The organism is Olleya sp. 1-3, assembly GCF_002836085.1.
GTDB lineage: Bacteria > Bacteroidota > Bacteroidia > Flavobacteriales > Flavobacteriaceae > Olleya > Olleya namhaensis.
On the sequence record NZ_PJBW01000002.1, the window covers coordinates 1 to 115,343 of the forward strand.

A 115,343-nucleotide genomic window follows, 5' to 3' on the forward strand; every position below is an offset into this window, starting at 1 on the left:
TTTGTGTATGATTAGTTGCGTGTTTTAGCAACTAATTTAGTAAACAAAAACGAACGCGAGAAAATTCCGAAGGAATTTTCCAAATAAGCACTTGCCAAAGCAATTAATTATACACGTTGTTGTAGCACGTTTTTATTTTAAATCAGATAATAAAAATTATTAATTAATATTCCAATTACTATAGAAGTTCCCATTAATATGTAACTCTTTTTTATAGTAACCTTATTCATTGTCAGTTTTATTCCATAATACAGGTTTACTAAAGAAAGAAAAATGTTTGCAAATAACACCCAATCAGGATACATAAAAGCAAAGAGTATATCTGTATAATGATATTTGTAATAAAGTAAAGTCATTTGGTATATCCAATAAGCAGATAATACCATTTGAATTAAGCCTAAAACGATGTTTAAATTTTTTTTCAATTGATTCAGCTTAAATTCTGATTTTCTAATTCCGCAAACTTTTGTTTGTCAGTTGGCAAAATATCAACTAATTTAAAGTTGTTTTCGTCAAGAATATCAAAGTCCACCATTTTTAAATAATCATTCACAATTTTTCGGTCAATCATTATTTTTCCACCACCAGCCCAATGTCTGTCTTGTCCATTCTTTTTTATTCCTGAAATCCAATAAGCTTCTCTGTTTTCTAAATCATAATAATTTGAGAATTCGGAATAAGCATAAGCAGTTCCAGTCATTTTTTTCAATGCAAGTCCATTGAAGTAAATCGTTTTTCCTGATTTCGAAAATTCAACATCACCAATCCAAGCTTTTCCTCTGTCATTTTGGTCAGTTTTATGTTCGATATACATTATTCGGTTTTTCATTTCTCAAATGTGCTACAACGGAATTGTATAAGAATAGTAGGGCTGAAAATAGACAGTTACTATTCGGTTAAACACAAGCTGAATTTTTAAATTTTTCTTATTATCTTTTTTTCTCAATAAGCCAAATTTAAAAATTTGGCGACTTCACAAAAATGCCCAAGCCATTGAATTAAGCACTAATTGCCCTATTATTTTTATACGGTGTTGTGCTTTCGTTATTTCAGCGCTACACTTTCAAAAATAGCTTTTAATTCATCTTTATCAAATTCCATATTCGATTTAATTCCGATTGACAATTCGTTGCTATTTAGTTCCTTATTAATTGGCTCAAAATTCACGCTCGATATATTTGGATTCTCTTTGTCCGTCCATAAGGCGATTGTCCTCTTATAATCTCCAATAGTATCAGTCTTTATTTCGTAATTTTTAAATTGGTTTTCTTTTTCTTTTGGAATGCAAAATGATACGTAATATTCTTTTTCATCAAATTCGAGCGAATAGTAAAATTCACATTTACTTTCAGGTCCTTTGTCAAAAATCAAATTATCAGACATTTTATGTAATGTCAAATTCTTTATTTTTTTTGTTATCTCTCTTGGATTTACTCCGCCATTTTGGTTTTCGTAAGGTTTTAAGTCAATCTGATTTAGAAACTTTTGCAATGTTTCAAAATCCATACTTTTTCGGCTTTCCTGAATGTAGGATTCTTTGTCCATTGGTGGACTTGGTGAATACCAACCATAATCAAAAAACAAAGTAGTTTTTCCGTTTTTAATTTCTCCGACAAAAGAGTCAGTTCCGTCAACCTTTTTGTATTTAAAATCAGTTGGCAGAATAATACTGAACAAATCAAAATCAATCAAGTGACTTTTTCCGTCATTCTGAGAAACGTAATTCACTCCGTTATTACAGCTAATTAATAGAAGAAATAAAAATAATATGAGAATGTTTTTTTTCAGTTCGAATGTTTTTTGATAATGAAGCACAACTAGTTATATGATTACTTTTGTTCCTCATATCCCGTAAATATTACGGGATATGAGGAAGTTTTATTCTCCTTTATCAACTTTTATTCTTTCATCACGATTGGCTAATTCCCATGCAGTGTAAAAGACTAAACGTGCTCTGTTTTCTAATAAATCGTACTCAATTTTGTCTGGTGTATCACTTGGTCTGTGATAGTCGTCATGTGTACCATTAAAATAGAATATTACTGGGATATTGTTTTTAGCAAAGTTATAGTGGTCTGATCTGTAGTAAAAACGATTAGGATCGTTATCGTCGTTATAAGTATAGTCTAACTCAACGTTAGTATACTTTGTGTTTACCTTTTCAGATATCTCGTGCAGTTCTGTACTTAATTTATCACTACCTATTAAATAGATGTAGTTACGGTCACCTTCTTTACGTTTAGGATCAATACGTCCAATCATATCTATGTTAAGGTTAGCAACGGTATTAGCTAACGGAAAAATAGGATCGTTGTCCGTATAATGTCTACTTCCTAATAATCCTTTTTCTTCTCCAGTTACATTTAAAAATACCATTGATCTTTTTGGACCATGACCATCCTTTTTAGCTTTTGCAAATGCTTCAGCAATTTCTAAAACAGCAACTGTACCAGATCCATCATCGTCAGCACCATTATATACTTCGCCATTTTTAACACCTTCATGATCTAAATGTGCAGAAACAATGACGTATTCGTCTGGTTTTTCGCTTCCTCTAATAATTGCAGCAACGTTTTCTGACGCTAATGCTTTAGAATTGTTAGTGTAATCTAAATCTAGAGTAGTGGTAATAGTTTCGTTTTTAAAAGACGTATCATAACTAGTAATGTCTTTGTTAAACAATGCTTTTACGGTCTGTGTGTTTACTAAAAAGTAAAACATGTTTTTATCAGTACTTACCAAACTCATTCTACCGCTAGAAGTACCATAACGTAAGGCAGCCATAGCAAAAACATCAGGATTGTAGTATAATACAGCTTTAGCGCCTTTTTCTAGTGCTAAATCTCTTTTTAAAGCAAATTCTTCTCTAAAATTTGACCATTTAGAAGCCGCTTTAGTTCCAGAGATAACATAAGTACCGTCCGCGTTTTTAGGTTCGCCATTAATAAAAAACACGACTTTGTCTTTAATATCAATAGTACCGTAGTTAGAAAAAGCATCATCTTGGATTCCGTAACCAAGATTTACAATCTCCCCAGCCTGAAGTTGGCTAGTTTCCATTGGGTTTATAGATACAAAATCTTCAAGATTTTTTAATGCTTTACCGTTTATAGTTAAAGCAACATCAGGTTTAGATTGTAATTGTAAAGGGACATTTTGAAAGTAATTCCCATCTTTTTTAGCAGCAGGAACACCATATTGGATATAATGTTCTTTTAAAAAGTTGATAGCTTTTTTTTGCCCTTCGGCACCAGTTTCTCTACCTTCAAATGCATCAGAAGCAAAGGTGTACAAAGCCGTTTTTAAATCGTCTTGTGTAATAGTCGCAGCGTACACACTTGGGTCGGCCACTTTTGTATTGGTTGTTTTGCTTTTTTGTGAGCTTCCACAAGCAATAAATAATAGACTTAAAGAGGCTATTGAAAGTAAGGATTTCATTTAAAAGTATTTATAAAGTTATACTTTCAAAAATACAAGAAAAAATAAGTTGTTTCCAACTTATTTTTTCATTTTAACATAGGCTTAAAAAGCCCTATAAATCTAATAATAAAACGGTAAGCGTTTCTTAGTCAATAATTATAAGATCTTCTAATTCTTCTTTAGCTTCTTCGTTTAATTTATCTTCTGTTTGTTGCAAGTCTTTAGTGTCGCCAACTTCAGATACAGTAAAGATTGTTTTGTAAGTTGCTAATCCTAAACTAATAATAGTTAGCAAAAATATAACCTGAATAACATGTGTTGGTTTTGCTTCCTTTTTTGATTTTAAAAAGGCTATAATTCCAAAAATAAAAGCCAAAACAGCAGGGATAAATGCTAATTTATATAACGGTAATACGGCTAAAACTACAGCAAGAACAGCAAAAATCAATCCTAAAATAATACTTGTTTTTCTCATAATATATTAGTTTTTTAAACCAGTTGCAGATTTAATTTTTAATTCACCACTACCAACAGCTACTTTAAACTTAGCATATACAGGTATTTTGTTTTCGTCTGCAGTTAACCATAAAATATTAGAGTTATTACCTTTTAGTACGTTAGTACCTGCAGCACCAATAGCTAGTTTGTAACATTCTTTTTTACCCAAAGCAGTATTTATAGTTTCTTTAGCTAATAATTTAAAACTGAATGTAGTCAATTTGTTATCAAACAATACAGTAAACGTGTCCGAAGCACCAATTGGGGCTTTTTTAATATCCAAAGTTCTAATTTTATAAATAGTAGCTACAATATCTCTAGTACCATTATTTATTTTTACTTTTTCATTTCTATCCCAAAATCCAGAAGCAAAGTTTTTCGACTTTTTTCTAATTAAGCTCTCCACTAAATTAGCCTTATGGTTGTACTTATACTTTACGTATTTGTAATAACCACCTTCATTAATCTCTCTGTTATATAAATATGGTGTTACCGTTCTTGGGCTAACATAACTTTCATATAAATCTCTAATTTTAAAAAAGCTATCAAAGTTACTATATGTTGTTGCGGTACATTTTAAATGCAATAGAGTGGAAGCACTTGTTTTCATCTCATTAGCTTCCATTTTAACTTCTGCAATATCAGTTAAAATACCAGACATGTTGTAAGAAGCAGAAAACACTAGCTTTTCGCCACTTTTAAAGGCATTGTTGTCTTGCCCAAAACTAAATGTTAAGGCTATAAGCGTTACTAATATGGTTAATTTAAATTTCATAAAATTGGTATTTAATTGTCAAAGATATAACTTAACACTAATTGTGCCGAAATTATTGTACGAATTTAAAATACATGTTAAACCTTTTTTTAAATACCAGTAGTAATTAAACTATTTTGTACTTTTGTACCGTGATAAAAACAGTAATAAATAAAGGCGTATCTTTTGTTATGGCATTAGTGGTGTTGTTTTCAACATTATCTTTTACTATAGAGAGTCATTACTGTGGCGATCATTTAGTGGATACCGCTGTTTTTACTAAAGCTAAAAAATGTGGCGTAGATGTGGATACTACCATTACTACTGCAAAAACTAAATCGTGTTGTAGTGATACCGTACAAGTTATTAAAGGACAGGATCAATTAAAACTTAACACGTTTAGTGATCTAGATTTTAGCACACAATACATAATTACAACCTTTGTTTATAGTTACTTACATTTATTTAAAAGTTTACCAAAGCAAAGCATTCCGCATAAAAATTATGCACCACCCAATCTGATATTAGATTACCAGGTCCTTCACGATGTTTATATTATTTGATATTGTGCTTTTATTAGTTTCGCTTACGCGGAACCTTTATAATGGTACTATTTATTAAATTATATATAATGACACACACATATAATGTTACAGGTATGACCTGTAATGGATGTAAGGCTTCTGTTGAAAAAGCGTTACAATCCATAGAACATGTTACAGCTGTTTCGGTAAATTTAGAACAAGCCGAAGCACAGATTGACTTGTCAAAACCTATTACAATACAGCAACTTCAGGATGGGTTGCCATCAAAATTTACAATTAGTAAAACGGAAGTAGCGCCAAACGTATTAGCTTCGGTTGAAGTAAAAAGCCAATGGAAGCAACTGTTTCCTTTGTTTTTAATCTTCGGCTATATTTCGGCAGCAGCCGTATTATTAAATTATAAACCCTGGAATACCGCTAGTTTTATGCTAGATTTTATGGGCCTATTTTATATTGTTTTTAGCTTTTTTAAATTCTTAGATTTAAAAGGTTTTTCTACAAGCTTTAAAATGTACGATCCGTTAGCTAAAGCAATTCCGCAGTACGGACTTATTTATCCTTTTTTGGAGCTAGCTTTAGGATTACTATTTTTAACACGCATGCAATTACCTTTTGCATTAGGCGCAACAATTTTAATTTTAGGAATCACCACAATAGGCGTTACCAAAGCACTTTTAGATAAAAAAGCAATACAATGTGCCTGTTTGGGTACAGCTTTAAAACTACCAATGACCAAAGCCACATTTATAGAAAATACCATCATGTTAATCATGGCAGTTTGGATGCTAATTAAAATGTATAATTAATTATGAAAAAACTATTCATTTTATTTAGCTTTTTACCATTTGTAATGGTAAGTCAAACCCAATTGACAGGTGTAATACACGAGGCTAATCCAGATACCAAACAGCAACCGTTGTTTGGCGCTAACCTAATTTGGTTAGGCACAAGTGTGGGGACAGCTACGGATATTAATGGGCAATTTACGTTACCATACACTCCAGAATATAAGCAACTAGTAATTAGTTATGTTGGTTTTAAATCGGATACGCTTACTATAACTTCTGCAAAAGCAATTACACATTATTTAAATCCCACAAGCGATTTAGATGAAGTCGTTGTACAGTCAAGAAAAAAAGCAACATCAAGGTCTTATTTAAGAGCCCAAAATACATTGTTGGTAAGTAGTGACGAGTTATTAAAAGCGGCGTGCTGTAACTTGTCAGAAAGCTTTGAAACTAATCCGTCCATAGACGTTAATTTTAGCGATGCGGTAACAGGAACCAAACAAATAAAAATGTTAGGTTTATCTAGTCCTTATATTTTAATTGCTACAGAAAATATACCGTCTATCAGAGGTGCTTCTCAGGCATTTGGATTAAGTTTTATTCCAGGGACTTGGGTGGAAAGTATTCAGATTACAAAAGGCGCGGGTAGTGTTGTTAATGGTTTTGAGAGTATTGCTGGTCAGATTAATGCAGAGCTAGTTAAACCCACAATGGATAATACCTTTTTTGTAAATCTTTATGGTGCTAGCAGTACGCGTTTAGAGTTAAACACACATTTTAATACAAACGTTAGTGATAAGTGGAGTACAGGAGTGTATTTACATGGTAATACGCACCAAGAAAAGCATGATGTAAATAACGATGGTTTTATGGATATGCCTTTATATAATCAGGTTAATGTCATGAACCGTTGGCAATATACAAATCCAGAAAAAGGGTTTGTTAGTTTTATTAACTTACGCTATTTAAATGACCAAAAACAATCGGGACAATTAGATTTTGATCCTAACACAGACAAGCTTACTACAAATGCTTGGGGAAGTGAGATTGATACGGAGCGTTACGAGTTATCTGCTAAGTTAGGCTATGTAAACCCAGAAATACCTTGGCAAAGTGTGGGTGTCCAATTTGCGTTTAGTAACCATAAACAAGACTCTTATTTTGGTTTAAACCAATATAATATTGATCATACCAGTATTTATTCTAATGTTATTTATAACTCTATTATTGACGATTCTAGACACAAAATTAAAACGGGTGTAAATTATACCTATGATGATTATGACGAGTTTGCTATCGGTCAAGGTTTTGCAAGAACGGAACGTAGTTTTGGAGGTTTTTTTGAGTATTCTTTTGATAATTTAGAAATGTTTACGCTAACCGCTGGATTACGTGTGGATTCTCATAATTTATTAGGCGAATTTATTACACCAAGGCTGCACATGCGTTACTCCCCTTGGAGTAAATCAGCTTTTAGAGCTTCCGTAGGTCGTGGTAAGCGTAGTGCCAATATTTTTGCTGAAAACCAGAACTTGTTTGCATCATCGCGTAATATTTCAATTTTAAATACTACTGGAAATATTTATGGTTTAGATCCTGAAATTGCATGGAATTATGGTGTGTCTTACTTACAAGGATTTAATCTGTTTGGAAGAGCTGCCGATGTAACGTTTGATTTTTACCGTACAGATTTTCAGAATCAAGTTGTGGTAGATTTAGAAAACCCACAAGAGGTTAGTTTTTATAATTTAGAAGGTAGTAGCTATGCTAATAGTTTTCAGGTAGAGTTAAATTATAATCTGTTGGAACATTTAAATATTAGAACGGCTTACAAGTATTACGATGTTAAAACGCAATACCAAACAGGTAAACTTACCAAACCATTGACACCAAAACACCGTGTGTTTGCAAATGCGTCTTATGAGACTGAAATTAAAAATAATAGTAATTGGAAATTTGATGTAACCTATAATTGGTTAAGTCAGCAACGTTTCCCGTCAACACTTAATAACCCAGTTCAATATCAATTAGATGAGTATTCAGGGACAATAGGAACCTTAAATGCACAAATGACAAGAGTGTTTTCTCCAAAATTTGAAGTATATTTAGGTGGCGAAAACATTACAAATGTTAGACAAAGTAATCCAATTGTAAGCGCAGACAATCCGTTTGGCTCAAGTTTTGATACTAACTTTGTATATGGCCCAATTTTTGGAAGTATGTATTACGCAGGATTAAGATATAAAATTAAATAAAGACAATAAAACCCAATAAGATGAAAAAACTAATATTAGTATTATTAATGATTGCAACCACAGTAACTTTTGCACAAGACAAAAATAAAAGAGCTAGCTTAGAGGTTGATGGAGTTTGCATGATGTGTAAATCAAGAATCGAAAAAGCATGTTTTAAAACTAAAGGTGTAAAAAGTGCTATTTGGAGTGTAGATACACATGAGTTAAAATTGATTTTTGACGAGAACAAAACGGACCTGGCTTCCATAGAGCAAAACGTTGCTAATGTTGGACATGACACAAAAGCATTAAAGGCTACAGACGAAGCTTATGGATCTGTACATGACTGTTGTAAATACAGAGATGAAGAGGTGCAAGATGATCATAAAAAGGACTAAAGTAAAACACTTTATAACATAAAAAAAGGACTGCAATTTGCAGTCCTTTTTTTTATGTTTTATCTGGTAATATTAGCTTACTTATTAATTAAAGATAACATTTCGTTTTCAATAGTAATGTCAAACATATTCGCTTTTGGATTAATAATCTTAGCGTCTTTATCTACAATAAACACTTTATTGATTGGTCTTATAGACAATTGCTCAATAGCTTTTGGCGCATCTTCAAAATGATACTCGTTAGTAAAGCCTAAATGGTTGCGTTTTAATACTTCTGTTTGCTCTTTACCACTAATACGGTTTATGCTAATGGCTAAAAAGTCAAACTCAGGATACTTTTTCTCTAAATCTTTAGCACGCTCATGGCAAACCTTTAAATGGTAACGGTCCGTAACATCCCAAAAATAAATTAACGTTGGCTTTTTAATGATAGCTCTTAAATGCTGTACTTGCTCATTATTATCTAAAACCATTAAATCAGGAATTACATGTCCAGGTTTTAATAGTTTGTAAGAGTTTACTAAACGTGTTGCATTATTTTTTTGTTCCTTATTAGTGCTCTTTTTTTCAAAAGAAGCTAAAAGTGTATCATAATCGTCTACACTTTTAGACACATTAATAAACTTAATCATGTTATAATATAACAGTCTGTTTTTAATAAACGTGTCATTTATTTTAGCGTCTATTAACGTTAGCTTATCTAAATTGTAATCTAGTGACTGATTGTTATAAGTATCGTCTTCGGAATGCTTAAAATGCTCTTGTAATGCTATATTGTTAAAATGAAACCTTAAAAAAGACACGTATGGTCTGTAGTCCTTTAAAGTGCTGTTGTTGTAGTTTATTTCTTTTCTAAAATCAAAAAAGTTATCCGGTAAGGTTTTAAAAATATCACTTTCATTTTTACCGTAGTTTATAAAAGGATAGGCTTCTTTACTGTAAAAATAGTTGTAGTCTATGTTCGCTTTAGCAAACGTGTTAAATAACTCAGACGTATTGTATTTTATAGAAAACGTTTTTAGTTTATCCAATTTATCACGTCGGATATCGCATAGTTTTTTGTCAAAGACTTTAGGTTCTAATTGGCTAATCTCTAAAACTTCTTGTTCTTGCTTTTCAGTTTCTAAAAACAAATCCATTAAGTAGTTGTTTTCTTTGGCACCAATTCCGCTAAAAACTAAGGACTCATCAAATTCCATAGTATTTACACGTACCATAATACTATCACCTGGTTGTACTAATAAAGATTGAGATTCTTTACCATCATAAAAACTAAATAAACCAGGTTCAAAATTATCGAAGCTATATTTAAATCTGTTTTTTTTGTCTAAATAAACCGTGTCAATAATGGTGGACGATTTATAAAGTACAATATACTTGCTGCTAGGGTTAATGATTTCGCCTCCAAAAAAAGCAGTGTTATCGTCTGACATGTCCTTATCCTTCTTACAAGAAAAGAAAACGCTAAAGCAAAGTATTGTATAAATTATGGGTCTAAAAGACATATATTAGTTTATAAGGGCAAATCATATTAAAACAAAAATATGCCTTGCATCAGAGTTCTCGTGTTAAGGCGTTGTTAAAACTTATTAAAGAGTAAACTATAGCTTCTATTTCGTGTTAATTTTCTACTTTTGCACAAAATTAAAACAAAGAATATGTTATCAGTATCAAATTTATCAGTTCAATTCGGTAAGCGCGTGCTTTTTGATGAAGTAAGTACCACTTTTAATAATGGAAACTGCTACGGAATTATTGGAGCTAATGGAGCTGGGAAGTCAACATTTTTAAAAATTATTTCTGGACAACAAGATCCAACTTCTGGTCAAGTACACTTAGAAGCAGGAAAACGTATGTCTGTTTTAACTCAGGATCACAATAAGCATGATGCGGATACTGTTTTAGAAACGATTTTAAAAGGAAATAAAGCACTGTATAAAATTAAGACAGAAATAGATGCCTTATATGCAGACTATACAGACGAAAACGCAGAAAGAATAGGAGAACTTCAAGTAAGATTTGAAGAAATGAACGGTTGGAATGCAGATAGTGATGCTGCAGCAATGTTATCTAACTTAGGGATCAAAGAAGAGTACCATTACACATTAATGGGCGATTTAGATGGTAAGCAAAAAGTACGTGTGTTATTAGCACAAGCGCTTTTTGGGAATCCTGATGTCCTTATTATGGATGAGCCTACCAATGATTTGGATTACGAAACAATTGCATGGTTAGAAAACTTTTTAGCTAATTATGACAACTGTGTTATTGTAGTCTCTCACGATAGACACTTTTTAGATGCCGTTTGTACGCATATTAGTGATATCGATTTTGGAAAAATAAACCACTTTTCTGGTAACTATACATTTTGGTATGAGTCATCTCAATTAGCAGCTAGACAACATGCACAACAAAATAAGAAAGCAGAAGAGAAGAAAAAGGAATTAGAAGATTTTATCCGTCGTTTTTCTGCCAACGTAGCAAAAAGTAAACAAGCTACCAGTAGAAAAAAGATGATTGATAAGCTTAATATCGAAGATATTAGACGTACAAGTCGTCGTTACCCTGCTATTATTTTTGATCGTGATAGAGAAGCTGGAGATCAAATTTTAAATGTTGAAGGATTATCTTATACATTAGAAGGCGAACACTTGTTTAAAGACATTGATTTAAATTTACAAAAAGGAGATAAGGTTGTTTTATTTTCTAGAGACTCTAGAGCAACAACTGCTTTTTACGAAATTTTAAATAATAATTTAAAAGCTGACGCAGGAAAGTTTGATTGGGGTGTTACAACAACGCAGTCTTACTTGCCATTAGATAACAGTACCTTTTTTGAAAACTCAGATTTAACCTTAGTAGATTGGTTACGTCAATGGGCACAAACGGAAGAAGAAAGAGAAGAAGTACATATTAGAGGCTTTTTAGGTAAAATGATTTTTAGTGGTGAAGAAGCCCTTAAAAAATGTAACGTATTATCTGGAGGAGAAAAAGTACGTTGTATGTTATCTAGAATGATGATGACTAGAGCTAACGTTTTACAATTAGACGAGCCTACCAATCACTTAGATTTAGAAAGTATTACAGCGTTTAACAACTCTTTAAAAAACTTTAAAGGGACCATGTTATTTACAACACATGATCACGAGTTTGCACAAACTGTTGCAAATAGAGTAGTAGAGTTAACACCAAACGGAGTTATTGATAGATATTCTACTTTTGACGATTATATGCAAGACAAAAAAATCAAAGAGTTACGTGATAAAATGTATACGGTATAGTTTACAAGTTATTATAAGTACAACACGCATAAAAAAAGCCTTCCATGAAAATGGAAGGCTTTTTTATATCAAAACAGTATGTTTTAAGCTTCTGTTTCGTTATTTATAGATTCAATAATAGGTAAAGCTTTGTCTACTTCACTTTCGTGAACAAAAACCTCCGGTAATCTAGCACCTGCAAATCCGCTTAATCTACCAGATTCGTTTTCATCTTTAATTACGGGATTGATACCTATGTCTTCTAATCGGGTTTTTATTAATTGTACAATAATAAAATTGCCTTCAAATATTTTTACGTAGTCTGTCATAGCTTATGATTTAAGTGGTTACTTAAATATACAACTATTTCAAATACTATTAGAATAAATAAAAGCTATGATTTTGTTAAAAAGTAACGTTTGCTAATAAATGTTTGTAAAACAAAAAAGCCTTCCATGTAAGTAGAAGGCTTTTTAAAAGTGTTGTATTATTGTCTTACTCTTGTTTTTTTAATTGTGTAAAATTATAGAGCGCATAAATACCATAACCAATAGACGCAAATGCGATTACTAATCTAAACGTGTTTAAAGTTGGATTAGCGGTATAATGTTGATACAGTCTAAAACCTCCAAAACCTAGTAGTAAAAGACCTGTAAATAAATTGTAGTATTTATTATTTCTTAATGATTCCATAATTTAGAGTATTTACGCTTGTTCTTCTTTTAATTTTTTAAAATACGTATAAATAGCATAAATACCATATCCAAAAAACACTAAAGCTATTACAAGCCTTATTGGACTGGACGCCGCATCAGTACCTAATGTTAGATATTGATACAGTCTATAAAAGCCAAAGGCTAAAAATATAATACCAGATATTAAATTAGTGATATTCTTTTTAAAAATAGATGCCATAATTATCTTAATTCTGCTCCAAGCTGACGCTCAAAATTATTCTGTAATTTATTCATTATTTTGTCAACTACTTTATCTGTTAATGTTTGACGCTCGTCCATAAACGTAAAGCTTAAGGCATAACTTTTCTTACCGTTTGGTAAGTTTTGACCTTGATACACATCAAATAAATTAACACTTTTAAGTAATTGCTTTTCTGTTTTTTTAGCAATAGCTTGTAAACTTTCAAACGTAACGTTATCATCTAAAAGTAGCGCAAAATCACGTCTTACTTCTGGATATTTTGGAATAGTTGTAAACTTAATTTTATTACGTTTAGCAACTTCAATAATAGTGTCCCATTTAAAATCTGCATAAAACACCTCTTGTGTAATGTCAAAATGCTTCGCTATTTTAGATTTTAATACACCAAAATTAACTAGCGTATCTCTACCAATACTTAATTGTAAGCCTTCAGAAAACACATCGCTTTTTGTAGCACTTTCTTGGTATCGTGTAATACCTAAACGTTCTAGCAAACTAGCAATGCTTCCTTTTAATAAAAAGAAATTTGTTTTTGCCTGTGGTACATTAGACCAGCTTTCTTCGGTTTTAAAACCAGTAATAAATAAGGATAAATGTTTGTATTCTTCACGCGTACCATTGTAATCGTGATACGTTTTTCCAAATTCGAAAAACTTTAAATTAGACTGACGTCTATTAATATTATGACTTAAAGCTTCTAATCCAGAAAACAATAAACTTTGACGCATAACACCTAAATCCTGACTTAACGGGTTTAGCATTTCTACGTTATGCTCCGTTTTTAACTCATCAGATAACGCTAAGTAATTAGCACTTGTTAAAGAGTTTGCCATGATTTCAAACCAACCTTGAGCAGCTAATTGATTACCAACTACGTTTTGTAATTTATAATCTTCAAATCTAGATGCGTTAGAGATTGAAGCATTTAATTTAGAGCTTGTTTCGATATTATTATATCCAAAAACTCTTAATATTTCTTCAATAACATCTGCTTCTCTTGTTACATCGTTTCTAAACGCAGGAATAGTTAATCCTAAACCTGTTTCTGTAACGCTGTTTATTTTTATATCTAAAGAGGTTAGAATAGATTTAATAGTTTCGGTAGGGATTTCTTGACCAATTAGTTTAGTCACCTTATCAAAACTTAATCTAACCTGAAAATCTTCAATTTTATTCGGGTATACATCTACAATATCGCTAGTAATTTCTCCTCCAGCAATTTCTTGTATTAATAAAGCCGCACGTTTTAAAGCGTATTCTGTAATTTTTGGATCAATACCACGTTCAAATCTAAAAGAAGCATCTGTATTTAAACCATGACGTTTCGCAGTTTTACGCACGCTAACAGGATTAAAATAAGCACTTTCTAAAAATATATTTGTAGTATGTTCTGTTACACCAGAATCAATTCCTCCAAAAACACCTGCAATACACATTGGTTTTTCAGCATTACAAATCATTAAATCGTCTTCGTGTAACTCACGCTCCACACCATCTAATGTTGTAAATTTTGTACCTGTAGATACTGTTTTTACCTCAATTTTATTTCCGGTAACTTTATTAGCATCAAAAGCATGTAACGGTTGCCCTAAATCATGCAATACATAATTAGTAGCATCTACCACGTTATTTATTGGAGATAATCCAATCGCTTTAATTCTATTTTTTAACCACTCTGGAGATTCGTCTACTTTTAAACCAGAAATTGTGACACCGCAATATCTTGGGGCTAACTCTTTATTAAGGACGTCAACATCAATTTTTAAGGTTCTACTATCTACATGAAATGCACTAACGCTAGGCGTAATCAATTCTACATTAATTCCTTTTTGTTGTAAACCGGCTTTTAGATCTCTGGCAGTACCAAAATGACTCATTGCATCGGCACGGTTTGGAGTTAAACCAATTTCAAAAACCTGATCATTTTCTACATCAAATAAATCTGCACAAGGAGTACCAATAATAGTATCTTCTGGTAATACAAGGATACCGTCATGAGATTTACCAAGACCTAACTCGTCCTCAGCACAAATCATTCCGTGACTTTCTTCACCTCTAATCTTACCTTTTTTAATGGTCCAAGCTTCACCTTCTTCAGTATATAAAGTCGTTCCGATAGTAGCAACAGGTACTTTTTGTCCAGCAGCAACATTTGGTGCACCACATACAATTTGTATTGGTTGCTCTTGTCCAATGTTTACAGTGGTAACTTTAAGCTTGTCCGCATTGCTATGTTGCACGCAAGTTAATACCTCGCCAACAACAACACCTTCTAAGCCACCTTTTACACTTTGGTATAGGTCTAAACCTTCTACTTCAAGTCCTAAATCTGTAAGTAATTCGCTAGTTTGTTCTGGAGACCAATCGGTTTTAATAAATTGTTTAATCCAGTTGTAAGAAATCTTCATTTATCTACTAATTAAGACCACAAATATAACAATACTTAGTAGTTTTTACATTTTAAAAACGGGCTTTTATTTCATTTTTTAAATAGGGATTTATTGCGATGTTTCACATTAAAAGTATAAGTAACCATGTATTACAGCTTGTAAATATGCATTTTATCTATTATTAGACTGTTGGTGATAGGTAATCTAATCTATAAGTGACGGTTTATACGTATTATTATATAGTAGTAAATAGATAAATTAATAAATCAAAACGTATTATGAAGATTATTTTTAAAATAGCATTAGTGGTTTTGCTGTTCTCAGTTAGTTCTTGCAGAGACACAAAAAAGGATGAAGCGACTATTAAAGCAACTGAGCAAATAGAAACTATTGAAGTAGAAACGGATAGCATTGTAGATAAATTAGATCAAGATGCTGAGGATTTAGAACACGAATTAGACCAACTTGAAAACGAAAACTAAAATGAAACATTTAAAAGTAATAGTAGTATGTGCCGGATTATTTGTATTTGGTAACCAACAGACAGTATTTGCGCAAGGTAAATCTAAAGATAAACTAGAGAAAAAAGCTGGCGATAAAAAAGCAGAAATGTTAGCTAAAAAAGAGGCGCGTAAAGCAGAAATGCAAGACAAAAAAGCAGAGGCGCTTGCCAATAAAGAGGACCGAAAAGCAGAAATGCAGGAGAAAAAAGCAGAATTGAAAGATCAGAAGGCCAACTTAAAAGATAGGCATGATGATTTAAAGGACGAGAAATCAGAGCGTGATGAAGAAATGAAAGAGGCGCGCAATGAAATGAAAGAGAAAATGAAAAACGCTACTGCTGAAGAAAAAGCAGAACTTAAAGGTAACATGAAGGAGCAAGCCATGGCTAAACGTGCTAGTGTTATGGAAAAGAAAAAAGCTTTAAAAGCAGAGCGAGAAGCTTTTAAAGGTGACAAAGAAGCTTATAAAAACGAACGTTTAGAGCAGGTTAAAGCTAAGATGTCTAAAAGTAATGCTAAATTAGATAGAAGCGATAAATTAGTTGTTGAAGGAAAAGCAAGATTAGCACAAGCAAAAGCTAAATTAGAGCAACAAAAGGCAGAAGGTAAAGTGTCTGAAGAGCAAATTGCAAAACGAGAAGCCCTATTTAAAAGAATAGAAGCTAAATTAACAAAGCATGATGCAGCTGTTAAAAGTACTAAAGAGCAGATTGAAAAAAGAAAAGCAACAATCTCTAAGTTAGAAACAGTAAAAGAGTAATTTTTACACCAAATAGTATTTAAAAAGACATTGTTAACGCAATGTCTTTTTTTTTGTAAGTATTTTGGCGATATTACGATTATTATAAAAAAAACATAAAGATTACCATGCGTTATATTTCTCTTTTATTGATTGCTATTTCTCTTTTTTCTTGCGATAAAAATGATACCGAATTCCTGACTTTTGGAACCTACAGAGCAGAGTTAACCGTTAGTGATACAGAAAAGTTACCTTTTACCTTTAAAGTAAAAGATGCTAATACTTTGGAGATTTATAATGCGGAAGAAGTTATTGAAGTGGATGAGATCCAGTATAAAAACGATTCAGTTTATATCAAACTACCTGTTTTTGAAGGACAGTTAATAGCAAAAATTAAAGATCAAACTTTAAACGGACGTTTTGTTGTAGCAGAAAAAGGGCGTCAACAAGCCTTTACAGCTTCTAAAAATAAAACCAGGTTTGATAGTAACGCTAAAGCGGAAACTAATATTACTGGAAACTGGCAAACCGTATTTAGTCCAGATACTGAAGCAGATACATACGTCGCAAAAGGCGTTTTTAAACAAGAGAATAATATAGTAACAGGTACTTTTTTGACTGAAACTGGCGATTACCGTTACCTAGAAGGTGTTGTAAATGGTAACCAATTGCAACTGTCTACCTTTGATGGTGCACATGCCTTTTTATTTACCGGAACCGTTACAGATAGTACTATAAATGGACATTTTTATTCTGGAAACCATTGGAAAGAACCTTTTACAGCCAAACGTAATGCTAATTACCAGTTGCAAAGCGCCGAAGCTTTAACCTATTTAAAAGACGGTTATGATACGCTAGCCTTTAGTTTTCCTGATGCAGATGGAAACACCATCTCATTAACAGATAATCAGTTTAAAAATAAAGTAACCGTTGTACAAATAATGGGGACGTGGTGTCCTAATTGTTTAGACGAAAGTAAGTACTACACACAGTATTATAACGCTAATAAATCAAAGGACATACAATTTGTAGCTTTGGCGTTTGAGTACGCTAAAACCGAAGATAAAGCCTTTAGTTTTATTAAACGTTTACAAGACCGATTAAATATTACCTATCCAATACTATTAGCACAAACAGGGACAACAAGTAAAACTAAAGCTAATGAGAAACTACCAATGTTAAACCATGTATTAAGTTACCCAACCTCAATATTTATTGACAAAAAAGGAAAAGTACGTAAAATACATACTGGTTTTAATGGGCCTGCAACAGGTGAAAAATTTACACAGTTTAAAACGGAGTTTACTGCGTTTATGGATCTGTTATTAGCAGAGTAGGGTTGATAGTTTGTTTTTGGTTTAATGTTACATAGCTTGTTAAATAGTGCGGTAGTCGCAATTAATTTGTAATGTGTTAGCTATAGTTTTCTTTTTTCAGAACAGCAAAAGCAAGAATAACATAATATAAAACTGAAACTATTGATAAATAGCCTCTCAGTAAATATTTGCCTTTCCAAAAAGTATTATAAGCGTTATAATTATCTGAGAATTTAGACACCAAATAATCCGAAATAAATTGATTGTAACAAATTATTAGACACCAAGTTGCAAATAAGCAAACTATTGCTGTTATCAATAATTTCCGAGAGTTGTTTCTAAAAGACGTTTTAATTTTTTTTACCAATAAAAGCAACATTATGGTAAACGTTACAAGCGAAGTTAAAACTGATAATATGTAGGTTGCTTTTGGGTTTGGGACAAGAATAATCAATGTGTCTTTTAATATGTCGCCAAGAAATCCACAAAGTTCAAATAGTGTTAAAATAGAAAAAGCACCAATACCAAAATAATGTAAGATATTCGATTCTTGTTTTTCAGTAAGAGTATTATTCATAGGTTATTTTAGTTTTTGCAGCCATTTTTATTGATAGGTATTGCGGTTTTGTGTAATAGGGTTTTTGGGAAGGAGAGTGAGCGTATTAAACACATAGCCGCAATTTTTTTAAAGATTTAGGATAATGTATTTCTTATACATAATGGAAAGTTACTTTAACTTTTACTCCATTTGCTTTAAATTCTTGAATGGTCTTTTTACTATCATAATGTTCTTTAAAATTTTTCAAAGTTACATATCCTAATAAATCGTGATTAGTTACGCTATCGTGATCGTAAAAGCTGATTGTTATTCCTTCTTTATATCTGTTTTCTTCAATTTTCAACTCAGACTTAAATTTGAAATCTAAAGGTAAATTCTTATTAGTTTGATTATTAAAATAATTTTGTTGCTTATAAATCGAATTTTCATTGAAATCTGTAATTGATAAATAAATATCAGGTTTGTAACTTGCTAAAGCATTATCCCAAGCCTTCCCACTTTTTTTAGTTGCAGGGAATGCTAATAGTTGTACTTTGTCAATCACCAATGTCTTTAAAACTTTATTTTCTCTCTCAGTTTTACAATTTTCTAATGCAGTATCGAAAGATTCTTGAGTTTCTATAAAGTAAAATGGGAATTGTTTCGAATTTTCATTTTGGGACCAATTTCCTTCGAACTTTTGTTCATTTACCATTTTCCCATTAAACAAACCTGTCAGTTTGTTACCATTTCCAAATTCTTTAAGCTTTATATTTCCTAAAGAGTCTAATTCACCTTGAAGATCAATTTTTTCACATTTGTTTTTGTAAAAGTAAGAACCAGTAATTGTTCCACTGTTTGATTTTAGTTTTGCATAATAATCATATTTATTGTCAATTCTACCCTCAAATACTTTAATGAAATCCATACGTACAGCAGGTTGCGTATTTGTAGGTTTTTTATCTTTAGTGTTACAGCTAATTGTTAATGTAAATAGTGAAATGATAAGTAAAGTTTTTTTCATTTGTTTGTTTTCTGTTAGGTTGTTTTTATGTGTTTTTGAGCCTGCTTGAAGATGGCTTTTTCAAATTTAAAGCAACTAATTTAATAAATAAATAGCAGGTATATCGTCCTATTTTAAATGTTATTAAGTAGTCTAGAATAGTTAAGAAGTTAACTGTTTTTATGCCAGTCATTTATTCTTTTAAAATAATTGTTTTTTCTTTATTAGGTTCAAAATACTTGTTTGAAAGTTCCTCTTTACTGATACTTTCTGCCTCTTGAACAGCTCTTAATAAAGGACGTAACTCTATTTCGTTTCTTAAACTTACAGCTTCAGTTTCTTCTACATACAGATTCCAAAATCCATCAGTATAATTTTTATAGAGTTTAGAATTTAGTTTGTATTTAGGGTTGAAATAGTAAGTTCCGTATGTTTCAGTAAAATATGATTCAGGATCTTGAGACTTATAACTTAATGAGATGGATTGGCAAGATTCATTTAAAATAATTTTTTCATCATTTTTATTGCGTTTAAAATCAATCAAAGTATCTTTTATATTGCCAAACTTCTCTTTAATAATAGTATCATTTTTCTCATATTCAGTATATGTATAACCTTCATCAAGTCTAACAATTGTTTTACTCCAGCCAAGCTCACCTTTTCCGTCAAAAACCATAGCGTATCTGTCTTCTTTAATATAGGCTGTCATTTTAATTCCTATCTGTGTTTCAAATAAGCTTTCAGGAATATTTTCGTTTAATGATTCATAAGAAATAGTATAATTAACAACACCTTCAAAATATTCTTGAGCATTAGAGTGAGTTATGCATAAGAAAATAAATATAAACGATAGTTTTATGGTTTTGGTCATAGGTGTAGATTTTGGTATGGTTTTGTGTATAAAAAATAATTAATTATATAAAGCGTTACTATGCGTTTTTATTCGATTGCTAATTCAATTGTTTCATTTGAAAAACTTGAAAACCCTCGTTTTTCGCCTTTTGTTAAATCAACTTTTAGGTTTAGCTTCAAGTCTTTAATTTTCTGCTTTACAATTAATTTTTTTGAAATAACAATTCTAATTTTAGTTTCTTGGTCTGGTTTAATAGTTTCTTTGCTATAACTTAAATAAGCAATGTCTTTATCGATTTCAATATCAGAAATATGAAAGTCTTTTTTACCTGTGTTCTTTAAAATAAAGATATATGGTTTTGATAAGCCTTGTTTAAGTTTATTAAACTTTAATTTATTATCTGAAACCTCAAAACTTATTTCTTTTGCAGGTGCATCATATTTAATTCCTATTGGTATTCTATTGTTATTACTTGAATTGATAACAATTGATGAGTAACTTTGGTTTTCTGCTTGTTCCGCTACTAGTATTATTTTTAAATCTCTAGTTTCTCCAACTTTAACTGGTTCATTTCCCCATTCAAACTTTATGTCGTCTCTTACAAGGAAAGTTGGTTTGTCAAATGTTATTTCTTTATTTGAATTGTTTTTAATTCTAATTACTTTGGTGACATTTTTTGTACCATCTATTTTTCCAAAATCAATTAACAAATCCCCAATGTTGTTTTCTTGATCGATTGCAAGATCATTAAGATTCAGTATTTGCAAACCATATTTGGATTTAATATCCGTTTTAAATTTTTCTATTTCGTTAGGATTTGATTCGTTTTTACCTTTATTCTCAATTTCCTCAATTACATAAGCGCCTAAATTTTGTGACCATTGCAGCATTGGTAAATTCAATTCCTCTAATACAATGGGTTGCTTTTCTGTAATTAATTTTCCTGTGTTTGAATTGAAGAAAGTTATCAGGTTGTCAATTTCCGATTCTGTGTAGTTTTTAGAATATATAGGTGTAACTATTGACTTAAGTTCATCAAGAGATTTTTTAATTACCTTTTTTTCTAAGACTTCCCAATAATTATCTGAAATTCCAGAATTACTTTGTTTCTGGTATTTGATAGTTTGAATAATGAGTTTTTCTACATTACTAATAGTTCCATCTAATTTTAATAAGTTTTCGATTTTTTCCTCTGGAGATTGAGCGTTTATTTGAATTGAAAAAAAGGTTATTAATACAATTAATATTGTCTTGGTCATAGGTTGTGGTTATATGTGAGGTAACGGATGTGTGCAAAAATATAGCGAATAAATAGATGTGGTTTTTAACTCAGTTTTTTGTTACCACACGGTTTTTATTTTAGGTTGATATTTATATGGGTTTTCAAATTCAGTTTTTCCATCGTGATAAATTAAAAATTGCACGTTATTTTCTTTAAATTTTATAGTGTCTATTTTGTAGATTCCTGTCACGCAAAAATTGTTTCCGACGTATTGTTGCTTATCTAAAATTCCGAAATGTGTTTTTGTAATTACTAAACTCTCTCCACAAGCGAAAAATCCGCCAACGCGAACTTCCACATTATGATTTTTATTAATTTCAGATTTTGCCATAGGTGATTGAAAAGGAAGCGTTATTAAATAAAAAAAGAGGATTCCTATTTCGGCAAACAGGCTTAAAATTCCAAAAATGAACAGTGGTATTGTCAATATTCCGCTTAATATTTTGGCTAGACTTTTTTTAGTCAATCCAAAAAGTAAAATTGTAGACAGCAAGAAAGTCAATCCTATTATTGATGTTGTGTGTTTTCCTTTTAGTCGGAAGTCAAAAACCAGAAGTACAATACAGATTAAAATTCCGATTAATGAGTAAAATGAGATTTTTCTAATAACTTTTGCCAATTTTGAAAAGTCGTATTTTTTCAAAATCAGCACAAAACTAATTCCTGAAAATAGTGTTATTAAAACTATAAATGTCGTCATTTCTCAAATGTTTACCAACGGTCGTGTATATGAAACGTAGTGCAGAAAATAAGCAGTTTCGTTTCGGATTAACACAAGCCGAATTTTTAAATTTTTCTAATTATCTTTCTTTTCTCAATTAGCTAAATTTAAAAATTTGGCGACCTCGAAAAAATGCCCGAACCTTCGTGTTAGCAACGACTCGCACTATGTTTTATATACGTTGTTGCCACACGTATTTCTCACAAGTTATATTTGATGATGTCATTATATTCAGCTTTTGTTGATTTTTCCCAGTCAAAATATGTCACGACAACATTCAAAATAGATTTTGGTGGAATATCACTTTTTCGAAATTTAAAAACGTTCGATTTTTCTCTTTCTTCGTAATCTGGAAAAATTGATTCGTTCTTAACATTAGCGGATGTATAGGTTAATTTAGTCAACCAATTATTGCTTGCGTTTTTGGGAAATTCGATATAATAATATTGATTATCAAATGTTAGTTTAGGTAACTCTCCAAAACCAGTATCAAAATAAAATGAATGCACATAAGGTTGTTTATTAAAATCCTCTATTGAGATTTGTTCCTCAAGCAGTTGCCATTTAGTTTCCTCGGGATAATGCGATAAAATTAACCTCTGCGGTTTAGTGTCAAAATAGTAATCGGAAATATTTTCTTCAAATTGTTTGGCCCAAGTTGTGTCAACCAATTTCCAAGAACCATCTAATTTTATCACGTTCCACGCGTGTCTGAATTCGCCATCTTGTTCAATTTCTAAAGTTAGATTTTCGAGTGTTTTGGCATATCCTGTAATTATTTTGCAATCGATTTCAAAGTTGTCCATAAATAAGTTGTACAAATTAGAATAACCTATACAAACTGCTTTTCTGTTGTTAAATGCAATGACTGGATTCTCGGATTCTATAATTTCTTCTTGTGTCGTTTCAGATTCTTTTTTATCAGCAGTTTCGTGGTCGTATTCAATATTTAAACTAATCCAATAGTAGAAGAATTTCGCTATCTCTTTTTTGTCAGATATTTTTTGTTCTACGAAATCATTTAAATCGGAAATTTCAATTGTCGAACTACTCATTGATTTCGCCAATTCAAGAGTTGAATTCGATTGTGCATTACTAATGTTGAAAAATAGCAGTAATATTATTGTAAGCAGGATTTTCTTCATATGTGTGGCAACGTGTTGCATATGGAAAGTTGTGTTTACGAGCAATGAAATTCCGAAGGAATTTCAGCAGTAAGTAAATAAGCAACTTCCATAACTTAAGCACTAAAGTAAACAATTTTTTATATGCTGTGTTGCCTACAGTTTTTAATTTTTATTTTATTGGGTAACAGGCTAATTCGGTTTGCGTCGTTGTTACGTCTGAGTGAATATCGGAATAACGTATTTTTTTTACATTATCAGGCTAAAACTCTGAATTGGTTAACTATGTACTTTACGTTAGCTAAAGACTATTAAAGCTAGCTTAAAATCAGTGGTTTTTATATTCGGCATTGCACGTTTTGAATTGAGTTTTGCAATTGTAGGCAACTAGTGATATAATTACTTTTATTCCACATATCCCGTGTATTTAAATGGATATAAGGCCTTTTGTTACTGTTTATAATCATGCACTAAAAAGCCTATTTACTTTTATGATGCTTGTAGTAAACAAATACTAACCTTAAATAAAAAGTGTAATTAATTGGTTTGGTTGTTTGACACGAAGTTAATTTTTTATATTCAAAAACCGAATGATATTAAATTTAAATTTGGGTTACTTATTAACAAATAATACCCGTTTTATAAACAAAAGGCGTTAGGGGTGTCTTGGAGCTTGGATTAACTTGTAATTGTAAAATGGGAGTATAGTTTTTTTATTGATAGTCTAGCTTGTTCTATAGGCTTATGCACTATTTTTGTTTTTTATTAAACCAATAAAGACATAAGTGAAAAATAGAAAAAACAACCAATCATTTATGCCATAAATGGAATAAAATATTCCTGCCATGACATCTTTTTCAAAAACATCCGAAATACTATTGTTAAGGATCCAATTAATCCAAACAGAGCCATAAATAAATTTTTCAATAGAAAATATGGCAATTAGGTATTTTACATTTTTATACTTTTTTGAAACAGAAATATAGGCTAATCCCCATATAAAAATCATTAACAATCCAAAATTAGACATTACTTGAGCGTCAAATTCAGGTATTGTCATGTTTGTAAAGAATCTTGAAAATATTAACACAGAACTATTCATTAATCCAGCAATAATAAATCCGGTTGTGATCGTTTTGTTTTGTAAATTCATTTTTGTTTTTTTTAACAATAATAAACTTAAGATAATCAATATTAAGTAGATGTCTATTTTAATACTATTTTGTAAAGTAATTGCTGAGCTGTAATTTATCTGACACTATTTTTTTTAGCTTTTATTGTTTATTAATGTTCCCTTTTGACAAGAAAACACATTAAAAATAATTAGTAAAATTATTATTTGTCTCATTAGTCAGATTGTTATTATTGGTTTTATGTTTTGCCAGTATGACGTTTAAATAGTTGTTTTGATATGTTAGTTTTTAGAATAATGAATACCCAAATACTATTGATAATGGATTATATTTAGATTCCCATATTAAAGAGTCTTTCAAAAAATCACGGTTGGCTTGATATCTTATCTCTAAGCTATATTTATCATTTTGTTTGTAACCTACCCCTATAGCTGCATTACCCCTTGTTTTAATATCTATAGAACTTTCGTTTGTACCATTGTCTCTAACAAAGTCAATTGTTGATTTAGAACTTAAATCAATAGTATAGGACGCATTTACGAATAATTTTGAATTATTGTTTAAAAAGAAATAATGTCTAATAGTAAAAGGGACTTCAATTGAACTGTATTTTACATTTGCTATTAATGTGCCCGCTAAAAACTCATTTTGTTTGGTTCTTTTTTCTGATTTGTAACTTTGGTAGGTTGGCTCAATTGCTATTGCCCATTTGTTTTTATTAAATGGTAAAATGTATTCTGCTTCTATTCCAAAACCTAGACTTATTTTGTTTCCAAAATCAGTGTTGTAGGTATCGGATGTGGAATTTTGAATTGATAAAGACGAACTATTTAAACGAGGCCTGATTGTTAAATTAAAGAAATCTCTTTTTTGTTTTTGTTCAAAATTGATAAACTCTTGATTATTACAGCTATTATATTTTACAAATAAGCGGACCAATTCATTTTTTTTGTATTCTACATTTTCAATTTTACTTAGTGTAATCAGAGGGCACTTCAGATCAACTACTAACTGTTGTTTATATCTATTATTTGTGCCTATATTATTATTGTCAGTGATTTTATACCTTTTGTAGATTAATTGTTCAATATTAGAACCATCTTTACTATAAAAGTATCTGTTTAAGTTGCTGTCAACATACTGATATAAAATAGCTTTACCTTCAACTAAAACTTTTAAAAAAAGTACTTCTTCTTCAAATATAGGATTTTTGTCCTCACTTAAATTATGGACAACCTGGCTAGATCTGTCAATATTTACAGTACTTCGTACATATTTTGAAATATTATCAATACCAAACGCTTTAATTGAAGCAATGGTTAGCTTTTTGGGTTGGCTATTTTCTGATAGTTTATATTCAATTTCAGTTGGATTGTTTTTCCACGCAATATTCTTGATAAGACAATTAGTCTTTTGATTGGTGCTATCGATATAATATCCTTTTTCAAAAGCAATTTGCGAGTAGCAATTAAAGGTTATAAATGTTATTAATAGAAGTAAAAATTGTTTTTTCATTATTGTTTTTATTTGTAAATAGTTTTTTTGTTTTAATTTTTTTTTATTAAAATGTTATTAGGGCAAGGTTTATCTAAATTACATGGCTCCAATAACAAACGGGACTTTAGCATTTTCTGAATAGTCTCTTGAAAACCCTGAGTTTTTACTTTTTAAAATGGCGCCAGTACTAATGGCATTTCCTTTAAAACTAGCGTTGCAATCCACTTCTAAATTTAGTTTTTTAATTTTTCCGTTTTCCGAAAATTCCGTTTTTGAAAAATCGACTTTTATGTTTTTTACTGTTTTAAACTCTGAAGCTATTTTTATCAATTCACTTTCTGTTGTATTTTCAGTGATTACTAAAAATACTTTATCAGCATCTGTAACATATTTTGTGTTTGATTCTTTAGAACAACTTAGTATTAAAATTCCGATTAGGACTAAGATTATCTTTTTCATTGTTTATCTTTTTCTGTTAGTGTCGAATTTCTTCTTTTTGTTACCCTTTTTGTCAAAATACTTAGAACTTGATAGGTTGTAACTTAGTTCTGTTTTTTCTCGGTTAAGGTTAGATATCTGTTTTTTCCTAATGTTATGTAATACAGTGGGTATAAAAAAGCAATTGCTGGTAGTCCCATAAAAAAGGGAGCGTTTATATTAAGCACGTAGGTCAAAATATAATAAAGAAGTAGTAGCCCAAGCAATATTGGCATAATCCAAGTGCCGTATTTAAATCCACTTAAGGTTAGTATCTTAGTTTCGTCTTGGTTTAGATTTATTTCTATTTTTTGACTTCGACACCAGTCTATTTTTGCGAAAACCTCGTGTGTTCCGGTTTCTGTTGGGTATTCTTGTGTGTCACCATCGTTTATAACTCCAACCTTTTTGTTGTCTATATAAATTCCGATTTCACGTGCTTTATTATTCCATTCAGAGTGTCTTTCTATAATAATTTTGGTCATTGATTATTTGTTTAAGAGTTATTCTGTTGGCGCTCTTCTACCATATCCATATACAAGTCCTCTACATGCTCTCTAGCCCAAGCGGTTCTTCGTAGAAAGCCTAAACTTGATTTCATGGTAGGGTTGTAGATAAAACAATTAATATTGGTGCGATCGCCTAGATATGCCCAGCCATAATGCGCTACTAGACGCTCTAAAACCTGAGCTAGCTTTACGCCATGTAATGGATGGTTTAATTGTGCCTCCGTAGCTTGTCGTCTTATACGTTTAGCCGGTTTTTCTTGATTTGACTCCTTGCTATTAGCAGGATTTAAACTTGTGTTGTTGGGTTGCTCAGAAGGCTTATTTATGTCTGTTAGCTTGTTTTGTTGATCGTTTTTTATATCCATTACGGTCTATGCTTTTTTGCGTCAAGTTTTTGACTACGGATTTTTTATTTTGGGTTTGGTAAGGTGTGTTAGTAGTAGTATGTGCTTTTTTTTATTTAATAAGCTGTGAAGGGTTTGAATCTTTAATATAAATAAGTAGATCAAAAAAAGTATTAGGATCATTATTTAAAGATATAAATTGATAATTTGTTTCTAATGCTCCAATCGATCTTTTGACTAGTAGTTTATTAAATAAATTATTTTTCAAATAAGGATCAGTTAGCGCAGACTTACTATTTAATAAAATTGTTGGATAATTATACTTACCCATCAAATTTTCTAATGAGGTACATTTAACAAGTTTCAAATCATTATCTGAGTCAAGTTTTTTAGTGTCTTTGTCAACTGCGGAATACTTTCCGTTTTCCAAAAGGAATCCTACATTTACATAGCGATCCTTATATTTTTCATTTAAAAAACCACCTGCGCTATTAGGTTTTTTTCGAATGTGCTGGTCGTGAGCCCAATAAATCATTTTTTCATCTGAAGCTAATTCTTTTTCAACATTCCCTATATTAAAAGCTTGTAGACTATCACGAACACTAGTGTATTTCAAGCCTTTATATTGATTTACAAAATACGATTGAGATAGTTCTCTAGCATTCATTATAATGTTTTTGTCTTGGTTCGTTTTTATTAATTCTTGAAGTATAGAGTTTGAAATTCTAATTTTATCAGATATTTCTGTACTATCTTTTTTTAATTCTTTTAATATTTTAGAAATATGCGTGTTTCGTTTTGTTCTTTCAGTTAGTATTTTAAGTGCATTTCCACCTGATTGAGAATCTACCCCAACAATTATAATTTTATTATTAGTTTTTTTGTTATAATTCTTTAGCCATATAACAAGTTCTTTAAACTCAATTGTATAATAGCTCCAAAAACCTATATTTGCTAATATCTTTTTTAAGTTTCCTTCTCCTTTTAGTATATATGTATTTAAATCTTCAGTATTTGTATAATAAGCCTCTAGAGCTATTTTTGTTACATTGTTATTTTTTATTAGAGTTTTAATTAGGTCTGATTTATAACTGTAAATTTCGCTTGTACCATGTGTGGCTTCGCCTAAGCCTATTATTCTTACTTTTGAATTTTGATTGGAAATAAAATTGGAAACCTGCTCTAAATTATTGTCTTCTATTTTAGTTATGTATTTACTTAAGGTATTAGTAACTGTATTTAATTGGTTATTGTCTTTAAAAAAAGACACGTTTTTTATGTCTTCACCATCAATTTTTAATTCAAAATTGTCAAACCAAGCTTTGCCTTTTCCTTGCATCAATCCGCTTAAAACAATAAAATTTTCGTCAGTTTTTACAACAGCAGCAAGTGTTATTTGAGTCCAGTCTTCGCTTCCTTTAAGTGTTTTTTCACCAAATTTAAATAAAGGGAATGTTCCTGTGTCTTTATCTCGATGCCCCATTAATCTTAACATTGCAATAGAATTTACGCCGTATAAAGAATCTGTTTTTACCCAAACGGACAATACAATATGAGCGTTTTTTTTAATTTTTATTGGGACTGTTAAAGATAGTGTGGCATAAGTTTTAGAATCTTGATTTAAGCCTGTTATACCAACGCTTTTTTTTCCATCAATAAATTGAGTTTCGTCTAGATCTATTTGGTAATTTTTGTCAATTAAGTATGATACATCAGATTCTGAACTTTCTAATGTGTCTAGTTCAAAGCTAAACGAATTAGAATTAAACATAGGTAAACATAACGTAGACTTGTTTTCTTGACTAAAAATTAAATTTGTAATTAATAGTGATGCTATTATTGCGATGGTTCTCATAATTACTAGTAGTATTGCGTTTTTGTAGAGGTGTGTTTTGGTTACTAATTTAATAAATAAATAGCAAGTTGGACATTGGTTTATTTGACTCAGCTATTAAATTATTTTTTAACCGTCTTAATACTAGTGTTTTTAAGGATTATATCTAGTAGTTTTTGCGTATCAGCTTCTTGTATTTTAGTCATGTCAAAAGTGACTTTGTCTCCGTTATCTTTGGTTATAATTAGCTTTTTATCGATTAATTGGGTTGTTTCTATTGTGTTAAAACGGATGTTATTTCCTGTCCAAGAGTTAATCCTTATCATCATGTTTGCTTTATTCCATTGGACATAGTTTTTTCTCCAAAAATGGTTACTGTAATATAGTATTTGCAGACAATACCCGACTAGATTAATAGTGTTATTTGTCTTTGGGTTTTCAAATTTTATTAACTCAAATGTACCAACAAGAATAAATATTAGGGATAGCACTAAAACGGTAATCCACAACCAGTTTTTATTATTTTCAAAGTGTATTGGCTTCATTTATTTAAATGTATTCTGTTCTTATTTTATTAGAAGAGAAAACTTACATTTTGTTACACAAAATTTAAAAAATCGATAGTGTATGATTTAGAAGTAGTACATCTGTATTTTATATTGTTGGTCATTTAATTTTTGATATAGACATACCAGTCCCATTGTTCAGGGTTTCCGATACCAACACTTGGTGTGTACAGGAATAGATTAATCTTACCTTGAGGATTGGAGTTTCTGAAGTTTGTTACAGCTTCTAAATTACTGATAGCATTCCAGATATTAGAGTAAGCTATAGTTTCTGGATAAAATGCCGATGGATCGTAGGCTACTATTTCAAATAAGTCAAGTTCTGGTAAGTCCAAAGTTTGAGTGGTGGTAGTAAAGGTTTCGGTTGTGTTTAATGTGTCTGGGTAAGCTCTTTCGCCAAGTCCTAACCAAATAATGGTTCCATCAAAAATCTTTTCATTCAACTCACTATAATACAATTGTATGTCTCCAAAATCTCCTGGTGGATTATATGTTGATGAAATGGTAAAGCTATCTGATCCTGAAAATGTAAGTTCTTTTCCGCCTTCAAATTGGTGAGTTAGAAAGTCGACTTTTAGTAATAGGACTTTATTGGTTTGTTCAGGAGTTACCGTGTTGTCATCCGTGTTACAAGCGCAAATTAAGCTTAAGAATAAGATGTATATTATGTTTTTCATAATTAATGGTGTTATTAAATAGAAGCGCTAGCGCGCTTTTGTTTACTTTAAATTACAAAAAAAATAATACATACTTACTTATTAAGTAAATTAGTTAATTAGATTTTTAATAATCTTGTCAAAAAGCATATTTGAAGAATTATCCAAAAGTACGAGACCCATTTTCTTTTTAGTGTTTCTTAAATAATAAGTGTTTGCTGCTAGCCGGTTACCATTGTGCATAGCTGTATTGTCAGATAAAATTACCCAACCAAAACCATAGTTAGATTTTGTGCCATTATTAAGTGTCGGTTTTTTAAATGCTTCTTGTAGATTGTTATCACTAATTAGTTTGTTTTGGGGTCACGTATTGCATTTGTTAATATAAAATATATTCTCCAAAATACTGAATGATTTTACACTCAGTTGATAGTCATTTAACTGTGTTACACTGTTGTGTGATTTAAATTTACTATAATCCAAAGTGATTTATTGGCCCATTACCTTGACCTAAAACTTTATGTTGCCCATTAAAAATGGCTTGATTTACATAATGACATCCCTTTTTTACTGCAGTTTCCAAATCATTATTTAAGCTTAAATATGTTGCAATGCTTGACGATAAGCTACAGCCAGTCCCATGCGTGTTTTTGGTTTTATACCAAGGATTGGTGATAATTACAGTATCGTCCTTGTCTAATACATATAAAACATCAGTAATGACATCTGTAGTATTATCTAAATGGCCTCCTTTAAGTAAAACTGAGGTTTGGAATGTTTGTCCAATAGTTTTAGCTGTGGCTTCTAAATTTTGTAATTGGATAGGGTGACCTATTAGTAGTTCTGCTTCCGGTATGTTTGGCGTTATTAACGTTGCTTTGGATAAAAACTGTTTTAAATCATTGATGGCAGTGTCAGTGATTAATTTGTCACCAGAAGTGGCAATCATTACTGGGTCAATAACTATGTTTTTAATATTATAAAAGTCTAATTTTTTACTTACTGCTTTAATAACTTCTGAAGAATGTAACATGCCTATTTTTACTGCGTGACATTGTATATCGCTTAAAACAGCATCTAACTGTTTGTTGATATGTGCAATGGGCATAGGATGTATGTCGGTAACGCCTGTTGTGTTTTGTGCTGTTGATGCTGTTATGACAGATGTAGCAAATCCACCGCAAGCGCTAATGCTTTTTATATCGGCTTGTATGCCTGCGCAACCACCAGAATCGCTTCCTGCAATGGTTAAGACAGTGTTGTATTTAGAAGTTATATTTTCCATTGTTCTTTGTTATAGGCACTATCCCAGAATAGCCATTCTAATTTAGAGGCTTTTGTAAAGGTTACTTCCATTTTATGTAAAACGTCTTTATTTGCAGATTCAGCGTATTTATTAACTATAGCTATTGCTTGATTTACTGATGCTTCAAAAGCGGCTCCGCCATAAGTATTGATCCAATCTTGATACGGATTGTTTTGTTTGTTGGTTTGGTGTTCTAAAATGTAATCTCCAATAGCTTTATAAATAGTAAAGCAGGGTAGGATAGCAGCCAAGCCTTCTTCTAATGTTTTGTTGTTAATGATGCGTGTTAGGTAACTTGTGTAAAGCTCGCAAGTAGGAGAGGGGACGTTGTTAAACGTAACCGATTTCATGAAAACGTGATGTAATGCGTTTTCAACAGCAATAATTCCTGTGGCAGCGTCTAAAAAAAACTGAGTCTCATTACTGTCAGAACACTTGACGCCGATAGCAGCAAGATTTTTTTTGTATTCGGCTAAATATAAAGCGTCTTGATTAATATAAAACTCAAAAACGGATTGTGGTAAAGTTCCATCCATTATTTGTTTTATAAATGGTTGTTGTTTTATCGCTTCAAGTATTGGTGCTGTTTTGTGGTTAACTTGGTTGTACCAATTTGACATAGGGATTCTTTTAGTTTACGAGTTTATTTGGTTTGTAAAATGAAAACTTAAGTAAGCACTTGGGCAAGGGTTACCCATGAATACCTTCACTTTTCCCATAGCTTTTTATAAGCTCGCCTTCAAACTCAACTAATTCTTGCCAGCGTTTATCCACGTCAATATCCTGACCGTATTTTCTAGCAAAAGTGATAAACGTTGTGTAGTGTCCAGCTTCGCTAACCATTAAGTCGTAGTAAAATTTAGAAAGCTCTTCGTCGTTAATGCGTTCTGACAATAGCTTAAAACGCTCGCAACTACGGGCTTCTATCATTGCAGAGAATAATAAACGATCCACCATAGACTGTAATCTGCTACCGCCTTTGTTCATAAACTTATACAGCTCGTTAACATAATGGTCTTTGCGCTCGCGACCTAATGTGTAGCCTCGCTTTTTAATAATTTCATGAACCATTTGAAAGTGTTCCAGTTCTTCTTTAGCTAGCTCTAAAAGTTCTGTAACTAAATCTACTTTTTCCGAGTTATGCGTAATAATGGTAATCGCATTAGTCGCTGCTTTTTGCTCGCACCAGGCGTGGTCAGTCAAGATTTCTTCTATGTTAGACTCGGCGATAGTGACCCAACGTGGATCGGTTTCTAATTTAAGGTGAAGCATAATTGTAGTGCGCTTTTAGGTTTTGGCATTGTGCCTTTATACGTTACACAAAGATAATTATAATTTATACTTTTAAGGTAATGTCACTTAAGTTGATTAGTGTTTTACGGGTTTGCTTCTGTCTTCTTCACTTTGAGTGATTTGAGAAGCATGAACAAATTGTATTTAGAAGCTTATTTTAAAAAGAGTTCTCGATACACGTCTCCTAAGGTCGCCGCACTCGAACTGACGGGATGTGCTTGCTATTTTGTGATTTTTGTTATGCAGGTTTTGTTGCGTCACGTCACTTCGAGTGATTTGTGAAGCATGAGCAAATTGTATCGAGAAGCTTATTTTAAAAAGAGTTCTCGATACACGTCTCCTAAGGTCGCCGCACTCGAACTGACGCGATGTACTTGCTATTGTGTGATTTCTGTTTTGCAGGTTTTGTTGCGTCACGTCACTTCGAGTGATTTGAGAAGCATGAACAAATTGTATTGAGAACTTTTTTTAAAAAGAGTTTTCGATACTCGTCTCCTAAGGTCGCCGCACTCTAACTGACGGGATGTGCTTGCTATTGTGTGATTTTTGTTATGCAGGTTTTGTTGCGTCACGTCACTTCGAGTGATTTGTGAAGCATGAGCAAATTGTATCGAGAACTCTTTTTAAAAAAAGTTCTCGATACACGTCTCCTAAGGTTGCCGCACTCGAACTGACGCGATGTGCTTGCTATTGTGTGATTTCTGTTATGCAGGTTATGTTGCGTCACGTCACTTCGAGTGATTTGTGAAGCATGAGCAAATTGTATCGAGAAGCTTATTTTAAAAAGAGTTCTCGATGCACGTCTCCTAAGGTCGCCGTACTCGAACTGACGCGATGTGCTTGCTATTGCATGATTTCTGTTATGCAGGTTATGTTGCGTCACGTCACTTCGAGTGATTTGAGAAGCATGAACAAATTGTATCGAGAAGCTTATTTTAAAAAGAGTTCTCGATACACGTCTCCTAAGGTCGCCGCACTCGAACTGATGCGATGTGCTTACTATTGTGTGATTTCTGTTATGCAGGTTTTGTTGCGTCACGTCACTTCGAGTGATTTGTGAAGCATGAGCAAATAGTATCGAGAAGCAATTAAATATTAATTAATTTCCGCTTTAAGCGAATCAAAAACATGCATTGCGCTACTAACCGCAGCTTCCATTTTTCCAGAAAACACAGCGCTAGTTTCTGCTCCGGCTATAAAAAGTTTTTCATTTAAATAACGTTCTTGATAAAGCGGGTGCCCATTATTTTGCTGTGGCATTAAAAAGGTGTTCTCTGGTTTAATCGTATGTTTTTGATCAATCCAAACGTATTCTTCGTAATTTAAAAACGCTAACGCTTGGTCGCCATAATAGCCTTGTAATTGCTCTAAAGCTAGATTTTTACGTTGCTCTTTGTTTAAATCGCTCAAATTAGAGCTCATAAACCCACTTAACGCATAAACAGATTGCTCAGCATTAGAATGGTCGTAAAACTCTTGTAAAGGTCCTGAATTAGCATAAATCGTTCCGCTGCTTTGTGGGTGTTTCCAAAAAGGAGTTTTATAGGTAAAACCGACTCTAATTGAGTTGTGCATCCAAGTATGTGTTTTGGATAAGGTGTCTGTGATAACTTCCGGTAATTCTGGTGTTAGGCTAATGTTTTGGTTAAATAAGGCAGGAGGTAAGGTCGAAACCACATAGGTCGCATGATACAACTGCTTATTTGTTTTTACTTCGAGGTATTCCGCTTTAAGCTGAATTGAAATAGCGCTAGTGTCGATGTGTATACTTGTTTGGTCTAATTGGTCTGTTAAGGTTTCAATTAGTGTTTGTGTTCCATTTTTGATGCGGTAACTTACGGAGTCATTATTAGGCAAAGACACTAGTTGTGCTTGCTTACTGGGGTCTGGTTGATAAATAGCTGTCGAACCGTAAAACTGCTCAAAAACATCAATTTGTAATGATTTTAGTAGGTTTAAAACGTTTGTTTGCTGAGGTACTAGCCATGTTGCTCCAAGATCTATTGGTGCTTCATTGGTATTACGTTTGGTTACAATGCGTCCACCAACACGTGTATTAGCTTCGATTATAGTCGTCTTTAAGTTTAGCGATTTAAGTAAATAGGCGAGTGTTAAGCCCGTTAATCCAGCGCCAATAATAAGTACGTCAGTGTTTTTTGTAGTCATAAACTTAGCTAATGTAGTTCCAGATGTTTTTATATTTACTCATTTGTCGGTACGTTTCTAATATAATTGCATTATCAGGACTACTTAAGCTTGGATCTTTAGTTAAAAGGTCTTTTGCCCAATAGCGTGCATGTTGCAAAATGTCGTTATCTTTTACAATATCTGCAATGCGTAAATTTAAAATTCCGCTTTGTTGGGTCCCCATAATATCTCCTGGTCCACGAAGTCGTAAATCCACTTCTGCAATCTCAAAACCATCATTTGTACTGGTCATGGTTTGGACACGTGTTTTACTGTTTTCTGACAATTTATGACTGGTCATTAGGATGCAATAACTTTGCTCTGCACCACGTCCAACACGACCTCTTAATTGGTGTAATTGTGCTAGTCCAAAACGCTCTGCACTTTCAATTACCATGACCGAAGCATTGGGTACATTTACCCCAACTTCTATAACTGTAGTTGCCACCATAATTTGTGTTTCGCCTTTAACAAATCGTTGCATTTCAAACTCCTTATCTGCGGGTTTCATTTTGCCATGAACGATGGAAATTTGATACTCTGGCATCGGGAAATCGCGCACCAAACTTTCGTACCCATCCATCAAATCTTTGTAGTCCATTTGAGCACTTTCTTGTATCAAAGGATAGACGATATACACTTGTCTTTTTTTAGCAATTTCGTCGCGAATAAAACGGAATACTTTTAGTCGATTTGAGTCGTATCTGTGGACCGTTTTTATGGGTTGTCTTCCGGGTGGTAATTGGTCAATTACAGAGATGTCCAAATCGCCATAAACAGACATCGCTAAAGTTCTTGGGATTGGAGTTGCTGTCATGACCAAAACGTGAGGAGGAAGGGTGTTTTTTTTCCAAAGCTTAGATCGTTGCTTGACTCCAAAACGGTGTTGCTCGTCAATAATTGCGAGTCCTAAATTGTTAAATTTAACCTTGTCTTCTAAAACAGCATGTGTACCTATTAGGATGTCTAATTCGCCACTTTCTAACATTTTGTGTATCTCTCTTCGTTCTGAAGTTTTACTTGAACCTGTAAGTAGTTTAATACTGATTTCTAAATCGTTACATAGTTCTAATAATCCGTTATAGTGTTGTACTGACAAAATTTCAGTCGGTGCCATTAAGCAAGCTTGAAAACCGTTGTCAACCGCTATTAACATTGACATTAATGCCACTATGGTCTTTCCGGAGCCAACATCACCTTGTAAAAGACGGTTCATTTGTGCATTACTACCTAAATCTGCTCTGATTTCTTTTAATACACGCTTCTGCGCATTGGTTAATTCAAACGGTAAATGGTTTTTGAAAAACGTATTAAAATGTGCGCCAACGGTTTCAAAAGGGAATCCTTTAATCTTAGTTTTATGAATTAAATTTTTAAGAATTAATTGTAATTGTATGTAAAATAACTCTTCAAATTTTAGTCTGAATTCGGCTTTAGAAAGTGCTGTTTGATCCTTCGGAAAATGAACATTTAAAAGGGCTTCAGATTTCGAAATTAATTTGTTTTCTGAGAGCAGTTTTTCGGACAAGGTTTCAACAAATCTTCCTTTGGTTTCAAGGAACAAATTTTGCATTATTTTTGTCATCACGCGATTGCTAATTCCTCTGTTAGATAACTTCTCAGTTGAAGGGTAAATGGCTTGCATTGCACTTCGCAAATTTGCCTGATGTTCGGTTAGTAATTCGATGTCAGGATGCGGCATATTATACTTGTTTGCAAACAAGTTTGTTTTTCCGAAAATGACATAAGTTGCGTTTAATTTTAAAGCTTCCTTAATCCATTTTTGACCTCTAAACCATACCAATTCCATGGTGCCAGTTTCGTCCTTAAAAGTAGCAACTAATCGCTTGCCTCTTTTCTGAGCAATCTCTTCAAATTTTGTGATTTTACCAATAATTTGCACCTCGGCAGCATTGGGTAATAATTGGTTGATTTTGTAATATTTTGTACGATCTAAATATCTGTTTGGAAACAGATTTATTAAATCTTGATAGGTGTGAATACCCAACTCCTTGCGCAATAAATCTGCACGATTTGGTCCGACGCCTTTTAGGTAATCTATTGGAGTTTGTAAGTTAGTACTCATAGACAACGAAATTAATGCATTTTGATTTAAAGAGAAAGTTAAATCGATTGGCATTGTCTTGCTTTAGTTGATTTTGGTTTAAGGAATTGTTGGTTTTTATAAAAGTTTAGAAAGTGTTTGGTTCTCGATACACCTTTCCTGTGTCAAGGCACTCGAACTGATGCGTTGTGCTTAGTATTGTGCTTATTTTATTTCGTAGCGTCACTTCGAGTGATTTGTGAAGCATGAGCAAATTGTATAGAGAAGTATTTATAAGAAAGTAGAGTTCTCGACACACCTTTCCTGCGTCAAGGCACTCCAACTGACGTCTTGTGCTTGTTATTGTGCTTATTTTATTGCATAGCGTCACTTCGAGTGATTTGTAAAGCATGAGCAAATTGTATCGAGAAGTATTTATAAGAAAGTAGAGTTCTCGATACGCCTTTCCTGCGTCAAGGCACTCGAACTGACGCGTTGTGCTTAGTATTGTGCTTATTTTATTGCATAGCGTCACTTCGAGTGATTTGTGAAGCATGAGCAAATTGTATAGAGAAGTATTTATAAGAAAGTAGAGTTCTCGATACACCTTTCCTTCGTCAAGGCATTCGAACTGACGCGTTCTGCTTATTATTGTATGTTTTACTGCGTATCGTCACTTCGAGTGCTTTGTGAAGCATGAGCAAATTGTATCGAGAAGTATTTATAAGAAAGTAGAGTTCTCGATACACCTTTCCTTCGTCAAGGCACTCGAACTGACGTCTTGTGCTTGTTATTGTGTTTTATTTCGTAGCGTCACTTCGAGTGATTTGTGAAGCATGAGCAAATTGTATCGAGAAGCATTAAAAGTATTATGGGGTCTCGATACACTTCTCCTAAGGTCGAAGCACTCGAACTGACGGTTGTTTTCAAAAAAAGAGGACAAGATCAATGAATACAATAAAGATCTTGCTGCAAATCAATTCTCTTCTTTTTGTAAAGAGATGAATGAATTTTGTTTCCCCTTTAAAGGAAATCAAAAGAAAGAGGAGTTAACACGTTACAAAAAATTGTATTTTGGTCTAATCCTTGTTTAAATTTATTTATGAGATACTTTTTAGTGCTATTTATTACGTTTTTATGTCTTTCCGCGAAAGCGCAACAAACTGAATTTATTGATTTTATATCTATTAAAGCTGAAGTTAGTTTTGAAAAAGACAATACTGTTAAAGGGAAAGCTAAATATATTTATAAAGCCTTGAAGCCGTTTGATTCTTTAATGATTGACGCGGTAAACATTGAAATCAACAATTTTTATGATGACCATTACGATCTTGATTTTGAGTATGACGGAAAGCAAATTATATATAAACCACAATTTGAAGCTAATTCGTATCATGAGTTAAATATCGAGTATACAGTAAAGCCTAAAAAAGCGCTCTACTTTACTGAAAAAGAAAACTCTCATCAAATCTGGACCCAGGGACAAGGTAAGTATACAAGTCATTGGTTACCTAGTATTGATGATATGAATGATAAAATCGAATTTGACTTGTCAATTACTTATGATAAAGACTATCAGGTTATTGCTAACGGTGTATTAATCGATAAAATTAGTAACGACTCAACAACCACTTGGCACTACGACATGCAAAAACCAATGTCAAGTTATCTTGTCGCGTTAGCCATTGGTAAATATGAACAAAAGGTAATTACATCCAAAAGCGGAATACCTATACAATTGTATTATTATCCAGAAGATTCTGCTAAAATTGAGCCGACATACCGCTATACCAAACAAATGTTTGATTTTTTAGAAAACGAAATTGGTGTACCTTATCCTTGGCAAAACTATAAGCAAGTACCGGTAAAAGATTTTTTGTATTCAGGAATGGAAAATACGAGTTGCACTATTTTTAGTGACGATTTTATGATTGACAACACTAGTTTTATAGATAAAAACTACGTTAATGTAAATGCGCATGAATTGGCGCACCAATGGTTTGGAGATTTGGTTACGGAAACTTCGGGGACGCACCATTGGTTGCAGGAGGGTTTTGCAACGTATTACGCGCTTTTGGCAGAGCGAGATCTATTTGGAGATGCGTATTACTACAATAGGCTTTATGAGTATTATGTAGAATTAAAAGCACAAGAAGAAGCAGGAGATGGTACTGCGCTATTAAATCCAAAATCTAGCAGTACAACGTTTTACAAAAAGGGTGCTTGGGCTTTACATGTTTTACGAGAAAAAGTGGGTGACAGAGCCTTTAAAAAGGCTGTAGAGGATTACTTAACCCGTTATGCGTTTAAAAATGTTGAGACTTCTAGTTTTATAACTGAAGTAGAAAAACAATCGGGAAAAGACTTAACGTTATTTGTGGACCGTTGGTTAAAATCTCCTGCATTGTTGGAGGGACAAATGATAGCCAGTTTAGAAGACAATGAAACCGCTTCGTTTTTAATAACCAAGCAGACTAACCCATATTTAAGTTACAGGACTGATGCAGATGATAATTACATTCCGTCTAGCTTAATTACAACTTTACCTCAAGGGTTTCATGCTATTCAAGTTTCGGTTTTAGAGGAAGCGTTATCAAAACCAGAGTATCCTACTTCTGACGATTTAATTTTAGAGGCGTTTAATTCGGACCAAATTCAGTTAAGACAAACTTTGGCTTTAGGCTTGAGAACGGTTCCTTTAAAATATCAAAAGCAGTATGAAGGGTTGCTTAATGATGCTTCTTATATTACCATTGAAGCAGCATTGTATAACCTATGGGCCAATTTTCCGCGTAAGCGAAACCTATATTTAGAGCAAACAAAGACGATTTACGGTTTTAATAATTATAATATTAGAATCTTATGGTTGGCTCTAGCTATTGCTACACCAGAGTATGAGCAAGATAAAACGGAAGCTTTTTTTAATGAATTAGTAGGTTATACAAATCCTACGCAACCCTTTTCAAGACGACAAAATGCTTTTGAAACCTTGTCTAGCTTGGGTGTGTTTAATCCTGTTGCTTTGACAAATCTTTTAGAGGCGACGAAGCACCATAATTGGCGTTTCAAGAGTTTTGCTAAGCAACTTGTAGATTTGTTATCTGAAAATGAAAAATATAAATCTATAATTAGTAATTTGCAGGATAACCAAAAACAATAATTTGAAAGCATTAGTCATATCTGGAGGAGGAAGTAAAGGTGCATTTGCAGGTGGTGTTGCGCAACATTTAATTGAACAAGAAGGAAAACAGTATGATATGTTTTTGGGAACATCTACAGGAAGTTTGTTAATTCCGCATTTGGCTACCGGTAATATTGGTAAGCTTTACGATATTTATACACATGTTAATCAGAATTCGATTTTTAGTATTAATCCATTTGTGGTTAAGAAAAAAGGCGATAGAGAGTATGTGTCGATTAACTATTTTAATACTGCCTTGCAATTTATTAAACGAAAACGAACTTTTGGAGAAAGTAAAAACCTAAAAAAACATATTAAAGAGCATTTTACTAAAGCTGAATATGATACAATTAAAGCCACTAAAGAAGATGTTGTGGTTACGGTTACTAATTTATCTAAAAACCGAGTGGAGTATAAGTCTATTAACGATTATAGCTACGAGGAGTTTTGCGAGTGGGTTTGGATTTCGTGCAATTATATTCCGTTTATGTCATTGGCAATAAAAGATGGTTTTGAGTATGCAGATGGTGGTTTAGGTTGTGTAATACCAATAAGAGAAGCTATTTTGCGTGGCGCTACAGAAGTGGATGCTATAGTTTTAGAAAGCGAAAATTTGGAATACAACAAGGTGTTGGGCAAAAACCCGTTTTCGTTAATGATTAACCTATTTGGGCATTTATTAGATCAAGTAGAAAAAGGGGATATTGCAATTGGAAAATTGGCTGCAAAACACAGAAATGTGAAGCTAAACCTATATTATACACCAACTAAGTTAACAGAAAACTCATTGATTTTTAATAAGAAACTGATGGAAGAGTGGTGGTTACAAGGGTATTTGTATGCGCAAGGTAAATATGAAAATCATGATGAGTATAGCTCTACTGTACCCATTAAATAAAGTGTAATTGCATTGTATTGATGCACTATGTACATAAAAAAAGCCCTATAGTTTGATAGGGCTTTTTTATTTTTTTGTAAAATTTGGTTACCAGATTTCCGCAACTTCCTTTTTAATATAATGTAAACCGGCATTACTTGGTGCTGCTTTGTCAAGCATTTCGTTTAAAATAGCTTCTCTAAGTTTACTTGCAGAGTCTATTTTTTCGCTCATGCTTACTTTTCTAATTAATTGTATAGTTGCACTTTTAGATGCGGTAACTATAGTCCAACAGTCGTCGCTTAAATAAATTTGTTGTGATAGGTTGTGCTCAAATTCTTGCTCGATACTTTTTATTAATAAGTCTTCGTAAGATTGTTTGTCCGATGATAACGGTGCTACACGTAACAATAATTTGTTTGGAGATATACGTTCTAAAAACAGTGCTAAACGCTCATAAGCCTGAAGTCTTACCGGTAAAGACTCTTTACTAAGGGTTTTTACAATATTAAATTTACGACGCTCTTCTTCGTTCTGCATGTGTTCTCTAAAAAAAAGATAAGCTATAACCCCTGTGATGATTGAAGGGACAGAATACATGACGACATTTAATAATTGTTCTTCCATAAGTTGTTTGTTTAGTATAACAAACATAATGTCTTTTAAATTATTGTACAAGAAAACCGATAATGGAATCAAAACTGTTTTTAATAGAATGAAGACGGTCGATAATAAATTAGCAGGGTTTAAAAAAAGTATTGTTAGCTATTTTTGAATTGTTGTTTCTGTTTTACAATAGGTTAGCTGTTAGGTCTAGGTGCTTATTTTAAAATAAATCATAAAAACATGGTCTCAAGGGGTAACAGAAATCAATATCAGTTTATATAACTATATAAATGATAAATTCTAAACAGTTAAAACTTTAAATTATGAAAACTTTAAACGCAAACTTTAAATTAATACTTGGTGTAATGGTCATGCTAATGATGGTATTGACATCTTGTAATCCTAACGAATCTGTTGATATGCCAGAAGTGCCAGAAGGTACGTCAGGGAATTCTCAAATAGATTTTGGTTCTAATATTCAACGAGATTTTATGGGACGTATTGTAGATCAGTCTTCTATACCTTTAGATAATGTAAATATTACAATAGGTAATAAAACAGCAATTACAGATAATAATGGAATGTTTGTAATTAATGATGTTTCTGTTAAAGAGCGATTGGGATTTATTACAGCGCAAAAACCTGGTTATTTAAAAGGAATGCGATCTGTAGTGCCAACTTCGGGAACCAATATGATTAATATTATGCTTGTAGCAGAAACTCTAGTAAGCACAGTAGCATCGGGTAGTAGTAGTGAGGTTACATTAAGTAATGGCGCTAAAGTGAGTTTTGATGGTGCTTTTAAAGATGAAAACGGGAATGCTTATTCAGGAAATGTAGATGTTTACATGTATCACTTAGAAACGTCTAACCCTGCGATCGAAGCAATTATGCCAGGGAACTTACAGGCGGAAAATGCTAATGGGGAAGAACGTGTTTTAGTGTCTTACGGGATGTTAAATGTAGAATTAAAAGGCGCTTCAGGGGAAAAATTGAATATTGCAGATGGAAGTGTGGCACAAATAGAGTTGCCTATAAATCCAGCACAAAACGGAGTAGCACCAGCAACAATTCCATTATGGCATTTTGATGAGGTTTCTGGTGTCTGGATGGAAGATGGAGAAGCAACATTGGTTGGCGGAAAGTATCAAGGAGAAGTTTCTCATTTTTCATGGTGGAACTGGGATGCGCCATTTCCTGCGGTAATTTTATGTATAAATGCTGTGGATGCTAATAATAATCCATTAGCTAATCTTGATATTAAACTTATTGAAAGTAATGCAGTTAATGGAAGAACGGCTTTTACTAATGGCGATGGTAATATTTGTGGTTTTGTTCCAATAAACGAAGCCTTTACTTTAAAAGCATTTGATCCATGTGGTGTTGAGGTGTTTTCGTCTAACATCGGTTCTTTTTCAGCAGATACTAATTATAGTTTAGTATTACCATCTGTTACAGCAACTGTAATTAGTGGTACTTTAGTTAACTGTGCAAACACAAATGTAACTAATGGTTATGCTTCAATAATTTATGGCAATCAATTAGCATCGGTACCTGTAACTAATGGCGATTTCACGTTATCTGTTATTCAGTGTGCTGCCTTAACAAGTTTTAGTTTAGAAGGTGTAGACTACGATACGTTTCAGGAAACGGATACTATCTCGTATAATTTTGGAAGTGCCGATGTTGGAAATATAATAGCTTGTAACGCAGTGTCAGAATATATTACACTTCAAGTAGATAATGATCCTGTAGACTACTTTTTAAGTAATATTACTGCAGATTCTTGGAGTTCGACTTCTGTAAGTATTGGTGGTCAGAACGATATTGGGGAAAGTATTTTAATAAGTGGAAGTACAACTACTTTAGGGACGCATCCAGATAATGGTTCTTCATATATTGGAATTGAGCTAAACAGCCTGAATATAGATCACGGTGTGCCGAATACATTAGCATCTACAATTACAAATTTTGGAACAGTAGGACAGTATATAGATATTACAATTACAGGAAGTTATACAGATAATAATGGCGTAGTTAAGTCCTTATCCGCAGCCATACATGTATTAAGAGATAATTAGTGTTATAGTTTGAGTTTAATTAATAATAACATAATTATTATAAGTAAATTAAAACCGCAATGTCAGGTTGAGCGTAGTCGAAACTTTTCAAAGAGTTAAACATAATAACCCTTTGGCTGTTTTTAAGATGACAGTCTAATTGTAAATAAATTAAGAAAAGGATAGTCGATAAATTAAAAATAAAACTCAAATTTATGTAAAAAAAAGAGGCTTCAGTTGAAGCCTCTTTTTTAGTTTGTAATAGTTTGATTTAAGCTTTTCCTCCTAAATATTTACAATCCTTTAAACTTTGTATTCCGTTAAACGGAACTACTGTTTTGGTGTAACCATAAGTACTATCCAATTCTTTTGATAAATTGTGATCATCTACATTAACTTCAATATCAGTCATTTTAAATTCGCATGGATGTTCATATCCTGCAGCATGCGTAATTTCGACAAACTCTTTTCTAAATGTGCTAAAATATTGTGCTAGACGTTCGGATTTTAAAGTCGGATCAATACCATTTTGTAACCATTTACTTTGCGTAGCAACACCACTTGGGCACGTGTTAGTATGGCAAACTTGCGCTTGGATACAACCAATACTCATCATAGCTTCACGTGCTACATTAATACAATCGGCACCCATTGCAAACGCCATTGCTGCTTTGGCAGGGAAACCTAATTTACCACTACCAATAAATACAATACGCTCGCTTAAGCCTTTACTCTGAAATAATTTATATAAATCCCCAAAACCATACACCCATGGTAAACTAACATGATCGGCAAAACTTGGAGGGGCAGCACCAGTACCACCTTCACCACCGTCAACGGTAATAAAATCTGGACCTTTTCCAGTTTTAACCATAATATCTGCTAATTCTTCCCATTGTTCTAGCTTTCCAATAGCAGCTTTAATACCAACAGGTAGTCCTGTTTTTTCAGCAATAGCTTCAATAAAATCTACTAATTCAGGTACGTTAGAAAACGCTTTATGATTAGGAGGCGATAGGACGTCTTTTCCAACTTCAACACCTCTAATTTTTGCAATTTCTGGTGTTATTTTGGCACCAGGTAATACGCCACCTTTTCCAGGTTTTGCACCTTGAGATAGTTTAACTTCTATAGCTCTAACAAAAGGATTGTCTTCGACTAATTTTACCATTTTCTCCATAGAAAAACCACCGTCTTTTCCACGAACACCAAAATAACCTGTTCCAAAATGAAACACGACATCTCCACCATGACTGTGATAAGGAGATAAACCACCTTCTCCAGTATTATGGTAAGCGCCTGCTATTTTAACCCCTTTGTTTAGAGATTCTACCGCTTTCGCGGAAAGCGAGCCAAAACTCATCGCTGAGACATTAATTATAGAACCCGGTCTAAACGGTTTTTTACGTTTACTATGTTCTCCCATAACTTTAGCACAAGGTAAAAACGATTTATCTGTAGCGTGTGGATGCGAATCTGCAACCTTATAAGGCATCATGGCATTATTTATAAATATGTGTTGATGTGCATAAATATCGCGGTCTGTACCAAAACCTTCATAGTTGTTTTCTTTTTTTGCAGAAGCATAAATCCAACCACGTTCAATACGGTTAAATGGTAGCTCTTCCCTGTTGTTAGCAACAAGATATTGTCTTAATTCTGGACCAATTTTTTCCAGCATATATCTAAAATGACCAACTATTGGAAAGTTATGACTAATGGTGTGTTTTTTCTGAAAAATGTCTCGTACAGCAACAAGAACAAGTACTATAATTATCCAAAGCCACCAAGAAATATTTGAAATTAAGTTTATAAATGTATCCATATTTTTAATCAAAGGTTTCATCAAAAATAAGGATTATCTATAATTACAAGCTAATTAGTTTTATAAAATAGTAAATGACCATTGTTTTAACACTTTATTACTCTGGTTTTAGAGGATTGTAATCCCTTAAGTAGACGGTAGGTACTACTGATGTTAAGATATTTGTAAAAAATTGGTATTTAGGATCTATCGGTTATCTTTATAATATGAGTCAAAAAAGAAAGAAAATAACACTAATAATAGCCCTTTGTGTCTTAGTTTCAACAGTTTTGTTGTTTGTAGGGCAAGCAATAGTAAAAAACAAAATAAAAGCTGCTGTCGTTAATTTACCAGAATCTATGGCTTTAGATTATCAGGATATAGAGTTAAACCTTTTAACTGGGCATATTAATTTGGAAGCCCCTAGTCTTAAAGTCACAGGAAAAACAACAGGTAAAGTCAATGCTACAATTGCTATGACGACGTTTTCTGTTTCTGGGTTTAGTTATTGGGATTATATGATTAACAATAAAATAGCGGTTAAAACTATTGATTTTAAAGATCCAAAAATTACGTATTATCATAATGCTTTAGTGAGTACTGAGACAGGTGGTCAATCTGTAATGGATAATTTAAAGCAGGTGTTACATGCAGATAATTTGACAATAAGTAATGCTAATCTAGTCATTTTTGATCGTGCTAATGATTCGTTAATTGTTAAAGCAGAAAAACTTGATTTTGCTATTACTGAATTTTTAATGGACCCAAACTCTGACTCCAAAGTACCTTTTGTATTTAACAATTCAATTTTAAATGGTACTAATTTAAAATATAAAGTAGGTGTTTTTGAAACAATTACTGTGGACGACTTTACACTAGATAATAACAATGTTAGCATAGAGGGATTTAGTCTAAAGACGAATTATACAAAAGAAGAATTTTCTAAAGTGATTACAACAGAACGTGATCATTTTGATTTGAGAATCCCAAAAATAGAAATTCAGAACCAAAAGGTTACGTTTGAAAACAAAAAAATCAATGGGTTTTCAAGTGATAAACTAGTTATTAACTTGCCCGTATTTAATATTTATCGTGATAAATTGGTTGTTGATGATTTGACGCTAAAACCGCTGTACAGTAAAATGTTAAGAGATTTGGACTTTAAGTTACAAGTCAAGCAAGTGGATATAGTAGATGGTGCAATCATTTATAAAGAAAAAGTAAAACAGGATCATGATGCGGGTCAATTGCACTTTAAACGCTTTAATGGGCAATTAAAAAACGTAGGCAATGGTTATCAGTTGCCAAATCAAACAACAATTGCTTTAGATTGTATTTTCATGGAAAGTACTCCTCTTGCTGTTAATTGGGCTTTTGATGTTGCTAATAAAACTGACAATTTTGTGTTTAAAGCAGAATTGGGAAAACTAAAAGCTGCCGACTTAAATCCGTTTATGCAACCCAATTTAAATTTAAAGCTAGAAGGTGATTTGATTAAGACTTATTTTACCATTGATGGAAATTCTAACACATCCACAGTAAATTTAAAGACGAAGTATACTAATTTTGATATTATCATTCTTAAAGATAATGGGAAAGAGAAAAACAAGCTGCTTTCCGGAATAATTAATCTTTTTGTATCTAAAAACAGTAGTAATCAGCCGGATAACTTTAGAGATAGCGATACTAAAACAGTGACTAGAGATAGTACAAAGTCTATTTTTAATTTTGTTTGGAAAAACACACAAGCAGGTTTAATCTCTGCTATGGCAGGAGATGGTACAAAAGATGAGTAATTGTTTATAATTATTAACAAATACAAGGGGTTAAAACGGTTACATTAACTATTTTTGTAACCTTAAAAAAACAAGCAATTTGGAAAAGTATCTAAGTCAGTTAAACGAAGCACAGTACGAGCCTACCGTTCAAGTAGATGGACCTATGATTATTATCGCAGGTGCAGGATCGGGTAAAACACGTGTACTTACCTACAGGATAGCCTATTTAATGAGCAAAGGTATTGACTCATTTAATATTCTAGCCTTAACCTTTACCAATAAGGCGGCTAAGGAAATGAAAGGAAGGATTGCAGAAATAGTTGGAGCTAGTGAGGCTAAAAACTTATGGATGGGAACATTTCACTCCGTTTTTGCTAAAATTCTTCGTTTTGAAGGGCATCATTTAGGATATCCAAGTAATTTTACTATTTATGATACCCAAGATTCTCAGAAATTGATGGGGTCTATCATAAAGGAAATGGGCTTAGACAAAGATTTATATAAAACGAAACAAGTTTACAGTAGGATTTCATCTTACAAAAACAGTTTGATTACTGTTAAAGCTTATTTTAATAATCCAGAATTAATGGAGGCTGACGTGATGTCTAGACGTCCAAAAATGGGAGAGATATATCAGGCTTATGTAGAGCGTTGCTTTAAAGCTGGAGCAATGGATTTTGATGATTTGCTTTTACGTACCAATGAGTTATTAACAAGATTCCCTCAGGTTTTAGCACAATATCAAGATAAGTTTAGATACATTTTGGTGGATGAGTATCAAGATACAAACCATAGTCAGTATTTAATCGTTCGTGCATTAGCGGACCGTTTTCAAAACATATGTGTAGTAGGGGATGATGCGCAAAGTATTTATGCGTTTAGAGGGGCAAACATCAGTAATATCTTAAATTTCCAAAAGGATTATGATAATGTTAAGATGTACCGTTTAGAGCAAAATTACCGTTCAACAAAAAACATTGTTGGTGCAGCAAACTCAGTAATAGAACATAACCAGACAAAATTAGAAAAGATCGTTTGGACAGCAAATGATGAAGGTCCAAAAGTACAAGTGCACCGTAGTTTAACGGATGGTGACGAAGGTCGTTTTGTAGCAAGTGCTATTTGGGAAACAAAAATGACAGATCACGTACCTAACAGCGATTTTGCTATTTTATATCGTACCAATTCGCAATCTCGTGCAATGGAGGAAGCTTTGCGTAAAAGAAGTATTCCGTATCGTATTTATGGAGGATTGTCTTTTTATCAAAGAAAAGAAATAAAAGATGTGACCGCGTATTTACGTTTGATTTTAAATTCTTCTGATGAGGAAGCTTTAAAACGTGTTATTAATTATCCAGGTCGTGGTATTGGTCAAACAACTATTGATCGTTTAATGGTTGCTGCTAATGAGAGTGGTAAAACTATTTTCGGTTTATTAGAAAATATTGACACCGTAGACATAAATATAAATTCGGGAACTAAAAATAAGCTTAGAGATTTTGTAACGCTTATTAAAAGTTATCAAGTAATGAATCAAACAGCAAATGCTTTTGATTTAGCAGAATATGTAACTAAAACAAGTGGTTTAATCAAAGAGTTTAATAAAGATGGTACTCCTGAAGGCGTGACGCGTTTGGAGAATGTCGAAGAATTATTAAACGGTATTAAAGATTTTGTTGAAGGCCAATTAGAAATTGCTGATTCAAAAGATGATTTAGCAGAGTTTCTAGAAGATGTAGCCTTAGCAACAGATTTAGATGGCGATAAAGGAGATCCGGATCACGTAGCGTTAATGACTATTCACTCGTCTAAAGGATTAGAGTTTAGTAATGTCTTTGTCGTTGGATTAGAAGAAGATTTGTTTCCAAGTGCTATGAGTATGAATACACGTAGTGAACTAGAAGAAGAACGTCGTTTATTTTATGTAGCATTAACAAGAGCAGAGAAAAAAGCATATTTAACTTATGCATTATCAAGATACCGTTGGGGAAAATTAGTGGACTCAGAACCTAGTCGTTTTATTGAAGAAATAGACGATCAGTTTCTAGACATAATTACTCCAATAGAAGAAAGGCGTATTAACCCAATGTTATCAGCAGATATTTTTGGAGATACACCACCAAACAAAATTAGATTTAAAAAAGCAATACAACCTAAATTACAAAAGAAAGTGGCAAAGAAGAAAGACCCAGTAAATTTCGAAATTAGTGTACCAAAAAAATTAAAAAAAGCTTCAGAAGTAGTTCCATCGGCAGAGGCTAACTTAATTGAAGGAGAATTAGCAGTAGGTAATATAGTAAAACACTTAAAATTTGGTAGAGGAGATGTCCTTAGCATTGAAGGCAAAGGTGCGGATGTTAAAGCAGAAATCAATTTTCAGTTTGGTGGTAAAAAGAAATTATTATTACGTTTTGCAAAACTTCAGCTTATAGGATAAACATAAAACTAAATATTATGGCAGAATTTATCAGGATTTACGAAGAAAACCCAAATCCAAAGGAGATTAAAAAGGTTGTTAACGTCTTAAAAAAAGGCGGACTTATTATATACCCTACGGATACGGTTTATGGATTAGGTTGTGATATTACTAATGCAAAAGCATTAGAGCGTATTGCTAGAATAAAAGGGGTTAAGCTTGAAAAAGCTAATTTTTCCTTTATCTGCCATGATTTAAGTAATTTATCAGATTACGTAAAACAAATAGACAGTTCAACTTTTAAAATATTAAAAAGAGCATTACCAGGTCCATATACTTTTATTTTACCTGGCTCTAAAACATTACCAGCTGCTTTTAAGAAGAAAAAAGAGGTTGGTATACGTGTACCTAATAATGCCATTGCTTTAGAAATAGTAAAGGCTTTGGGCAATCCAATAGTATCTACATCTATTAGAGATGAAGATACCATATTAGAATACACTACAGATCCTGAATTGATTCTAGAAAAGTGGGGTAACCTTGTCGATTTAGTTATTGATGGTGGTTACGGAGATAATCAGGGCTCTACTATTATTGACTTGTCTGGTGATCAGCCTGAAATTATTAGAGAAGGAAAAGGAAGTATAGAGATTTTTTAATTCAATTAAATTGAAAAAGATTTATTTTTAAATTTATTTAGGAATAAAGAGCAGACTATCTTGAAACTTGTCAATAATGAAACCAACCAACAACCATATTAATTATATCGAGTTTAAAGCTCATGATTTGGAAGCTGTAAAAACCTTTTACAATAAAGCGTTTGGATGGCAATTTACAGATTATGGCGCAAACTATGTAGCATTTGAAGCTAGCGGAATTGCTGGTGGTTTTGAAAAAACAGAGCAAGCTATAAGTAATGGAGCTTTAATAGTTATTTATCATGATAATTTAAAGCAAGCTAAGACTAAAATTTTAGAATTTGGAGGTACACTTAGTGTGGATATCTTTTCGTTTCCTGGTGGTAGTCGTTTTCAGTTTTTAGATCCTTCAGGTAATGAGTTGTCTGTGTGGTGTCACGATAAATAAGGCTTTACTAAATTTCTGTTATTATAGAGTGTATCCCTGTAGTGCTGAGGGTATTTACACCAGTATTATACATAAAAAGACATTTTAAATTAAGTGCATAAAAAAAGCCCAACCTTTCGGTTGAGCTTTTCTGTTTTATATAAAAGAAAACTTATTCTTTAGATAAATTTTTCATTTCAGTTTCAATCATTTCGTAAAATTGATCAATCTTAGGTAAGATATAGATCTTAGTTCTTCTGTTAATTGCTCTGTTTGTTGGAGAGTCGTTTAAAACTAAAGGTAAATGATCACCACGTCCTGCTGCAATTAATTGTTTAGGATCAACACCTAAATCTTGTAATGCTCTAACAATAGCTGTACTACGTTTTACACTTAAGTCCCAGTTGTCGACTAACACACCACCTTTATTGTAAGGTACGTTGTCTGTATGACCTTCTACCATTGCTTCAAAGTTTGGCTTACCATTAATTACTGTAGCAACTTTTCCTAAAATTTCGTTAGCTCTTGAAGAGATGTAGTAGCTTCCACTTTGGAATAATAACTTGTCAGATAAAGAGATAAATACAACGCTTTTTTCAACATTGATTTCGATGTCTGGATCGTTTAATCCAACTTCTTTCTTTAAACTTGTTACTAAAGCCAGTGTTACACTGTCCTTTTTAGTTAACGCATCTTGTAATCTTGTAATTCTTAAATCTTTTTCTTTTAAACTTTCTAAAGATTTTTCAACGTTTTTAGCACCTTGTGCAGTTAACATTGTCATGTCTTTAGTACTTTCAATTAAAGCAAGGTTATTTGCTTTAATATCTGTTAAACGTGCTTGAATTTCTTTAAGACGAGCTGCAGATGCTGCTTCGTCAGCTAAACAAGAGTTTAATTTTACAGTTGCTGTGTTTAATAAATCCTGTGTTTCTTTTTGTTTTGCTTCTAATGCAGCAAATTCTTTTTTAGATACACATGAGCTTAATAATAAAAGTGCACTTGCACTTAGTAATAGGATTTTTTTCATAATTATTGAATGATAAATTAAATTTATACTCGTCAAAAGTATAAATAATTAAAATGTTAAAATACGGTTTAACAAAATTTTTGCTAAAAGGCTTATAATTGACTAAAACTACGCTTTTTAGCTATAAAATAAGACCAAACAACAGACTTTTTTGTAAAGTAGCCTGATTTCTGTTTGCTTTTTTGTCTTGCTTTTAAAAGCGAATTTAGATGCCTGTAGAACGACAGATGTGCTTTAAGTATTGCAAAAATATGCTTAAATTTTAAATTAAATAAAAACTTTGCAGCAGCAACACCGTCTAAGATTAACCTTATAAAAATTAGTGAAGGTAAATTTCCGCTAGCATTTTTAGTAATAGTAAATAAGCTATTTCTAAAATTAAGATAGGTTTTTTTGGGATTGCTAGCGTTTAAAGTGGCGCCTCCAACGTGATATACGGTTGAATCACCAATGTATTTTGTGTTATAGTTTAGATTAAATGCTCTCCAGCATAAATCAATCTCTTCCATGTGTGCAAAAAAGGTCTCATCAAAACCTTGTAATGCTCTAAACGTAGATTTCCTGATAAAGAAACAAGCACCTGAAGCCCAAAAAATAGGAGCATTTTGATATTGATTAGTGTCTTCTTCTATAGTATCAAAAATACGACCTCTGCAATAAGGGTAGCCAAATTTATCTATAAAACCTCCTGCTGCACCTGCGTATTCAAACTTAGTTTTAGCTTTGTAGTCTAAAATTTTTGGTTGAATAATAGCAGTTTCACTTTCCGATTTAAAAGCATCAACTATGGGCGTCAACCAATTTGGAGTAACTTCGATATCACTATTTAAAAGGCAATAAATAGCTTCTTCAACATGTTGTAAAGCATCATTGTAACCTTTAGCATAACCACCATTTTCTTTATTTTGAATAATTTTTACTTCAGGATAGTTTGCTTTTATAAATGCAACAGAATCATCTGAGGATGCATTATCCGCTACATAAATAGTAGCACCTTGAGAGTAGGAGACCACAGCGGGTAAAAATTGCTCAAGCAATGCTTTTCCATTCCAATTTAGTATGACTACTGCTATATTCAAAAAAGAGATATTTAGTTGTTATTTGGTGTTTTACTTAGTGTTGCGCGTTATATTCCGGAATATCTTGTAAAAAATGATACTTTTCTGCTTCAAAGTCCATGTTGCAATAATAATGATTAATACCGTTGGTAACCATTAAAAAGGTCGCGTTTAACGCCAAATTATAACGTGCTATTTGGTCAAACGTATTTTGTTTAATTTCTATTTTAGGTGCTTTACACTCTACAATTAAATGGATAGTGCCATCCGTGTTAAACACAACAATGTCATAGCGCTTTTTTAAATCATTGACTTTTAGTTCTTTTTCTACGTTAATTAAAGAGATCGGGTACTTTTTAACGGTAATTAAATAGTGTACACAATGTTGTCTTACCCATTCTTCTGGTTGTAAGACCATAAATCTTTTACGTATAACATCAAAAATAGATACTTTATTTTCGTTATTTTTGAATCGAAACTCAAACTTTGGAAAGTTTAACTCTTGCATTAAATTGTATTCGGTTTTCTTCAAAGTTAACCTTCATAAGTCAAAAACCAAATTTTTAAAATTTTTTCCTTTGGACGAAGTCAAACAGTTAGTCATTGATATAAAAAACAAGAACCTTAAACCTATCTATTTATTGATGGGTGAGGAGGCCTATTATATTGATAAAATTTCGGATTATATAGAAAAAACCGTGTTAACGGAGGAAGAACGTGGTTTTAACCAAATGGTTTTGTACGGTCGTGATGTAACGGTTGAAGATATTGTGAGCAATGCTAAGCGTTATCCTATGATGGCAGAACGCCAAGTGGTAATTGTAAAAGAAGCACAAGATTTAGCTAGAACCATCGATCAATTAGCAGCTTATGCCAAAAATCCGCAACCTACAACGGTTTTAGTAATTTGTTATAAATATAAAAAGGTAGACAAACGTAAAGCTGTTTATAAAGAAATTAAAAAATCTGGTGTTGTTTTTGAAAGTAAAAAGCTTTATGAAAATCAAGTTCCGGATTGGATTAGTCGCGTATTGTCACCAAAAGGATATTCTATTACGCCAAAAGCATCCCAGATGCTAGTAGAGTTTTTAGGTACAGATTTAAGTAAATTGAGTAATGAATTGGATAAGTTGCAGATAGTCTTACCTAAAGACACGCAGATTACACCAGATCATATCGAAGAAAATATTGGAATCAGTAAAGATTACAATAACTTTGAGTTGCGTAAGGCTATTGGATCTAAAAACACAGCGCAAGCGTTTAAAATCGTACATTATTTTGCTGAAAACCCAAAAGATAACCCGATGGTTTTGACCGTTTCGTTATTGTTTAGTTTTTTCTCTCAACTGTTACATTTACATGGTATGTCGGATAGAAATCCTCGTGCTGTAGCTTCAGCTCTGCGCGTTAACCCCTATTTTGTTAACGAATATATTGAGGCGTCACGACATTACCCAATGCGTAAAGTAAGCCAGGTTATTGCAACGCTGCGCGAGTTTGATGGTAAAAGTAAAGGTGTGGATAGTAATGCTGTACCACAAGGTGATTTGCTTAAGGAGATGTTAGTAAAAATCATGTATTAATTTTTATTTATCTTAACATGAAACCCTATTATATAATCATATTTTTAGTTTTATTTTCTGCATGCAAAACAGTAGAAACACTTCCAGACCCGCTAGAAGCTGGTTGGAAAGGGAAAAAAGTTTGCGAGGTTTTAAATGAAACAAAAAAGCAACGTATTTTAAAGTGTACATTTCCTCCCAATGTTGGACACCAAAAGCACTATCATAAACCGCATTTTGGCTATACATTAGCTGGAAGCACGTTTCAAATTACAGATGCAAATGGCACACGGACTATTCCTGTAACAACTGGTGTGACTTGGTCTAAAGATAAAATTAGCGAACATGAAGTCTTAAATGTTGGTGATAGTACTTCTGTATATTTAATTATTGAACCTAAATAGTTAAATCTTTTAACGTTATAATTTAGTATTTAACACTTAACTATTATCCTTTAACAAATCCTATTAAATCCAAGTTAAACTAATGCTGTAATTCTGTAAACACTAGTGTTTTTAGTACTTTAGATGTGAATCGAAATAGTAACAACTAAAACCAAAACAGAACAATGGAAAACTTAGAGAGAAAGAAAGTTGCGATTTTAGCAACAAATGGATTTGAAGAAAGTGAATTAAAACAACCAATACAAGCTTTAAAAGAAGCAGGCGCAGACGTGCACATCGTCTCAGAACAATCAGGAAAAATAAAAGGATGGGCAGACGGTAACTGGAGTAATAGTTATGACGTAGATAAAACTCTAGATCAAGTAAGTCAAGACGATTATAATGCACTTGTTTTACCTGGAGGTGTTATCAATCCCGATAAATTAAGGCGTAATCCAGAAGCAATTCGGTTTATAAAATCCTTCTTCGCAAATAAAAAACCTGTAGGAGCAATTTGTCACGCACCATGGTTATTAGCAGAGGCAGACGTATTGCAAGGACGTAAAGTAACATCGTTTAGCTCCATTAAAACAGATTTAGTAAATGCAGGTGCTAAATGGGAGGATAGTGAAGTAGTCGTAGACGAAGGTTTAGTGACTAGTCGTAATCCTGACGATTTGCCAGCGTTTAATAAAAAGTTGATTGAAGAAGTATACGAAGGAAAACATAGCATGCAAACTGCATAATACTTTTAAATATAATATTAAAAAGCCAACCGATAAGGTTGGCTTTTTTGTTTTTGAGTAGTTTTATATTAAGTTGTTTTTACATATCCTCCAACGCCATAGTATAGTCATACTGTAAGTCCTCGTGTAATGCTAGTATTTTTTTTGTAATGGCTTCAATATTTCTATCATACAAATTGGTTAACGTTGTATTTCTTGAGATTGAAGGTTTCATTGTTTTAAGCTTTTTACAAAAGTAGAGTAGTAGTTCGACTTCAGTCTCTTTATTAAGCGAGTAGCGGATGTATTTTTTTGTGTTTCGTAAAATCTTACGCACACTTTTTTTAATGTAAAAAAAGCTATCGGTATTTATTATTTCAAATTGTTCGTCAATTTCGGCCTTAACAGTTTCAATATATCCTGCTTCGCTATCTGCTTCAAAAAGCAAATAGGTTAGTAGTTCTTTATTTTCTTTTTTAAATCGGGATAGACGTAAGCAAAGCTCAGCTAGCTCTTCGCTGGTTTTGTGTTTTAACTCTTTACGTATGGTGACTACGGATACTGCTTTCATTACAACATGTTTTATTTCCGCGTGAGCGAAACTAATTTCAAAATTAAACTTTATAATGTTTTTTAATAGTACGTTTAACTTTAAATAATCTAAATACGCCTATAAGTAAAATAATTGGAGCTATTGCAATTAGTGTAATACCATAGTTTTTAAGGTCCGCAAATAGGTCTAGTTTTAAAATGGTTATTCCTGTTCCTAGTATAACTAAAAACGTACGAAAATAGGCTAGAAAAGTACGCTCGTTAGCAAGTTTAGTACGTTCTATTGCTAACCAGTCTCTAGTGGTTAGCGCTGTTTGATCTTTCATGTAATTTTTTATTGCCTTAAAGTAAAATGACCACTGTAATACGTCCCGTCAGACAAGCGTAGTTTATACCAGTAATCATTTTGTGGTAATAGCTTTTGATTATACTTACCATCCCATCCTAGTGATGTTGTTGGATTAAACATGGTTATTAATTTTCCATATCTGTCGTAAATATACATTAATATAAAATTATATTGGTTTCCTTCCAAGCCTATCACATTCCAATAATCATGATTAGAATCGTTATTTGGTGTGAAGTATTTTGGAAACCCCATGACTGTTATATCTTTTGAGATGATTTCGCATTGATTTATATCTCTAACATAAATAGTGTGTATTCCTGGAGCTAAATTATTAAACACATTTGATTCTTGAAAAACACCATTGGCGTTGTCCATAGCAAATTCAAAAACACTTTGACTTTCAGCAAGTATAATAGTTGCAGTATAATCATCGATTAACACCTGTTCTATTTCGGGTAATGGGGATTGTGTAACTATTACAGCACTAGATTTTTCACAGTTTAAAATCGGATCAGATATTGTTACGTTGTATATGCCAGGCTGATTTACAACTATGCTGTTAGTGGTTTCAGTCGTGCTCCAAGTAATATTATAATTGGCAACCTCTGCGGGTGTTAGTCCAGTTTCTAACGTTAAAGGGAAATCTCTTGAGCATATTTCTATGTTTTGATCTTCTAAGTCGGGGAAATCACGTAGAATAAGCTCTAATTGACCATAGCCATAACAAACATTTTCATTACTAATAGAGATATAAAGTAGGTTATTTCCAGAATTGTAAGTATCAGGAAGGCTATTTATGTTTCCAGCAGCATTGGCTTGCGAAAGATAAAATTTGACAGTAATATCTCCTGTTAATGGCAGATTAGCTATTACTTGATCCCTTATTGTGGATAAGTCAAATAGGGCAGAAGATGAGTTGTATAAATCGCAGGCTTCTAGTTGGTACATGCCAACATCTACAGCTTGGGTAGTTGATAATCTAACATAGGCTATACTATAACAAAGTGCATCAGGGTATTTGACTTTGGCAACAACAATTTCTTCATTAAACTGGTTAGTATAGTTGTCATGGTTAATTGCGTATTGGTTATCAATATCACTTGTGGCTTCATCTAATGTATGGTAGTAATACACGTCAATATATTCTGTAGGGTCTATTAGTAACCCGATATTTGCATCTTTTAAACTAAAAATAGTTATGCCATCTGTGGCGTCGTTATCAAATGAGTCACATGTTATAAGATCGTAAGGTGTTTGAATAACATCTGGAACTGATTCTATTTTTACTATTTTTTGCAAAGGTTGGTAGTCTATACCATTTAAAGTCATTATTAGTTTTACTAAATAATTTCCTGATTGCGCGTATGTATGGTAAGGCTCAATTTCGGTTGAACTTGTTCCGTCTCCAAAATCCCATAAAACACTATCATAAGGATCCTCTGAGGTAATGTAAAAATGAGTGTTGTCGTTATAGCAAGTGTCTTCAAAATCAAAAGAAAACTTGAATATAGATTGTATAAATGGAGGAAGTCCAATTTGAGAAGTTCTGCCTTGAAGGAAAAAAGAGTTATGCGTATAATTACAATTATTACCTACCGAATTAGGGTCGTTTATAACCGACAGATGGGTACCTGTACTAAATATGGAATATCCTGCTCTATAAATTTTCCCGTTAATACCTAATTGTAATGCTCCAGCAACATTTGAAGATGTATTAACTGTATATTGTGAGCCTGCTATATTACTGCTTTCTGTATTATATTGAAACAGAGAACTGTCTACAAAACTATCTTCGATACTAAATTGTGTTGCGGTAACATATAATAATTTAGAATTTGGCGAAAACTCAACACCATAAGGATAAGAGTTTTCTAAAATTAATTTTTCGTTTGTAACGTTACCCGTAGTGTTGTTAAAGTCATACAATAATACTTTTCCAGACCTACGTTTACCCAATGTTGGGCTCCCTAATGACGTGGAACTATGTGCGATTGCAATCTTAGATCCGTCTGGGGATACTTTTAAATAACCAATAGCTGTAACATTGGATCCTATATCATTAATACGCGGAAAAACAGTCTGTGTTACTGTTGATACGGTAGGTGTTTCATTAACTCCGCTACTTGTAACTTTAAAAGCGTAAAATTTATTCATAAACTGCGTAATAACCCATATGTCTTGTCCATTATTATGCGTTACGGCAGTTAGCTTTTCTGAGTTTTTATATTCGTTTTGTACAGCATCACTAATATTATAAGTAATTAAATGATTGTTTTTGTTGGTTGTAACAATATCTCCTAAACCACCATTTAGGCTCATATCCACTTCCGTGTAATTCAATCCTTCAATAGGATCGTCCGGCGTTAAATAATAATTAGGTCTGTCTGTTGTAAAAATATAATAAATATACGGTGATCCGGGTTTTGGGATTATTATAGCAGATTCTGTACTAGAACTGTCTCCCATTAAACCATAACCGTTAGGCATGAGGTCGTGGGTTCTATCCCAAACGGATGTCCCATCTGTATAAAACAACAAATTTCCACTAGGATCAGAAATTGTGGCGCAACCTTCCTTGGTGTTTAGGCTACCGTCTAATACAGCAACTGGATCGCCAGAAAAAAACCGAATACCTGCATTATCTCCAAAATACCAATTGGCAGATTCTCTTTGAGCGTGAGTATAAAAACTAAATAAAAGTAATATAAGGGGTAATACTTTTGATATTGATGAATAGCGTTTCATGTAATAAAAAAGTTATATTTAGTTTAAAGATATAAAAAAAGCACTTATAAATATAAGTGCTTTGGTATTGTTTGAAAAGTAATTATCTCAATTTGGGAAAACTACTAGGATTTGCTTCGTGCATGACCTCGTAAATAGCTTCAAAAACATCTTCTGTAGAAGGTTTAGAGAAGTAGTCTCCATCCGTACCATAGGCAGGTCTGTGCGGTTTAGCAGCTAATGTTTTTGGTTGGCTGTCTAAATACTTAAAGGCGTCTTGTTTATTTAATATTTGGTCTAAAATGTAAGCAGATGCTCCTCCCGGAACGTCTTCATCTATAACCATTAAACGGTTTGTTTTTTGTACACTTTTTACAATGTCATGATTTAAATCAAAAGGCAATAAAGATTGTACGTCAATAATTTCTGCATCAATACCAACTTCAGCTAATTCTTTTGCTGCTTGTTGTACAATTCTTAATGTAGAACCGTAAGATACCAATGTAATATCTGCACCTTCTTTTACTGTTTCTACAACTCCAATAGGTGTTTTAAATTCACCAATATTAGTTGGAAGCTGTTCTTTTAATCTATACCCATTTAAACATTCTACTACTAGAGCAGGCTCATCACTTTGTAATAAAGTATTATAAAAACCAGCCGCTTTAGTCATGTTTCTAGGGACTAAAACGTGTATTCCTCTTACTAAGTTTAATACACCTCCCATTTGTGATCCAGAATGCCAAATACCTTCTAACCTATGCCCGCGAGTACGGATAATAAGCGGTGCTTTTTGACGTCCTTTGGTTCTATAACGCAAAGTTGCTAAATCATCACTTATAATTTGAAGTGCGTACATGATATAATCTAAATACTGGATTTCTGCAATTGGGCGTAAACCACGCATTGCCATACCAATACCTTGACCTAAGATGGTTGCTTCTCTAATACCAACATCAGAGACACGTAATTCTCCATATTTGTCTTGTAAGCCTTCTAATCCTTGGTTTACATCACCAATCTTCCCAGCATCTTCACCAAAAATTAAAGTTTCTGGGTATTTGTTAAAAATAAAATCGAAGTTTTCTCTTAAAATAACACGTGCATCAACGTCTTCTGCGTCTTGGCTGTATGTTGGTTTTACTTCTTTTATATGAATAGCAGCAGAATCACTTTCGTTGTGTAAATCTGAACTATATAAAGGTTGTACTTTTTCAAAAAAGGTATCAATCCAGTTTAATAATTGTTGTTTTTCTGAAGAGTTTTCGTTAATTAAATAACGTAGTGCACGTCTTGCAGCAGAAGCAGAATCTTTTCTATTTGGTTCTGTTAGTGCAGCTAAATCGTTAGCTATTTTCTCAATAAACACTTTGTTAGGACTTGATGTCGCAACTGTATGTAAAAGTGTAGCTAAGTCTTCTTTTTCAGATAGAGCAGGTTTTAAATAGCTAGTCCAAGCTGCTTTTTTAGCATCTCTAACTTGCTTTTTAATACCTTTTTCAATTGTTTGTAACTCTTCGTCAGTCGCTATATTGTTTTCTATTAGCCAATCACGCATTTTTACATTACAATCGTTTTTAGCTTCCCAATTTAAACGATCTTTATCTTTGTAACGCTCATGAGATCCTGATGTCGAGTGTCCTTGAGGTTGTGTTAACTCGTTAACATGTATTAAAACGGGAACATGCTCTTCTCTTGCTATTTTTGCAGCTTCTTCATAAGTTGCAATTAGATTAGCATAATCCCAACCTTTTACACGAAGGATTTCATAACCTTTAGCATTTTTATCACGTTGAAATCCTTTAAGGATTTCAGATATGTTTTCTTTAGTAGTTTGATGTCTTGCGTGTACAGAAATACCGTACTCGTCATCCCAAACACTTATTACCATTGGTACTTGTAAAACACCAGCAGCGTTAATAGTTTCAAAAAATAAGCCTTCACTTGTACTTGCATTACCGATAGTACCCCAAGCAACTTCATTTCCTTCTACAGAAAAGTTAGTGGTATCAATACCTTTTACATTTCTATATATTTTTGAAGCTTGTGCCAAACCTAATAGTCGTGGCATTTGTCCAGCAGTAGGAGAGATGTCAGAACTTGAGTTTTTTTGTTGTGTTAGGTTTTTCCAGTTTCCGTTTGCATCTAAACTATGCGTTGCAAAGTGTCCTCCCATTTGGCGTCCTGCAGACATAGGCTCTTCTGCTAAATCTGTGTTAGCATATAATCCAGAGAAAAACTGTTGTATTGTTAGCTCACCAATAGCCATCATAAAGGTTTGGTCACGGTAGTAACCCGATCTAAAATCACCATTTTTGAAAGCTTTAGCCATTGCTAATTGTGGTACTTCTTTACCATCTCCAAATATTCCAAACTTAGCTTTTCCAGTTAACACCTCTCGACGTCCTAATAAACTACATTCACGACTGGTTACAGCAATGTGATAGTCGTTAAGTACTTCTTTTTTAAAATCTTCAAAAGACAAGTCTTTTTTGGCGTTAGCTTTTGTTTGCATATTTTAAGGAATTATTTGAAACAAATTTAATCATAATTTGTCAGTTCTGCAATATCAAAAAATCCTAAAAAACTAAGAATTTAATAATATAAGTTGGGTTTAGTTGGTTAATCGATAATTTACGCATGTTAAAGTAAATTTTGTTAAGAATTTACTAATACCAACGTCGTGTAAATAAGCCTAGAAGTGTTTTAGGAGATAAGGTTACAATAAAGCGTATTTTTTCATCGTAATTAGGTTGTCCTATTTCCCATCCTAAATTGGAATATATCGGGAAGTATAGCTCAAAATAGTCTTCGACTAGATTTAATCTAATACCTGAATCGTATACAAATTCTGGACTAAAGCTTTGATTTTTAATAACCCCTGCATCACCATACATCATTATGTAGCGCCATAGGGTAGCACTAGTATTAACGGTGGTCATCCATTGATTGGCAAAAGGGTGTTTTAGTTTTGATTTAAAACCACCATCGGCAATTATAAGTTGCTGACTAAGTACACCTGTTTCCTCGCTACGCCCCAGATAGTTATAATCAAATAAATAATCTGTTGGTCTGTCTAAAGCAAAACTAAAAAAGTCAGAATCTTGATAACTATCATTATAAAGAAAAAGGCCAGAGAACACTCTAACATTAAATTGTTTGTTGCGTTCGTTTAGATTCCTAAATTCTAATGTGGCAGAGATTTTTCCAAAATTTTTAGCTAATTGTAAATCTGTAATTAGAGAGGCATGTTCTTTTAAGTTGTTATCTATAATACCAATTTTGGTATTAAATACGGAGTATTTTGGTTCTCCTTCAGTTTCGAACTCGCCAGTAGGATCTATTTCCCTATTAATATTTATATATCTAAAAGATAAAAATTTACGCTTGTTATCTCTTAAGTTTTTATGATCTCTAAAATTAAAATCTATAAAAGGCGTAAAAGAGGTATAAGTTAAATTTGGTGCATAATTATAGTAGTTTCCTGAAAGTCCATATTTGGTCCTGTAGTTGTCAGAATCTTCAGGTCGCGCATTGTAAATTAACGAAGCACTACCAACCACTTGCTTACTTTTAAATCCATACTTTGGGCTTAAATTGTATAAAAAACGCTTACTCAATAAGGTTTTGTTGTATAATTTTATACCAGGAGATAGCCCATCATAAAAATTATAGGCAAATTCAGGCATAAAAAATACTTGATTATAATTAGGGTCTTCTATGTCTTTAAATACTCTAAATTGTAGCGGTTTGTTTGTTAAGAAAAAGCCATTTAGTTTGCTATAGTTATTACGTTGGTTAAACTCCGGTATTGTGTAATCGTAGTTTAATGCTAGTTGATCAACATCCTTATTGGCAATTGTGATTTTTTTGGTTCCTGTAAAACCATTAACCCATTGCTTTGACGTAATGCTATCGTTTTCCAAAGTAAATAAAGAAACAGGCATGCTATTGTTTCTTAGGTTTTTTATAGTAATGGTAATAGAGTCTTCAGTCTTTTTTACGTTTTTAATCTTAAAATCTATCTTTTTATTAGTTTTTACGTAATCTTCAAAAAACCAATTAAGGTCCTTGTTTGTTTTAGATGTTATTAATGCTTGAAAGTCCTGAGGCGTGGTTCTTTTTAGTTTGGTTTGTTTTACAAAACTGCTTAATGTTTTGTCTACAATGGAGTCTCCAACAAAATCGTTTAAATAATCTAAACCGATAGCAGCTTTATATTTATTGGATATATTTTTATTGAATTTTAATAACGAATCCTTAGCCATCCCAATAGGTTGGTCAATATTAGTACGTGCCATGTGCATGTATAAAAAGGGATATTGATCATTAAAATTTAGATCGGCTGCATGGAAAGCTTTAACGCCCCACACCTTAGATAATTTTCCTAGTATTTTTTGGTTAGGGTAGAAGTCTTCTACATATTTTCTTAGATAGTAAATCTGAATACCATCCAACAACCATTGCTCTTCTCGTGGATTGATTAAAAGGGTGTTTTCTAAATATACTTTTAAGGTCGTTTTAAGTAATTTTAATTCGTACTGAAACGTGTCCTCAAATGGTCTAATAAAATCAGGTAATAGATTAAGACCGTAGATAGGATCTTTTTTATAATCTATCCAAGTTAGTAATACTTTTTTATGAGGGTAATCTCCTAAATTACTGGTAATAAATTGAGCAACCTTATCTGATATTAACGCGACTTTGGTTGGATCCAAATCTTCATTGTCAATATTAGACTGAATACTAAAAAAGTCTGTTTCAACAGTGCTGTAATCATTAGTCTTTACTAAAGACAATTTTGTATTTATCCTATTTTTACCTTGAAACTTGGTTGATGTTTGGCTATCTATGGTATTGTTTTCAACCAAATCTAATTCGCTTATAGGCGTAAAATTATTAGGATAGGTCACCGTAAGATTTATATTTGCAGGCTCTACAAACAAATCTTCTAAATCTTTATTACTGTAATAGTGCCATTTACCGTCAAATACAGCGGGTGTAATGTACCAGAAACGTAAGTTATAATCGCCAGTATTGGTAACCCCGTATCTTGTAAATTTATTATTGGGTATTTGAACAATATAATTTAAAGTCAAATTATAAGATTCGTTGGGTGCTAATGGTTTGTCTAATGCAACTTTTATAACGTCAGGCTGTTTTTTTAATCGCTCAAAAAACAAGTCTTGATTAGCTTGTTTTAAACTAGTAACTACAGTGTAACCTCTGTCTTGGTTTGCAGCAAAATGAAATGTAGTTTTAAATTCGTCAGCAAAGCGTTCTGCTAATGGAGTTGTTTTGGAAGAGTAACTGTGGCTCCAGTCATTTAAGTAAATAGTATCTAAAGGCGTACTGCTTTTATTTTGATACTGTATGTTTTGTGTAATTTCAATAGTATGTTTTTCGGTATTAAATAAAGCATTAATATCCATGCTATTTTGGCTTAAAGCCGAAATACTACCAAGTAAGAATAATAAAAAAATAGAATAATTTAATTTCAATTGAATCTAATAATCTTTAAATGGTTTAACGTTGTCTACTCTATCCGAAATTTAGTACAATCCTTTGAATAAATACGAAAAATCTGTGTTAATAGTTTTGTGCTATAACGGGGTATTTTGTAATGCTATGTTTAATGTGTTGGTTTTGTTGTTGTTAACTTAAGTATTTGCTTTATTGTTGAATATTAACAACAATGATTATCTGTTTTAAAGGCTTTTTTTGCATTAGTTTTAAAGATGCCTATTAATAAGACACCTTTAAAACGTCGTGCAGACCTTTTTTATTTTCTAGAAGTTAGGGCTTAAGCCATAATCTTTATAGAAGTTATCTAAAATATCAACCACTTCTTCAGAAGTGTCAACTAAATGAATAAGATCTAAATCTTTGGCGCTAATATTTTCAAATTTGTCTAATAATGTTGATTTTACCCAATCCATTAAACCAGCCCAAAAATCTGTACCGACTAAAATAATAGGGAATTTTTCGATTTTGTTAGTTTGAATTAATGTGATTGCCTCAAAAAGCTCGTCTAATGTTCCGAAACCACCTGGCATCACAACAAATCCTTGCGAGTATTTTACAAACATTACTTTTCTAACAAAAAAGTAATCAAAGTTGATACTCTTGTCAGAATCGATATATGGATTATCGTGTTGCTCAAAAGGCAATTCGATATTTAATCCAACAGATGTACCACCGGCTAAATGGGCTCCTTTATTACCTGCTTCCATAATTCCTGGTCCACCACCAGTAATAACACCGTAACCAGCATTTACAATTTTTGCTGCGACATCTTCTGCTAATTTGTAATATTTGTGATCAGGTTTTGTACGTGCAGAACCAAATATAGAAACCGATGGTCCTATGGCACTCATTTTTTCAAACCCGTTAACAAATTCTCCCATGATTTTAAAAATCGCCCAAGAATCGTTTGTTTTTTTCTCGTTCCAACCTTTTGGATGTTGTTCTTCTCTCATATTTTGTCTCTCTTTTGGCTTATTGCCTTTATTTTATTTATTTCTGTAGTTTATAAATTTAGTTACTATATAGTCTTATTCGTATTATTTATTCTAATTCTTTCTTTAAAAATTTAGCAGTATAGCTTTTTTTATGTTTTGCAACTTCCTCAGGTGTGCCTTCTACAATCACTTTTCCGCCACCTTTTCCACCTTCGTAACCAATATCAATAATATGATCTACGGTTTTTATAACGTCTAAATTATGTTCTATAATTAACACCGTATTACCTTTGTCTGCTAATTTATTTAAAACAATCATTAACACTCTAATGTCTTCAAAATGAAGTCCTGTTGTTGGTTCGTCTAAAATATAAAACGTATTTCCGGTATCACGTTTACTAAGTTCTGTTGCTAGCTTAATACGTTGTGCTTCTCCACCAGAGAGCGTTGTGCTTTGCTGTCCCAAGGTAATATAACCTAAGCCAACATCTTTTATAGTTTTTAATTTTCTATGAATTTTAGGAATATTTTCAAAAAACTCAACACCATCATTGATAGTCATATTTAAAACATCACTAATACTTTTTCCTTTATATCTAATTTCTAAAGTTTCGCGGTTAAAGCGTTTTCCTTGACAGGTTTCACACTCTACGTAAACATCAGGTAAAAAATTCATTTCAATAACACGTAAACCACCACCTTTACAGGTTTCACAACGTCCACCAGTAACATTAAAACTAAAACGTCCAGGTTTGTAACCACGGATCATCGCTTCGGGTATTTTAGCAAATAAACTTCTGATTTCGTCAAAAGTTTTAGTGTATGTCGCTGGGTTACTTCTTGGTGTACGTCCAATTGGCGACTGGTTTATATCAATAACTTTATCTATATGCTCTAAACCTTTAATGCTTTTATAAGGCATTGGTTTTTTAACACCATTAAAGTAATATGCATTTAAAATAGGGTATAAGGTTTCGTTTATTAACGTAGATTTTCCGCTACCAGAAACACCTGTAACACCAATCATTTTTCCTAAAGGAAATTTAACAGACACATTTTTTAAGTTATTACCTGTACAGCCTTTAAGCTCCAGAAAAAGACCATTTCCTTCACGACGCTTTTTAGGAATTTCAATTTTTAGTTTTCCATTAAGGTAATTAGCAGTTAATGTGTTTTCTTTTAGTAATTGTTTTGGGGTACCTTGACTAATTATTTCTCCTCCATGTTTTCCTGCTCTTGGACCAATATCTATTACATGATCGGCACGCTCAATCATATCTTTATCATGCTCCACAACAATTACCGAGTTACCAATATCACGTAAAGACACCAAACTATTAATCAGTTTTTCGTTATCACGTTGGTGTAATCCAATACTAGGTTCGTCTAAAATATAAAGCACACCAACTAATTGTGATCCTATTTGTGTTGCTAATCTAATACGTTGTGCCTCACCACCAGATAAGGATTTAGAGCTTCGGTTTACCGATAAATAATCCAAACCAACATCTAGTAAAAACTGAAGCCTAGCACTGATTTCTTTTATGATTTCTTCAGCAATTTTAATTTGCTTTTCTGATAAATATTTTGGCAATTCTTTAAACCAAACGGCTAAATCACTAATGTCTAAATTAGCTAATTCAGCTATGTTTTTACCGTTTACTTTAAAGTATAAAGATTCTTTTTTAAGTCTAGCGCCTTCGCAAACAGGACATTCTACTTTATCCATGTAGTCTTTTGCCCAACGTTTAAGAGAGGTTGACTCAGCGTTTTTGTATTGGTTTTCTATAAAATTTGCAACACCTTCAAAGTCTATTTTATAATCTCTTGTAATACCTAACGTTTTACTTTCGACTGAGAATTTTTCATTTCCACCAAACATTATAATCTGTTTAGCTTCCTTTGGAATTGATTTGTACGGGTCGCTTAATTTAAATTTATAACGTTCTGCTATTGTTTCAAACTGTTTAAAAATCCAACTCTTTTTTTCAGGACCATGAGGTGCTAAAGCACCCGATTTAATGGATAGTGAGTCGTCTGGGATTATCTTATTTTCGTTTACCTGATATAGCGTTCCAATACCATTACAGTTGTCGCAAGCCCCTTTTGGCGAGTTAAACGAAAAGTTATTAGGTTCTGGATTAGGGTAAGAAATACCAGAACTTGGACACATCAGACTACGACTAAAATAACGCGCCTCTTGTGTGTCTTGATCAATAACCATAAGTACATCATCACCATGGTACATGGCTGTGTTTATACTTTCTGATAGTCGTTTATCATTATCAACGCCATCATCAATTTTAAGTCTATCAATTACAATTTCAATATCATGGTTTTTGTAACGGTCAAGTTTCATACCTTTAACCAAGTCCTTGATTTCTCCATCCGTACGGACTTTTACAAAACCTTGCTTTGCAATTTGCTCAAATAACTCGCGATAATGTCCTTTTCTAGAACGTACCACGGGTGCTAAAATGTTTATACGTTTGCCTTTATAGCTTTCTAAAATAAGTTCCTTGATTTGGTCATCACTATAACTCACCATTTTATCGCCAGTATTATAGCTATAGGCATCACTACCTCTAGCAAATAATAAACGTAAAAAGTCATAAATCTCTGTGATTGTCCCAACTGTAGATCTTGGTGACTTACTAGTTGTTTTTTGCTCGATAGCAATTACGGGAGATAACCCATCAATTTTATCAACATCAGGACGTTCTAAGCCTCCTAAAAATTGTCTGGCATAAGCCGAAAAGGTTTCAATATAACGACGTTGTCCCTCAGCATAGATAGTGTCAAATGCTAATGACGATTTACCACTTCCGGATAAACCAGTAATAACGACTAGTTTTTCGCGAGGAATGGTGACATCAATATTTTTAAGGTTATGCGCTCTAGCACCTTTAACCTCTATGTTTTCTTCAAAATTTTTCATAGCATTTTTAAACATTATCCAGAAACGGACAAAGTAGCAAATATACGCTTTTTGTAATTCTTTTTAAAGCCCGGTTAGTTAGGATTTTCTTAATAATTGTTATTTTTGAAAGAACAAAAACAGTTAATAATGCAAATATTAGGAATAGGATCAAGAATTAATCATCCAGAACATGGAAAAGGAGTTGTTACTAACCTTGATAGTAATCAGTATTGGGTTACGTTTATAGAAAACGGATTAGAGACCATTGCTTTAGATGATGATTTTGAAATAATTGAAGCAGCAGAAAATGAGGTGGATTCGGTTAGTTTTTTTGATATAGAAAGTAGTTTAGTTAGAATATTGAAAAAATATAGCGATGTCTCGGAAATTGTGCCAATCGGAGATAAGTGGAAAGGCGGAGTGTTAGAGTTAAAACCAGCCGATAGTAATTTGAAAAGCAAAGAAATTAAAATTGAAGACTTTTTTAAGAAAATAACGATGGTTAGAGATCGATTACGAGTGATGGAACAGAAAGTTAATGCTAGTAATTTAGATGCTCAGGAAAAAGTTGATATACAGCAATACATTACACGCATATATGGTAGTTTAACCACTTTTAATGTGCTATTTAAGTCTAAAGATCAACAATTTGTGGGGCAGAAGGGGAAGTAGATTTATTGTGGTTTTTAAGGCAGAAGGCAGAAGGCAGAAGGCAAAAGGCAGAAGGTAAAAGGCAAAAGGCAGAAGGCAGAGGATTAAAGTAATAGTGTTGATGTAAAAGTTTGAAATTTGGATAATCAAATAATATGCTTTTATAAGCTAGTTTTTACGTCACCCATATTTAAACCAAAAAACATTAGTTTGTGGTGTGTTGGTAATACTGCACCTGTTTGGGTTGTTTTCCAATCGCTCCAAGTCGCTTCTAGTCCGCCAATAGGTAATATATCGACCCACATTTTAAATTTTGTGGGTTTATAGTTTTCGTCTAAAATCCATAAGTACGAATCTCCGGGTGTAGAGCCTCCTTGTGTGTAGTTTATCAATAAAGCGTCTTTACCATTGTGCTTTATAATACTGCGGGACGTCCCTTTATCAAATACTTTGTAAGGTGCAACTAGCCAAAACGAATCGTTATTAAAATAATCTATAGCTGTTTGTATCAACTCGATGCTTTTCTCATTATCAACCCTAAAATTATGAATGTAAGCCACATTATTATTTGGGGTGTTTAAATCTAAATCAACCTTGTATTCTTTCCAGTTAACTTCAACCAAATTATCTTTTTTATTCCACTTGTAATGGTGTTTACGTCTAAATGTCCATTCTAAATTATTAGTCGCTTTATAAGCGTCTGCGTTTAAAGCAATAAGCATTTTATGAGCTAATATATCTGCTGCTTCTGTTTGATTAACAGGAGGTAAGTCTTCGTTATATTTAAAATAAACAAATCCAAAAAACAACAAGCTAGGAAGTGTAAAAAAGATAATTACACCTGCTATGATTTTTACTATTTTTTTTGGTTTCATTTAATGAGTTTATTTTATTAAAACGACAAAGTTAAGTTTAAAAGCTTACACTCTAAAAACCAATAGCTTTATCGTCACCACGTCGGTCGGCACCACCTTCTAATGTTCCATTTTCTAAAACTAATATCCCATCAACTTTACCAATAACATCAGCATTTTCTTGATTTATAGAATAGCCTTTTGCTTGTAATTGTGTTATTAATTCTTCAGAAAATGAGTCAGGCTCCATTCTGATAGTATCTGGTAACCATTGATGATGGAACCTTGGGGCATTGACGGCTTCTTGCATAGACATTTCAAATTCGTGTACATTTAAAATAGTCTGCATCACGGACGTAATAATAGTAGAGCCTCCAGGTGTACCTAACGTCATATACAATTTGCCGTTTTTTTCTACAATAGTAGGCGTCATAGAACTTAACATACGTTTTTCTGGGACAATGGCATTTGCTTCTGCACCAATTAAACCATAGACATTTGGTATGCCAGGTTTACTTGAAAAATCATCCATTTCGTTATTAAAAAAGAATCCTAGTGCTTCACTGTATAATTTTGAACCATATCCTGAATTTAATGTTGTGGTTACCGCAATGGCATTTCCATATTGATCGACAATGGAGTAGTGGGTTGTTTCGTCACTTTCAATAATTTGTACTTTACCGTGTGACACTTCTGATGATGGTGTTGCTTTGTCAAAACTAAAATCAGACATTCTATCATTTAGATAAGCATAACTAATTAAATGGTTTTGCGGAATGGTTACAAAGTCGGGGTCGCCTAAGTAAAAACTGCGGTCAGCATAGGCACGACGCTCAGCTTCCGTAATAACTTGAATTGTTTTAAGACTGTTATGACCAAATTCATCTAATTTATAATCTTCTATTTGTAATAATATTTGTGCTAAACATATTCCGCCACTAGAAGGTGGTGACATGGATATGATGTTTAAATTATCATATTCAAAAGTTACGGGTGTTCTCCAAACTGCTTCATAATTTTCTAAATCTTCGGTAGTAATAATTCCACCATTGTCTTGTATAAATGCTGATAGCTTTTTTGCAGTTTCACCTTTATAAAATTCATCACGACCATTAGTCATTATGGCTTTTAACGTATTTGCTAAATTAGGTTGTTTAATAGTGTCATTAGCTTTCCAATGGTTACTAAATAAGATTGGTGTTTTATTTACAGTGTTAAAATCGTCACGCTTATCATCTAATACGGCTTGGTCTTTTTTTGTAACCACAAATCCACGATTTGCTAAATCTATAACCGGTTGCATAATTGTTTCAATAGGCAGCGTTCCAAACTTTTCATGTACTGCAAATAATCCTGCAATAGTACCAGGAATACCAACAGCTAAAGCTCCTTTTGTGCTTAAGTTAGGGATCACATTACCCAAACTGTCTAAATACATGTCTTTGGTAGCTAGTTTAGAAGCTTTTTCGCGATAATCTAAAGCGCCAAAGCTACCGTCTTCTAAACGGTACACCATAAAACCACCGCCGCCAATATTACCAGCATACGGATAACATACTGCTAAAGCTAAGTCTGTTGCTATCATGGCATCAAAAGCGGTCCCGCCTTGCTCTAAAATGGCACTTCCAATTTTAGAAGCTTCTTCTCTAGCCGAAACGACCATAGCTTTTTTTGCTATTAAACCACGTTTTTGTTCTGTTTTACAACTGTAAAAAGCAACAGAGAGACAAATAACTAATACAAGTTTTTTCATTTTATTGAGATTGTAAAGTGTCTAAGGTTTGGTTTGAAAAGGCTATTAAATCATCAAAAAAACTAGTAAATTCCGCTTCGAATTCTTTATAAAATTCTTCTAGTTCATTAACAGCTAAATTCATTTTAGATCTATTTTTAGTGCGCTTATTCATACCTTCTAATACTTTAGATATGCCTTCAATAGAGGCATAACTTAATAGCCAATTATCAGCTAGCATGTGAGGCATCATTTTTTGAATACGTTGTGGTAGTATTTCAAAATTATCTTCTAGTGTTTCATAAAAATCATCAATATATTCTTCTAAAGGAACATCAGAATATTTGGACCAATTTTTTGCTAAATAATGATCATATAAAATGTCCACTATAATTCCAGAATAGTGTCCATAGTTTTCATGCAAACGTTTAGTGCTTTTTCTTACAGTTGGATGGGCATCTGTAAAGGTGTCAATCTGTAAATGTAATCTGATACCTGTTTGGATTTGGTCTTCAAAATGATCGTATTTATTACCTCTAATACCATCGGCAATAAAATTACCAATAGTTATTTTTTTGTTATTTCCGGAAAGATATATGTGCGCAAGAAAATTCATCTTATAAATATATGTATTTTTAGCCTGTAAATTATATAATTTGAATCGATTACCTAATTTAGATGTGTTACGTTTTGTACTTGCTAGTTTTGTGGTGTTTTTTCACTTACCACAATTGTGTCGCAATCAAGGACTTCCGTATTTTTTAGATGCTCCCATATTTAATCGTGGGACAGAAGCGGTATACATGTTTTTTGTTTTGAGTGGTTTTTTGATTATTAAATTAATTTATAATGAGAAGCAAAAAGGAACGTTTTCCATTAAGAAATTTTATGTCAGACGTATTTTAAGAATTTTTCCACTGTATTATTTAATCGTAATTTTTGGCTTTTTGTATTATTGGGTAATTCTTCCAAACTTAGGGATTCCTTTTCAAAACAATTATGCCTTAGGGGATGGCATTTTATTGAGTGTTTTTTTCTTACCAAATATATTTAAGGATTTATATTTACCCGGTGGTGTTTTAGAAATATTATGGTCTATTGGTATTGAGGAGCAGTTTTATTTAGTGATTGCACCATTATTATTTGTGATTAATAAAAATAAGATTTTATTGGTTTTAAGTTTATTAACAGGGGTCTACTTTATCTTTTATCATTTGGAAGCCTTTTCTTTTTTAAGTGAATTTACTATGGTGTTTTTTTATTTGTTTTTTGGAGGAATTGTAGCCATATTGGAAGAAAAAAAACAATTAAAATTTTTAAAAAAATCAAAATTAATACCACTATCTATTTGTGTTTTAACGCTATTGTATTTTACAACGGACCTATTGTTTTTTAAACAAGAGTGGTTGTTTAACCTTTTAACTATGGTATTGTTTGGCCTATTTACACACAGTATTTGTCATAATAATTTTGGTGTTGAAATTAGAAGTAAAACCCTTAATTATTTAGGACAGATATCTTACGGATTATATATGTTTCATGTTATCGCTTTAAACGCTGTAGTTTTCTTATTTTTGAAACTGCAAAAACACGCTTTATTTAATGATGGCTTTGCTATAGTCCTTATTTATATATTAACTTTTGTATTAACCATAACAATAGCACATTTTTCGTTTAAATATTACGAAAGCTATTTTTTAAAACTTAAAAACAAATTTAGAGAATGACACTTATAAAATCTATATCAGGAATTAGAGGAACTATTGGAGGGGCAGTTGGAGAAAATTTAACCCCAATTGATGCTGTAAAATTTGCAGCAGCTTATGGAACTTGGTTAAAACAACAACGTAGTAAAACAGACTATAAAGTAGTTGTTGGTCGTGATGCACGTTTGTCTGGAGATATGATCCAAAACTTAGTAATGAATACTTTAGTTGGTCTAGGAATACATGTTGTAGACTTAGATTTATCTACAACACCAACGGTAGAAATTGCTGTGCCAATGGAACATGCAGATGGAGGAATTATATTAACAGCAAGTCACAATCCAAAACAATGGAACGCTTTAAAGTTGCTTAACGCGAAAGGAGAGTTTTTAGATGGAGCAGAAGGACAAAAGATTTTGGAAATTGCAGAATCTGATGCTATGACATTTGCTGAAGTTGATGACTTAGGTAAAATTACTAAAAATGATGCTTATATCGATATTCATATTGACGAAGTATTGGATTTAGAATATGTTAATCAAAAAGCCATTGAAGACGCTAATTTTAAAGTTGTTGTTGATGGGGTAAATAGTACTGGAGGTATTGCTATTCCTTTATTATTAGAACGTTTAGGAGTAGAAGCTGTAAAATTATATTGTGATCCAACAGGTCATTTTCCACATAATCCAGAGCCATTAAAAGAACATTTAGGTGATTTATCTGCTGAGGTTAAAAAGCATAATGCCGATTTTGGTATAGTTGTAGACCCTGACGTTGATAGATTAGCTTTTATGGACGAAAAGGGAGAGATGTTTGGAGAGGAATACACTTTAGTTGCTTGTGCTGATTGGGTGTTAAGTCAAAACCCAGGGAATACGGTTAGTAACATGAGCTCAACAAGAGCACTTCGTGATGTTACTGAAAAGCATGGTGGTACATACGAAGCTTCAGCAGTGGGAGAGGTTAATGTTGTAACCTTAATGAAAAAGAACAATGCTGTCATTGGTGGTGAAGGTAACGGAGGTATTATTTATCCAGAGTCTCACTACGGGCGTGATGCTTTAGTAGGTGTCGCTTTGTTTTTAAGTTTGTTAGCTGAAAGAAAGCTAAGCGTTAGCGAATTACGCAAAACGTATACAAGTTATTTTATGAGTAAAAAGAAAATACAATTAACACCTACGTTAGATGTTGATGCTATTTTAAAGGCAATGGAAGAAAAATACAGCAATGAAAATTTAACAACTATTGATGGTGTTAAAATAGATTTTGCTGAAAGCTGGGCACATTTACGTAAGAGTAATACAGAGCCAATTATTAGAATTTATACGGAAGCTAAAAGTCAAACAGAAGCAGATAATTTAGCTGATAAAATTATTACGGAGATTAAACAGATTGCAAACATCTAAGGATATTAACCTTTAAGTTATAAGTTATGTACGTTACAAAAGCACAAAGAACTGAAAAGTCTAAATTAGAAGCTTATTTTTCTAAATTTAGAAAACATATTGTTGGTATAGATCAAGAATTTGAATCGCCTTACGGAACTCAAAAAATGATATATACAGATTGGACGGCTTCAGGACGATTGTACAGACCTATAGAAGATAAATTACTAAACCAATTTGGACCATTTGTAGCAAATACACATACCGAAACAACGGTATCTGGAACTGCTATGACAAATGCCTATCACAAGGCTAGGCAAATTATTAAAGGACATGTTAATACCAATGCGGACGATGTTTTGATTGTTGCGGGTAACGGTATGACCAGTGTCGTCAATAAGTTTCAGCGTATTTTAGGTTTAAAAATACCTGAAAACTTAAAAAAATTTACAACAATTCCTGATGAAATAAGACCTGTCGTTTTTGTAACCCATATGGAGCATCATTCTAACCATACGTCTTGGCTAGAAACTATGGCTAAAGTAGAAGTTATTCCTGCCGGAGATGATGGCTCATTTAGTTTAGAAAATTTAGAAATTCTTATAGAAAAATATAAAGATTGTACTTTAAAAATAGCTTCTGTAATAGGCGGAAGCAACGTTACAGGTATCGAAACACCATACCATCAAATTGCTAAATTAATGCACAAAAATGGAGGCGTGTGCTTTGTTGACTTTGCTTGCTCTGCACCTTATGTAGATATTAATATGCATCCAGAAGATGAAGACGAAGCGTTAGATGCTATTTTCTTTTCTCCACATAAATTTTTAGGCGGTCCTGGTACTTCAGGTGTATTGGTGTTTAATAAAAAACTGTACAAAAATATGGTTCCCGATTGTCCGGGAGGTGGTACAGTTAGTTGGACAAATCCTTGGGGAGAACATAAGTATATTGATAATATTGAAGATAGAGAGGATGGTGGTACGCCAGGCTTTTTGCAAACCATTAAAACAGCTTTAGCTATAAAGTTAAAGGATCAAATGGGAGTTAAAAATATGTTGGATCGAGAGCATGAATTACTACACCAAATATTTAGTAATTTAGACCATGTTGACAATATTAATATATTGGCAGGAGATCAAAAAAAACGTTTAGGAGTGATTTCTTTTTATATAGATAACTTACATTTTAATTTAGGTGTAAAATTACTAAATGATAAATTTGGAATTCAGACTCGTGGAGGTTGTAGTTGTGCTGGTACTTATGGGCATTATTTATTACATGTAGATCAAGAACAGTCTACTAGTTTAGTCAATCAGATTTCTTTAGGAGATTTAATACGTAAACCAGGTTGGATCCGTATGTCTATACACCCTACAACAACATGTAACGAAGTAGATTATGTTTGCGAAAGCTTAATTGCTTTGGCAGAAAACCATGAAGAATGGGCTAAAGATTATGAATATAATAAAGCAAATAATGAGTTTATACATAAAACATTTGTGCCAAAAAACGATGTAAGAGTTAGTGATTGGTTTGAAATGTAACACCTGTTTTTGATAGAGAAAGTAGTAGGAGTTATTATAAAAAAAGACCTCAGAATTTTAAATAATTTTGAGGTCTTTTTTTTAGAATACTATTTATAATCTTCAGGAGATTTATCACGATGTTTCCAGCGTTTGTGTGTCCATAAGTAATACTGCGGAGCTTCATGGATTTGGTTTTCTACTAATTTAAAAAAAGCATCCGTTATCTCGTAATCTTTAAAACTATTAGGTTCTTCCGCTAATGTTGTAAACGTCGTTTGGTAATAGCCTCTTTTAACGCGTTTAACAGCAAAATAGACCACAGCCATATCTAATTGTTTAGCTAGCATTTCAGCTCCTGTATACACAGGGACATTAATACCCATAAAATCTAACCAATGATGCGCTTTATGTGGTTTAGGGCTCTGGTCAGACACAAAACCGTTTATAGTTAATTCGTTATTGCTTTTAGCTTTTTGTAGTGTAGCAGCGGTTTCCTTAGTAGTTATAAGGTAAGAGTTGTATTTAGCCCTGATACGTTTGACTAATTTGTCAAAATGTTTGTTTGCTAATTTCTTGTAAACTGCGTATCCTTTACTACTAACATGATTTTGTAAGATAAAAATCCATTCCCAACTACCATAGTGCGCACACATTAAAACAATACTTTTATTATTGTTTTCGTGCTTATGTATTTCTTCAATGTTTGGAAACGTCATACGTTTCATCATTTGTTTTTCAGAAATAGTTAGAGATTTTATAGCCTCTACAATCATATCACAAAAATGATGATAGAATTTTTTTCTAATATCATTAATTTCAGCTTCAGCTTTATCAGGAAAAACAAGATGAAGATTTTCTTTTACTGTTTTCTTTCTGTACCCAATGATGTAGTAGATTAAAAAATATAATCCATCAGAAAAAGCATATAATAGCCTGAATGGAAGAATGGAAATTAACCATAAAAAAGGATAAATTAAAATGTAGGCTAATAATTGCATGAATACTTATTAATTTTGCTAGAACAAATATATGTTATATTTGATTTAAACTTAAACTAGATAATGGGTAATTTCAATTTAATAACTATTATAATTATTGCAGCAAATGTTATCATTTCCTATAAAGGATTTGAAGATCGTGCTTTTTTTGAAAAGTATAAATTTAATGTTGGTGCTATAAAAAGAGGAGAGCAATTTAGAATATTTAGCTCTGGTTTTTTGCATGTTAATCCGCAGCATTTGCTGTTTAACATGATTACACTTTTCTTTTTTGCATGGCTTGTTATAGCAAGAGTCGGGCAAACCAAGTTTGTAATTATTTATTTAATAAGTTTAGTAGCTGGAAGTTTGTTGTCCTTAGTGTTTAATAAAAACAACTACCATTATAGTGCAGTTGGCGCCAGTGGTGCGGTAATGGGAATTATTTATTCCGCTATTTTATTTGATCCTTGGATGCAAATTAACTTTATAATTCCGGGTTGGGTCTTTGGTATTGGTTACTTGTTATATTCAATTTATGGAATGAAAAAGCAAATAGGTAATATTGGTCACGATGCACACTTTGGAGGTGCTGTTGGAGGTTATGTTACTACTTTGATTATTGCGCCTAGGTTATTACAAACAGATTTAACAATGGTGTTAGTGTTAGCTATTCCAATAGTTGTTTTATTCGTAATGCAAAAATTAGGTAAAATCTAGTTTCCTAAAATTTCGGCTACCTTATCTTCAAGTGCTTTACCACGTAAATTTTTAGCAATTATTTTACCGTCACCATCTAAAATATAGGTTGCAGGTATCGAGCGCACACCATAAATTTGTGCAATTGGTTCTTGCCAACCTTCAAGGTTTGATAAGTGTTTCCAAGCTAGTTTGTCTTTAGCAATAGCATCTATCCAACGTTGCTTTTGGCCTTGCTTATCTAAAGATACTCCAACAATTTCTAATCCTTTACTATGGTATTTATTATACATTTTTACCACGTTTGGATTTTCTCTTCTACACGGTCCACACCAGCTAGCCCAAAAATCTAGAATGATTAGATCTGCTTTAATATCTCCTAAAGATAACGCTTTTCCTTCAGGTGTTTTAGCTGTAAAAGTAGGGGCGTAGTCACCAATATTAGTTCCAAAAACAAGTGGCTTTTGTGGTTCTTGTTTACAAGAAAAACTTAATGTTGCGACTAGAAAAAGTAAGATATATGGTTTCATAGTAATATTATTTCTCACAAATATAAAATATAAAAATTGAATTTTTTATGTCTATTTTTGCAATATGATTTATAACGACACAATTGTAGCATTAGCAACTGCTTCGGGAGCAGGAGCAGTAGCTATTATAAGATTATCAGGTAAGGATTCCATCGCAATTGCGGACCGCTGTTTTGAGTCTGTTAAGAAGCAAAAAACACTTTTAAACCAGAAAACACATACCATACATTTAGGTCATATTGTGGATGATAAGCGTACTATTGACCAAGTATTAGTTTCTGTATTTAAAAACCCTAACTCTTATACTGGAGAGGATGTTGTAGAGGTGTCTTGTCATGGATCTATTTATATACAGCAAGAAATTATACAATTGTTTTTAAGAAGTGGTTGTAGAATGGCTAATGCAGGTGAGTTTACATTGCGTTCGTTTTTAAATGGTAAATTAGATTTAAGTCAAGCTGAAGCTGTCGCAGATTTAATTTCGAGTGATAATGAAGCATCGCATCAAATTGCAATGCAACAAATGCGTGGTGGTTTTTCTAGCGAAATAGCAAAACTTAGAGAGGAGCTAATGAATTTTGCGTCTTTAATCGAGTTGGAGTTAGATTTTGCAGAAGAGGATGTAGAGTTTGCAGATCGCTCTCAATTTCAAGCTTTAGTCGAAAAAATAACCTTTGTATTAAAACGCTTAATAGATAGTTTTGCAGTAGGTAATGTTATAAAAAACGGAATACCTGTCGCTATTGTTGGAGAACCAAATGTTGGAAAGTCTACACTTTTAAATGCCCTTTTAAATGAAGAAAGAGCAATTGTAAGTGATATTGCAGGTACGACTAGAGATACTATTGAAGACGAGTTAGTGATAGAAGGTATAGGGTTTAGATTTATTGACACTGCTGGAATTAGAGAAACTAAAGACGTTGTAGAAAGTATCGGTATCAAGAAAACTTTTGAAAAAATGGAGCAAGCTCAAGTTGTTGTGCTTCTTTTTTCTGCTGAAGAATTTAAAACAGAAAGCAAACGATTAAAAATAGAAATTGAAAAAATTAAAAATAGGTTTCCATTAAAACCGCTTTTAATTATTGCTAATAAAATAGATACTTTAAATGTAGAAGAGTTAGATAGGTTGAACCTTGATTTTGATGGGGTTCATTTATTATCAGCTAAATCAGGACTAGGAGTAGAGGAGTTAAAAGACAAGTTGATCGGTTTTGTAAATACAGGAGCACTTCGTAATAACGAAACAATTGTGACTAATACAAGACATTATGATTCGTTATTAAAAGCTTTTGAAGAAATTCAGAAAGTAAAATATGGTTTAGAATCTGGTTTGTCAGGAGATTTGTTAGCAATTGATATTAGACAAGCATTATACCATTTTGGAGAAATTACAGGCGAAATTACTAGTGATGATTTACTAGGTAATATTTTTGCTAATTTCTGTATTGGTAAATAATACTCTTTTTATTTATAAGTTCTTTTTTTATGACGTTATAATTGTATAACGTCACCTCTTTAATTAACGTTTTAATGTAAAATGGCCACGTATTGTATTTCCTGTATGTAAATCTATCAGGTACCAATAATCATTTGTTGGTAAAGGTTTGTCGTTAAAAGTACCATCCCAACCTACAGAATTAGGATTTATTTGTTTAATTAATTTTCCATATCTATCAAATATTTGAATTTGTTTTATTGTTTTGTCAACATCAAGAACTTGCCAGTAATCATTATAGCCATCATTGTTTGGTGTAAAATATTTAGGAGCTTTAAAACGAGTGATGATTATTTCAAAAGCGATCGTTTTTTCTACACAATTGTTTTCATCTGATACATAAAGAGTATAGTTACCAGCTTCTAAATTAGAATACGTATTATCTGTTTGGTAATTAATGCCATCAATTGAGTAGTTGTATTCAATAATTGTATCATCCATTTCAATCGTTAAATTTTGAATATCAATTTCTAAATTTGATTCAGTTAAATTAAAATCTGGTTGTGTCCCTGTTATTTCCCAATCACATGTTGAATAATTAAATGTAGTTATTTCCCAACACGCTATTCCTGATGGTTCTGTTGGTTGTGTTCCAGAAGTAATCCAAGCACATGATGTTGCGTCCCAAGTGTTACTTTCCCAGCATTCTAAACCAGTTGGTTCAGTTGGTTGTGTTCCTGAAGTAATCCAAGTACAAGATGTTGCGTTCCAAGTGCTACTTTCCCAACATGCTAAACCATTTGGTTCTGTTGGTTGTGTTCCAGAAGTTACCCAAGTACAAGAAGTTGCATCCCAAGTATTATTTTCCCAACACTCTAATCCTGTTGGTTCAATTGGTTGTGTTCCTGAGGTTATCCAAGCACAAGATGTTGCGTCCCAAGTGTTACTTTCCCAGCATTCTAAACCATTTGGTTCTGTTGGTTGTGTTCCAGAAGTTATCCAAGTACAAGAAGTTGCATCCCAAGTGTTACTTTCCCAGCATTCTAAACCATTTGGTTCTGTTGGTTGTGTTCCAGAAGTAATCCAAGTACAAGATGTTGCGTTCCAAGTGCTACTTTCCCAACATGCTAAACCATTTGGTTCTGTTGGTTGTGTTCCAGAAGTTACCCAAGCACAAGATGTTGCGTCCCAAGTGTTACTTTCCCAACATGCTAATCCTGTTGGTTCTGTTGGTTGTGTTCCAGAAGTTATCCAAGTACAAGAAGTTGTATCCCAAGTATTAGTTTCCCAACATGCTAATCCAGTTGGTTCAATTGGTTGCGTTCCTGAAGTTATCCAAGCACAAGAAGTTGCGTCCCAAGTATTAGTTTCCCAGCATGCTAATCCTGTTGGTTCTGTTGGTTGTGTTCCCGAAGTAATCCAAGTACAAGAAGTTGTGTCCCAAGTATTAGTTTCCCAACATGCTAATCCTGTTGGTTCGGTTGGTTGCGTTCCTGAAGTTATCCAAGCACAAGAAGTTGCGTCCCAAGTATTAGTTTCCCAGCATGCTAAACCAGTTGGTTCATTTGGTTGTGTTCCTGAAGTAATCCAAGCGCAAGATGTTGTATCCCAAGTGTTAGTTTCCCAACATGCTAATCCTGTTGGTTCGGTTGGAGCAGGATTTATAGTAATAGTCATTGTGTTTGTTGTTGCACACTGTCCTAAGTCTGGTGTAAAAGTATATTCTGTTGTTGCAGTTGTATTTAAAGCTGGAGACCAAGTACCTGTAATTCCGTTATTAGAGGTTGTCGGTAAAGCGCTTAAAGCTTCGCCTTCACATATTGCATCAACTTGAGTAAAAGCTGGTGTTTCTATTGCATCTATAGGTGCAGGTGTTACGCTATTAGTATCAAAAAGTTTTAATTCTCTTATTTCGGTAAATGGCGCATTACCTAATGATCCATCATTTTTTGCTTCAATTAATAAAAACCTTGAAGTTGTGTATGGGAAATTTATTATAGTAGGCATACTAACAGTGTCTCCAGTAATTACTCCAGCACCTATGTTAGTTTCTGTAAAAATAGGTGTCCAACCAGCATCAGAATAAAATGGTACGGTTGCAGTGTCTAAATGAGAATACATTCTTAAACTAGTAACCTTTCCGTCACTAAACATTTGAAAAACTCTTAATTCATTAAAAGTTCTTGACATAGATAGGTCTATTACCATGTATCTTGAAGCACCACCTCCAGCATACCAAGTAGAGCCATTATGATTGTTCTGTTTTACAGAAATATCTTTATTATTAATTGAACATTCTGAGCATAAAGCTTGTATCCATCTCCAATTTCCGGAAGCACAATTTCCATAATCAGCATAATCATTTGGCCCAAAATAATTGGTGTTTGTTGTGCCATCTCCTACAATGGCACCATTTACAGTAGACATGTAGTTTATAGAATAAGAAGCAGTCGTTACATTTAATGTTATATCATTACGTTCTATAGTTAAATCTGTAACAATATCGCTGGTAACTTCACAGTGATACGTTCCAGCATCAGTAAACTGAACATTAGTTAAGGTTAGTGTTGCTGTTTGTGTTCCAGAAAAAGTACCAGTATCATTTAAAGGTGTATTATTTTTATACCATTGGTAGTTGTTTTGTGATCCACTGCAATTGGTAACCATTGTAGTGTTGTTTCCTAGGTTTAAGTTTCGAGTTTCAATTGCATCAACTTTAGCTTGAGGCGAATCGTAGAAACCAACTGAAATAGCATCATAAACAGCAAACTCATTTTCGAAGTCTCCAAATTGAAATGCGTTACCCTGTATTGCTACCCAATTTAAAGGTGACGCAGTTAAGTCTGGGATTGCTCCACTAAGATTATTATTAAATAGATAGAAGTGGGCTAGTGACGTTAGATTTTGAAATGAATTTGGTACACTTCCTGTTAATTGATTACTATTAAGCCATAATAAATTTAGGTTTGTTAGATTTCCTAATTCTTGAGGAATAGTACCAGTTAGTTGGTTACTACCTAAGTATAATCTAACCAAATTAGTAAGATTTCCAATTTCAGGAATAATTGTTCCTGAAAGTTGATTAGAAAATAAATTTAAATTAGTTAAGTTAGTTAAATTTTGAATTTGAGGAGAAATAGTACCAGATAATTGATTTTCTCTTAAGTTTAATACTGATAAACTATTTAGTGTATATATTTCAGGAATTAAAGTGCCACTTATTGCATTATCTTCTAAATCTAAATAGGTTAAAAAAGTCAGGTTTGCAATTAGAGGAGAAATAGTACCAGACAGTAAGTTTTCTTCTAAATCTAAAGTGACTAAATTTGTTAAAGAATATATTTCAGGAATTATAGTGCCAGAAATGTTGTTATTTCCTAAATTCAATAGTGTTAAATTTATAAAATCTTGAATCTCAGGAGGAATTACTCCAGTTAGATTATTTCCATTTGTTATGGATTGTGTTAGATTTATTTCAGTAACTGTATTGTTAGCACAATCTATAGTTAACCCAAACCAGTCTTCTATTGGGTTTGCAATATTCCAATCGTTTGTAGTATCTCCATCCGTTTCGCTAGTCCAGTTTGCGCCATTTGTACTGCTGTATAAGGCCAATAGTGCATCTATTTCAGATTGTGTTAGTGTACAAGGCGGATTTGTAACATTAATAGTAACTTCATTTCTTAAAATGGTTAAATCAGTAACTATATTACTAGTAACTTCACAATGGTAAATTCCTGCATCTGTAGTTTGTAGATTGTTTAATATTAAAGTTGCATTTGTCTCACCAAAAATTTCTGTAGTCCCGCTTTTAAACCATTTGTAATTGTTTTGTGTTCCACTACAGGTCGTTGTTATTGTGGTATTGTCACCTGTATTTAGGGTTCTAGTTTCTAGGTTGTCTACTTTGGCTTGAGGATTATCATCAAAAAAAGTAATATTAGTGTCATACGAGTTAAACTCATTTTCAAAATCTCCAAATTGAAATTGATTATTATTAATATATAAACTTGATAAATTTAATGTTGTAAAGTCAGGAATGCTTCCGGATAATTGATTGTTACTGATACGTAGTCTTTCTAAATTAGTAAGGCTTGCTAAAGAAGCAGGAATGGCACCATTTAGCTGGTTGTTTTCTAAACGCAGCTCTCTTAAGGTTGTAATATTTCCTAATTCTGAAGGGATATTACCTGTTAGCAGATTGTTGTTTATCTCTAATTTTTGAAGAGAAGTAAAATTTCCAAATTCAATTGGTATACTACCATTTATTTGGTTGTTACCAAGATTTGCAAATCTTAAATTATTTAAATTTGATAATTGCCAAGGTAAATCTGTTAATTGATTATCATATAAATTTAAACTTACTAGTGATGAAATATTTCCAATTTCAGCAGGAATGTTACCTGTTAATTGATTAGCGCTTAAATTTAGGACTTCTAAACTTTGTATATTTCCTAACTCAGCTGGAATATTTCCAGATAATTGATTTTGTAATAAGTTTATCCTATTTATTGAGTTTGAGTTACCTAAACCTATGGGGATGTTTCCTGATAATTGATTATTATATAGTCTTAGCCAACTTAAAAATGGTAAATCTCCAAACTCTCCAGGAATATTACCAGACAATTGACAGTTACTCATTTGAAACCTTTGTAAGGCTATCATACCAGAAACTGTGTTTGGTATACTTCCATTAACAGCAGTGTCACTAATATCTAAACTAATTAGGCTAACAAGGTTGCCAATACTTGTTGGTAAAGGACCAGAAAGTGTTGGGTTATCCCATAATGTTAGATATTCTAACTCTACTAAGTTTCCTATATCTACAGGAATTGCACCTGTAAATTGATTTCTATCTAATCCTAAGGATATTAATTTTGTAAGTTGTGTTATTTCTGATGGAATATCTCCAGACAAATTATTATCACTAAAACTTAATCTTTCTAAATCCAACAGGTTACCAATTTCTATTGGAATAGCACCTGTTAAAGCTGAATTGTGATCAATAATTAATTGTTTTAAACTAGTTAGGTTTCCTAATGTTGAAGGTAATGGTCCATCTAGTCTGTTGTAGCCTAACTCTAAAACTTCAAGTGCTGTTAAATTTCCTATTTCTAATGGAATTGTTGTTCCTGTTAAATCTGCATATTCAATTTCTAGATTAGTTAAAGCTGGAAAATCACCAATTTCTGGAGGTATTACTCCTGATAAATTGTTTTGGTCGTTAAAATGACTAAGTTGAAGTTCTACTATATTTGTTCCAATAACGGTAATTCCATACCACGCACTAGTTACAGGTTGTGTAAAATCCCAATCGTCGGAAGTATCTGCATCATTTTGACTATTCCAGTTTGGCCCATCTAGTGCGTTATAAACGGCTTGTAATGCTGTTTTTTCTACAGGTGTTACTTGCGCAAATAAAACTGTACTTATAAACAAAGCACCTATTGTTAGATAAAGTTTGATTTTTTTTGTTGAATACATTGTAACTTATTTAACCAGTTTCTTGTTTATTAATTGGACTATTTCTTTCTGTTGTGTGATAGGTAGGCCTATTGAATCTAAAGGAATTTTTTTAGAACTATTTTTTGTTCTGATAAATCCATTAGACCAGTTAGAATTCATCTTAATTTCAACTATATTTTGGTAGATATATAAGGTGTTTGATTGGTTTTCTTTTAATAAAGTTAATCCCTCATTGTCTAGTTTTAAAACAGGTGTTTCTACTTGTTTTAATAGATAAAGCCCTTTTGTAAATAGAAAAGTTATAGGCACTAATACAAGCCATAAGTATTGGTTTATAGCATAAGCAGCTGTAAAGAAAACACCTAAAAGGAGTAAAGCTATAGTAAAATAGAGCTTTGGGTTTTCTTTTTTAGAGTAGATTAAATTCATTATTCAGCGTGTTATAAATCGACTTTAATTAAAAATACTATTGTAAGTAGTAATAACAAAAGGTTAATTTATAAGCGTCTCTAATAATTTTGTATTCGTTGTAATTAGGAGTCTAACAACAAAATAATTTCAGCTTTTTTCCTTACTGAAATTGGGATTTCAACTTTGTTTTTTAAAACTAAGGCGTTATTTTTTATAAAATCTATTTCTAATTGGTTAACTAAATAGGACTGATGAGGTCTTATAAAACCATGGCTTGAAAGTAGGTCTTCAAAATGCTTTAAATTTTTGGACGCCAAAATAGATTCTTTTTTTGTTATAATGTTTGCGTAGGCACCTTCGGCTTGACAATACAAAATATCAATTAGGTTGATAAAATGAATTTTATTGGTGGTTTTAATTACAATTTGAGACGTTTTGTCTTCTTCAATATTGTCTATTAATAGCTTTAGTTCTTTAGCATTTGACACGTGTTTTTGTGCTTTGTCAATCGCATGTTGTAGCTCTGAAGGATCAATAGGTTTTAATAAATAATCTAATGCATTAAATTTAAAAGCCTTTATAGCATATGCATTAAAAGCGGTAATAAAAATAAGTTTAAAATCTAATTGAGGTAACTGTTTTAGTAAGGAAAAGGCATTACCATCTTCCAACTCAATATCCAGAAGTACAATATCGGGATTTACTTGTGGAAGTAGGCGTTTGGCCTCTTTTATAGATGCTATTTCTGCGACAATCTCGCAATTAGAATACAAGATGTTTAGTAATTTTTTAATTACTATTCTCACATTTTTTTCGTCGTCTATTATAGCTACTTTAAACATTAAATTAAATTTAAATAAAACGTGACTGTTGTACCTGGACTGTTTTTATTTGAATGGATGGAAAATAATTTGCTTTCGTCTAATTTCCTTAAATGTAAGCGTTTTTTAAAGATGTCTATAGCGTGCTCTCTATCTGTTGCTTTAAGCGATTTGCTTAATCCAACACCATTATCTTTAATTTTAAAGCACAATAAGTCGTTTTCTTTTGTGATTTTTATCTCTAAAAGCCCTTTCTCAGATTTCGGTTTTAAACCGTGTTCTATTGCGTTTTCAATAAATGGTTGTAATAACATTGGTGGTATTTTAATATAAGAAGCATCAATATTATTATCAATAGTTATGTTGTAATCAAATTTGTTTTCAAACCTTAATTGTTGTGTTTCTATATAGTTTTTTAGGGCATCTAAATCTTCTGATAAATGAATCTCCTTCTTGCTAACAAACTCAAAATTTTGTCTAATTAATTTAGCAAATTTAGACAGGTAAGATGCCGATTTTATAGGGTCGTTATCAAAAATGGTTTTTTGAATAGCAGTTAACGCATTAAAAATAAAATGCGGGTTCATTTGTGTTTGTAGTACCTTTTGTTCTAAGAGGAGTTTTTCTTGTTTTAATTTTAATTTACTGTTTTTGTTTTTTTGAAATATATACAGTACTAAAAACAATAATAAACCCAGTAAAATAGCAAAGATGACTTTGTTTTTAGTATTACTATTTTTCTCTTGACTCAGCTCTTTTTCTTTAGTAATAAGATTATATTGGTCTTTTATTAGTTTTATTTTTTCAACATTTTCAGCTTTGGTTAATAAGTCATTAACGGAGTCTTTTTTTGTAATATATTTTGTCGAATTTTTAAAATTTTCATTTTTAATTGCGCTTTCTAATAAAACACCATATATTTCTTTTTGAAGTGATAATCTTCCTGCTTCTTCTTCAATTTTTAAAGCTTTTAAATATAAAGAATCGCATTGTTTGTACTGTTTTTCCATAAAAAACACATAACCTAAATTACGCAGTGGACTTGAGTTTAAACGATTAACGTCTTTGTTTATATCAATGGCTTTTTGGTAGTACTCTTTAGCCATTTTTAAACTGTCTGATTGTTCTAATATAAAACCAATATTGTTATAAGATGCAGATAACTCTTCCTTGTTATTGGTTTGTAATTGGATAGTTGCAGCTTGTTTTACATAGGTTATAGATTGCTTTAAATTGTTATTCTGAAAAGCAATATGCCCTAAGGAATTAAGTGCTTTTGCTTCTCCTGTTTTGTCACTAATAGTCCTAAAAATGTTTAATGCTTTTTCAATATGAATTAGGGCATTATCGTTTCTAGAAAGAAAAGCTTCAGAATCTCCAATAAGCATATTGGTTTTTGCGATAAAAATTTTATTGTCTTCTTTAATAAATGAAACTAACGCTTTTTTAAAGCTTGCAATTGCTTCAATATCTTTTTCTAAATGACCAAGTGCTTTTCCTTTTTCGTAGTATAAAAGTCCTGTGTTGTGATTTGATAGAATGTCATTTTTAGCAATACTATCTATTCTTTTTACAGATTTAGCGTAGGTTTCGGCATTTATAAATAGTACAAATGCTTCATCCGTTTTATGGCTTTGCGACGGTTTTTTTTCGCAATTAATAAAAATCAAAAATGTTGCAATTAGTAATATAAGGTTGGTTTGTTTCATTTATTATAATAAGCTAGTGTCACGTTTATTATTTACGAATATAATCTTTATACAATAAGTCTGTCAGAGTGTTCTTCTTTTATCTAAAAACTAAAGGCGCTACAAATAAGTAAAAACAGTATATTGTTAAGCTGTGATCTAAACTATTTTCATAACAAGCTTAAATCAAATACAAATATTTTTGTGTTTTATCAAAAATTAGGTAAATGCCTTTTTGTATTATTTATTTTTTGTTTTTTTTGCTCAATTTTCACTAATTTATTATTGTAGGAAACAGCTTTCTTTTAGGTTAATGGAGGGCTATATGCTCTAACGTTTATGGCTAAGTTGTTTTTAATCGTAATGTTTAGATTTAATTCGCTTTTTTGATTTTATTGAATTATCTTTTTCCAATCAAACCGTTTGTTTTTTTATAAAATATACAATTGTTGGATATAATTAAAAATATTATAAGACAATGTAGGGGCAGTAACTATATATTTTTATGGGTAAGTTGGAAAAAATATTAATTAAAGAATTACAAGAATTATATGGCTTTTCGGATAGTTATATAGAGTCCTTACAGGATGGTTTACTAATAACAAATACTGAGGGAAAAATACTTCTTGTAAATACTGCTCTAAGTCAAATTACAGGTTTTGATAAAACTGAATTGCTTAACGCTGATTTACCATTTCCATTTTGGCCTCCAGAATATAGAAAGGATTATAAAGCGTTATTTGAAAAACAATCTAGTGGTTATATAAAGCGAGAATTTCAGGTAGTTTATATGCATAAAAATGGGGTTAGATTTCCCGTTTCTGTTTTTTTTGCTAGTATACTAGATGCTCATGAAAAAGTAATCGCTTATATCGGGTTTATTCAAGATGCAGAGGAGGAGATTGCTCAAAAAATTAAGAATACAACTAATAACAATAACGAAATTTTTTCTGTTTTAAATTACAGAAAAAGGTATCTGGATTTGTTAGTCGAAAAAAGGACTATCAGGAAGTTAAATGATACTTTAAATAATATTTCAGATGGGTTTGTATCGCTAGATTCTAATTGGTGTTATACTTATATTAATAAAAAAGCAGCAGACCTTTTAGGGAGGAAACCAGAATCTTTAATAGGAAAACATATTTGGACTGAGTTTCCTGAAGGTGTTGGACAATCTTTTTACAAGGCTTATTATAAGGCTTTTGAAACTCAAGAAACGGTTTATTTTAACGACTATTATGCGCCATATGACCAATGGTTTGAAAATAAAATATACCCATCACCAGACGGAATATTAGTTTATTTTAATGATATCACTGCTTTAAAAAATGCAGAAGCATTATTAGATAAAAGTGAACAAAATTTAGAAAACATAATTAACAATATTGGGGATCCTGTTTTTGTAAAAAACGACAAGAGCCAGATGATTATCGTTAATAATGCATTTTGTAAAATGTTTAATCTTTCTAGAAGTCAATTTTTAGATCGATCAATACCGGAAGAATTATCATCGGCTGATTGGGAAAAATTTATAGAAGTTGATAAAAAAGTATTAGAAACAGGTGTTGAGGATTTATCTGAAGAAAGTTTTACGCTAGAAGGAAAAGAAAAACGAATAATTTCTACAAAAAAAACTAGATTTATAGATAAGGAAGGCAATAAATTTATAATTGGTACAATAAGAGATCTTTCAGAACAAAAAAAGGTAGATGCTAATAATCAAATGCTTTTGTCTCTGATTGAGACTAGTAATGACTTTATTGGATTGGCAACTTTAGAGGGTAAACCTATTTACCTAAACACACAAGGTAAAAAAATGATTGGGTTGCAACAAGAGGACGAATTACCTCTTAATATATCACATGTTTTTCCAGACGACAAACGTAAAAAAGTGTTAAACGAGCATTCTACAGTAATTAATAGGAAAAGCGAATGGAATGGGAAAGCAACCTTTAAAAATTTAAAAACAGGACAATTATTTCCAATAGAAATGTCTGGGTTTATAATTAAAGATGAAAAGACTAATATACCATTGTCTTTGGGTATTGTAGCCAAAGATATATCTGAAAACCAAGAAGCTGAGAAAAAATTAATTAAAAGTGAGCAATTATTTAAACGCTTAACATCTAAGGCACCTGCAGGAATATTTCAAACGGATACAGAGGGTGCTTGTAATTATGTAAACAAAAGATGGTCAGAATATGCAGGACTATCTTATGAAGAGGCTATGGGGTATGGTTGGGCAGATACTGTACATCCCGATGATAAAGATAGGATTCTTGTAGAATGGCAAAAATATATGTTGTCAGATGATAATGAGATTGAAACTGAATTTAGGTTTCTACACAAAAACAAGAAGGTCACATGGGTGTCTGTTAAAACAGTTGGGATTTATGATGCTCAAAATAAGTTGTATGGTTACATTGGTATGGCTTTAGATACTACTGATAGAAAGGAAGCTGAACAAAAACTAATAAAAAGCGAACAATTATTTAGACGTTTATCGTCTAATGCTCCGGTAGCTATTTTTCAAACAGATCAAGATGGTGCTTGCAATTATGTTAATCAAGAATGGATGAAATATTCAGGGTTAACGTTTAATGAAGCTCTAGATTCGGGATGGTGTAATGCAATACATCCAGACGATAGAGATTACGTAATGGTAGAATGGGAAAAATCGATAGCCTCAAAAAAGGAGTTTATATTAGATTATAGGTTTCTTGATAAAAAAGGAAAGTCAACATATCTATCTGCAAAAACTACAGGTTTGTATGATACAAATAATCAATTGTATGGTTATGTTGGGATGCTAGTGGATATTACAGAACGTAAAGAAGCTGAAGAGCAAATTATTAGTAGCCAAAAATATTTAAATAATATTATTAATACTATCGGGGATCCTGTGTTTGTAAAGGATGATAAAAGTCAATTTATACTTGTAAACGATGCCTTTTGTTTAAATTTTAATCTTCCTAGGGTAGACATTATTGGGAAGAAAATGACGGATAATTTTTCTTCAGAAGTAGAAGAAAAGACTTTGAAGAGTGATAGAGAGGTGTTATTAACTGGAGTGGAGAGCATATCAGAAGAAACTATTAGTTTAAATAATAATGTTAAAATTCTTTCTAGTAAAAAAACCCGATTTATTGATAGTAATGGTGATAAATTTATAATTGGGGTAATAAGAGATCTTACTGAAATTAAAAAAGCGGACGAAGAAATTAGGATGGCGCACCAACGCTTGACAACACACTTAAATAATTCTCCATTGGCGATAGTAGAATGGGATAAAGATTTTATAATATCTAGTTGGTCTGCACAAGCCGAAAACATCTTTGGTTGGAAAGCATCTGAAGCTTTAGGAAAACAATTGATTGATTTAAATTTGGTTTATGAAGAAGATATACCTAAAACGGATAGTATTTCTAACGAGTTAAGAAGGGGTAAAGTAAAAAGTAACACAATAATTAACCGTAATAACACTAAACAAGGAAAGGTTATTTATTGTCAATGGTATAATTCTGTTTTACAATCTTCAGATGGAAAAGTAGATACTGTTTTATCTTTGATACAGGACGTGACAGAGCGTAAAGACGCTGAAGAAAAATTAATAAATAGCGAGCAATTATTTAAACGGTTATCATCTAATGCGCCTGTCGCAATTTATCAATCGGATAAAAAAGGGCTATGTAATTATGTTAATGAAGAATGGATAAAATATTCTGGATTAACTTTTAATGAGTCTTTAGGTTCGGGTTGGGTAAATGCATTACACCCAGATGATCAAAATAGGGTGGTTGAAGAATGGAAGCTAGCAATTAGTCAAGGAAAAGATTTAATTTCAGATTTTAAGTTATTAAATAAAAAAGGAGAAACATTATGGCTTACTGCTAAAACAACTGGACTATATGATGTTAATAATAAATTATACGGTTACATCGGGACATTGGTGGATATTTCTGAACGAAAAAAGGCAGAATTTGAATTAGAAAAATACAGGAATAATTTAGAACAATTAGTAGCGTTAAGAACTGAGGAATTAGAAAAAGAAAAAGTCAAAGCTCAATCTGCAGATTTAATGAAATCGGCCTTTTTAGCAACCATGTCACATGAGTTAAGAACACCTATGAACTCCATAATTGGTTTTACGGGTTTATTATTAAAAGAGATTGCCGGACCATTAAATAATGAGCAGAAAAAGCAAATTAAAATGGTTAAAAATAGTGGTGAGCATCTATTAAGTTTGATTAATGATATTTTAGATATTTCTAAAATTGAAGCTGGTAAATTAAAAGTGTCGTTTAGTCCTTTTTATTATCTAGCTTCTTTAGACAAAATAATAGCATTTTTAGCGCCTCAAATATCTAGTAAAGGACTCAATATTAGAACAGAAATTAGCGAGATGGATATTACTTTGGTTAGTGATGAAGGGCGTGTAGAACAAATACTTTTAAATTTGATTTCAAATGCTATTAAATTTTCAAGTCAAGGCACAATTGTAATAAAGGTAGAAGTGAAAGATAAACTATTAGTTACACAAATTATAGATCAAGGTATTGGTATAGATAATAAAGATCTTAGTAAACTGTTTAGACCTTTTGTTCAAATAAAAGCAGATAAAAACAAACAACACGAGGGTACAGGGCTAGGGCTTTCTATATGTAAAAGTTTAATTAATAAGCTTGGAGGAACTATTGAGGTGCAAAGTGAAATAGGAAAAGGAAGTAATTTCACATTTAAATTACCATTATCATATTCTAATAATAAATAATATGAAGACAATATTAATAGTAGATGATATTTTTGAAAACCTATATCTTCTTAGGGTGTTATTAGAAAAAGAAGGGTACACGGTTATTGAAGCTAATGACGGTAAAGAAGCGCTTGATAAATTAGAAGATAATACTGTTGACCTTATTGTTTCTGATATTTTAATGCCAGTTATGGATGGTTATATGTTTTGTCAAGCTTGTAAAAAAGACAAACGTTTTGAAGCCATTCCTTTTGTGTTTTACACCTCTACATATACAGAGAAGACCGACGAAGATTTTGCATTAAAATTGGGTGCTGCTCATTTTTTAAGAAAACCAACAGACCCAGATAAAATTTTAGACTTAGTCCAAATTTTATTAAAACCAGAGTCTACAACAGTTGTTTTAAAACCTAAAGAAAAATTTACGGAGCAAGAAGTTTTAAAGCTATACAGCAAACGTTTAATTAGTAAACTAGAACAAAAAAATCAAGATTTAGAAAAAGAAATTTTTGAACGTGAAAAAGTAGAACAAAAACTAATTAATGAAAACGCAATATTGGAGCTAATAGCCAATAACAAACCTATTAAGAAGGTGTTTGACCACATAATTAACAATTATGAAGCTAGTCGTCCAGATTTTTATGTCTCGATTAGTTTATTAGATGCTGATGGAATTCATTTAAATTTTATATCTGGATCAAGTTTACCTAAGGCTTACACTAATGCTATAAAGCGAATTGCTATTGGAGAAAAAGTGGGGTCTTGCGGTACTGCAGCCTTTACAAAAAAACCAATAATTGTTTCTGATATAAGCAGCCATGAACTTTGGGTGGATTATAAGGATTTAGCTTTAAAGTATAATTTAAAATCGTGCTGGTCTATTCCAATACTTTCAGAAAAAAACAAAGTATTAGGGACTTTTGCTATATATAGTTGTGCAATTAAAACACCTACTTTAGGTAATATTAAGGAGTTAAATTCAGCAGTTAATCTTGCCAAAATAGCCATTGTAAAATTTAATATTATGGCCGAGATTAAGAAAAGAGACGAGTCGTATAAAACACTTGTCAATCATGCAAGTGATGCTATTTTGACGTATTCGTTTGATGGTAAGATACATAGTTTTAATAAGGCAACATACACAAAGTTAGGTTACACGCTAAAAGAGTTTTCAAAATTACAATTAAAAGATATTGTTGTTGGCCCCATTATAGAAAGTACTGAACACTATGATAGGCTAATGTCTGGTGTCTCTGTTATTTTTGAGAAAAAACTAATTTGTAAGGATGGGACCATACTTAATATTGAAGTTTCAGCAAAAAGAGAAAAAGAAAACAGAATTCTGTCAATTGCCAGAGATATTACAGAACGTAAAAAGGCAGAAATAAGACTTTTAGAGAGTGAGCATAACCTTAGGCAGTCTCAAATAGTAGCTAATATAGGCAGTTTTACTATAGATTTAGAATCAGATTCATGGGAAAGTTCTCCTGTTTTAGACGATATTTTTGGAATTGATCAACGTTATATTAGAAACAAAGCAGGTTGGGGTAAAATTATTCATCCAGATCAAAGAGAAGAAATATTAGAACATTTTGAGAATTGTATTCAGAATAGAAAAAAATTAGATATCGAATACAAGGCAATAAAAATTAATTCAAAAAAAGAAATCTGGGTACATGCTATTGGTGAGTTGCTTTTTGATAGTAATACTAACCCTATAAAAATAATTGGAACTACGCAAGATATTACAGAGCGTAAAAAGGCAGAGGTAAAACTTCAAGAAAGCGAATATAATTTAAGACAATCGCAAGCAGTAGCTAATATTGGGACTTTTTCGTTTGATATGGTTTCTAAAACCTGGAAATGCTCAAAAGTCTTAGATGATATTTATGGATTTAAAAATCAAAAAATTAAAATTGTTGATGATTGGGTAAGTATTATTCATCCTGAAGATAAAGATGAAGTTTTAAATCACTTTGAACATAATGTGTTAGTCAAAGGTGAACGTTTTAATAAAGAGTATAGGATTATTAGAAAAGACAATAATAAAATTGTGTGGGTACATGGTTTTGGAGAATTAGTCTTGGATAGTTTAGGAGTGCCCTTTAAAGTAATTGGAACCACTCAAGATATTAACGACCGTAAAAAAGCAGAAATAAAACTTTTTGAAAGCGAGTATATTTTAAGACAGTCACAGATTGTGGGTAACATTGGGTCTTATGCTGTAGAGTTAGATACTATGACTTGGACTAGCTCTGATGTTTTAGATAATATTTTAGGTATTGATAAGTCTTATGTTAAAACAGTACAAAGCTGGGGCGATTTAATTCACATAGAAGAAAGAGCAGAATTGTTAGACTATTTTGAATATTGTGTTAAAAATAACAAGAAGTTTAGCAGAGAATATAGGGTTGTTAGAGCAATTGATAATAAAAATATTTGGGTGTTGGGTGTCGGCGAATTACTTTTTGATAATGAAGCTAATCCTGTTAAGTTAATAGGGACAATCCAAGATATAACAAGCAGAAAAGAGTCTGAAATTTTAATCCAAGAAAGTGAAAGGTCATTACGTTTAGCGCAAAAAATAGCTAAAATAGGAAGTTTTAACTTGGATCTAAAAAATTTAGTTTCAGAAAATTCTAATACGTTTAATGATATAATTGGTATACCGTATGACAAGCCCGTAGATTTTAAATTATGGCAATCTATAGTGCATCCTGAAGACCGATTAATAATTAAAGAGGCTTTAATTAATAGTCAGAAAAGTGATCATAAATTTGATTTAGAATATAGAATACTTACTAAAGACAAAAAGGAGTTAAAATGGATTCATGGTTTAGGCGAAGTTATTTATAACCATGATAAACCTGTTAGTTTTATAGGAACAATACAGGACATTACAAGTCGTAAACAGTCAGAATTAAAACTTCAAGAAAGTGAGTATAACCTAAGACAGTCACAGATAGTTGCAAACATTGGGTCTTACACTGTGGATTTAAATACAATGACTTGGAAAGGGTCTGCCATTCTAGGAAGATTGTTTGGTATTCATAAAAAACACCCAAAAACCATGGAGGGATGGGGGCGTCTTATTCATCCGGAAGATAGAGAAGGCATGCTGACTTATATTGAAGAAGGCATAAAAAACAACATTAAATTTAATAAAGAATACAGGATACTAAGATTAGATACCAAGCAAGAGGTGTGGGTCCATGGTATTGGAGAGCTTGTTTATGACAGTGAGGGGAGAGCTGTGAAAATAATCGGGACCATGCAAGATGTTACCCAACGTAAGCTATCCGAAATTAAAATTCAAGAAAGCGCAAAAGCTTTACAAGAAGCTCAGAAGATAGCAAAAACAGGAAGTTTTAAGTTATTTATAAAAACACTACTTGGAGAAACATCCGATACTTTTAATGATATATTAGGTATTGATTATGATGCTGAAATTAATTTTGAATTGTGGAAGTCGATAGTGCATCCCGATGACAGAGTATTAATAAAGGAAGCGGTTATACAAAGTCAATTATTAAAACAAAAATTTGATTTAGAATATAGGGTTTATACAAAAAACAATAAAGAATTAAAGTGGATACATGGTCTAGGCGAAATCGTATATGACAATGGTGTTGCAGTCAGTTTTGTAGGGACGATTCAAGATATTACCGAACGTAAAAAAGCAGAGATTGAATTAAAAATTGTAAACGAGTTTACAGAAAGCTTAGTAATGTCCATGCAAGAAGGCTTGCTTATGGTTGATTTGGAGGGGACTATTATTAGAGTGAATGAGTCTTACTGTAATATGGTGGGATATTCTAATGACGAGCTTATAGGTATGGAATTACCGTATCCTTTTGCTCAAGAAAAGGACTACGAAAGGATGATGGAAATTAAGGATTTGGTTGCACAGGGTAAAGCACCGTCCTTTCAATTAGAATTTGTTAGAAAAAATGGAAGTAAGTTTATAGCATCATTTTTGGCGGGTCTAATTAGAAATGATAATGATGAGGTTATTGCCATATTTGCTTCTGTAAAGGATGTGTCTGAGGACGAAAAACTAAAAGAAACTTTAAAGGAAATAGCAATAAAATCGACGCAAAAAAAGGAAGTCATTTTACAATTAGCTAATCTAGTAGGTCAGGACTTTAATACATCACTAAATAAAATAACCGAATTATCAGCCAAAACTTTAAATATAGAAAGAGTTAGCGTTTGGAGTTTTAATAACGGTAAGGACCAGTTGACTTGTCAAAAACTGTATACTTTAGCAAGTAATAGTTATCAATCAGGATGCTCAATGTCTTATAAAGATAATCCTAAGTATTTTAAAACATTATCTAAAAATTACGCTATATTGGTGTCAGATGCGCAAAAGGACGCCATCACAAAATCAATGAATAAGGACTATTTAATGCCTAATAATGTTACATCAATTATGGATGTTTTTATTAATAGTGCTAATGGGTATTATGGTGTAATCTGTTTTGAAAATGTTGGATTACCATTAAAAAAATGGGCACCAGAAGATCAAGAATTTGCGACATCTATAGCTAGTATTGTTTCTTTAATATTAGAAAGTACAGAGCGTAAAGTGGCGGAAAGTAATCTAAAATTAGAAAAAGAATTTTCTGAAGAGTTAATTACGTCCCTTCATGATGGGTTATCTGTTGTAGACCTTGACGGTGTGCATATAAAAGTAAATGCAGCTTTGTGTAATATGACTGGATTTACTGAAGACGAATTACTAGGTATTAAAGCGCCTTTTCCATATTGGCCACCAGAAGAGTATGAGAATATATATAATGCTTTTAATAACCCAATAGAAAGTTTTGGGTCTAATAAAAGATTTATTTTAATGCGTAAGAATGGCGAACGTTTTCCCGCTTCATTTTCAGACTCAGTAATTAAAAATAAAGACGGAGAGATAGAAGCGTATTTCACCACCATAACAGATATTTCTTTAAGGGTAAAAGCAGAAAATATTTTAAGAGAAAATATAATAAGATCCGATCAACGAAAAAATATTATTATACAACTGGCAAGTCTTATTGGAGAAGACTTTGACTTGTCGTTGCAAAAAATAGCAGAAACATCAGCTAAGGCATTGGATGTAGATTTAGTAACTATTTGGAAGTATAAAAAAGGAAAAACAGAATTGCTAAGCAAACTTTTTTATAATGGACTTAATCAAGAGTTTCAGAAAGAACAACTAACAATAAAGCAGGTTAATTTTCCTAATTACTTTAGTGTATTTGAAAACAAAAACAGTATTAATATTTCGGATGTTGTTAACGATCCGATAACAAAATCGTTTTCTGAGGAGTTCTTTATACCGTACAATATATCCTCAAGAATTGATGTGGTTATTTATGGAAGGCATGATAATTATGGTATTATTAGCTTTGAAAGTACAATGCCAAAAAGAGTTTTTTCAAATGAAGATGAAAGCTTTGCAACATCTATAGCAAGTATAGTGTCATTACTAGTAGAAAGCAAAGAGCGTACTATAGCGGAAAATAGAATAGCAAAAGCTAATAAACAATTGATAGAAGCTAACAAGGAGTTGACTACTTTACGTAATCAATTAGAACAAGAAAATGTATACTTAAGAAACGAGTTAGATTTAGTATTTAACTATGAAGAAATGGTATATGGTAGTGTAGAGTTTAGTAATGTTTTAAACGAAATTGAAAAAGTAGCACCAACCAAAGCGACTGTTTTACTACAAGGAGAGTCTGGTACGGGTAAAGAGTTGTTAGCAAGAGCAATACATAATACAAGTACAAGAAATAAGAAACCATTAATTAAAGTCAATTGTTCTGCTATACCAAGAGAGTTGATAGAAAGTGAGCTTTTTGGTCACAAAAAAGGGTCTTTTACAGGCGCGTTTAGCGATAAAGTAGGAAAATTTGAATTAGCAGATGGTGGAACTTTATTTCTAGACGAAATAGGTGAGTTGCCTTTAGATATGCAACCAAAAATTCTAAGATTCTTGCAAGAAGGAGAAATTGAAGTCGTTGGTGGCGCTGTATCCAAAAAGATTGATGCTAGAGTTATTGCAGCAACTAACAGAAATTTGGTAGAAGAGATTCAGAAAAAACAATTTAGAGAAGATTTATACTTTAGGCTTAATGTCTTTCCAATAGATGTACCTCCTTTACGTAAACGTAAGGATGATATACCTTTATTGGTAGAGCATTTTGTAGATAAATTTAATAAAGCTTACGAAAAGAATATAAAGTTTATTCCGGATGAGGCTATGAGTAAGTTAAGAGCTTACAATTGGCCAGGAAATATAAGGGAACTTGAAAACCTAATTGAAAGAGCATCAATACTTTCTAACAGTGATACTTTAAGTATTCCTGGTTTTGAAACTACAAACCAAAAAACAAAGCAACGTATTAATACTTTAGATCTTACTATGGATACTGTTATGCGTAATCATATACTTCAAGTCTTAGAAGAAAGCCAATGGAAAATTAGTGGTGCAAAGGGCGCTTCTAGTGTGTTGGGACTAAAACCTAGTACCTTACGCGATAAAATGAATAAATTAGGTATTAAAAAGCCGGATTAAAATAACGGTATACCGTGACTTTTGTATTTTTAGTTAAAAATTTAACGGTATACCGGCGCTTATAATTTTATTAAAAAAAAGTAAAAAAATCATAAACCACTTGAAATCAGTGTTTTGTGATTTTTTTTTGTTCCATTTTTATTTGTGGCATCCCTATTGGATTATGTTTTTCAAATAAATAGTTATGGAGAACGAAAGGCTAGTAAATAATTTTAAATTTTGGGTGGATAAAGAGATTATCCATTGCAAGATATTTAACAATTTTGATGGAACAAAAGAAATAGACGATTTAGAGAATATATTTTTAAATCAGATATTTAAACTATCAGGAGATGTGCACATGCCTATCTTATTTGACATGGAAGATCTTAACTTTACAAACGCGATTAAGGTTTTTAAATTTTTATCAAATAATACGTTAATTAAATCCTTAGTGCTTTCTAAAACTTTTTTAGTACACTCTTTACCTTCTCAAATTAGTTTAAATATACAAAGCTTTTTATGTAACCCAGGAGCTCCTGATTTAATTTTTAAAAATTCTAAATCCGCAGTTAAGTTTTGTATTAATGATACCAGAACTTATAACTCCCTAAATTAATATGTCAAATATTATAACAATAGGACACGCCAAGTTTTGGAGAGAGTATAATAAATCTGTGTTTTTTCAATTTAGTGATGATGATGCCTTTCATAATCTAGATTTAAATACAGCAAAAAAGTACATAGACGTCATGGTTAAATTATGCGACGGAAAACCAATGCCTTTTATTATAGACCTTAGAGGTTTTCGCGGGACGTTCTCCACGGAAGCAGCTAGTTTTATTGCAAAATCTCCTATACTAGAAAAGTTAAGAATCTCCCAAGCATTTATTGTCAACTCTATAGGAACCAAACTATTAATAGCATCTTATAAAAGACTTTACGATCCCATTACACCCTATCATATTTTTTCTGATTTGGGATTGGCAGAGCAATATTGTTTAGAAACTAAAAACGAATTTCATGGAAGCTGTTAAATATTTTTTACCACATAATTTAAACGATGAAGTTATATCGCTAATTAATGATAACTCTATTATCACAATTACAGATGCTTTAGGGCGTGTAGAATTTGCGACTGATAAATACTGCGATGTTTTAAAATGTAGAAGTTTTAGAGTTATAGGAGAAACTCATGAGTTATTAAGATCGCGTTTGCACACTGGAGCAATTTATAAAGCCCTTTGGAGGACCATTAAAATGGGGCAACAATGGAATGGTATTTTAAGCGAAACATTGCATGATGGTAGTGTTGTGTACTTAGATACTACCATTATTCCTATAGAAAATGATATAGATAAAAACACTAAATATTTAGCCTTGTATAATGATGTAACTAAGTTGCATAAGCAAAAAGACGAACTTTTGGAGATTAAAACAGAAACTGAAAGCTTTTTAGAAAGCCTGCCATACAACGTGTTTATAATTACAAAACACGGTAAAATTTTAAATGTAAACAAAAGCTTTTGTAGTATTTCTAGAGCAGAATTATTAGGAACGTATTTGTATGATCATGTAGAGCTACCAACATTTGATTTCTTTAAAAAGAATATAGACTTTGCGTTTTCTACTAAAAACATCAATCAGTTTGAAACCTACAAATTTGATAGAAAAAGCAAAAAGCGTTTTTACAAAGTAACTGTGGCTCCAATTTTTAATGAATTAGGCGGTATGTTTTCTGCCACAATAACCATTCAAGAAATAGTAAAAAATATAATGATAGAATGTTCTGAAGAAGAATAAAATGTCCTAATTAATCCATTAGAACTAAGTTGTTTTACGAAAATAAAGAAACATATAATAGCTAGCCCCCCTCTTCAACCTAGTATTATTTTGTTTCAAATCGCTATTTAATTCATAAAAAACTTAAGCCACTAATAATGAGACAATCTTACATTAAACTACCGTTAAAAACACTATTACTATTACTTTTTTTGTGTTGTAACTATTCCTCACTTGCTCAAGTAGGTATTGGAACAACATCTCCCAATAGCTCTTCTATATTAGATGTTACGTCAACAGACAAAGGCTTGTTAACGCCCAGAATGACTTCAACCGAAAGAATTGCTATTGCAACTCCTGCAGATGGCTTATTGGTATATGATACAACAGAAAGTGCCTTTTATTATTATAAAGTAAGCGTTTGGACTAGAATGGATTCTGAGAAGCGTAATAATCATAAGCTAATTAAGTCTGCTGCGGATTTAAGCGAGGAACTGTCTAATGGAGGTGGAAGCGAATATTTATTGTCTTCAAATACTTTGTATGAAATAAATGGAACAATTCTGCTAACACAATCTATCAATTTAAATAACGCCTACATTATTGGTTTAGATACCAACGAGGATATTTTAGTAAAAACAGGAGGAACTATGTTTGTAGGTACTTCAGGAGGAAGTATTAAAGGCCTAACGTTAACAGCTCCCGGAGGGACCATTTTTAATTTATCAGGATCTAGTTCTGATAATCTTGTTTTTAGAGATGCTGTAGTGGCAAATTCAGCTTCAGTTGGTACTATTCAAGGGTTTGGGTTAGCTTTTTTAAGTATTGTTCAATTTTCAGGAAACACAACTGGTATTACATATAATAATATTGATGAATTATTATTGAGTAATATGGGATGGTTGTCAACAAATTCTGGTACTTATGAGACTTTCACAGGGTCTTTTGGTATTCTAGAAAAGCAAGGCGGGTTCTCTCAAGTAGATGGTTCTGCTATAGGTATAGACGTAAGCAGTAATCCTGTTGTGGAAAATGGTGTATTAACAGCTGCTAGTTTTAGTGGCTCCAGCACGCAGTATGTAAAAAGATACTCTTCAGGATCTTATGTGGGCTATAATTTTGATAATTCGTGGACGGTAGATTGTCCTGGTATACCAGTGGAATCAGACCAAGTGGCTTCAGGGAATATTTATTATAATGGGGCATTAACATCAGGTTTTGCTCAAACATTTAGCAGTGGTTCAGGAACGGATCGTAATTTAACAGGAAACAGTGGTACAAATACGACAACTGCTGTAAACTTACTTAGAATGTCTTCTCCTCAAAATAATAGATTAACTTATTTAGGAAAAAAAACTAGAACATTTCAAATTAACGCAACCGTATCTGCAAGGGGTTTAACAAGTGTGGGTAATTTTTATGCTTTTTATATCAAAAAAAACGGAACTAATACATTGGTAGAAACCAATACTGTAATGCGTGTAAATGATTTGTTAGATGTTACTAGTAATGCCATTTCAGGAACTGTGGAGCTTGCACCTGGAGATTATATAGAGATTTGGACACAGCGGTTATCAAATAGTGTAATATCCACTAATCTTGCAGTATTCTCATTAAACCTTAATATCAAATAATTAATAGCATTTTTTTGTTTTGTTTAGTAAAGGTAAAACCTTCTATTTAGTAATTAAATAGGAGGTTTTTAAAATTATAGCAATTAATAGTCAATTTAATAAGCAGTATAATTATTTCAAAAAAATATTGGCTTATCTTGCAGCGTTTTATTTGTAGTTAAGACAAATAATATAATAAATTACAATCATGGATAGAAGTCGTAATAACGAAGACAGAGTAGCACAAATAAATAAGGTAGTAGAAGATTACTTTAACACACATACAGATACAGATTGGATACCAGCAAAACAGATCATGTCAGATCTAGTGGCAGCAGGTGTTTTTGTAAAGGATCAGAAAAAGGGATTACCACTTCGTAAAGTATTACGTGCTTTAGATAAAGAAAATGCTTTAGACACTATTCCGCTATTACACCCAGAAAGAACAGATACAGCAGTGTATTGGTATTTTGTAAGAGCAGGTGCTAAGTTTCCTAAAAACGAAGCTATAACTCAAGTGTCTAAAAAAGATACTGCAAAAGCAAAAAGAGAAAGTACAGACGAGTTTTATATCGTTAATTTGTGTGATGAGATTTTAAAGGAAGGTGCATCACGTAAGCACACGTTTTCTTGGTTATTTGGAGACATGCATAAAAAAGGTAAAACAAGAACATTGTTACCGGTAGCAGCGTTTTATGAAGAAGCTAATTTAGTTATTGAATTTGCTGAAAAGAAACACAAAACGGAGGCACAATTAGCAAAACTAGAAGAGTTGACTGTAAGTGGTATTACTAGAGGTCAGCAAATAGAAAAGTACAATCACAGAAGAAAAGAGATGTTAGCAAAAAAGGATATCAATTTAATTACAATTGATTACGCTTTATTTGAAACGGAAAACAAGGGTAAATTAGTACGTAATACAGCTGAAGATACTACGTTACTTAAAAAAATATTGAAACAGTATATTAAATAAAAAGCAATTTTAAATACTATACTTTCCTATCAAGGTCTAATCTTAAATATATAAGATTGGACCTTTTTTTTTGTTCGTATTTTTTTTAGGCCCAATGCAAGTCTAGTTAAAAAGTTAAAATAGTATGTCAAATACACAGATTATTATACTTTTAGATAGTTGTTGTAAACCTCTTAGAGAGACTCTAAATAAATTTAGAAATGAATACCACCCAAAAAGCATTAAAAGAGCGTATTAAGGAGTTAACCTGTTTGTATGAGGTGTCTTCAATAATAGGTAATGCTAACGAAGAGTTAATCGAAGATACTTTACAGGCAATTGTGTTTAGTATCAAAAAAGGATTCCAATATCCTAAAAAAACAGACATTCAGATTAATGCTTCTTCGTTAAGCATAGCAACGTGTAATGACGTTAAAAGCAGCATAAGTATTCAGTCTAAAATAAAATTGTTTAATGAAGACAAAGGGACATTAATTGCTTTTTTAAATGAAGCACAATGCTCTCAAAACGATTTTTTAAACGAAGAACAATTACTATTAGATAATATAGCACTTAAAATAGGCAGTTTTCTAGAACGTATCGAAATTCAGAAAAATGAAACCTCTCTTAAACGTCAAATGGAACATGCAGATCGTTTAAGTATTTTAGGCGAAATCACCGCAGGCATAGCACATGAGCTAAATACACCATTAGCTAATATTTTAGGCTTTGCGGAGCTGCTTAAAGAGGATTTAAAAACAGATATAAAAGCGTCTCAGGATGTAGATAAAATTATTAAAAACGCTATATTTTCTAGAGAAGTTGTTAAAAAGTTAATGTTTTTTGCTTGCAAAATGCCACAAGAAATGAAGGAAGTTAACTTAGTGCCAAATATTAAAAATGCAATAAATTTATTAGATGCCACTTTTAGAAAAGAAGACGTCAAGTACATTGTTAAAATAGAAGAAGAGGCCTTGTTATTACGTGCAGATCCAATACAATTAACTCAAATTATTTTCAACTTATTAATTAATGCTATTTATTTTTCTCCAAAACAAGGGTTGGTTACAATTGAAGCTAAAACCACTAAAAAGGCAATTGTTTTAAAAATTAAGGACGAAGGTAAAGGTGTTGATACGGCAGATTTAGATAAAATTTTTCAGCCTTTTTTTACTACCAAACCTATTGGTGACGGTTCCGGATTAGGACTAAGTGTGGTACATGGTATTGTGGCATCGCACAAAGGGACAATTACCGCAAAAAACAATAAAAATAAAGGAGTTACTTTTACTATTACACTCCCAAAATAATAGCTATTCATGCAATTACGTAAAGAAAACATACTTATAGTTGACGACGATGTAAATATCTTAGAGTTATTACAACGTCACTTACAGTCTTGGAATTATCATGTGTTTAAAGCAGTTTCTGTTAAAGAAGCAGTTAGTATTTTACGAGATTCGACTATAGATTTATTAATTACCGATTTAAAAATGCCAGAATTGGACGGTTCAGAGCTTATTAAATTTGTGTCTGAGCACTATCCTAAAATGCCAAAATTGGTAGTTACTGGATATCCATCGGTTCAGGACTCATTAGCTGCAATAAAATCAGGAGTTGTGGATTATTTGACTAAACCATTCACTAAAGACGAGCTTAAAATGGCGTTGGATAAATGTTTGGTAAATTCAGATAGCGTAGCGCAATCTCCTAAAATTTCAATAATTAATAACGATATGCCTTACGGCGAAATTATAGGGCATTCCGATAAAATTAATACTGTAATTCAGATTATTGAACGTGTTAAAAACAATAAAGCCACTGTTTTTATTAAAGGAGAAAGTGGTACAGGAAAAGAACTAGTTGCGCGTGCCATTCATTATCAAGGTAAATTTTCTAGAGCACCATTTATTGCAGTAAATTGCGGTGGTATACCAGAAAACCTATTAGAAGCAGAGTTGTTTGGGTATGTAAAAGGAGCTTTTACAGGAGCAGAAACTAATCGTGAAGGTTTTTTTCAAGCTTCAAATGGAGGTACTATTTTTCTAGACGAAATTGGTAATGCTTCATTAACAGTGCAATCTAGATTACTTCGTGTTTTGCAAGAAAAAGAAGTGGTAAAGGTTGGGTCTACAAAAGCAGAAAAAGTAGATATACGTATTATAGCTGCCACCAATAGTGATTTACGTGATATGATTAAAAAACAAACCTTTAGAGAGGATTTGTATTATAGACTAACAGTAGTAGAGATTGATGTAGCACCTTTGAGAGCACGTAAAGACGATATTAAATTATTGGTAGATAAGTTTTTGTTCAAATATGGTGTGGAGTATAAGGATGGCTATGTCAAAATAACTCCTGAAGCTTTAAAAATATTAGAACGTTACAATTGGCCAGGAAATATTAGAGAGTTAGAAAATATTATCCAACGTGCAGTTATACTTAGTGATAAAACGGTTGAGGTGTTGCATTTACCTGAGCATTTAAAATATACATTACAACACGCTTCGGACACTTTGCAACCATTAAAAGTCATTGAAAAGCAATACATAGAAAAAGTGCTGAGAGCCACAGGGAACAATAAAACCAAAGCTGCTGAGATTCTTCAAATTGACAGAAAAACTATTCGTCAAAAATTGTCAGATTAGACTATTTTATAGCGGTACATTTTTACTCGGTTGGGTAATTTTGTACCACTTGTAATTTCTTTTTTCTTATTCTAAAATCATCTAACCTCTTTTATTTAAAGGGGTTTTTGCATTTGTGATAGTTTACGTTTTTGGTTTGGCACATGCATTGCCAATAGGTTTGTATATAGATTATAAATTTTACACCTATGAGTCATTTTAACATTTGCCCAGATTGTACCCATCGCAATTATTGTGTATTAACAGCCCAAAAAGATAACGTTTGGTCTTGTAGCGAGTTTGATGCATTTAATTCAGGTCAACCCAATCAACTAACTTCAGAGCAAGTAAAACAACCAGAGCAAGAGTTAGTTTTAGTTTAAACATATAATAACAGAATTCATGATTTTTAACACATTAGCATCCGTTTTTGGAAATAAAGAGGCATTAGATAAAAAATCTAATAGAAGCCAAGCTAGAGATAAATATATCTCACAAAAATATTACGAAAGATCAATAATCAATCGCTATTTCAAATAAAAATAACAAACACATTACAATGACAACAGCAACAGCAGATTTGAAAAAAGTAACAAAAAAAGTACCTGTAAGAGGTATGATGGATAATGTTATGGAGCAGTTTAATAGTGCTGCAGACCATATTAATTTACATCCAAGTATTAGAAAAATTTTAAGCATCACTAATAACGAAATATTAGTCAATTTTCCCGTAAAAATGGATAATGGAGATGTTGAGATTTTTACAGGTTACAGAGTGCAACATAACAATGCGCTTGGACCTTATAAAGGGGGGTTACGTTATCATCCAACAGTAGATATTGATGCTGCTAGAGCACTAGCCATGTGGATGACCTGGAAAACATCTTTAGCTGGTTTACCGTATGGTGGCGGTAAGGGAGGTATTAAAATTGATCCGTCTAAATATTCGCAATCAGAGTTAGAGCGTATTACAAGACGTTTTACGTTTGCTTTAGCAGATAACATTGGACCTGAACATGATATTCCTGCTCCAGATGTTAATACTAATAGTCAAACTATGGCTTGGATTGCAGATACCTACATGAGTACGCGTCCACCCGCAGAACGTACTGCTAATCAACATGTGGTTACAGGTAAGCCTGACGCAAGTGGTGGATTAGAAGGACGCGACAGAGCAACAGGTTATGGTGTGTATTTGTCTATTAAATTTTGGGCAGATAAAAGCAATATTAGTTTAGATGGTAAAAAGTTTATTGTTCAAGGTTTTGGTAATGTTGGCTATTGGGCAGCTCATTTTCTAGAAAAAGAGGGCGCTAAATTAGTTGCAGTACAAGATGCTACAGGTAGTATTCAAAATCAAAACGGAATTAGCGTTGAGGACTTATTTAAATACAGTCAAATTAACGATGGTAGTATTGTAAACTTCCCAGATTCTAAAACGGTGGATACTAAAAAGTTTTTCACTTTAGATTGTGACATCTGTATTCCTGCTGCTTTAGGTAACCAAATTACAAAAGAAAATGCGCATCAAATTAAATCAAGATTAATTGCAGAAGGAGCAAACGGACCAACAAATGTAGAAGGAGAAAAGATTTTGTTAGAACGCGGAATTACTATCATACCAGACATTTTATGTAATTCAGGAGGTGTAGTTGGTAGTTATTTTGAATGGTTACAAAACCGAAATGGAGAGATTTGGCAATTGGATGAAGTCATGGCTAAATTGGATAAAAAAATGAAAGAATCATTTAATAAAGTGTTTGACTATGCCATAAATGAAACTGTAGATTTACGTACCGCTGCATTTTGTATAGCAATACAACGTATTGAAAAAGCATACATTCAAAGAGGTATTTTTCCTTGATTTTAAAACATATAAGATGAAATACGGAAGTTTAATATTAGAAAAAAAAGAGTATGTGTATCTCAAGCGCATACTCAATATTTCGGGATATGGAGATGATGCTAGTGTAACTAAATCTTTAGTAAAATTGTCTGAGGAGTTAAAGACTGCGCAAATTGTAAATAATGACGAAGTGCCTGAAGACATTGTACGTTTTAATAGTATAGTTACTATAGCCTCGGATAACGGTTGGGAAAAAGAGTTGCAAGTGGTTGTGCCAATGGAGAAAAACGTGACACTTAACAAAGTGTCCGTTTTAACTCCAATGGGAGCTGCACTTTTTGGATATTCTAAAGACGATACTATAGATTGGGATTTTCCTGGAGGTGCACAAAAAATCAGGATAGTTGATGTGCAAAAAGAAGAAAGCTTAAAAGAAATTGATATAAATATTTAAACCAAATTGTTATGAAAACAGAAAAAATCCAAATTTTTGATCATGATACAAATCTTGATGTGACGCATAAAATAAATACAATGGAGCTTGATAATTGGATCAATCATTTAAAATACATAAAAAAGGAGTTGTCTAATCTTATTAATATTTGTCAAAACGAGCTTAAGGATAAGTTAGACGATAATAGCGTTGCTAATAAATTTGAGAAAAAAGAGGTAGAAAACCAAACACTTCTTAATGCCTTAAATACATATTCTAAATCTAGATTAAATATTATCGAGTGCGAGGATACGCAATGCGATATGATATACATAACGGAGCACGAAAGCTATAGACGTAGTTATTTATATCATTTAGATAAATACAGAAGATTAAAAGATGAGTTTTTCAATAAAGTACAAGGAACCTTCACGCTATTAAAAGTTAATTAATAATTGAATACAGCTACAGCTTCTAAAATAGAATCGCACAGACGCTTGTGTTTAATTAAAGATTACAAAGAGACCAATCATTGGATTGATACTTTAGAGTTGGCTGTTAATGAGTTTCAACATTTTAGCCTTATCGAAAAACAACTTATTAAAAATATAGAAACGTCAAATACGATGTTGGCTTTGCGTAGAAAATTTACGTTAAACATGGCTAGTTTTTGCAAATATGAACAAGAAATAAAAACTGAAATAGAATACGGGAAAACAGAGTATAATGATAGTCGCGCTAAGGTTCATGAAATAAAAAGACTGCAGTTTGTTCAATTAATTAGAGAGCTTCATGATTTTAGAATCAAGTTTTATACGTTACTTGAACGTTACAAAAGATAATAGAGCTAGTCTTGGAGGTGTCGTTATAATATCTGGGTTTGAAATGATAGTGCTGTAGTATTAGATATATTAATTTAAATGCAATAAGATGAAAAAAATATTAATTCCAACAGATTTTACTTTAAATAGCTTTCAAACCATTGATTATGTTTTGCAACTTTTTAAACATGAGTATTGCGATTTTTATTTTTTAAATACATATTCCTATAATGCTAATGGACTTGATGCTATTGCGATGTTGCAAGCGGATGAGGATTGGTTTGATAGACCAAGAGATTATGCTTTAAAACAGTTGGGTAAATTAGTGGAACGTTATACTTTAAATTGTTATGATTTAAACCATCATTTTTTCGCGGTTTCTGAGTGTTCTGGGCTGTTATCTAGTATTCAGAAAAACACTAAAGTATTAGATATAGATTTAATAATATTGACTAGCAAAAATAAAAATAGGCTAGGGGTAAAAACTCAAGCTATTGTAGACAAAATAAGATGTTGTCCAGTATTAATAGTTCCTCCGCATGCAGCCAGTTGTAATACGGTTAACATTACAATAGCATCGGACTTTAAGCAACAGGTTAATACAGCACAAATTGATGACTTTTGCAATATTTTAGAACATACTAATTTAGAAATCACCGTATTAATATTGGCGAAACAGAATACTTTAAGTGATAGTGCAGCTAACCATTTAGAAGCCATGCTAACCTATTTAAAACTTAAGACCAATAGCACAGTGGCACTCCAATACGCACATACTTCTTTTAGTTTAAAAACTTATGCAAAGTCGCACATGGACGGAATCATGTGCGTTGTTGATAAAAAACCAGATATACTAAGAAAAATAGGGATGTTTAGATCTAATGTTTTTTCAACATTAAAACAACTTCATTCTAATACAGTGTTAACTATTCATCAATAAATTTATAGTTATGAGTAATCGAAAATTCAATACAATAGTCTTCTTACTGGCAACAGTAATTATTTTGATTTTAACTTTATTAACACCTGCTCCGGTGTATTAAAAGTAGAATCTAAGAATACTTAAAAGCGTATGGTTAAATGGTGCTGTTTCTTTTAACCATACAATGTTGTATATTGCTTTATGCTTTATAGACAACAAACAAGTTATAGATCCCTTAGTAAAGCCTTGTTTTTACTATGTTTTATTTTAAATGTGCACGTTTTATTTGCACAAGATTTGCCTCCAATACAATACTTTTCACCCAAACAATACGAAGCAGAAAACCAAAACTGGGAAATTTCTCAGGGTAAGGATAAGCATATTTATATAGCAAATTCTAAAGGGCTTTTAGAGTTTAATGGAGCAGATTGGATGTTATATCCTTCACCAAATAAAACTATAATAAGATCGGTTAATGTTGTAGATAATAAAATTTACACGGGTAGTTATATGGAGTTTGGATTTTGGTCTAAAACGCAGGTTGGTGCTCTTGCTTATACATCACTTTCGGAAAAAGTAAAAGAGAGATTATTAGAAGATGAGCAGTTTTGGAAAATAACTAACTTAGATAACTGGTTATTGTTTCAGTCTTTAAATCGCATCTATGTATATAATTTAGAAACAGATAGTTTTAAAATAATAACATCGGAAGTCGGTATTATTAAAATGTTTAAAGTTGATAATACTATTTATTATCAAGACAGAGCAAAAGGGTTGTTAAAATTAGAAAATGGCGAACCTAAAGTAATTATAGGCGCTTCTGCTTTTAATCAGAAAATTATAGTTGGCGTTTATGATGTAGATAATAAGTTGCTAGTTGTTACTCAAAACCATGGTGTTTATAGGCTTGAAGATGGCAAAGCTAAGGTTTGGTCGGAATCTCTAAATAAAACGCTTGTAGATTATTCCATTTATAGTAGTATTAGATTAAAGGATAATAGTTTAGTGTTTGGGACCATATCTAATGGTTTGCTTAGAGTCGATTTGGAAGGTAATATTAAGCAGGTTATCAATCAATCTAACGGACTAGGTAATAATACTGTGCTTTCTGTCTTTGAGGATGTAGATAGTAATATTTGGCTAGGATTAGATAACGGTATTAATTATATAAATAAGAATGCGCCATTCAAAATATTTAATGATGATAAAGGTGTTTTAGGGACAGTTTACACATCTGTTATTTTTGATAATATATTGTATTTAGGGACCAACCAAGGCGTGTTTTATAAAAAAGAAAACGACACTGAATTTAAAGCTATTAAAAACACAAAAGGTCAAGTTTGGAATCTAAAAGTTATTGGTAATCAGTTGTTTTGTGGGCATAATACGGGGTCTTTTTTAATAAAAGATACTGTCGCAACAAAAATAGCAAGCATTGATGGAACTTGGGATTTTAAAACAATAAAAAATCATCCAAACCTCCTACTACAAGGTAATTATAATGGTTTAAATATTCTTGAAAAGCAAGGTGATACTTGGCGCTTTAGAAACAAAATAGAGGGGTTTGATAATTCGTCTAGATTTTTTGTGTTTTCAGAAGAAAACAAAATTTTTGTAAATCACGAGTATAAAGGTGTTTTTAAAATTAACGTAGATGCTGATTTTAGGAAAGTGGTTTCAGTTTCAAAAATAGAAACTTTGGAAAAAGGATTGTTTTCATCTCTTACTGAGTATAATGGCGCACTGTATTACGCAACGGAGCATGGTATTTTTAAAAAGAAAGCTTCAGAAAGCGATTTTGTTAAGGATACTATTTTAAGTCAATTATATGAAGAGCAAGGATACGCTTCAGGTAGATTAATAGTAGATAAAAACACAAATGCATTATGGGTTATTACGCAGAAGGGCGTAAACTACATTAGTCCTGGAAAATTAAGTACAACACCAGAAATCACATTTGTAGCATTACCAAACTCTTTAAGAGAAGGGTTATCTGGATATGAAAGCTTGTCCAATATAAAGCCTAATATTTACTTGTTTGGGACGTCAAAAGGCTATATCACGTTGGATATTTCTAAAATTCATTCAAAGAATTATCAAGTTAGCATTAATGCTATAAATAAAACGCCATTAAGTACTTCTAAGACATTAATTGATTTACAAGAAGAAAGTAATTTCGCAAATAAAGAAAACAATTTGGAGTTTGCATATAGTGTGGCAGAATTTGATAAATACCTTGAAGCAGAATATTCTCATAAATTAGAAGGGCTTTATGATAATTGGAGCAAATGGGATACTAAAGCGAGTATATTGTATAAAAATTTGTCATACGGAGATTACGTGTTTAAGGTAAAGGCAAGGGTAGGAGGTAAAGCATTGGAAAACCAAGCAACGCATACTTTTACAATAGCAAGACCTTGGTATTTGTCAAACTTAATGGTTGTACTTTACTTTATTTTGGGATTTGTAGTAAGCTTGCTTATTAATTATTTTTATAATTTATACTATAGAAAGCAAAAAGAAAAGCTAGTGCTTAAATCTAACCAAGAACTAGAACTTAAAGATTTTGAAACTAAGCAGCAACTTATGGCTTTAAATAATGAAAAACTTAGACAAGAAATTGAAAGCAAAAATAGAGAACTGGCTATTTCAACAATGAGTCTTATAAAAAAGAACGAATTTTTGAATACCATAAAAAGTGAATTAAATGATAAAGTTAAAGACTCAAATTTAAAATATGTAATAAGAATTATTGATAAGAATATTAATAACAAAGATGATTGGAATTTGTTTGAAGAAGCATTTAATAATGCTGATAAAGACTTTTTAAAGAAAGTTAAATCTAGGCACCTAACATTGACATCCAATGACTTAAGGTTATGTGCTTACTTAAGGTTAAACTTATCTTCTAAAGAGATTGCACCATTGCTTAATATTTCGCCTAGAAGTGTAGAAGTTAAACGATATCGTTTGCGTAAAAAAATGGAATTAGAGCATGATGTAAATTTAACGGACTATATACTTAGTATTTAAAAACTATACATTTCTTTAATTCACCACTACATTACCTATACAAAGCCCTATTTTAGGCTCTTGTTAAACTATTGTGTTAGAATCGTTAATTAAACGTTAATGCTATCTAAATATATCATTTACGCATGTTTTTGTATTTTTTTTTGTGTTGTATGCTTTTTGTAGCGGTTAATTTTATCAAATTATCAGATAATCTTGATAATTTTGGTAAAAGCACAAAAACTTTCAAATATGAAACAAACTATTCTCTCATTTCTGTTATTAGTATTTACACTATCCGCATTTGGACAAGAGTATACAATATCAGGAAATGTAACTAGTGAACAAGATGGGTTTCCAATACCTACTGTTAACATTCTAGTTAAAAATTCATCAAACGGTGTTACTACAGATTTTGATGGAAATTATACTATTAAAAATGTACAGCAAAACGCAACTTTAGTATTTTCTTATGTTGGTTATAAAACAAAAGAAATTACGGTAACTAATGGTAATGCTATTAATGTTAAACTTTCTGAAGATGTAGAAGGTTTAGAAGAAGTGGTTATTATTGGATATGGTTCTCAAAAACGAAAAGAAGTAACAGGAGCGGTATCTACAGTAACTAGCGAAACTATTGAAGCTCTAAAACCAACGCGAATAGAGCAAGCGTTACAAGGTCAAGTAGCTGGTGTCAATATTTCTTCACAATCGGGCTCACCAGGAAGTGCATCAAATATTAGGATTAGAGGGGTGTCAACTAACGGAGACAATAGACCTTTAATTTTAGTAGATGGTAATGTTATTGAAGATTTAAGTGTTATAAATCCAGGAGATATAGAAAGCTATACTGTATTAAAAGATGCAACAGCTGGTATTTATGGTGTTAGAGCTGCCAATGGAGTGATATTAATTACGACCAAGACGGGACGTAAAAACAAGAAAATGTCTTTTCAGTACGATTCTTACGTAGGATTCCAGAAAACAACAAGAAAAATACCGCTATTAAATGCTACAGAATATGCTTTAATTAAAAATGAAGCTGCTGCTGCTAGTGGTAGTCCATTACCTTTTCCAGATACATTTGGCCTAAATAGAGGTACAGACTGGCAAGACGAAGTTTTTGAAACGGCTCCAATTTTTAATAATGCTATTACAGCAAGTGGTGGTACAGAAAAGTCAACCTATTCTTTTGGTGCTTCTTTATTAACTCAAGATGGTATTATAGGAGGAAGTAAAGCTAATTTTACACGTTATACAACACGTGCTAATTATGGTTTAGAGATTATTGAGAATCTAAATTTAAAGGCCAACTTAATTTATACTGGTACTGTTAGAAAAGCATTATCAGAAGGTGGTTTAGGGTCTGTTTTATTTAACGCAGTTAATTTTGCGCCTACTGATACACCTAGAGATAGTAATGGAGAATATACATCTTCAGCT

91 protein-coding genes (1 of these 91 running past the window's edge) are annotated in these 115,343 nt (G+C 32.2%); 41 read left to right on the plus strand and 50 right to left on the minus strand.

Features of this window, described 5'->3' with window-relative positions:
- Positions 1 to 430 precede the first annotated feature (430 nt).
- The 5 genes from CXF54_RS02015 to CXF54_RS02035 form a co-directional block, all read right to left on the minus strand.
- Positions 431 to 814, minus strand: a complete 384-nt coding sequence (locus CXF54_RS02015; RefSeq protein WP_198551034.1) for a hypothetical protein — start codon at positions 812 to 814, stop codon at positions 431 to 433.
- A 230-nt stretch (positions 815 to 1,044) separates the two neighbouring features.
- On the minus strand, positions 1,045 to 1,728 hold the full coding sequence (locus CXF54_RS02020; RefSeq protein ID WP_101202252.1) for a hypothetical protein: 684 nt from the start codon (positions 1,726 to 1,728) through the stop codon (positions 1,045 to 1,047).
- A 150-nt stretch (positions 1,729 to 1,878) separates the two neighbouring features.
- A complete protein-coding gene (locus CXF54_RS02025) occupies positions 1,879 to 3,438 on the minus strand; it encodes a M28 family peptidase (RefSeq protein WP_090842001.1) in 1,560 nt (519 codons plus the stop codon).
- Positions 3,439 to 3,565: 127 nt separating this feature from the next.
- Positions 3,566 to 3,895 (minus strand): FUSC family protein, encoded by a 330-nt coding sequence (locus CXF54_RS02030; protein WP_101202253.1) that lies wholly within the window; start codon positions 3,893 to 3,895, stop codon positions 3,566 to 3,568.
- 6 nt (positions 3,896 to 3,901) lie between these two features.
- Positions 3,902 to 4,693: a DUF3108 domain-containing protein gene (locus tag CXF54_RS02035; protein WP_101202254.1), complete on the minus strand. Its 792-nt coding sequence runs from the start codon at positions 4,691 to 4,693 to the stop codon at positions 3,902 to 3,904.
- Between the two features lie 131 nt (positions 4,694 to 4,824).
- On the opposite strand from CXF54_RS02035, the gene CXF54_RS02040 reads away from it, so the two are divergent.
- The 4 genes from CXF54_RS02040 (at position 4,825) to CXF54_RS02055 (ending at position 8,637) form a co-directional block, all read left to right on the plus strand.
- On the plus strand, positions 4,825 to 5,235 hold the full coding sequence (locus tag CXF54_RS02040; protein ID WP_232782559.1) for an HYC_CC_PP family protein: 411 nt from the start codon (positions 4,825 to 4,827) through the stop codon (positions 5,233 to 5,235).
- Positions 5,236 to 5,303: 68 nt separating this feature from the next.
- On the plus strand, positions 5,304 to 6,023 hold the full coding sequence (locus CXF54_RS02045; RefSeq protein WP_101202255.1) for a heavy-metal-associated domain-containing protein: 720 nt from the start codon (positions 5,304 to 5,306) through the stop codon (positions 6,021 to 6,023).
- Positions 6,024 to 6,025: 2 nt separating this feature from the next.
- Positions 6,026 to 8,260 carry a TonB-dependent receptor gene (locus CXF54_RS02050; RefSeq protein ID WP_101202256.1) on the plus strand — a complete coding sequence of 745 codons (2,235 nt, stop codon included), beginning with the start codon at positions 6,026 to 6,028 and terminating at the stop codon, positions 8,258 to 8,260.
- 20 nt (positions 8,261 to 8,280) lie between these two features.
- A complete protein-coding gene (locus CXF54_RS02055; RefSeq protein ID WP_101202257.1) occupies positions 8,281 to 8,637 on the plus strand; it encodes a heavy-metal-associated domain-containing protein in 357 nt (118 codons plus the stop codon).
- Between the two features lie 77 nt (positions 8,638 to 8,714).
- Here CXF54_RS02055 and CXF54_RS02060 read toward each other — a convergent pair whose 3' ends face one another.
- Complete coding sequence (locus tag CXF54_RS02060) at positions 8,715 to 10,070, minus strand: TlpA family protein disulfide reductase (protein WP_101202258.1); 1,356 nt, start codon at positions 10,068 to 10,070, stop codon at positions 8,715 to 8,717.
- Positions 10,071 to 10,295: 225 nt separating this feature from the next.
- Between CXF54_RS02060 and CXF54_RS02065 the strand changes: the two genes are divergently transcribed.
- On the plus strand, positions 10,296 to 11,918 hold the full coding sequence (locus tag CXF54_RS02065) for an ABC-F family ATP-binding cassette domain-containing protein (RefSeq protein ID WP_101202259.1): 1,623 nt from the start codon (positions 10,296 to 10,298) through the stop codon (positions 11,916 to 11,918).
- A gap of 83 nt (positions 11,919 to 12,001) precedes the next feature.
- Here CXF54_RS02065 and CXF54_RS02070 read toward each other — a convergent pair whose 3' ends face one another.
- The 4 genes from CXF54_RS02070 to pheT form a co-directional block, all read right to left on the minus strand.
- A complete protein-coding gene (locus tag CXF54_RS02070; RefSeq protein ID WP_090842018.1) occupies positions 12,002 to 12,226 on the minus strand; it encodes a DUF2007 domain-containing protein in 225 nt (74 codons plus the stop codon).
- Positions 12,227 to 12,392: 166 nt separating this feature from the next.
- Positions 12,393 to 12,590, minus strand: a complete 198-nt coding sequence (locus CXF54_RS02075; protein WP_090842020.1) for a hypothetical protein — start codon at positions 12,588 to 12,590, stop codon at positions 12,393 to 12,395.
- A 12-nt stretch (positions 12,591 to 12,602) separates the two neighbouring features.
- The gene (locus CXF54_RS02080) at positions 12,603 to 12,812 is read right to left on the minus strand and encodes a hypothetical protein (protein WP_101202260.1); all 210 of its coding nucleotides are present in this window, start codon (positions 12,810 to 12,812) and stop codon (positions 12,603 to 12,605) included.
- A gap of 2 nt (positions 12,813 to 12,814) precedes the next feature.
- Positions 12,815 to 15,244 carry a phenylalanine--tRNA ligase subunit beta gene (pheT, locus tag CXF54_RS02085; RefSeq protein WP_101202261.1) on the minus strand — a complete coding sequence of 810 codons (2,430 nt, stop codon included), beginning with the start codon at positions 15,242 to 15,244 and terminating at the stop codon, positions 12,815 to 12,817.
- Between the two features lie 260 nt (positions 15,245 to 15,504).
- Between pheT and CXF54_RS02090 the strand changes: the two genes are divergently transcribed.
- From CXF54_RS02090 to CXF54_RS02100, 3 genes are all read left to right on the plus strand, one after another.
- Positions 15,505 to 15,708 carry a hypothetical protein gene (locus CXF54_RS02090; protein WP_101202262.1) on the plus strand — a complete coding sequence of 68 codons (204 nt, stop codon included), beginning with the start codon at positions 15,505 to 15,507 and terminating at the stop codon, positions 15,706 to 15,708.
- A gap of 1 nt (position 15,709) precedes the next feature.
- Positions 15,710 to 16,489 carry a hypothetical protein gene (locus tag CXF54_RS02095; RefSeq protein WP_101202263.1) on the plus strand — a complete coding sequence of 260 codons (780 nt, stop codon included), beginning with the start codon at positions 15,710 to 15,712 and terminating at the stop codon, positions 16,487 to 16,489.
- 107 nt (positions 16,490 to 16,596) lie between these two features.
- Positions 16,597 to 17,805, plus strand: coding sequence for a TlpA disulfide reductase family protein (locus CXF54_RS02100; RefSeq protein ID WP_101202264.1), 1,209 nt, complete (start codon positions 16,597 to 16,599; stop codon positions 17,803 to 17,805).
- Between the two features lie 76 nt (positions 17,806 to 17,881).
- On the opposite strand, the gene CXF54_RS02105 is transcribed toward CXF54_RS02100, so the two are convergent.
- The 19 genes from CXF54_RS02105 to recG all read right to left on the minus strand — a co-directional run bounded on the left by CXF54_RS02105 (position 17,882) and on the right by recG (position 37,193).
- Positions 17,882 to 18,361: a hypothetical protein gene (locus tag CXF54_RS02105; RefSeq protein WP_101202265.1), complete on the minus strand. Its 480-nt coding sequence runs from the start codon at positions 18,359 to 18,361 to the stop codon at positions 17,882 to 17,884.
- A gap of 133 nt (positions 18,362 to 18,494) precedes the next feature.
- Positions 18,495 to 19,346: a hypothetical protein gene (locus tag CXF54_RS02110; protein ID WP_101202266.1), complete on the minus strand. Its 852-nt coding sequence runs from the start codon at positions 19,344 to 19,346 to the stop codon at positions 18,495 to 18,497.
- A 172-nt stretch (positions 19,347 to 19,518) separates the two neighbouring features.
- Positions 19,519 to 20,196 carry a hypothetical protein gene (locus CXF54_RS02115; RefSeq protein WP_101202267.1) on the minus strand — a complete coding sequence of 226 codons (678 nt, stop codon included), beginning with the start codon at positions 20,194 to 20,196 and terminating at the stop codon, positions 19,519 to 19,521.
- Positions 20,197 to 20,264: 68 nt separating this feature from the next.
- The gene (locus tag CXF54_RS02120) at positions 20,265 to 21,437 is read right to left on the minus strand and encodes a DUF1573 domain-containing protein (protein ID WP_101202268.1); all 1,173 of its coding nucleotides are present in this window, start codon (positions 21,435 to 21,437) and stop codon (positions 20,265 to 20,267) included.
- 81 nt (positions 21,438 to 21,518) lie between these two features.
- The gene (locus CXF54_RS02125; protein WP_198551035.1) at positions 21,519 to 22,079 is read right to left on the minus strand and encodes a hypothetical protein; all 561 of its coding nucleotides are present in this window, start codon (positions 22,077 to 22,079) and stop codon (positions 21,519 to 21,521) included.
- A 302-nt stretch (positions 22,080 to 22,381) separates the two neighbouring features.
- Positions 22,382 to 23,347, minus strand: coding sequence for a transglutaminase domain-containing protein (locus CXF54_RS02130; protein WP_101202270.1), 966 nt, complete (start codon positions 23,345 to 23,347; stop codon positions 22,382 to 22,384).
- 700 nt (positions 23,348 to 24,047) lie between these two features.
- Complete coding sequence (locus CXF54_RS02135; protein ID WP_101202538.1) at positions 24,048 to 24,458, minus strand: hypothetical protein; 411 nt, start codon at positions 24,456 to 24,458, stop codon at positions 24,048 to 24,050.
- 268 nt (positions 24,459 to 24,726) lie between these two features.
- Positions 24,727 to 25,953, minus strand: coding sequence for an outer membrane beta-barrel protein (locus CXF54_RS02140; protein WP_101202271.1), 1,227 nt, complete (start codon positions 25,951 to 25,953; stop codon positions 24,727 to 24,729).
- Between the two features lie 78 nt (positions 25,954 to 26,031).
- The gene (locus CXF54_RS02145; protein WP_101202272.1) at positions 26,032 to 26,394 is read right to left on the minus strand and encodes a hypothetical protein; all 363 of its coding nucleotides are present in this window, start codon (positions 26,392 to 26,394) and stop codon (positions 26,032 to 26,034) included.
- Between the two features lie 83 nt (positions 26,395 to 26,477).
- Positions 26,478 to 26,897 carry a hypothetical protein gene (locus CXF54_RS02150; protein ID WP_101202273.1) on the minus strand — a complete coding sequence of 140 codons (420 nt, stop codon included), beginning with the start codon at positions 26,895 to 26,897 and terminating at the stop codon, positions 26,478 to 26,480.
- An 11-nt stretch (positions 26,898 to 26,908) separates the two neighbouring features.
- On the minus strand, positions 26,909 to 27,286 hold the full coding sequence (locus tag CXF54_RS02155; RefSeq protein ID WP_101202274.1) for a VF530 family DNA-binding protein: 378 nt from the start codon (positions 27,284 to 27,286) through the stop codon (positions 26,909 to 26,911).
- Between the two features lie 91 nt (positions 27,287 to 27,377).
- Positions 27,378 to 29,036: an erythromycin esterase family protein gene (locus CXF54_RS02160; protein ID WP_157823372.1), complete on the minus strand. Its 1,659-nt coding sequence runs from the start codon at positions 29,034 to 29,036 to the stop codon at positions 27,378 to 27,380.
- A gap of 185 nt (positions 29,037 to 29,221) precedes the next feature.
- Positions 29,222 to 29,644, minus strand: a complete 423-nt coding sequence (locus CXF54_RS02165) for a hypothetical protein (RefSeq protein ID WP_101202276.1) — start codon at positions 29,642 to 29,644, stop codon at positions 29,222 to 29,224.
- 125 nt (positions 29,645 to 29,769) lie between these two features.
- A complete protein-coding gene (locus CXF54_RS02170; RefSeq protein WP_101202277.1) occupies positions 29,770 to 30,342 on the minus strand; it encodes a hypothetical protein in 573 nt (190 codons plus the stop codon).
- Positions 30,343 to 30,793: 451 nt separating this feature from the next.
- The gene (gene thiD, locus CXF54_RS02175) at positions 30,794 to 31,606 is read right to left on the minus strand and encodes a bifunctional hydroxymethylpyrimidine kinase/phosphomethylpyrimidine kinase (protein WP_101202278.1); all 813 of its coding nucleotides are present in this window, start codon (positions 31,604 to 31,606) and stop codon (positions 30,794 to 30,796) included.
- Positions 31,594 to 32,247 (minus strand): thiaminase II, encoded by a 654-nt coding sequence (gene tenA / locus CXF54_RS02180; protein ID WP_101202279.1) that lies wholly within the window; start codon positions 32,245 to 32,247, stop codon positions 31,594 to 31,596. The genes thiD and tenA overlap by 13 nt, the downstream gene beginning before the upstream one ends.
- 70 nt (positions 32,248 to 32,317) lie before the next feature.
- Entirely contained in the window at positions 32,318 to 32,899 is a 582-nt protein-coding gene (locus tag CXF54_RS02185; protein WP_090842059.1) for a tRNA-(ms[2]io[6]A)-hydroxylase, read from the minus strand.
- Between the two features lie 1,116 nt (positions 32,900 to 34,015).
- On the minus strand, positions 34,016 to 35,086 hold the full coding sequence (locus CXF54_RS02190) for a flavin monoamine oxidase family protein (RefSeq protein WP_101202280.1): 1,071 nt from the start codon (positions 35,084 to 35,086) through the stop codon (positions 34,016 to 34,018).
- A gap of 4 nt (positions 35,087 to 35,090) precedes the next feature.
- Positions 35,091 to 37,193 (minus strand): ATP-dependent DNA helicase RecG, encoded by a 2,103-nt coding sequence (gene recG / locus CXF54_RS02195; protein WP_101202539.1) that lies wholly within the window; start codon positions 37,191 to 37,193, stop codon positions 35,091 to 35,093.
- 1,060 nt (positions 37,194 to 38,253) lie between these two features.
- Between recG and CXF54_RS02200 the strand changes: the two genes are divergently transcribed.
- Positions 38,254 to 40,311: a M1 family metallopeptidase gene (locus tag CXF54_RS02200; RefSeq protein ID WP_101202281.1), complete on the plus strand. Its 2,058-nt coding sequence runs from the start codon at positions 38,254 to 38,256 to the stop codon at positions 40,309 to 40,311.
- A gap of 1 nt (position 40,312) precedes the next feature.
- Positions 40,313 to 41,230 (plus strand): patatin family protein, encoded by a 918-nt coding sequence (locus CXF54_RS02205; RefSeq protein ID WP_090842065.1) that lies wholly within the window; start codon positions 40,313 to 40,315, stop codon positions 41,228 to 41,230.
- Between the two features lie 87 nt (positions 41,231 to 41,317).
- On the opposite strand, the gene CXF54_RS02210 is transcribed toward CXF54_RS02205, so the two are convergent.
- Positions 41,318 to 41,836: a hypothetical protein gene (locus CXF54_RS02210; protein WP_101202540.1), complete on the minus strand. Its 519-nt coding sequence runs from the start codon at positions 41,834 to 41,836 to the stop codon at positions 41,318 to 41,320.
- 302 nt (positions 41,837 to 42,138) lie between these two features.
- On the opposite strand from CXF54_RS02210, the gene CXF54_RS02215 reads away from it, so the two are divergent.
- Positions 42,139 to 43,896 (plus strand): carboxypeptidase-like regulatory domain-containing protein, encoded by a 1,758-nt coding sequence (locus tag CXF54_RS02215; protein ID WP_101202282.1) that lies wholly within the window; start codon positions 42,139 to 42,141, stop codon positions 43,894 to 43,896.
- Between the two features lie 250 nt (positions 43,897 to 44,146).
- Here the strand turns inward: CXF54_RS02215 and CXF54_RS02220 are convergent, their stop codons facing one another.
- Positions 44,147 to 45,700: an FMN-binding glutamate synthase family protein gene (locus CXF54_RS02220; RefSeq protein WP_101202541.1), complete on the minus strand. Its 1,554-nt coding sequence runs from the start codon at positions 45,698 to 45,700 to the stop codon at positions 44,147 to 44,149.
- A gap of 206 nt (positions 45,701 to 45,906) precedes the next feature.
- On the opposite strand from CXF54_RS02220, the gene CXF54_RS02225 reads away from it, so the two are divergent.
- The 4 genes from CXF54_RS02225 (at position 45,907) to CXF54_RS02240 (ending at position 50,959) form a co-directional block, all read left to right on the plus strand.
- Complete coding sequence (locus CXF54_RS02225) at positions 45,907 to 47,475, plus strand: hypothetical protein (RefSeq protein ID WP_157823373.1); 1,569 nt, start codon at positions 45,907 to 45,909, stop codon at positions 47,473 to 47,475.
- Between the two features lie 79 nt (positions 47,476 to 47,554).
- Positions 47,555 to 49,894, plus strand: coding sequence for an ATP-dependent helicase (locus CXF54_RS02230; protein WP_090842073.1), 2,340 nt, complete (start codon positions 47,555 to 47,557; stop codon positions 49,892 to 49,894).
- 17 nt (positions 49,895 to 49,911) lie between these two features.
- On the plus strand, positions 49,912 to 50,532 hold the full coding sequence (locus CXF54_RS02235; protein WP_101202284.1) for an L-threonylcarbamoyladenylate synthase: 621 nt from the start codon (positions 49,912 to 49,914) through the stop codon (positions 50,530 to 50,532).
- Positions 50,533 to 50,608: 76 nt separating this feature from the next.
- Entirely contained in the window at positions 50,609 to 50,959 is a 351-nt protein-coding gene (locus CXF54_RS02240) for a VOC family protein (RefSeq protein ID WP_101202285.1), read from the plus strand.
- 151 nt (positions 50,960 to 51,110) lie between these two features.
- On the opposite strand, the gene CXF54_RS02245 is transcribed toward CXF54_RS02240, so the two are convergent.
- The 3 genes from CXF54_RS02245 to CXF54_RS02255 all read right to left on the minus strand — a co-directional run bounded on the left by CXF54_RS02245 (position 51,111) and on the right by CXF54_RS02255 (position 53,534).
- Positions 51,111 to 51,968: a flagellar motor protein MotB gene (locus CXF54_RS02245; RefSeq protein ID WP_101202286.1), complete on the minus strand. Its 858-nt coding sequence runs from the start codon at positions 51,966 to 51,968 to the stop codon at positions 51,111 to 51,113.
- Between the two features lie 92 nt (positions 51,969 to 52,060).
- A complete protein-coding gene (locus CXF54_RS02250) occupies positions 52,061 to 53,047 on the minus strand; it encodes a glycosyltransferase family 2 protein (RefSeq protein WP_101202287.1) in 987 nt (328 codons plus the stop codon).
- A gap of 34 nt (positions 53,048 to 53,081) precedes the next feature.
- Positions 53,082 to 53,534: a type I restriction enzyme HsdR N-terminal domain-containing protein gene (locus CXF54_RS02255; RefSeq protein ID WP_101202288.1), complete on the minus strand. Its 453-nt coding sequence runs from the start codon at positions 53,532 to 53,534 to the stop codon at positions 53,082 to 53,084.
- A gap of 70 nt (positions 53,535 to 53,604) precedes the next feature.
- On the opposite strand from CXF54_RS02255, the gene holA reads away from it, so the two are divergent.
- The 3 genes from holA to CXF54_RS02270 all read left to right on the plus strand — a co-directional run bounded on the left by holA (position 53,605) and on the right by CXF54_RS02270 (position 55,717).
- Positions 53,605 to 54,609 (plus strand): DNA polymerase III subunit delta, encoded by a 1,005-nt coding sequence (gene holA, locus CXF54_RS02260; protein WP_090842147.1) that lies wholly within the window; start codon positions 53,605 to 53,607, stop codon positions 54,607 to 54,609.
- A gap of 17 nt (positions 54,610 to 54,626) precedes the next feature.
- Positions 54,627 to 54,992 carry a hypothetical protein gene (locus CXF54_RS02265; RefSeq protein WP_101202289.1) on the plus strand — a complete coding sequence of 122 codons (366 nt, stop codon included), beginning with the start codon at positions 54,627 to 54,629 and terminating at the stop codon, positions 54,990 to 54,992.
- Positions 54,993 to 55,156: 164 nt separating this feature from the next.
- Positions 55,157 to 55,717, plus strand: coding sequence for a type 1 glutamine amidotransferase domain-containing protein (locus tag CXF54_RS02270; RefSeq protein WP_101202290.1), 561 nt, complete (start codon positions 55,157 to 55,159; stop codon positions 55,715 to 55,717).
- A gap of 79 nt (positions 55,718 to 55,796) precedes the next feature.
- On the opposite strand, the gene CXF54_RS02275 is transcribed toward CXF54_RS02270, so the two are convergent.
- The 7 genes from CXF54_RS02275 to uvrA form a co-directional block, all read right to left on the minus strand.
- Positions 55,797 to 56,267: a hypothetical protein gene (locus CXF54_RS02275; protein WP_101202291.1), complete on the minus strand. Its 471-nt coding sequence runs from the start codon at positions 56,265 to 56,267 to the stop codon at positions 55,797 to 55,799.
- Between the two features lie 43 nt (positions 56,268 to 56,310).
- Positions 56,311 to 56,574 (minus strand): DUF202 domain-containing protein, encoded by a 264-nt coding sequence (locus CXF54_RS02280; protein ID WP_090842091.1) that lies wholly within the window; start codon positions 56,572 to 56,574, stop codon positions 56,311 to 56,313.
- 8 nt (positions 56,575 to 56,582) lie between these two features.
- On the minus strand, positions 56,583 to 59,342 hold the full coding sequence (locus CXF54_RS02285; protein WP_101202292.1) for a T9SS type B sorting domain-containing protein: 2,760 nt from the start codon (positions 59,340 to 59,342) through the stop codon (positions 56,583 to 56,585).
- A gap of 82 nt (positions 59,343 to 59,424) precedes the next feature.
- On the minus strand, positions 59,425 to 61,836 hold the full coding sequence (locus CXF54_RS02290; RefSeq protein ID WP_101202293.1) for a thiamine pyrophosphate-dependent enzyme: 2,412 nt from the start codon (positions 61,834 to 61,836) through the stop codon (positions 59,425 to 59,427).
- A gap of 154 nt (positions 61,837 to 61,990) precedes the next feature.
- Positions 61,991 to 64,822 carry a metalloprotease gene (locus CXF54_RS02295; protein WP_101202294.1) on the minus strand — a complete coding sequence of 944 codons (2,832 nt, stop codon included), beginning with the start codon at positions 64,820 to 64,822 and terminating at the stop codon, positions 61,991 to 61,993.
- 288 nt (positions 64,823 to 65,110) lie between these two features.
- Positions 65,111 to 65,800 (minus strand): TIGR00730 family Rossman fold protein, encoded by a 690-nt coding sequence (locus CXF54_RS02300; protein ID WP_090842101.1) that lies wholly within the window; start codon positions 65,798 to 65,800, stop codon positions 65,111 to 65,113.
- An 88-nt stretch (positions 65,801 to 65,888) separates the two neighbouring features.
- Complete coding sequence (uvrA, locus tag CXF54_RS02305; protein ID WP_101202542.1) at positions 65,889 to 68,720, minus strand: excinuclease ABC subunit UvrA; 2,832 nt, start codon at positions 68,718 to 68,720, stop codon at positions 65,889 to 65,891.
- A 129-nt stretch (positions 68,721 to 68,849) separates the two neighbouring features.
- Here uvrA and CXF54_RS02310 point away from each other — a divergent pair, with 129 nt between their 5' ends.
- Positions 68,850 to 69,374, plus strand: coding sequence for a hypothetical protein (locus CXF54_RS02310; RefSeq protein ID WP_090842103.1), 525 nt, complete (start codon positions 68,850 to 68,852; stop codon positions 69,372 to 69,374).
- 140 nt (positions 69,375 to 69,514) lie between these two features.
- Here the strand turns inward: CXF54_RS02310 and CXF54_RS02315 are convergent, their stop codons facing one another.
- The 3 genes from CXF54_RS02315 to CXF54_RS02325 are packed head-to-tail and all read right to left on the minus strand — an operon-like array spanning position 69,515 to position 72,555.
- Positions 69,515 to 70,228, minus strand: coding sequence for a hypothetical protein (locus CXF54_RS02315; protein ID WP_101202295.1), 714 nt, complete (start codon positions 70,226 to 70,228; stop codon positions 69,515 to 69,517).
- 52 nt (positions 70,229 to 70,280) lie between these two features.
- Positions 70,281 to 71,960 (minus strand): gamma-glutamyltransferase, encoded by a 1,680-nt coding sequence (ggt, locus tag CXF54_RS02320; protein WP_101202296.1) that lies wholly within the window; start codon positions 71,958 to 71,960, stop codon positions 70,281 to 70,283.
- Position 71,961: 1 nt separating this feature from the next.
- Complete coding sequence (locus CXF54_RS02325) at positions 71,962 to 72,555, minus strand: ACP phosphodiesterase (RefSeq protein WP_101202297.1); 594 nt, start codon at positions 72,553 to 72,555, stop codon at positions 71,962 to 71,964.
- Positions 72,556 to 72,595: 40 nt separating this feature from the next.
- On the opposite strand from CXF54_RS02325, the gene CXF54_RS02330 reads away from it, so the two are divergent.
- Genes CXF54_RS02330 through CXF54_RS02340 form a run of 3 tightly spaced genes read left to right on the plus strand, consistent with a single transcriptional unit; the run spans position 72,596 to position 76,577 of the window.
- Complete coding sequence (locus CXF54_RS02330) at positions 72,596 to 73,666, plus strand: acyltransferase family protein (RefSeq protein WP_157823374.1); 1,071 nt, start codon at positions 72,596 to 72,598, stop codon at positions 73,664 to 73,666.
- Positions 73,663 to 75,051, plus strand: a complete 1,389-nt coding sequence (gene glmM / locus CXF54_RS02335; protein WP_101202299.1) for a phosphoglucosamine mutase — start codon at positions 73,663 to 73,665, stop codon at positions 75,049 to 75,051. The genes CXF54_RS02330 and glmM overlap by 4 nt, the downstream gene beginning before the upstream one ends.
- A gap of 26 nt (positions 75,052 to 75,077) precedes the next feature.
- Positions 75,078 to 76,577 (plus strand): aminotransferase class V-fold PLP-dependent enzyme, encoded by a 1,500-nt coding sequence (locus CXF54_RS02340; protein ID WP_101202300.1) that lies wholly within the window; start codon positions 75,078 to 75,080, stop codon positions 76,575 to 76,577.
- Between the two features lie 89 nt (positions 76,578 to 76,666).
- Here the strand turns inward: CXF54_RS02340 and CXF54_RS02345 are convergent, their stop codons facing one another.
- Positions 76,667 to 77,557, minus strand: coding sequence for a lysophospholipid acyltransferase family protein (locus tag CXF54_RS02345; protein WP_090842120.1), 891 nt, complete (start codon positions 77,555 to 77,557; stop codon positions 76,667 to 76,669).
- A 63-nt stretch (positions 77,558 to 77,620) separates the two neighbouring features.
- Between CXF54_RS02345 and CXF54_RS02350 the strand changes: the two genes are divergently transcribed.
- Entirely contained in the window at positions 77,621 to 78,256 is a 636-nt protein-coding gene (locus CXF54_RS02350) for a rhomboid family intramembrane serine protease (protein WP_090842122.1), read from the plus strand.
- On the opposite strand, the gene CXF54_RS02355 is transcribed toward CXF54_RS02350, so the two are convergent.
- Complete coding sequence (locus CXF54_RS02355) at positions 78,253 to 78,765, minus strand: peroxiredoxin family protein (protein WP_101202301.1); 513 nt, start codon at positions 78,763 to 78,765, stop codon at positions 78,253 to 78,255. The two genes, CXF54_RS02350 and CXF54_RS02355, sit on opposite strands and share 4 nt — an antisense overlap.
- Positions 78,766 to 78,829: 64 nt before the next feature.
- On the opposite strand from CXF54_RS02355, the gene mnmE reads away from it, so the two are divergent.
- The gene (gene mnmE, locus CXF54_RS02360) at positions 78,830 to 80,221 is read left to right on the plus strand and encodes a tRNA uridine-5-carboxymethylaminomethyl(34) synthesis GTPase MnmE (RefSeq protein WP_101202302.1); all 1,392 of its coding nucleotides are present in this window, start codon (positions 78,830 to 78,832) and stop codon (positions 80,219 to 80,221) included.
- 63 nt (positions 80,222 to 80,284) lie between these two features.
- On the opposite strand, the gene CXF54_RS02365 is transcribed toward mnmE, so the two are convergent.
- The 4 genes from CXF54_RS02365 to CXF54_RS02380 form a co-directional block, all read right to left on the minus strand.
- Positions 80,285 to 85,684, minus strand: coding sequence for a T9SS type B sorting domain-containing protein (locus CXF54_RS02365; protein ID WP_101202303.1), 5,400 nt, complete (start codon positions 85,682 to 85,684; stop codon positions 80,285 to 80,287).
- 6 nt (positions 85,685 to 85,690) lie between these two features.
- Positions 85,691 to 86,095 carry a hypothetical protein gene (locus CXF54_RS02370; protein WP_101202304.1) on the minus strand — a complete coding sequence of 135 codons (405 nt, stop codon included), beginning with the start codon at positions 86,093 to 86,095 and terminating at the stop codon, positions 85,691 to 85,693.
- A gap of 104 nt (positions 86,096 to 86,199) precedes the next feature.
- Positions 86,200 to 86,919, minus strand: a complete 720-nt coding sequence (locus tag CXF54_RS02375; protein WP_101202305.1) for a LytR/AlgR family response regulator transcription factor — start codon at positions 86,917 to 86,919, stop codon at positions 86,200 to 86,202.
- Positions 86,919 to 88,607, minus strand: a complete 1,689-nt coding sequence (locus CXF54_RS02380; protein WP_101202306.1) for a tetratricopeptide repeat protein — start codon at positions 88,605 to 88,607, stop codon at positions 86,919 to 86,921. Before CXF54_RS02380 ends, CXF54_RS02375 begins: the two co-directional genes overlap by 1 nt.
- 484 nt (positions 88,608 to 89,091) lie before the next feature.
- On the opposite strand from CXF54_RS02380, the gene CXF54_RS02385 reads away from it, so the two are divergent.
- The 17 genes from CXF54_RS02385 to CXF54_RS02490 all read left to right on the plus strand — a co-directional run.
- On the plus strand, positions 89,092 to 93,357 hold the full coding sequence (locus CXF54_RS02385; RefSeq protein WP_101202307.1) for a PAS domain S-box protein: 4,266 nt from the start codon (positions 89,092 to 89,094) through the stop codon (positions 93,355 to 93,357).
- Between the two features lies 1 nt (position 93,358).
- The gene (locus tag CXF54_RS15830; protein ID WP_232782560.1) at positions 93,359 to 99,913 is read left to right on the plus strand and encodes a PAS domain S-box protein; all 6,555 of its coding nucleotides are present in this window, start codon (positions 93,359 to 93,361) and stop codon (positions 99,911 to 99,913) included.
- 184 nt (positions 99,914 to 100,097) lie between these two features.
- Positions 100,098 to 100,511, plus strand: a complete 414-nt coding sequence (locus CXF54_RS02425) for a hypothetical protein (RefSeq protein WP_090838849.1) — start codon at positions 100,098 to 100,100, stop codon at positions 100,509 to 100,511.
- 1 nt (position 100,512) lies between these two features.
- Positions 100,513 to 100,929 carry a hypothetical protein gene (locus CXF54_RS02430; protein WP_101202308.1) on the plus strand — a complete coding sequence of 139 codons (417 nt, stop codon included), beginning with the start codon at positions 100,513 to 100,515 and terminating at the stop codon, positions 100,927 to 100,929.
- Positions 100,916 to 101,695, plus strand: a complete 780-nt coding sequence (locus CXF54_RS02435) for a PAS domain-containing protein (RefSeq protein WP_101202309.1) — start codon at positions 100,916 to 100,918, stop codon at positions 101,693 to 101,695. Before CXF54_RS02430 ends, CXF54_RS02435 begins: the two co-directional genes overlap by 14 nt.
- A 137-nt stretch (positions 101,696 to 101,832) precedes the next feature.
- Positions 101,833 to 103,308, plus strand: a complete 1,476-nt coding sequence (locus CXF54_RS02440; RefSeq protein ID WP_232782561.1) for a hypothetical protein — start codon at positions 101,833 to 101,835, stop codon at positions 103,306 to 103,308.
- Positions 103,309 to 103,495: 187 nt separating this feature from the next.
- Positions 103,496 to 104,260 (plus strand): hypothetical protein, encoded by a 765-nt coding sequence (locus tag CXF54_RS02445; RefSeq protein ID WP_090838843.1) that lies wholly within the window; start codon positions 103,496 to 103,498, stop codon positions 104,258 to 104,260.
- 200 nt (positions 104,261 to 104,460) lie between these two features.
- Positions 104,461 to 105,549 (plus strand): sensor histidine kinase, encoded by a 1,089-nt coding sequence (locus CXF54_RS02450; RefSeq protein ID WP_101202310.1) that lies wholly within the window; start codon positions 104,461 to 104,463, stop codon positions 105,547 to 105,549.
- A 9-nt stretch (positions 105,550 to 105,558) separates the two neighbouring features.
- Positions 105,559 to 106,887, plus strand: coding sequence for a sigma-54-dependent transcriptional regulator (locus CXF54_RS02455; protein ID WP_101202311.1), 1,329 nt, complete (start codon positions 105,559 to 105,561; stop codon positions 106,885 to 106,887).
- Between the two features lie 188 nt (positions 106,888 to 107,075).
- On the plus strand, positions 107,076 to 107,249 hold the full coding sequence (locus CXF54_RS15675) for a hypothetical protein (RefSeq protein WP_157823375.1): 174 nt from the start codon (positions 107,076 to 107,078) through the stop codon (positions 107,247 to 107,249).
- 176 nt (positions 107,250 to 107,425) lie between these two features.
- Positions 107,426 to 108,730: a Glu/Leu/Phe/Val family dehydrogenase gene (locus tag CXF54_RS02460; RefSeq protein ID WP_101202312.1), complete on the plus strand. Its 1,305-nt coding sequence runs from the start codon at positions 107,426 to 107,428 to the stop codon at positions 108,728 to 108,730.
- A 16-nt stretch (positions 108,731 to 108,746) separates the two neighbouring features.
- Positions 108,747 to 109,166 (plus strand): GreA/GreB family elongation factor, encoded by a 420-nt coding sequence (locus tag CXF54_RS02465; protein WP_101202313.1) that lies wholly within the window; start codon positions 108,747 to 108,749, stop codon positions 109,164 to 109,166.
- 11 nt (positions 109,167 to 109,177) lie between these two features.
- Positions 109,178 to 109,597: a hypothetical protein gene (locus CXF54_RS02470; RefSeq protein ID WP_090838835.1), complete on the plus strand. Its 420-nt coding sequence runs from the start codon at positions 109,178 to 109,180 to the stop codon at positions 109,595 to 109,597.
- Between the two features lie 3 nt (positions 109,598 to 109,600).
- A complete protein-coding gene (locus CXF54_RS02475) occupies positions 109,601 to 109,987 on the plus strand; it encodes a hypothetical protein (RefSeq protein WP_101202314.1) in 387 nt (128 codons plus the stop codon).
- Between the two features lie 88 nt (positions 109,988 to 110,075).
- Positions 110,076 to 110,906 (plus strand): universal stress protein, encoded by an 831-nt coding sequence (locus CXF54_RS02480; protein WP_101202315.1) that lies wholly within the window; start codon positions 110,076 to 110,078, stop codon positions 110,904 to 110,906.
- Between the two features lie 255 nt (positions 110,907 to 111,161).
- Complete coding sequence (locus tag CXF54_RS02485) at positions 111,162 to 113,921, plus strand: triple tyrosine motif-containing protein (RefSeq protein WP_232782562.1); 2,760 nt, start codon at positions 111,162 to 111,164, stop codon at positions 113,919 to 113,921.
- Between the two features lie 231 nt (positions 113,922 to 114,152).
- Positions 114,153 to 115,343, plus strand: partial view of a SusC/RagA family TonB-linked outer membrane protein gene (locus CXF54_RS02490; protein WP_101202317.1) — the start only. 1,860 nt of this gene lie beyond the right edge of the window; 1,191 of the gene's 3,051 nt are visible here — the first part of the coding sequence; its start codon is at positions 114,153 to 114,155; its stop codon lies off the right edge, out of view.

What these genes read in the sequence shown, in the direction of transcription:
- CXF54_RS02015 (WP_198551034.1), bottom strand. Translation starts at nt 814, where the DNA reads ATGTATATCGAACATAAAACTGACCAAAATGACAGAGGAAAAGCTTGG.
- CXF54_RS02025 (WP_090842001.1), bottom strand. Translation starts at nt 3,438, where the DNA reads ATGAAATCCTTACTTTCAATAGCCTCTTTAAGTCTATTATTTATTGCT.
- CXF54_RS02030 (WP_101202253.1), bottom strand. Translation starts at nt 3,895, where the DNA reads ATGAGAAAAACAAGTATTATTTTAGGATTGATTTTTGCTGTTCTTGCT.
- CXF54_RS02035 (WP_101202254.1), bottom strand. Translation starts at nt 4,693, where the DNA reads ATGAAATTTAAATTAACCATATTAGTAACGCTTATAGCCTTAACATTT.
- CXF54_RS02045 (WP_101202255.1), top strand. Translation starts at nt 5,304, where the DNA reads ATGACACACACATATAATGTTACAGGTATGACCTGTAATGGATGTAAG.
- CXF54_RS02050 (WP_101202256.1), top strand. Translation starts at nt 6,026, where the DNA reads ATGAAAAAACTATTCATTTTATTTAGCTTTTTACCATTTGTAATGGTA.
- CXF54_RS02055 (WP_101202257.1), top strand. Translation starts at nt 8,281, where the DNA reads ATGAAAAAACTAATATTAGTATTATTAATGATTGCAACCACAGTAACT.
- CXF54_RS02060 (WP_101202258.1), bottom strand. Translation starts at nt 10,070, where the DNA reads ATGTCAGACGATAACACTGCTTTTTTTGGAGGCGAAATCATTAACCCT.
- CXF54_RS02065 (WP_101202259.1), top strand. Translation starts at nt 10,296, where the DNA reads ATGTTATCAGTATCAAATTTATCAGTTCAATTCGGTAAGCGCGTGCTT.
- CXF54_RS02070 (WP_090842018.1), bottom strand. Translation starts at nt 12,226, where the DNA reads ATGACAGACTACGTAAAAATATTTGAAGGCAATTTTATTATTGTACAA.
- CXF54_RS02075 (WP_090842020.1), bottom strand. Translation starts at nt 12,590, where the DNA reads ATGGAATCATTAAGAAATAATAAATACTACAATTTATTTACAGGTCTT.
- CXF54_RS02080 (WP_101202260.1), bottom strand. Translation starts at nt 12,812, where the DNA reads ATGGCATCTATTTTTAAAAAGAATATCACTAATTTAATATCTGGTATT.
- pheT (WP_101202261.1), bottom strand. Translation starts at nt 15,244, where the DNA reads ATGAAGATTTCTTACAACTGGATTAAACAATTTATTAAAACCGATTGG.
- CXF54_RS02090 (WP_101202262.1), top strand. Translation starts at nt 15,505, where the DNA reads ATGAAGATTATTTTTAAAATAGCATTAGTGGTTTTGCTGTTCTCAGTT.
- CXF54_RS02095 (WP_101202263.1), top strand. Translation starts at nt 15,710, where the DNA reads ATGAAACATTTAAAAGTAATAGTAGTATGTGCCGGATTATTTGTATTT.
- CXF54_RS02100 (WP_101202264.1), top strand. Translation starts at nt 16,597, where the DNA reads ATGCGTTATATTTCTCTTTTATTGATTGCTATTTCTCTTTTTTCTTGC.
- CXF54_RS02105 (WP_101202265.1), bottom strand. Translation starts at nt 18,361, where the DNA reads ATGAATAATACTCTTACTGAAAAACAAGAATCGAATATCTTACATTAT.
- CXF54_RS02110 (WP_101202266.1), bottom strand. Translation starts at nt 19,346, where the DNA reads ATGAAAAAAACTTTACTTATCATTTCACTATTTACATTAACAATTAGC.
- CXF54_RS02115 (WP_101202267.1), bottom strand. Translation starts at nt 20,196, where the DNA reads ATGACCAAAACCATAAAACTATCGTTTATATTTATTTTCTTATGCATA.
- CXF54_RS02120 (WP_101202268.1), bottom strand. Translation starts at nt 21,437, where the DNA reads ATGACCAAGACAATATTAATTGTATTAATAACCTTTTTTTCAATTCAA.
- CXF54_RS02130 (WP_101202270.1), bottom strand. Translation starts at nt 23,347, where the DNA reads ATGCAACACGTTGCCACACATATGAAGAAAATCCTGCTTACAATAATA.
- CXF54_RS02135 (WP_101202538.1), bottom strand. Translation starts at nt 24,458, where the DNA reads ATGAATTTACAAAACAAAACGATCACAACCGGATTTATTATTGCTGGA.
- CXF54_RS02140 (WP_101202271.1), bottom strand. Translation starts at nt 25,953, where the DNA reads ATGAAAAAACAATTTTTACTTCTATTAATAACATTTATAACCTTTAAT.
- CXF54_RS02145 (WP_101202272.1), bottom strand. Translation starts at nt 26,394, where the DNA reads ATGAAAAAGATAATCTTAGTCCTAATCGGAATTTTAATACTAAGTTGT.
- CXF54_RS02150 (WP_101202273.1), bottom strand. Translation starts at nt 26,897, where the DNA reads ATGACCAAAATTATTATAGAAAGACACTCTGAATGGAATAATAAAGCA.
- CXF54_RS02155 (WP_101202274.1), bottom strand. Translation starts at nt 27,286, where the DNA reads ATGGATATAAAAAACGATCAACAAAACAAGCTAACAGACATAAATAAG.
- CXF54_RS02160 (WP_157823372.1), bottom strand. Translation starts at nt 29,036, where the DNA reads ATGTTTAATTCTAATTCGTTTAGCTTTGAACTAGACACATTAGAAAGT.
- CXF54_RS02165 (WP_101202276.1), bottom strand. Translation starts at nt 29,644, where the DNA reads ATGAAGCCAATACACTTTGAAAATAATAAAAACTGGTTGTGGATTACC.
- CXF54_RS02170 (WP_101202277.1), bottom strand. Translation starts at nt 30,342, where the DNA reads ATGAAAAACATAATATACATCTTATTCTTAAGCTTAATTTGCGCTTGT.
- thiD (WP_101202278.1), bottom strand. Translation starts at nt 31,606, where the DNA reads ATGGAAAATATAACTTCTAAATACAACACTGTCTTAACCATTGCAGGA.
- tenA (WP_101202279.1), bottom strand. Translation starts at nt 32,247, where the DNA reads ATGTCAAATTGGTACAACCAAGTTAACCACAAAACAGCACCAATACTT.
- CXF54_RS02185 (WP_090842059.1), bottom strand. Translation starts at nt 32,899, where the DNA reads ATGCTTCACCTTAAATTAGAAACCGATCCACGTTGGGTCACTATCGCC.
- CXF54_RS02190 (WP_101202280.1), bottom strand. Translation starts at nt 35,086, where the DNA reads ATGACTACAAAAAACACTGACGTACTTATTATTGGCGCTGGATTAACG.
- recG (WP_101202539.1), bottom strand. Translation starts at nt 37,193, where the DNA reads ATGAGTACTAACTTACAAACTCCAATAGATTACCTAAAAGGCGTCGGA.
- CXF54_RS02200 (WP_101202281.1), top strand. Translation starts at nt 38,254, where the DNA reads ATGAGATACTTTTTAGTGCTATTTATTACGTTTTTATGTCTTTCCGCG.
- CXF54_RS02210 (WP_101202540.1), bottom strand. Translation starts at nt 41,836, where the DNA reads ATGGAAGAACAATTATTAAATGTCGTCATGTATTCTGTCCCTTCAATC.
- CXF54_RS02215 (WP_101202282.1), top strand. Translation starts at nt 42,139, where the DNA reads ATGAAAACTTTAAACGCAAACTTTAAATTAATACTTGGTGTAATGGTC.
- CXF54_RS02220 (WP_101202541.1), bottom strand. Translation starts at nt 45,700, where the DNA reads ATGGATACATTTATAAACTTAATTTCAAATATTTCTTGGTGGCTTTGG.
- CXF54_RS02225 (WP_157823373.1), top strand. Translation starts at nt 45,907, where the DNA reads ATGAGTCAAAAAAGAAAGAAAATAACACTAATAATAGCCCTTTGTGTC.
- CXF54_RS02235 (WP_101202284.1), top strand. Translation starts at nt 49,912, where the DNA reads ATGGCAGAATTTATCAGGATTTACGAAGAAAACCCAAATCCAAAGGAG.
- CXF54_RS02240 (WP_101202285.1), top strand. Translation starts at nt 50,609, where the DNA reads ATGAAACCAACCAACAACCATATTAATTATATCGAGTTTAAAGCTCAT.
- CXF54_RS02245 (WP_101202286.1), bottom strand. Translation starts at nt 51,968, where the DNA reads ATGAAAAAAATCCTATTACTAAGTGCAAGTGCACTTTTATTATTAAGC.
- CXF54_RS02255 (WP_101202288.1), bottom strand. Translation starts at nt 53,534, where the DNA reads ATGCAAGAGTTAAACTTTCCAAAGTTTGAGTTTCGATTCAAAAATAAC.
- CXF54_RS02265 (WP_101202289.1), top strand. Translation starts at nt 54,627, where the DNA reads ATGAAACCCTATTATATAATCATATTTTTAGTTTTATTTTCTGCATGC.
- CXF54_RS02270 (WP_101202290.1), top strand. Translation starts at nt 55,157, where the DNA reads ATGGAAAACTTAGAGAGAAAGAAAGTTGCGATTTTAGCAACAAATGGA.
- CXF54_RS02275 (WP_101202291.1), bottom strand. Translation starts at nt 56,267, where the DNA reads ATGAAAGCAGTATCCGTAGTCACCATACGTAAAGAGTTAAAACACAAA.
- CXF54_RS02280 (WP_090842091.1), bottom strand. Translation starts at nt 56,574, where the DNA reads ATGAAAGATCAAACAGCGCTAACCACTAGAGACTGGTTAGCAATAGAA.
- CXF54_RS02285 (WP_101202292.1), bottom strand. Translation starts at nt 59,342, where the DNA reads ATGAAACGCTATTCATCAATATCAAAAGTATTACCCCTTATATTACTT.
- CXF54_RS02290 (WP_101202293.1), bottom strand. Translation starts at nt 61,836, where the DNA reads ATGCAAACAAAAGCTAACGCCAAAAAAGACTTGTCTTTTGAAGATTTT.
- CXF54_RS02300 (WP_090842101.1), bottom strand. Translation starts at nt 65,800, where the DNA reads ATGAGAGAAGAACAACATCCAAAAGGTTGGAACGAGAAAAAAACAAAC.
- uvrA (WP_101202542.1), bottom strand. Translation starts at nt 68,720, where the DNA reads ATGAAAAATTTTGAAGAAAACATAGAGGTTAAAGGTGCTAGAGCGCAT.
- CXF54_RS02310 (WP_090842103.1), top strand. Translation starts at nt 68,850, where the DNA reads ATGCAAATATTAGGAATAGGATCAAGAATTAATCATCCAGAACATGGA.
- CXF54_RS02315 (WP_101202295.1), bottom strand. Translation starts at nt 70,228, where the DNA reads ATGAAACCAAAAAAAATAGTAAAAATCATAGCAGGTGTAATTATCTTT.
- ggt (WP_101202296.1), bottom strand. Translation starts at nt 71,960, where the DNA reads ATGAAAAAACTTGTATTAGTTATTTGTCTCTCTGTTGCTTTTTACAGT.
- CXF54_RS02325 (WP_101202297.1), bottom strand. Translation starts at nt 72,555, where the DNA reads ATGAATTTTCTTGCGCACATATATCTTTCCGGAAATAACAAAAAAATA.
- glmM (WP_101202299.1), top strand. Translation starts at nt 73,663, where the DNA reads ATGACACTTATAAAATCTATATCAGGAATTAGAGGAACTATTGGAGGG.
- CXF54_RS02340 (WP_101202300.1), top strand. Translation starts at nt 75,078, where the DNA reads ATGTACGTTACAAAAGCACAAAGAACTGAAAAGTCTAAATTAGAAGCT.
- CXF54_RS02345 (WP_090842120.1), bottom strand. Translation starts at nt 77,557, where the DNA reads ATGCAATTATTAGCCTACATTTTAATTTATCCTTTTTTATGGTTAATT.
- CXF54_RS02350 (WP_090842122.1), top strand. Translation starts at nt 77,621, where the DNA reads ATGGGTAATTTCAATTTAATAACTATTATAATTATTGCAGCAAATGTT.
- CXF54_RS02355 (WP_101202301.1), bottom strand. Translation starts at nt 78,765, where the DNA reads ATGAAACCATATATCTTACTTTTTCTAGTCGCAACATTAAGTTTTTCT.
- mnmE (WP_101202302.1), top strand. Translation starts at nt 78,830, where the DNA reads ATGATTTATAACGACACAATTGTAGCATTAGCAACTGCTTCGGGAGCA.
- CXF54_RS02365 (WP_101202303.1), bottom strand. Translation starts at nt 85,684, where the DNA reads ATGTATTCAACAAAAAAAATCAAACTTTATCTAACAATAGGTGCTTTG.
- CXF54_RS02370 (WP_101202304.1), bottom strand. Translation starts at nt 86,095, where the DNA reads ATGAATTTAATCTACTCTAAAAAAGAAAACCCAAAGCTCTATTTTACT.
- CXF54_RS02375 (WP_101202305.1), bottom strand. Translation starts at nt 86,919, where the DNA reads ATGTTTAAAGTAGCTATAATAGACGACGAAAAAAATGTGAGAATAGTA.
- CXF54_RS02380 (WP_101202306.1), bottom strand. Translation starts at nt 88,607, where the DNA reads ATGAAACAAACCAACCTTATATTACTAATTGCAACATTTTTGATTTTT.
- CXF54_RS02385 (WP_101202307.1), top strand. Translation starts at nt 89,092, where the DNA reads ATGGGTAAGTTGGAAAAAATATTAATTAAAGAATTACAAGAATTATAT.
- CXF54_RS15830 (WP_232782560.1), top strand. Translation starts at nt 93,359, where the DNA reads ATGAAGACAATATTAATAGTAGATGATATTTTTGAAAACCTATATCTT.
- CXF54_RS02425 (WP_090838849.1), top strand. Translation starts at nt 100,098, where the DNA reads ATGGAGAACGAAAGGCTAGTAAATAATTTTAAATTTTGGGTGGATAAA.
- CXF54_RS02430 (WP_101202308.1), top strand. Translation starts at nt 100,513, where the DNA reads ATGTCAAATATTATAACAATAGGACACGCCAAGTTTTGGAGAGAGTAT.
- CXF54_RS02435 (WP_101202309.1), top strand. Translation starts at nt 100,916, where the DNA reads ATGGAAGCTGTTAAATATTTTTTACCACATAATTTAAACGATGAAGTT.
- CXF54_RS02440 (WP_232782561.1), top strand. Translation starts at nt 101,833, where the DNA reads ATGAGACAATCTTACATTAAACTACCGTTAAAAACACTATTACTATTA.
- CXF54_RS02445 (WP_090838843.1), top strand. Translation starts at nt 103,496, where the DNA reads ATGGATAGAAGTCGTAATAACGAAGACAGAGTAGCACAAATAAATAAG.
- CXF54_RS02450 (WP_101202310.1), top strand. Translation starts at nt 104,461, where the DNA reads ATGAATACCACCCAAAAAGCATTAAAAGAGCGTATTAAGGAGTTAACC.
- CXF54_RS02455 (WP_101202311.1), top strand. Translation starts at nt 105,559, where the DNA reads ATGCAATTACGTAAAGAAAACATACTTATAGTTGACGACGATGTAAAT.
- CXF54_RS15675 (WP_157823375.1), top strand. Translation starts at nt 107,076, where the DNA reads ATGAGTCATTTTAACATTTGCCCAGATTGTACCCATCGCAATTATTGT.
- CXF54_RS02460 (WP_101202312.1), top strand. Translation starts at nt 107,426, where the DNA reads ATGACAACAGCAACAGCAGATTTGAAAAAAGTAACAAAAAAAGTACCT.
- CXF54_RS02465 (WP_101202313.1), top strand. Translation starts at nt 108,747, where the DNA reads ATGAAATACGGAAGTTTAATATTAGAAAAAAAAGAGTATGTGTATCTC.
- CXF54_RS02470 (WP_090838835.1), top strand. Translation starts at nt 109,178, where the DNA reads ATGAAAACAGAAAAAATCCAAATTTTTGATCATGATACAAATCTTGAT.
- CXF54_RS02480 (WP_101202315.1), top strand. Translation starts at nt 110,076, where the DNA reads ATGAAAAAAATATTAATTCCAACAGATTTTACTTTAAATAGCTTTCAA.